At 59.4% G+C, this 115,343-nt stretch carries 97 protein-coding genes and 3 pseudogenes (2 of these 100 only partly in view); 58 read left to right on the plus strand and 42 right to left on the minus strand.

Annotated elements, in window-relative coordinates:
- From BN1241_RS08240 to BN1241_RS08250, 4 genes are all read right to left on the minus strand, one after another.
- Positions 1-1,030 carry the 5' portion of a BCCT family transporter gene (locus BN1241_RS08240; RefSeq protein ID WP_222704427.1) on the minus strand. The gene continues 818 nt to the left of window position 1, outside the view, so the window shows 1,030 of its 1,848 coding nt (coding positions 1-1,030); it begins with the start codon at positions 1,028-1,030; its stop codon lies off the left edge, out of view.
- A gap of 343 nt (positions 1,031-1,373) precedes the next feature.
- Positions 1,374-3,227 (minus strand): ATP-binding domain-containing protein, encoded by a 1,854-nt coding sequence (locus BN1241_RS13315; RefSeq protein WP_222704428.1) that lies wholly within the window; start codon positions 3,225-3,227, stop codon positions 1,374-1,376.
- Entirely contained in the window at positions 3,196-4,410 is a 1,215-nt protein-coding gene (locus BN1241_RS13320) for an exonuclease domain-containing protein (RefSeq protein WP_222704429.1), read from the minus strand. Before BN1241_RS13320 ends, BN1241_RS13315 begins: the two co-directional genes overlap by 32 nt.
- A gap of 147 nt (positions 4,411-4,557) precedes the next feature.
- A complete protein-coding gene (locus tag BN1241_RS08250; protein WP_054953146.1) occupies positions 4,558-6,042 on the minus strand; it encodes an MDR family MFS transporter in 1,485 nt (494 codons plus the stop codon).
- 272 nt (positions 6,043-6,314) lie between these two features.
- On the opposite strand from BN1241_RS08250, the gene BN1241_RS08255 reads away from it, so the two are divergent.
- From BN1241_RS08255 to BN1241_RS08270, 4 genes are all read left to right on the plus strand, one after another.
- Positions 6,315-7,406, plus strand: a complete 1,092-nt coding sequence (locus tag BN1241_RS08255; RefSeq protein WP_054953147.1) for a hypothetical protein — start codon at positions 6,315-6,317, stop codon at positions 7,404-7,406.
- A gap of 139 nt (positions 7,407-7,545) precedes the next feature.
- Positions 7,546-8,202, plus strand: a complete 657-nt coding sequence (locus BN1241_RS08260; RefSeq protein WP_054953148.1) for a hypothetical protein — start codon at positions 7,546-7,548, stop codon at positions 8,200-8,202.
- Between the two features lie 404 nt (positions 8,203-8,606).
- Complete coding sequence (locus BN1241_RS08265; protein WP_054953149.1) at positions 8,607-10,043, plus strand: NAD-dependent malic enzyme; 1,437 nt, start codon at positions 8,607-8,609, stop codon at positions 10,041-10,043.
- A 158-nt stretch (positions 10,044-10,201) separates the two neighbouring features.
- Positions 10,202-11,155, plus strand: coding sequence for an AEC family transporter (locus tag BN1241_RS08270; protein ID WP_054953150.1), 954 nt, complete (start codon positions 10,202-10,204; stop codon positions 11,153-11,155).
- Between the two features lie 35 nt (positions 11,156-11,190).
- Here the strand turns inward: BN1241_RS08270 and BN1241_RS08275 are convergent, their stop codons facing one another.
- A complete protein-coding gene (locus BN1241_RS08275) occupies positions 11,191-12,099 on the minus strand; it encodes a pirin family protein (RefSeq protein WP_222704430.1) in 909 nt (302 codons plus the stop codon).
- Positions 12,100-12,255: 156 nt separating this feature from the next.
- Positions 12,256-13,173, minus strand: a complete 918-nt coding sequence (locus BN1241_RS08280; RefSeq protein WP_054953152.1) for a GNAT family N-acetyltransferase — start codon at positions 13,171-13,173, stop codon at positions 12,256-12,258.
- Between the two features lie 138 nt (positions 13,174-13,311).
- Here BN1241_RS08280 and BN1241_RS08285 point away from each other — a divergent pair, with 138 nt between their 5' ends.
- From BN1241_RS08285 to BN1241_RS08315, 8 genes and pseudogenes are all read left to right on the plus strand, one after another.
- Positions 13,312-13,971 (plus strand): class I SAM-dependent methyltransferase, encoded by a 660-nt coding sequence (locus BN1241_RS08285; RefSeq protein ID WP_222704431.1) that lies wholly within the window; start codon positions 13,312-13,314, stop codon positions 13,969-13,971.
- Between the two features lie 18 nt (positions 13,972-13,989).
- Positions 13,990-14,196 carry a hypothetical protein gene (locus BN1241_RS13325; RefSeq protein ID WP_222704432.1) on the plus strand — a complete coding sequence of 69 codons (207 nt, stop codon included), beginning with the start codon at positions 13,990-13,992 and terminating at the stop codon, positions 14,194-14,196.
- Between the two features lie 21 nt (positions 14,197-14,217).
- A pseudogene (locus BN1241_RS13330) lies at positions 14,218-14,517 on the plus strand (DinB family protein); the annotation flags it as partial.
- 441 nt (positions 14,518-14,958) lie between these two features.
- On the plus strand, positions 14,959-17,124 hold the full coding sequence (gene nrdD, locus BN1241_RS08295) for an anaerobic ribonucleoside-triphosphate reductase (protein WP_147599360.1): 2,166 nt from the start codon (positions 14,959-14,961) through the stop codon (positions 17,122-17,124).
- A 2-nt stretch (positions 17,125-17,126) separates the two neighbouring features.
- On the plus strand, positions 17,127-17,759 hold the full coding sequence (nrdG, locus tag BN1241_RS08300; protein WP_230198292.1) for an anaerobic ribonucleoside-triphosphate reductase activating protein: 633 nt from the start codon (positions 17,127-17,129) through the stop codon (positions 17,757-17,759).
- Between the two features lie 114 nt (positions 17,760-17,873).
- Complete coding sequence (locus BN1241_RS08305) at positions 17,874-19,007, plus strand: MFS transporter (RefSeq protein ID WP_222704434.1); 1,134 nt, start codon at positions 17,874-17,876, stop codon at positions 19,005-19,007.
- A gap of 216 nt (positions 19,008-19,223) precedes the next feature.
- Positions 19,224-19,789, plus strand: a pseudogene (locus BN1241_RS13620) (lysoplasmalogenase family protein).
- Between the two features lie 181 nt (positions 19,790-19,970).
- The gene (locus BN1241_RS08315; protein WP_054953155.1) at positions 19,971-20,330 is read left to right on the plus strand and encodes a hypothetical protein; all 360 of its coding nucleotides are present in this window, start codon (positions 19,971-19,973) and stop codon (positions 20,328-20,330) included.
- Positions 20,331-20,421: 91 nt separating this feature from the next.
- Here the strand turns inward: BN1241_RS08315 and BN1241_RS08320 are convergent, their stop codons facing one another.
- The 5 genes and pseudogenes from BN1241_RS08320 to BN1241_RS08340 all read right to left on the minus strand — a co-directional run bounded on the left by BN1241_RS08320 (position 20,422) and on the right by BN1241_RS08340 (position 24,994).
- Positions 20,422-21,387, minus strand: a complete 966-nt coding sequence (locus BN1241_RS08320) for an NADP-dependent oxidoreductase (RefSeq protein WP_222704435.1) — start codon at positions 21,385-21,387, stop codon at positions 20,422-20,424.
- Positions 21,388-21,655: 268 nt separating this feature from the next.
- Positions 21,656-21,969: pseudogene (locus BN1241_RS13485) on the minus strand (VOC family protein).
- Positions 21,970-21,981: 12 nt separating this feature from the next.
- Entirely contained in the window at positions 21,982-22,485 is a 504-nt protein-coding gene (locus BN1241_RS08330) for a phosphoribosyltransferase (RefSeq protein ID WP_054953157.1), read from the minus strand.
- A gap of 92 nt (positions 22,486-22,577) precedes the next feature.
- Entirely contained in the window at positions 22,578-23,720 is a 1,143-nt protein-coding gene (locus BN1241_RS08335) for an IS1249 family transposase (protein WP_261795459.1), read from the minus strand.
- 314 nt (positions 23,721-24,034) lie between these two features.
- On the minus strand, positions 24,035-24,994 hold the full coding sequence (locus BN1241_RS08340; RefSeq protein WP_054953158.1) for a diaminopimelate dehydrogenase: 960 nt from the start codon (positions 24,992-24,994) through the stop codon (positions 24,035-24,037).
- A gap of 343 nt (positions 24,995-25,337) precedes the next feature.
- Here BN1241_RS08340 and BN1241_RS08345 point away from each other — a divergent pair, with 343 nt between their 5' ends.
- The 4 genes from BN1241_RS08345 to BN1241_RS08360 all read left to right on the plus strand — a co-directional run bounded on the left by BN1241_RS08345 (position 25,338) and on the right by BN1241_RS08360 (position 28,090).
- Positions 25,338-26,390 (plus strand): LLM class flavin-dependent oxidoreductase, encoded by a 1,053-nt coding sequence (locus tag BN1241_RS08345; protein WP_054953159.1) that lies wholly within the window; start codon positions 25,338-25,340, stop codon positions 26,388-26,390.
- Positions 26,391-26,484: 94 nt separating this feature from the next.
- The gene (locus tag BN1241_RS08350) at positions 26,485-27,180 is read left to right on the plus strand and encodes a PepSY domain-containing protein (RefSeq protein ID WP_054953160.1); all 696 of its coding nucleotides are present in this window, start codon (positions 26,485-26,487) and stop codon (positions 27,178-27,180) included.
- Complete coding sequence (locus BN1241_RS08355; RefSeq protein ID WP_054953161.1) at positions 27,180-27,494, plus strand: GNAT family N-acetyltransferase; 315 nt, start codon at positions 27,180-27,182, stop codon at positions 27,492-27,494. Before BN1241_RS08350 ends, BN1241_RS08355 begins: the two co-directional genes overlap by 1 nt.
- 257 nt (positions 27,495-27,751) lie before the next feature.
- Positions 27,752-28,090 (plus strand): hypothetical protein, encoded by a 339-nt coding sequence (locus BN1241_RS08360; RefSeq protein WP_054953162.1) that lies wholly within the window; start codon positions 27,752-27,754, stop codon positions 28,088-28,090.
- A 60-nt stretch (positions 28,091-28,150) separates the two neighbouring features.
- On the opposite strand, the gene BN1241_RS08365 is transcribed toward BN1241_RS08360, so the two are convergent.
- Positions 28,151-28,771 (minus strand): DNA-3-methyladenine glycosylase I, encoded by a 621-nt coding sequence (locus tag BN1241_RS08365; protein ID WP_054953163.1) that lies wholly within the window; start codon positions 28,769-28,771, stop codon positions 28,151-28,153.
- 143 nt (positions 28,772-28,914) lie between these two features.
- Positions 28,915-30,363: an NADP-dependent phosphogluconate dehydrogenase gene (gndA, locus tag BN1241_RS08370; protein ID WP_054953164.1), complete on the minus strand. Its 1,449-nt coding sequence runs from the start codon at positions 30,361-30,363 to the stop codon at positions 28,915-28,917.
- A 313-nt stretch (positions 30,364-30,676) separates the two neighbouring features.
- On the opposite strand from gndA, the gene BN1241_RS08375 reads away from it, so the two are divergent.
- A complete protein-coding gene (locus BN1241_RS08375; RefSeq protein WP_147599362.1) occupies positions 30,677-31,351 on the plus strand; it encodes a hypothetical protein in 675 nt (224 codons plus the stop codon).
- Between the two features lie 153 nt (positions 31,352-31,504).
- On the opposite strand, the gene BN1241_RS08380 is transcribed toward BN1241_RS08375, so the two are convergent.
- The 3 genes from BN1241_RS08380 to BN1241_RS08390 form a co-directional block, all read right to left on the minus strand.
- A complete protein-coding gene (locus tag BN1241_RS08380; RefSeq protein WP_054953166.1) occupies positions 31,505-33,721 on the minus strand; it encodes an NADP-dependent isocitrate dehydrogenase in 2,217 nt (738 codons plus the stop codon).
- A gap of 242 nt (positions 33,722-33,963) precedes the next feature.
- Positions 33,964-35,019 (minus strand): DUF808 domain-containing protein, encoded by a 1,056-nt coding sequence (locus tag BN1241_RS08385; RefSeq protein WP_077138334.1) that lies wholly within the window; start codon positions 35,017-35,019, stop codon positions 33,964-33,966.
- A 211-nt stretch (positions 35,020-35,230) separates the two neighbouring features.
- Positions 35,231-36,118 carry a patatin-like phospholipase family protein gene (locus tag BN1241_RS08390; RefSeq protein ID WP_054953167.1) on the minus strand — a complete coding sequence of 296 codons (888 nt, stop codon included), beginning with the start codon at positions 36,116-36,118 and terminating at the stop codon, positions 35,231-35,233.
- 61 nt (positions 36,119-36,179) lie between these two features.
- Here BN1241_RS08390 and BN1241_RS08395 point away from each other — a divergent pair, with 61 nt between their 5' ends.
- A complete protein-coding gene (locus BN1241_RS08395; RefSeq protein WP_054953168.1) occupies positions 36,180-36,527 on the plus strand; it encodes a DUF488 domain-containing protein in 348 nt (115 codons plus the stop codon).
- A 21-nt stretch (positions 36,528-36,548) separates the two neighbouring features.
- Here the strand turns inward: BN1241_RS08395 and BN1241_RS08400 are convergent, their stop codons facing one another.
- From BN1241_RS08400 to BN1241_RS08410, 3 genes are read right to left on the minus strand one after another with little or no spacing between them, the layout of a single operon-like run.
- The gene (locus tag BN1241_RS08400; RefSeq protein WP_082418281.1) at positions 36,549-37,466 is read right to left on the minus strand and encodes a pseudouridine synthase; all 918 of its coding nucleotides are present in this window, start codon (positions 37,464-37,466) and stop codon (positions 36,549-36,551) included.
- Complete coding sequence (locus BN1241_RS08405; protein WP_054953170.1) at positions 37,420-40,011, minus strand: AAA family ATPase; 2,592 nt, start codon at positions 40,009-40,011, stop codon at positions 37,420-37,422. The genes BN1241_RS08400 and BN1241_RS08405 overlap by 47 nt, the downstream gene beginning before the upstream one ends.
- Positions 40,008-41,138 carry a metallophosphoesterase family protein gene (locus BN1241_RS08410; protein ID WP_054953171.1) on the minus strand — a complete coding sequence of 377 codons (1,131 nt, stop codon included), beginning with the start codon at positions 41,136-41,138 and terminating at the stop codon, positions 40,008-40,010. Before BN1241_RS08410 ends, BN1241_RS08405 begins: the two co-directional genes overlap by 4 nt.
- Positions 41,139-41,238: 100 nt before the next feature.
- On the opposite strand from BN1241_RS08410, the gene tpx reads away from it, so the two are divergent.
- Together tpx and BN1241_RS08420 are read left to right on the plus strand one after the other, a co-directional pair.
- The gene (gene tpx / locus BN1241_RS08415) at positions 41,239-41,739 is read left to right on the plus strand and encodes a thiol peroxidase (RefSeq protein ID WP_054953172.1); all 501 of its coding nucleotides are present in this window, start codon (positions 41,239-41,241) and stop codon (positions 41,737-41,739) included.
- A gap of 161 nt (positions 41,740-41,900) precedes the next feature.
- Entirely contained in the window at positions 41,901-42,941 is a 1,041-nt protein-coding gene (locus tag BN1241_RS08420) for a patatin-like phospholipase family protein (RefSeq protein ID WP_054953173.1), read from the plus strand.
- 39 nt (positions 42,942-42,980) lie between these two features.
- Here BN1241_RS08420 and zupT read toward each other — a convergent pair whose 3' ends face one another.
- On the minus strand, positions 42,981-43,784 hold the full coding sequence (gene zupT, locus BN1241_RS08425) for a zinc transporter ZupT (RefSeq protein ID WP_054953174.1): 804 nt from the start codon (positions 43,782-43,784) through the stop codon (positions 42,981-42,983).
- 153 nt (positions 43,785-43,937) lie between these two features.
- Here zupT and BN1241_RS08430 point away from each other — a divergent pair, with 153 nt between their 5' ends.
- On the plus strand, positions 43,938-44,789 hold the full coding sequence (locus BN1241_RS08430) for a ketopantoate reductase family protein (protein WP_077138419.1): 852 nt from the start codon (positions 43,938-43,940) through the stop codon (positions 44,787-44,789).
- Positions 44,786-45,391, plus strand: a complete 606-nt coding sequence (locus BN1241_RS08435; protein ID WP_054953176.1) for a GNAT family N-acetyltransferase — start codon at positions 44,786-44,788, stop codon at positions 45,389-45,391. Before BN1241_RS08430 ends, BN1241_RS08435 begins: the two co-directional genes overlap by 4 nt.
- A 207-nt stretch (positions 45,392-45,598) precedes the next feature.
- Here BN1241_RS08435 and BN1241_RS08440 read toward each other — a convergent pair whose 3' ends face one another.
- Positions 45,599-46,141, minus strand: coding sequence for a YceI family protein (locus BN1241_RS08440; RefSeq protein WP_054953177.1), 543 nt, complete (start codon positions 46,139-46,141; stop codon positions 45,599-45,601).
- A gap of 271 nt (positions 46,142-46,412) precedes the next feature.
- Here BN1241_RS08440 and BN1241_RS08445 point away from each other — a divergent pair, with 271 nt between their 5' ends.
- The 5 genes from BN1241_RS08445 to BN1241_RS08465 all read left to right on the plus strand — a co-directional run bounded on the left by BN1241_RS08445 (position 46,413) and on the right by BN1241_RS08465 (position 54,584).
- Positions 46,413-47,669, plus strand: coding sequence for a M18 family aminopeptidase (locus tag BN1241_RS08445; protein WP_054953178.1), 1,257 nt, complete (start codon positions 46,413-46,415; stop codon positions 47,667-47,669).
- Between the two features lie 473 nt (positions 47,670-48,142).
- A complete protein-coding gene (locus BN1241_RS08450) occupies positions 48,143-49,966 on the plus strand; it encodes an ABC transporter substrate-binding protein (RefSeq protein WP_054953179.1) in 1,824 nt (607 codons plus the stop codon).
- A 268-nt stretch (positions 49,967-50,234) separates the two neighbouring features.
- Complete coding sequence (locus BN1241_RS08455) at positions 50,235-51,761, plus strand: ABC transporter permease (protein WP_054953180.1); 1,527 nt, start codon at positions 50,235-50,237, stop codon at positions 51,759-51,761.
- Between the two features lie 40 nt (positions 51,762-51,801).
- The gene (locus BN1241_RS08460; protein WP_082418283.1) at positions 51,802-52,809 is read left to right on the plus strand and encodes an ABC transporter permease; all 1,008 of its coding nucleotides are present in this window, start codon (positions 51,802-51,804) and stop codon (positions 52,807-52,809) included.
- Positions 52,806-54,584 carry an ABC transporter ATP-binding protein gene (locus BN1241_RS08465; RefSeq protein ID WP_082418284.1) on the plus strand — a complete coding sequence of 593 codons (1,779 nt, stop codon included), beginning with the start codon at positions 52,806-52,808 and terminating at the stop codon, positions 54,582-54,584. Before BN1241_RS08460 ends, BN1241_RS08465 begins: the two co-directional genes overlap by 4 nt.
- 254 nt (positions 54,585-54,838) lie before the next feature.
- On the opposite strand, the gene BN1241_RS08470 is transcribed toward BN1241_RS08465, so the two are convergent.
- Positions 54,839-55,456, minus strand: a complete 618-nt coding sequence (locus tag BN1241_RS08470; RefSeq protein ID WP_054953181.1) for a hypothetical protein — start codon at positions 55,454-55,456, stop codon at positions 54,839-54,841.
- 188 nt (positions 55,457-55,644) lie between these two features.
- On the opposite strand from BN1241_RS08470, the gene typA reads away from it, so the two are divergent.
- From typA to dapC, 5 genes are all read left to right on the plus strand, one after another.
- Positions 55,645-57,576, plus strand: a complete 1,932-nt coding sequence (gene typA, locus BN1241_RS08475) for a translational GTPase TypA (RefSeq protein WP_054953182.1) — start codon at positions 55,645-55,647, stop codon at positions 57,574-57,576.
- A complete protein-coding gene (locus BN1241_RS08480) occupies positions 57,576-58,115 on the plus strand; it encodes a hypothetical protein (protein ID WP_054953183.1) in 540 nt (179 codons plus the stop codon). Before typA ends, BN1241_RS08480 begins: the two co-directional genes overlap by 1 nt.
- 117 nt (positions 58,116-58,232) lie before the next feature.
- Positions 58,233-59,975 carry a VanW family protein gene (locus tag BN1241_RS08485; RefSeq protein WP_054953184.1) on the plus strand — a complete coding sequence of 581 codons (1,743 nt, stop codon included), beginning with the start codon at positions 58,233-58,235 and terminating at the stop codon, positions 59,973-59,975.
- A 51-nt stretch (positions 59,976-60,026) separates the two neighbouring features.
- Positions 60,027-60,350 carry a ferredoxin gene (gene fdxA / locus BN1241_RS08490; protein ID WP_054953185.1) on the plus strand — a complete coding sequence of 108 codons (324 nt, stop codon included), beginning with the start codon at positions 60,027-60,029 and terminating at the stop codon, positions 60,348-60,350.
- Positions 60,350-61,477 (plus strand): succinyldiaminopimelate transaminase, encoded by a 1,128-nt coding sequence (dapC, locus tag BN1241_RS08495; RefSeq protein WP_054953186.1) that lies wholly within the window; start codon positions 60,350-60,352, stop codon positions 61,475-61,477. The genes fdxA and dapC overlap by 1 nt, the downstream gene beginning before the upstream one ends.
- A gap of 238 nt (positions 61,478-61,715) precedes the next feature.
- On the opposite strand, the gene BN1241_RS08500 is transcribed toward dapC, so the two are convergent.
- From BN1241_RS08500 to BN1241_RS08510, 3 genes are read right to left on the minus strand one after another with little or no spacing between them, the layout of a single operon-like run.
- On the minus strand, positions 61,716-62,597 hold the full coding sequence (locus BN1241_RS08500; protein ID WP_054953187.1) for an NUDIX domain-containing protein: 882 nt from the start codon (positions 62,595-62,597) through the stop codon (positions 61,716-61,718).
- A complete protein-coding gene (locus BN1241_RS08505; protein ID WP_054953188.1) occupies positions 62,587-63,183 on the minus strand; it encodes a Maf family protein in 597 nt (198 codons plus the stop codon). Before BN1241_RS08505 ends, BN1241_RS08500 begins: the two co-directional genes overlap by 11 nt.
- A complete protein-coding gene (locus BN1241_RS08510) occupies positions 63,164-64,717 on the minus strand; it encodes a DUF885 domain-containing protein (RefSeq protein WP_054953189.1) in 1,554 nt (517 codons plus the stop codon). The genes BN1241_RS08505 and BN1241_RS08510 overlap by 20 nt, the downstream gene beginning before the upstream one ends.
- A 72-nt stretch (positions 64,718-64,789) precedes the next feature.
- Between BN1241_RS08510 and BN1241_RS08515 the strand changes: the two genes are divergently transcribed.
- The 3 genes from BN1241_RS08515 to BN1241_RS08525 all read left to right on the plus strand — a co-directional run bounded on the left by BN1241_RS08515 (position 64,790) and on the right by BN1241_RS08525 (position 67,929).
- On the plus strand, positions 64,790-65,818 hold the full coding sequence (locus tag BN1241_RS08515; RefSeq protein ID WP_230198295.1) for an adenylate/guanylate cyclase domain-containing protein: 1,029 nt from the start codon (positions 64,790-64,792) through the stop codon (positions 65,816-65,818).
- A 110-nt stretch (positions 65,819-65,928) separates the two neighbouring features.
- The gene (locus tag BN1241_RS08520; protein WP_054953191.1) at positions 65,929-66,606 is read left to right on the plus strand and encodes a response regulator transcription factor; all 678 of its coding nucleotides are present in this window, start codon (positions 65,929-65,931) and stop codon (positions 66,604-66,606) included.
- A gap of 3 nt (positions 66,607-66,609) precedes the next feature.
- Positions 66,610-67,929, plus strand: coding sequence for an ATP-binding protein (locus BN1241_RS08525; protein WP_054953192.1), 1,320 nt, complete (start codon positions 66,610-66,612; stop codon positions 67,927-67,929).
- Here the strand turns inward: BN1241_RS08525 and BN1241_RS08530 are convergent.
- Entirely contained in the window at positions 67,879-68,388 is a 510-nt protein-coding gene (locus BN1241_RS08530) for a GtrA family protein (protein ID WP_054953193.1), read from the minus strand. The genes BN1241_RS08525 and BN1241_RS08530 overlap by 51 nt on opposite strands.
- 18 nt (positions 68,389-68,406) lie before the next feature.
- On the opposite strand from BN1241_RS08530, the gene BN1241_RS08535 reads away from it, so the two are divergent.
- Both BN1241_RS08535 and purE read left to right on the plus strand, forming a co-directional pair.
- Entirely contained in the window at positions 68,407-69,534 is a 1,128-nt protein-coding gene (locus tag BN1241_RS08535) for a 5-(carboxyamino)imidazole ribonucleotide synthase (protein WP_077138335.1), read from the plus strand.
- 1 nt (position 69,535) lies between these two features.
- Positions 69,536-70,024, plus strand: coding sequence for a 5-(carboxyamino)imidazole ribonucleotide mutase (gene purE / locus BN1241_RS08540; protein WP_054953194.1), 489 nt, complete (start codon positions 69,536-69,538; stop codon positions 70,022-70,024).
- Here purE and BN1241_RS08545 read toward each other — a convergent pair.
- Together BN1241_RS08545 and BN1241_RS08550 are read right to left on the minus strand one after the other, a co-directional pair.
- A complete protein-coding gene (locus BN1241_RS08545) occupies positions 69,990-71,105 on the minus strand; it encodes an LCP family protein (RefSeq protein WP_230198296.1) in 1,116 nt (371 codons plus the stop codon). The genes purE and BN1241_RS08545 overlap by 35 nt on opposite strands.
- Before the next feature lie 384 nt (positions 71,106-71,489).
- Positions 71,490-72,710: an LCP family protein gene (locus tag BN1241_RS08550; RefSeq protein WP_147599364.1), complete on the minus strand. Its 1,221-nt coding sequence runs from the start codon at positions 72,708-72,710 to the stop codon at positions 71,490-71,492.
- A 55-nt stretch (positions 72,711-72,765) separates the two neighbouring features.
- Between BN1241_RS08550 and BN1241_RS08555 the strand changes: the two genes are divergently transcribed.
- Positions 72,766-73,623, plus strand: coding sequence for a glycosyltransferase family 2 protein (locus BN1241_RS08555; RefSeq protein ID WP_230198297.1), 858 nt, complete (start codon positions 72,766-72,768; stop codon positions 73,621-73,623).
- 127 nt (positions 73,624-73,750) lie between these two features.
- Here the strand turns inward: BN1241_RS08555 and rfbB are convergent, their stop codons facing one another.
- On the minus strand, positions 73,751-74,740 hold the full coding sequence (gene rfbB / locus BN1241_RS08560; protein WP_054953198.1) for a dTDP-glucose 4,6-dehydratase: 990 nt from the start codon (positions 74,738-74,740) through the stop codon (positions 73,751-73,753).
- Between the two features lie 13 nt (positions 74,741-74,753).
- The gene (locus BN1241_RS08565) at positions 74,754-76,061 is read right to left on the minus strand and encodes a UDP-glucose dehydrogenase family protein (RefSeq protein WP_054953199.1); all 1,308 of its coding nucleotides are present in this window, start codon (positions 76,059-76,061) and stop codon (positions 74,754-74,756) included.
- 575 nt (positions 76,062-76,636) lie between these two features.
- Here BN1241_RS08565 and BN1241_RS08570 point away from each other — a divergent pair.
- Complete coding sequence (locus tag BN1241_RS08570) at positions 76,637-78,583, plus strand: peptidoglycan recognition protein family protein (RefSeq protein WP_082418286.1); 1,947 nt, start codon at positions 76,637-76,639, stop codon at positions 78,581-78,583.
- 113 nt (positions 78,584-78,696) lie between these two features.
- Here BN1241_RS08570 and BN1241_RS08575 read toward each other — a convergent pair whose 3' ends face one another.
- Together BN1241_RS08575 and BN1241_RS08580 are read right to left on the minus strand one after the other, a co-directional pair.
- Complete coding sequence (locus tag BN1241_RS08575; protein WP_054953201.1) at positions 78,697-79,920, minus strand: ABC transporter ATP-binding protein; 1,224 nt, start codon at positions 79,918-79,920, stop codon at positions 78,697-78,699.
- On the minus strand, positions 79,920-80,846 hold the full coding sequence (locus BN1241_RS08580) for an ABC transporter permease (protein WP_230198298.1): 927 nt from the start codon (positions 80,844-80,846) through the stop codon (positions 79,920-79,922). The genes BN1241_RS08575 and BN1241_RS08580 overlap by 1 nt, the downstream gene beginning before the upstream one ends.
- 124 nt (positions 80,847-80,970) lie before the next feature.
- On the opposite strand from BN1241_RS08580, the gene BN1241_RS08585 reads away from it, so the two are divergent.
- From BN1241_RS08585 to BN1241_RS08640, 12 genes are all read left to right on the plus strand, one after another.
- A complete protein-coding gene (locus BN1241_RS08585; RefSeq protein ID WP_054953202.1) occupies positions 80,971-82,467 on the plus strand; it encodes a hypothetical protein in 1,497 nt (498 codons plus the stop codon).
- Complete coding sequence (locus tag BN1241_RS08590; protein ID WP_054953203.1) at positions 82,464-84,911, plus strand: glycosyltransferase; 2,448 nt, start codon at positions 82,464-82,466, stop codon at positions 84,909-84,911. The genes BN1241_RS08585 and BN1241_RS08590 overlap by 4 nt, the downstream gene beginning before the upstream one ends.
- 202 nt (positions 84,912-85,113) lie before the next feature.
- Positions 85,114-87,090, plus strand: coding sequence for a S9 family peptidase (locus tag BN1241_RS08595; RefSeq protein ID WP_054953204.1), 1,977 nt, complete (start codon positions 85,114-85,116; stop codon positions 87,088-87,090).
- Between the two features lie 334 nt (positions 87,091-87,424).
- Positions 87,425-89,434, plus strand: a complete 2,010-nt coding sequence (locus tag BN1241_RS08600) for a DUF2142 domain-containing protein (RefSeq protein ID WP_054953205.1) — start codon at positions 87,425-87,427, stop codon at positions 89,432-89,434.
- Between the two features lie 150 nt (positions 89,435-89,584).
- A complete protein-coding gene (locus tag BN1241_RS08605) occupies positions 89,585-90,601 on the plus strand; it encodes a glycosyltransferase family 2 protein (RefSeq protein ID WP_054953206.1) in 1,017 nt (338 codons plus the stop codon).
- Entirely contained in the window at positions 90,598-91,767 is a 1,170-nt protein-coding gene (locus BN1241_RS08610) for a glycosyltransferase (RefSeq protein WP_054953207.1), read from the plus strand. The genes BN1241_RS08605 and BN1241_RS08610 overlap by 4 nt, the downstream gene beginning before the upstream one ends.
- Positions 91,764-92,606, plus strand: a complete 843-nt coding sequence (locus BN1241_RS08615) for an NAD-dependent epimerase/dehydratase family protein (protein WP_054953208.1) — start codon at positions 91,764-91,766, stop codon at positions 92,604-92,606. Before BN1241_RS08610 ends, BN1241_RS08615 begins: the two co-directional genes overlap by 4 nt.
- Complete coding sequence (locus tag BN1241_RS08620; RefSeq protein ID WP_054953209.1) at positions 92,603-93,685, plus strand: glycosyltransferase; 1,083 nt, start codon at positions 92,603-92,605, stop codon at positions 93,683-93,685. The genes BN1241_RS08615 and BN1241_RS08620 overlap by 4 nt, the downstream gene beginning before the upstream one ends.
- Positions 93,682-94,623, plus strand: coding sequence for a lysylphosphatidylglycerol synthase transmembrane domain-containing protein (locus tag BN1241_RS08625; protein WP_054953210.1), 942 nt, complete (start codon positions 93,682-93,684; stop codon positions 94,621-94,623). Before BN1241_RS08620 ends, BN1241_RS08625 begins: the two co-directional genes overlap by 4 nt.
- On the plus strand, positions 94,610-96,328 hold the full coding sequence (locus BN1241_RS08630; protein WP_054953211.1) for a DUF2142 domain-containing protein: 1,719 nt from the start codon (positions 94,610-94,612) through the stop codon (positions 96,326-96,328). Before BN1241_RS08625 ends, BN1241_RS08630 begins: the two co-directional genes overlap by 14 nt.
- Positions 96,325-97,191 (plus strand): glycosyltransferase family 2 protein, encoded by an 867-nt coding sequence (locus BN1241_RS08635; protein WP_054953212.1) that lies wholly within the window; start codon positions 96,325-96,327, stop codon positions 97,189-97,191. The genes BN1241_RS08630 and BN1241_RS08635 overlap by 4 nt, the downstream gene beginning before the upstream one ends.
- A 25-nt stretch (positions 97,192-97,216) precedes the next feature.
- Entirely contained in the window at positions 97,217-99,064 is a 1,848-nt protein-coding gene (locus BN1241_RS08640) for a DUF2142 domain-containing protein (protein ID WP_187117620.1), read from the plus strand.
- 127 nt (positions 99,065-99,191) lie between these two features.
- Here BN1241_RS08640 and BN1241_RS08645 read toward each other — a convergent pair whose 3' ends face one another.
- Complete coding sequence (locus BN1241_RS08645; RefSeq protein WP_054953214.1) at positions 99,192-99,806, minus strand: dTDP-4-dehydrorhamnose 3,5-epimerase family protein; 615 nt, start codon at positions 99,804-99,806, stop codon at positions 99,192-99,194.
- A gap of 111 nt (positions 99,807-99,917) precedes the next feature.
- Between BN1241_RS08645 and rfbD the strand changes: the two genes are divergently transcribed.
- Positions 99,918-100,769 carry a dTDP-4-dehydrorhamnose reductase gene (gene rfbD, locus BN1241_RS08650; protein ID WP_054953215.1) on the plus strand — a complete coding sequence of 284 codons (852 nt, stop codon included), beginning with the start codon at positions 99,918-99,920 and terminating at the stop codon, positions 100,767-100,769.
- Between the two features lie 95 nt (positions 100,770-100,864).
- Here rfbD and rfbA read toward each other — a convergent pair whose 3' ends face one another.
- From rfbA to BN1241_RS08665, 3 genes are all read right to left on the minus strand, one after another.
- A complete protein-coding gene (rfbA, locus tag BN1241_RS08655) occupies positions 100,865-101,734 on the minus strand; it encodes a glucose-1-phosphate thymidylyltransferase RfbA (protein ID WP_054953216.1) in 870 nt (289 codons plus the stop codon).
- Between the two features lie 176 nt (positions 101,735-101,910).
- Positions 101,911-102,543, minus strand: coding sequence for a TIGR03089 family protein (locus BN1241_RS08660; RefSeq protein WP_054953217.1), 633 nt, complete (start codon positions 102,541-102,543; stop codon positions 101,911-101,913).
- Entirely contained in the window at positions 102,540-103,367 is an 828-nt protein-coding gene (locus tag BN1241_RS08665; RefSeq protein WP_054953218.1) for an inositol monophosphatase family protein, read from the minus strand. Before BN1241_RS08665 ends, BN1241_RS08660 begins: the two co-directional genes overlap by 4 nt.
- Positions 103,368-103,573: 206 nt before the next feature.
- Between BN1241_RS08665 and BN1241_RS08670 the strand changes: the two genes are divergently transcribed.
- From BN1241_RS08670 to BN1241_RS08680, 3 genes are read left to right on the plus strand one after another with little or no spacing between them, the layout of a single operon-like run.
- Positions 103,574-103,939 carry a WhiB family transcriptional regulator gene (locus BN1241_RS08670; protein ID WP_054953863.1) on the plus strand — a complete coding sequence of 122 codons (366 nt, stop codon included), beginning with the start codon at positions 103,574-103,576 and terminating at the stop codon, positions 103,937-103,939.
- A 6-nt stretch (positions 103,940-103,945) separates the two neighbouring features.
- A complete protein-coding gene (locus BN1241_RS08675; protein WP_054953219.1) occupies positions 103,946-106,852 on the plus strand; it encodes a glycosyltransferase family 2 protein in 2,907 nt (968 codons plus the stop codon).
- Positions 106,849-108,228 (plus strand): DUF5719 family protein, encoded by a 1,380-nt coding sequence (locus BN1241_RS08680; protein ID WP_054953220.1) that lies wholly within the window; start codon positions 106,849-106,851, stop codon positions 108,226-108,228. Before BN1241_RS08675 ends, BN1241_RS08680 begins: the two co-directional genes overlap by 4 nt.
- Positions 108,229-108,367: 139 nt before the next feature.
- On the opposite strand, the gene BN1241_RS08685 is transcribed toward BN1241_RS08680, so the two are convergent.
- Positions 108,368-108,814, minus strand: a complete 447-nt coding sequence (locus BN1241_RS08685; protein ID WP_054953221.1) for a metallopeptidase family protein — start codon at positions 108,812-108,814, stop codon at positions 108,368-108,370.
- 36 nt (positions 108,815-108,850) lie between these two features.
- Between BN1241_RS08685 and BN1241_RS08690 the strand changes: the two genes are divergently transcribed.
- The gene (locus tag BN1241_RS08690) at positions 108,851-109,231 is read left to right on the plus strand and encodes a DUF3499 domain-containing protein (protein WP_261795473.1); all 381 of its coding nucleotides are present in this window, start codon (positions 108,851-108,853) and stop codon (positions 109,229-109,231) included.
- The gene (locus BN1241_RS13010; RefSeq protein ID WP_187117621.1) at positions 109,224-109,382 is read left to right on the plus strand and encodes a Trm112 family protein; all 159 of its coding nucleotides are present in this window, start codon (positions 109,224-109,226) and stop codon (positions 109,380-109,382) included. The genes BN1241_RS08690 and BN1241_RS13010 overlap by 8 nt, the downstream gene beginning before the upstream one ends.
- Positions 109,383-109,409: 27 nt before the next feature.
- On the opposite strand, the gene BN1241_RS08695 is transcribed toward BN1241_RS13010, so the two are convergent.
- Positions 109,410-110,273, minus strand: a complete 864-nt coding sequence (locus BN1241_RS08695; RefSeq protein ID WP_054953223.1) for an RDD family protein — start codon at positions 110,271-110,273, stop codon at positions 109,410-109,412.
- 118 nt (positions 110,274-110,391) lie between these two features.
- Here BN1241_RS08695 and BN1241_RS08700 point away from each other — a divergent pair, with 118 nt between their 5' ends.
- Positions 110,392-111,387, plus strand: a complete 996-nt coding sequence (locus tag BN1241_RS08700; RefSeq protein WP_054953224.1) for a stage II sporulation protein M — start codon at positions 110,392-110,394, stop codon at positions 111,385-111,387.
- A gap of 182 nt (positions 111,388-111,569) precedes the next feature.
- Here BN1241_RS08700 and BN1241_RS08705 read toward each other — a convergent pair whose 3' ends face one another.
- The 4 genes in view from BN1241_RS08705 to BN1241_RS08720 are tightly spaced (each overlapping or abutting the next) and all read right to left on the minus strand, a layout consistent with a single transcriptional unit that may run on beyond the window.
- Positions 111,570-112,853, minus strand: coding sequence for a DUF58 domain-containing protein (locus tag BN1241_RS08705; RefSeq protein ID WP_054953225.1), 1,284 nt, complete (start codon positions 112,851-112,853; stop codon positions 111,570-111,572).
- A complete protein-coding gene (locus tag BN1241_RS08710; protein WP_054953226.1) occupies positions 112,853-113,857 on the minus strand; it encodes an AAA family ATPase in 1,005 nt (334 codons plus the stop codon). Before BN1241_RS08710 ends, BN1241_RS08705 begins: the two co-directional genes overlap by 1 nt.
- The gene (locus tag BN1241_RS08715; protein ID WP_147599369.1) at positions 113,850-114,956 is read right to left on the minus strand and encodes a DUF4350 domain-containing protein; all 1,107 of its coding nucleotides are present in this window, start codon (positions 114,954-114,956) and stop codon (positions 113,850-113,852) included. Before BN1241_RS08715 ends, BN1241_RS08710 begins: the two co-directional genes overlap by 8 nt.
- Positions 114,953-115,343 carry the 3' portion of a DUF4129 domain-containing protein gene (locus tag BN1241_RS08720; protein WP_054953228.1) on the minus strand. 227 nt of this gene lie beyond the right edge of the window, so only the last 391 of its 618 coding nucleotides appear in the window; its start codon lies beyond the right edge, outside the window; its stop codon occupies positions 114,953-114,955. The genes BN1241_RS08715 and BN1241_RS08720 overlap by 4 nt, the downstream gene beginning before the upstream one ends.

The following is a 115,343-nucleotide window of genomic DNA, read 5'->3' on the forward strand; positions in this document are numbered from 1 at the left end:
AGAATGCCGTCCATTTAGACATGAAATCTGGGTTTTCATTGTGGCTATCCACCCAGAACATAAGCTCGGGGAGCGAAGATGCGTAGATGCCGAAAGATTCAACAGTCTGCTCAATCAGGGTGAGGGTGGGGCCGGCGAGAAGAACAAAAATCATGAGCCCCGTCGCCATGACAATGTTGATATTGGACAGGAGCTTGATGCCCTTATCGAGTCCAGAGGCAACGGACAGGCAGGCTGCAACGGTGATAAACAGGATAATCGCCAGGTGCATCCACGATGCGATGGGAACGCCCCACATGATGTTCATGCCGGCATTGATCTGGAGCACCCCGAGACCGACCGAGACGGCGATGCCGAAGGTTGTGCCGATGATGGCGAGGGCATCAATGAGCTTGCCCGGCCATTCATACACCTTCCCCTTGAGGAGCGGAGCAAAGACCGAAGAGATCCTTTCTGGCATCTTTCTCTTGTAAATGAAGTAGCCAAGTGCGAGACCGGGAAGAGCAAAGACAACCCACATGTGCGCACCAAAGTGGTAGTACGTGAACTCGAAAGATTGCTTGATCGCCTCCTCGCTCATCGACTCCATGTTGCCCCGTGGCGGATTGTAGGCGTGGTGTAGTGGCTCTGCGGCACCCCAGAACATGAGGGTGGCACCCAGGCCAGCAGCAAAGAGCATCGCGAACCACACCGGTGTCGAATACTCGGGCTCGTCGTCATCATCACCGAGCTTCAGATTGCCATAGGAGGAGACGAAAATGCCGATGAGGAAGAGGAAGATCGCCGAGACACCACCGATGTAGAGCCAGCCGAAGTTGGCCATAAGTGAGCTGGAGACAATGGAATACACGTTTCGTGCGCCGTCGGCAAACGCGAGCGTGCCAGCTACAAAGGCGATGATGAAACCGGCTGCCGCAAGGAAAATTAGGGGGTCGGTCTGGAGGCCAAGAAATCGTTTGCGTGGATGGCCAAGTTTATCTGGTGACGTCTCTGCCATCGTAGTATCTGAGTGATCGTCTCGAGAGTCCATGATGCCTTCTTCGTAGGTAATGGAGGGTCGGGGAACAAACGGTTACTTAGACTAGGTCAAGTCCCACCAACATTCATCCCAAACTAAGTTTGTGGATATTTGTCGCAAACCCTGTAGTTCCAATCGGGATATGCTATTAGAGACGATTATTTTCGAGAGCAGTGGCAAAGCGTATTCCCGGGATATTGGGATGTCACCCTGTGGTCAACCAACAGCAGACGTGTTCGTAAGCTTCGGCGGAATCCGCCGATATTCTCATCTCAGCGCCAACAGGTTTCTTGGCAATGCTGTCGGGGCTCCGCTGGCCGCACTGATTTCGGGTCCTCAGTGAGCTCGATAGGGACTAGCCTGCCCAGTCCAAGAACTGTTCCGCCGTGAAGACAGGTTTATTCCAGGTGGCTGCCTTCTTGGCTTTGCTGGACTGAGAGCCGGCCTCGGCAACGATCAAAACATCGGTCCTCGTCTTCGTCAGGTTCTGCTGGGGCACGAGGCCGCGAGACTCAGCAATTGCGTGCAGCTCCTCTTTCGTCATCTCCCCACCAGTTGGGTGAATGACCGTACCGGAGAAGCAGATTCTCGTACCCGGAGTAAGGGTTAAGTCAATATCAACCTCGGCTGCTTCCTCAAAGTCGTCAGGAATGATCGCGACACCGAAGTGCTGTTCTGCCGCGCGGATTCTGTCAACAACCTCCCGATCGTGCTGAGTGACCCGGTCCCATGCGCCCCGCAAAAGACCCGCCAGAACCTCAGCAGGATCAGCATCCGTGTTGAGATTGCCGCCCACAACAAATCCCGTCGGTAGCGTTGTTCCCTGCGGCCCGGTCGTGCGTGCAAGGAGAAAACCTTGACCGCCCACGATCTCACGAAAAGCAGTGCCCGTGCCAGGAAGGGACTGACCGGAGGCACCCAGGCGAGTGGATGCATCTTTGATGGTGCGGGCTCGTTCGAGCGCCGACGGGGCGTTGAGCCTCGTCTTCTCTTCCAGGGTCAAAAGATCTAAAGGGAGATCGAGACCGAGCGGGATCGGTTCAACGATCCCGTTGCGCTTGAGCTCGAAATCAATGTCGGCCAGGTGGCGATCAATATCTGGACCAACGGGAATCCGGCCGGCAAGAACCGAACCTAGCGCGGGCCATGCCTCCCTCAAGAGCGGGGCGAGCTGAACATCCCGCGTCTTGATCCCGTACTCGGTTCCCGCCTGATAGAGATCGCTTGTCGGATTGATGATGGTGGTGGTTTCCTCCCCATCGTCCGTCACCACCGCGATCTCGACGGGACGGGGTTTCGACCGGTCCCCGTTCGTCCCGACCGTGAGAATCGAAAGGTACGCTTCGCCCCGGGGTGCGGAGGAGGTCTTGCCGGTGGCGAGATAGCGGCGGACCCGAATGTCGGTCTTGAGGTCGCGGGGCAGAACGTCGCGCTTGAGGACCAACCCGGACAGGCTCGTGCAGCGGGAGAGCGCGACGTAGAGCTGACCGTTCGCGAAAGTGCCACCCGTCAGGTCAACGATGACGCGGTCGAGCGTCTGCCCCTGGGACTTGTGGATGGTGATCGCCCACGCGAGTTTGATTGGGAACTGGGTAAAGGAACCAATTATTTCGTGTCGCAGGGACCCGCCCTCAACAACAGGCCTTGTGACATCCCATCGGTGCTTCTCCACCCACTCTTTCCTGCCGTCACTCAGCTCCACGCGGATCCTTGGCCCGTTCTCGCCGATGTCGATCGTGAGAATCTTCCCCAGGGTGCCATTGACCCAGCGGCCGCCCTGATCGTTGTTGAGCATCATGATCTGAGCGCCCACTGCGAGGGCGAGCGAGATTTCGGTGGGGAATTCGAAACCATCGGTTTCCCCAGTCACAAGTGCTTCGAAGTGATGAATCGGTCCGGGTAGGAGCTCGAGGAACTGGCGGTTGCGGGCGGTGACGATCCGGTTTGTTGTTGCGAGGGTGAGCCAGAATTCTTCGTTTGGGGGATGGAAGTCCGGATCGGTCCTGGTGTTGAGTTCTGCTCGCGCTTCCTCCAAAAGCTCTCCCTCACGAACGGCATTGAGGAGACTTACTAGATTGTCGTCGCCCTGCTGGCGGAAGACAGTGCTGAGCTCGACAACGGGGAATGTTGCTGGATCAAACGAACGAGCCGAGAAGAAGAACGGGGTCCCGTACGTGTCAGCAATCCACTGCGCTTCCGTATCCTGCACGACTGGTGGTAGCTGAAACAGGTCGCCGACCAGGACCAGCTGAACCCCGCCGAAGGTGTTCCCCTGGCCGGGGGCCAAAGCGCTCCAGAGCAGCACTGAGGGCGTCGAACAGGTCCGCGCCCACCATGGATGCCTCATCAATAATCAAGGTGTCGAGGCTGGAAATTGCTCTGATAAATCTGGACGGATAATAGCTTTTGCTCCGCACGTAGTCTTCATTCACCCCGATGGGGAAGGAAAAGAGGCGGTGGATCGTGTAACCGTCAACATTGAGGGCGGCGATTCCCGTGGGGGCAACCGTAATTGTGTTCCGGTTCGAATTCTCCACGAACTGACGAATAACAGTGGACTTACCCGTACCGGCCTTACCCGTGAGGAAGAGGTGGCGCCCCTCGTGCAGGTGATCGAGCGCTTCCCGAAACTCGTCTGTTAGGACCAGTGAGGGGCGGCTTATTGGAGAGGGACGCCCCGTTCCCCCCTCGGGGTGATGATTGTTGGTGGTGTCGCTAATCGTGAAGGGCTGGACGGTTTCTCGAAGGTTCTTGCCGTGACTAGGTGGGACCGGTGCCCACAGGGCATGCGATGCTGCCAGTGGTGAGGCCGTGCCGCGGGTTTCATCCACCTGGAGGAAATGCTCAAGCATTGATGCCGTGGCGTATGCCTGATCGAGAGTTGACTGGGGATTGGGAATGCGTAGCCCAAGAGTCCGGCAGCAGTCAGCCAGGCGCCTGCGGACAAGATCGGGAAGATAGTGCTTGCTTCCAGTCAGGGTGCACCACGTTCGAGAGCTTGGAGGTGGTAACCGTGCTCGCGCAAACTCTGCCTCAAGGAACTCATTCGTGAATTCGGCATTGTGAGTGACAACAACGAGGCCGGATACGATCCGATGGAGGAGCTGTGCGAGGTCGGTGAAGCGGGGAGCGTCCGCCACATCCTCGTCCGTGAGCCCGTGGAATTTCGTTGCCGCCATCTCCCGCAATGGGTTGACCGTCGAGTTCCAATGGTCGAGGGGGCGGCCTCTCGCATCCAAAAAGACGGCCGCTATCTCAACAATCCGATCCTCACCCGCAGACAGTCCCGTCGTGGCGAGTGAGATCGAAACGAAACGGCGCAGATCCTCGGTTTCTTTCGGGTCCGTCAACCCACGATCGAGTAGTTGGTGTGCAGGATCGACAAAAACCACGGGGCACCTTCGAACGATGGGGCGGGACCCCACCATTATCTCAACCCGCGCGGCGCAATGTGATCAAAGCAAATCAGCGGTGGACAAGGTCCGGTTCTGTTGATGACTTATCGAGGGGGTGACGATGTGTGGGGAAGGCTTCGTCTTCTATTCGGCCACGAGCTCCGTGACGTCAATGTCCTGCTTAGGTTTGGTGACAAAGAAGGACAGGACAAGGGCCACGCAGGCAGTGAGCGCCGAGGCGAAGAATGCCGAGTTCGCACCATCAGCCTGAGCAACGACCTCATTTGCACCATTTGCCAGTGATTCGGCGGTCACGGTATCGAAGATCGAGATCATGACAGCGGTTCCCGCGGCACCGGCAAGCTGCTGCAGGGTGTTGAGGATGGCGGAGCCATGGCTGTACAGGGTGCGCGGCACCGAGCTGAGTGCGGTTGTCATGAGCGGGGTAAAGAGCAGGCCGAGTCCGCCCGAGAAGATGACATGCAGGGCGATGATGAAACCGCGTGAGGTGTTCTCGTCGACTGTTGCGAACGCGAACAGGGTTCCGACGGAGAGGATCATGCCGGGGATGATGAGCGGCCGGGGTCCCACACGGTCGTAGATTCTGCCCACGAACGGGGAAATGAAGCCCTCAAACAGCCCGCCGGGCAGAAGCACCAATCCGGATGTTAGTGCGGTGACGAGCAGGGAGCCCTGCAAGTACAGCGGCAGCGTGTTGAGGACGCCGAGCATAGCTCCAAACAGGAACAGAAGAACCAGAATGGATAGCGTGTAGTTCCTGTAGCGGAGGGGACGCAGATCGAGCAGGGCACGATCGGTTCTACCCAGGGCAATCTGACGCCACACGAACAGTGCCAGGCTGATCAAACCGGTAATAAACAGGACGATCGCGAGCTCAGCGGTAGGCCCTCCGATTCGGATTGCTCCGATCGAGGAGACGCCAAAGATGAGGCCACCGAAGGCGAGAGCCGAAAGAATGACCGAAAGGAAATCGAGGGGTGCCTTCTTTGTCTCGCCAACGTTCGTCAGCCACATGATCCCGACGAGCGCCGCAAGAAAAACGAGAGGCACCATGACCCAGAAGATACCGTGCCACGTGGTGAAGTTAAGAACGAAGCCAGCAACGGAGGGTCCGAGAGCGGGAGCCACGGCCATGACCACTGAGATGAGGCCCATGACGCTGCCGCGAATCTCGATCGGAACCACCGTCATCGTCACCGTCATGAGTAGCGGCATGATGATCGCCGTCCCCACGGCCTGAGCCACCCGGGCAAGTAGCATGATGATGAAGGTGGGGGCGATGGCAGCGATGATTGTGCCGACCAGGAATATCACCGTGGCAAAAATAAAAACGGACCTGGTGCTGAACCGTTCTAGGATCCAGCCCGTTGCCGGCATCACCACCGCCATGGTCAACATGAATCCGGTCAGCAGCCACTGCGCGGTGGTGGCCGTGATGTCGTAATCGTCCATGATCGACGGCAGAGCAACCGCGAGGGTTGTCTCGTTCAACATCATGACGAATGCCGCGAACACCAGGACGAAAAGAATGACCTTGATCGGTACGGTTCCCGTCCCCTCGTCGCTGCGGTCCGAGGAGTGATTCGGTGAGACGTGCTCGTGTGCCATGAAAGCGTTCCAGTCGTGAAGATACTGCCCCGAGCGGGGAGGCCAATCCGATAGGCGGACTCGTGCCAGCATAGGGCAATAAATCCGCGGTAAAAACAAACTGTGACACATCTGCGAATGCCAATCATTCAGATCTCTCACAGCAAGACGGAGACGTGAGATGAGGTGTGCAAGGAGGTGGAAACCATCCACGATGCTGATGGTGGGATAGGGGTCTGCTTGAGTACGTGCCGCGATAGGCTCGCATCGACAGTCTGCTTGGGGGAGTGAACATGTGGTCATTGGAAAACCGGGAAACAGGCAAAGCGTGGACCGGCAGGGCGGATGGTGCGGTGCTTTACACCTCCTCGGGAAAGGCCGAGCGAGCCAAGGAGTCTTCCAGCAATGAGGATGCTGAAGCGAAACTCGTCAGTGATGTGTGGGCCAAGCTCAAGGCAGGGTTCGTTGCTCGCAGGGCTGATGGTGTGTGGCTGGCGCATGCAGGAAAGGGGCACGCTTGGCTCGGAAGCAGCCCCATTGCCTCCGCTGAGGAGGATGACAGTTTCTATGCAATACTTTCCCGTCAGGGCCGCAACATTCTCGTGTACGCCCAAGAAAACTGTGACCTTTCGGAGTTTGTTGATCTTCCCGGGGAGCGAATGGTGCGGAGCATCGCCTACGTTAACGGGCTCGTACTTGCCAACATGGACGGTCAGATTCACTCAATTGATCCGCAAACCGGCACCTCAAAGGAGCTAACCACCGTTGAATTCAACCTGGGTGGCTCCCTCGAAGTGCGGGGATCTCTTGCGTGCTGGCACGACGGAACACGCTGCATAGTCCAGGACTTCAACACGGGAGAAACAGTGTGGAGCAGAGAGCTCGTTGCAGGTATGTGGGAGGGACACACTCCTATGCTCGCACTTGACCTGGGCACCGATCGGGTTGCCTACTGCGTGAGTGAAAACGAGATCATTGTTGAGAACTTTGCAGGTGGCCAGCAGGTCATCGTCAAGACCGAACCGGAGCTGACCGAGAATCTATGGCTGACCGGGGAGGGCACACTGTGGTCGCACGGCCCATATTCGCCGATCCGACGGTACGACCTCGAAACGGGAACAGAAGGCTGGGCCCAAGAAAGTGACGAGAACGTGGCGCTCGACTTCGATCGTGAAAGAAGCCGGCTCTCGATTGTTCAAGGCTCCCACGCCCGCATGATCATTCCCTATAACCTCGTTGAGCAGGATTCTCTTGAGCTCGAGTACGTGGTTCACACGGCCGGAGTGGCCTTCACGAGAAATGGGCTCGCAGTTCTCACTGACCGCGGCAGTGTCGGTTGGTATCCCCTTCAGGAACAGGCAGAGAATCGGGAAGATTCAAAGTAGGCGAACTGAGGCAGGTACGGATGGCTTGTGCTGACTTCGGGAGGTAGATGGGTCTTCCCTAGGTATATGGGCCCACGTTCGGTTGCGTATTTTCGGTCAAAATCACAGGTGAACCACCCCTTGAGAGAATGCGATACTCATGCGACTGCTGCGCCGCCTTGCCATCCTTACGACCGCCACTCTGATGCTCACCGCTTGCCAGAGTGACACCTCCGACTCCTTCATCTCCGAATACGAAGGCCTCAACGGTGTCGTGTCCGAGGGAGGGGAGTACATGGAGGTCAGCATTCCCGAGGATCACAGGTTCTTGCCAGCCACCGAAGAACAGGTACGTGAATTACTTGATGACGGGGATGGGGCAATCTATTTTGGATTCCCGGAGTGTCCGTGGTGCCGCAATGCTGTATCGCCTCTGACCGAAGCTGCCGCTGCCGTCAACCTTGACCAGATCCATTACGTCAACGTCTCAGAGATCAGAGACCAGAAGTCGGTTGACGATGATGGGGAGGTCGTGACCGAAGAAGAAGGAACCGACTACTACGAGTTCCTCCTCGATGAGCTCGGCGATCACGCTCCCGAATATCCGGGCATGGAGGGGAGCGGCGAACGTAGGATCCTGGTTCCACTCGTTGCCGTGGTTGTCGATGGCGAGGTGGTGTCCAATCACCTGGGAACCGTGGAAAGCCAAACTGATCCGTCAATCCCGTTAGATGGTCTGCAAAGGCAGGAGCTCATCGGTATCTACTCCGCCATGTTTGAAGAGATTCCGGGGTGTGGACCTACCTACTGCGAATAGGGACAGTCGCAAGCCACTTTCGCCTACTGCGCTCTGAATGCTCCTGCGGCCACGACTGCGTGCCCCCTTTTTTGCTTGCTTTTTCTGATTTGAGTACCTGGTACTCGTCTCTTTTTCGCGCCTATGAGTCGCTGCAATGCCGCAGTCGTCATCGCCCCGACCGGATTGGAAGAAGAGCAATGTGCGTAGCGTCGAAATGGTCACCGAACGCATTGGTTTCTTGACGATCTGCATTCCAAAAAACAAGCCCGGTACTAGCTACTTAGGGCATAACTCAAGGCTTGGGAAATATGAGTTAATTGTCCGGTTTCCTTTGATGGGACTTTGTTTCATAGAGAGAAATAAGGTGGGTTTTCGGCCTAGAATGTTGGGGACACATCAACAAACTCAACGAGGAGTCCCACATGGTTGCACCCAGTCCCGGCTATTCAATTACCTTTCGAGTCGAGACCCCAGCGTCCTTTTCCGCAAGCTCAGATTTAACCGCAGCGATTGGTGAAACGGGGGCAGCCATCACCGGACTTGACGTCGTCGGATCTGGTGACAACTCCATGATTATCGACGTCTCCGCCAACACCCGCGGACTGCGCCACGTGGAAAAGATCAGGGAGAAGGTCAACAGCCTGGCAGGGACTCGGGTGCGCAGAATTTCCGATCGCACCTTCGTGATTCACAACCGGGGCAAGCTCGAAATCTCCCCGCGCATCGAACTGCGCAATAGGGAAGACCTTTCCCGCGCATACACTCCCGGAGTTGCTCGAGTCTGCCTCGCGATCGCGGAAGACAAGGACAATGCTCGACGCTTCACGATGAAGGCAAACACGGTTGCTGTCGTCACGGATGGAACCGCGGTCCTCGGGCTCGGAGACATTGGTCCGGAGGCGGCTCTTCCGGTCATGGAGGGGAAGGCAATTCTTTTCAAGAAGTTCGGCAATGTCGATGCCTGGCCGGTCGCCCTCGACACGAGGGACACCGAGGAGATCATTAGCATCTGCAAGGCGCTCGCACCCGCCTACGGTGGCATCAACCTTGAGGACATTTCAGCACCGCGCTGCTTCGAAATTGAACGCCGGCTCCGCGAAGAACTCGACATTCCGGTATTCCATGACGACCAGCACGGCACCGCCATCGTCACCCTGGCAGCACTCGTTAACGCTCTCAAGGTCGTGAAGAAGGACATCTCCGACGTTCGCGTTGTCGTCTCCGGAGTGGGTGCAGCCGGCTATGCCATCATCCGTCTCCTCATGGCTTCCGGAGTCCGAAACATTCTTGCTGCTGGTCGCAACGGTGTCATCGAGCGCGGCTCCACCCATGCCGATGAGCACCGCAACTGGCTGGCTAACAACACGAACGAAGAAGGCTTCAGTGGCAGCCTCAAGGAGGCTGTCGTCGGTGCGGATGTTTTCATTGGAGTCTCGGCCCCCAATGTTCTGGATGGTGAGGATATTCAGAACATGAACAAGGATGCGATCGTGTTTGCGATGGCGAATCCAGATCCCGAAGTGGATCCCGAAGTGGCATCCGAATACGCCGCCGTGGTTGCGACCGGCCGGTCGGACTTCCCGAACCAGATCAACAACGTTCTCGTCTTCCCCGGATTCTTCCGCGGGTTGCTCGATGCGCAGGCGACCGGCGTGACCGATGAAATGATGGTGGCAGCAGCCGATGCCATTGCTGGCACCATCACCGACAGTGAACTTAATCCTGGATTCCTCATTCCCTCCGTGTTCGATCCGAGGGTCTTGCCGGCCGTGTCGAAGGCTGTTGAGGAGGCCGCCCGCAAGAGCGGACTCGTGAAGAATATCGACATGGATGGTGACGTCATCACCGCCGAAGGCTAGGCCAGCAATTGCGGGTGGGGTACTGATTGGTGCCCCACCCGTACGCATGCTGACCCAGTAAACCCCCACGCCTGGGGATCCGATACTCTGGCTGAAGAGCACCACCGCGTGTGGTGCTCCGCTTTTATTCGATGTGCTTGGGAGATTTTTTCTTGGATGTGGTGATTGTCAGCGCGCCTCTGTTTGCTCTCATGCTGATCGGATATCTCGGTGCAAGATTCGGGCTCATCCCCATCGAAGCCATCAAAGGACTCAACAACTACGTCCTCTATTTTGCCCTGACCGCGATGCTGTTCCGCATCGGCTCCGCATCCCCCTTGGAGGATGCGCTCAACCCGATCGTCATCGGTATTTGGCTCGTTTCCTGCTGGAGCGTCATGGCCATTGCCATCGCGTATGGCCGTGCCAAAGGCCGCACCTGGCTCGACTCGTCGTTCGGCGGTCTGGCAGCTTCGCTTCCCAACTCCGGATTCATGGGCATTGCTCTCGTCACCGCAATCATGGGAGCCCAGCACGCTCATCTCGTCGTCCCGGTGATTCTGACCGAAATGGTGGTTTTGCAGGGGTCGGCAATCGCCTTCTCACAGCTGGATCTGCCGCAGGGAACCGGCCTGCTCACGAAGCTGAAGGCCTCCTTTTCTGGCGTCTTTGCCAATCCCATCGTGTGGGGCATCGGGGCCGGAGTGATCTGGGGAGCGACCGGATGGGCGCTGCCCAGCGTGCTGGATGACATCATTGGAATCCTTGCCGATTCGGCTACCCCGGTCGCGCTCTTCACAGTGGGAGCCGTTCTCTATCGTGAGCAGAGGCGTGCAGCGACCGAACCGAGCAGGTCAAGCCGCACCTACATCGCCATCATTGCCGTCCTCAAGGTCATCGCCCTCCCGCTGATCGTGTGGGGGCTGGGGAGGATGCTGATGAGCATGGGAGTGGCATTGACGAGCGAGCAACTTGCAACACTCGTCCTCATCGCGGCGCTACCCGGAGCCGCGAACACGACGATCCTGGCCGAGAAGTACGGTGCGGACAGCGGCCTTATTGCGACCGCTTTGCTCGTCACTTCAACGGTCGGCTTCGTCACCTTCAACGGCGCAGCCGCCCTCGTCGCTTAGTGCAGGGTGCTGATCACTCTGTCAGCGCGTGACCGCTAAGGAGTTTCGCGGGGTTTGATCCGCACGTTGGGCAGTGTCGGTGCGGGGAACGGGGCAGGTTTGTTGTCAGGGAACGTTTCAAAGCGCGGCTCGGGCACTCCATCAAAGTAGATGCCGTTCTCGAGCTCGGGAACCATTGCCTCGGCATCTGACTCATCGATCTCGTTCTGCCAAGATGTTCGGTATTGGACGATCTCGTCGTGGCTTGGGCCGACGAAGTTCCACCACATGACGATCTTCTCCTCGAAGGGGCATCCGCCGATGAGCATGATCCGCGTTGGGGTTGTGGCCGAGAAACTGAGGCGCCGAGAGCCGCGGGGAATGTAGGCGAGATCGTCCTTATCCAAGCCTTGCGAATGGTCTCCGGCGTGAATGGTGAGGTCTCCAGTATCGAGTAGGACTCCGTGCTCGAAGCTCTCATCGACGTCGACCGTCACCGTTTCTCCGGGGTTGATGAGGATCTGGGCGGCCAGGGAATCGACCCAGGTGTCGACCGTTGAGGTGGTTCCTGCGAGGGAGCCAATATAGGTGAGGACAGTTCCTCCCGGAACCGTCACCGGCTCGGCAACATAGTGTTGAGAAACGGCAGGGGAGTTCCGGACCCGGTCGGGAAGCGCATACCAGAGCTGGACGCCGTGCAGGATGCCGGTGTCGGAGGTGGAAAACTCTGAGTGGGAAACACCGGAACCGGCAATCATGAGGTTCACTTCGGAGGGCTGGACAACATTGGTGAATCCGGTGGAGTCAATGTGCTCAATGCTGCCTTCGAAAAGCAGGGTCACGGTGGCGAGGCCCGTGTGTGGGTGGCGGGGGACCAGCATGCCACCCGTTTCTCCCACGTTGTCAGGACCGTAGTGATCGAAAAAGCACCAGGGGCCAATGAGGGAGCGCCTGCGCTGAGGCAATGTGCGCCTGATTGTGATAGCCCTTGGCCCGCCGAGTGGCACCTGCCGAGCCGTCCCGATGTCGACAATCTCGGACTTTGAGACATGCTCGCATTCGTACTCAGCCGGGTTAATCTCGGTGTTGGTAATGACCCAATTCTGGCACGAAAGTAGCGCTTAGCGGCCCAGATCGAGGTCTGCCAGCACCCAGTCGGCCACGGGTTCATCGGCCACGAACCCGGCCGAGCGATAGGTGGCAATCGCCACGGTATTCGCCGTATCGGTGCAGACGAGCCCGCTCGATGCCCCCATCTCACGCAAATGCCCCATCGCGGCACGGACAAGATTCCGGCCATAGCCGAGACTCCGAAAACCTGGATGGATCGCGAGTGGCTCGAGTAGCCCCGGGCATCCCACGCCCGCAGACCACACAGATACCACTCCCACCATGTCATCCCCCTGATACATGGCGAGGTGGCGAGCATCGACCAGGTTGGCATCAACCATGGTCTGAAAGTTGGTGGCAGCCCGCTCCTCTTCGTCCGGGGTGTACGGGGTGGCGTGGAAGCCGGAACGGTGCACGATCATCCACTCGCGAGGCGAGTCGATAGCGCTCACAACGCGCAGACCAGCCTCACCGAGAGCTTCTTCGAATTCGACCGGGGTGGACAGGTCAAAATGCAGGGCCGTCCACAACTCTCCCCGCTCCCACCCATGCTCGCCCAGATAGGAATCGAGCATGCGTGCGCGGCGGGACTCAACCGAATGCTGACCCGGAGGGAACAGACTGGCTTCGTTCTGCTCTGTGAGGTCACGCGCAATCGCCACGCAGACCCCCCGGTCCTGTGCTGCACCGGGGGAGAGAGCAAGCCGTAGCAGGTGATCCCCGTCAAACATCCCGATCGCCAGGACTTCGCCATCCTCTGCCTGCCATGCTCGCAAGTGAGAAGCAGTCACCTCCAAGCCCCGCATCGAATGCCACCCAATGTCGCCGGGATGAAGCTGGATGGGAGAGCGATCCTCCTGCCAAGTTGACAGGGTGGCGATGAGGGACGGGAGTTCAGAAACTGACGGTGTCACCAATGAAACCTTCATCGCCCCATTCCACCACGATGAGCCAAACGGAGCAATGAGCTTTCGCTGTCATAGACCCGTTGTGACAATTGTGTTCCCAGGTTCCGCATCCCGGGATAATGCTGAGAATGGAAAGCCTTGCCCGGAGGAGCGCGATTCGTGAGGCTTGGTGTCATGGCGCACCACGACCGCGGCGAGCACTCACCCGAAATTATAGATCCCACACAGTACTGGGACGACCGATACACGAGACCCGACAATATCTGGACTGGACACGTCAACAAAGTGCTGGCTGAAGTCGCGGGACAGCTCCCGGTTGGCCGTGCCCTCGACCTCGGGTGCGGTGAAGGCGGAGACGTCATCTGGCTAGCCAAGCAGGGCTGGCAGGCCACCGGAATCGACATCTCCACGAACGCCATCGCCCGCGCCCGCAAGGCAGCAGAAAACGAAGGTCTGGCCGAAAACCAGGCACGCTTCATCGCAGGAGATCTGAGCGAGCTGGCGCTCGCGGATGAGTTCAGTCTCGTCAGCGCAAGCTTCTTCCAGTCACCGGTCGCTCTCGATCGCTTCCGCATCCTCAGGCAAGCCTCACAGCTGATCGCTCCCGGCGGCTACCTTCTACTGACTTCGCATGCGATCATGCCCCACCATCCACATACGGAAACCATGGTAACCCCGAAGGAGGAGGTGGCGGGCCTTGCCCTCGATCCCGACGCGTGGCGACTTCAAACGGCTGAGTTGCGGACCCGCACCCACACCTTTAGGAACGGAGACACTGCAGAGCTCAGCGACTCCGTCGTACTCTACCAGCGTCTCTAATCCTTCCGAGGAGGAACAATGTCAACAGAACCACGACCAGCCGATTCCGATTCAACAGAGTGGACGTTTGTCATCACCGACGACTGTCGCCAATGCGGCTACGTTCCCCACGACGTTACCGAGACAGCACGGCGGCTGGCTGACCTGCCGGGGCGATGGAGCAAAGCCCTGGAGGGGCCGAACGCGACCATACGTCCGCAGGAGGGCATCTGGTCGCCTGTCTAATACGGATGCCACAGCCGCGACCTCATCGAAGTCCTTGGAGAGCGAATTGAACTCATCCTGGGTGGTGATCGACCAACTTTTGCAAACTGCGACGGTGAGGCCGAAGTGGTTAGTGGAAGATTCTGGGAGGCCGACCCGGCCGAGCTGGCACAGCAAATCGCTTCTGAGACGGAACGAACGATCTCCATATATCAGCGGGTCACCGAGGGTGATTGGGATCGCGAAGGTCTGCGAGGTGACGGGAAGGCCATGACAATTGCGGATCTCAGCCGCTACCTCCTCCACGATCTTGAACACCACCTCGTGGATGTTGACGGATAGAAGCGGACAATAGGACTAAGGTCCTGAATTTATGCGTTTCTGATTTTCTGCGCCTCCATGTAATTGGGAAACTCCGGCTATTCGCGTGAAGTGTGAAATTGCGCCGCTTGAATCGCGTCACTAATCGTTTGTTGAAGCGACACGTTGACTCATAAATATGAGTGATCACCTTCGTTATGCGAATAAAGAGGGTGAAAGTTGCGGAAATGACTGCCTTGCGACACGCGAGACTCTCGGACAAATCGGACAACATTCAGAATTGCGCACGATGTGTGGAAGCTCGCCTATTACGGGTTTGCCCGGAGTTTTGAGGCGTGTTGTTTTGTGGGCTCAAATTATTCATGTCATGCAAGCCAAAGCTTCCTTGGAGCCGTGCTTACAGCCGTGTAATTTGAAGGGGCACCCCAAGATGTAGTGTTCAAAGCGGAAGTGAGGCACAAGATGTCGTTGTTGTTAGAGAATCTGGTCGGGACCGAAACCGTCATTGTCAAGCGCGACGGCCGCCAGGTGAAGTTTGATTCCAGCAAGATTTACCGCGCCGTCGAAGCCGCACTTCTCGATCGCGGAATTGAAGACCACGACTTTGTGCAACGGGTGACCGCGGACGTTGTTGGCTCCCTCGATTCGGGAACCCTCGATATCCCAACCATCCAAAGCGCGGTCGAAGACCGCCTCATGAAATCCGAATATCCGGAAGTGGCTCGCGCCTACATCGAGTACCGGCATGATCGCGACAAGGACCGCGAGAAGGCCATGGACGTGCATCACTCCGTGGGTCGGCTTCTCAACCGTGACAAGGCAGTCATTAACGAGAACGCGAACAAGGATGCCACGGTCTTCAACACGCAGCGCGACCTGACGGCAGGATCGGTCGCGAAGGCATATGCGTTGAAGGAGCTGCTACCGCGACCCGTTGCAAACGCGCACATCAAGGGTGATATCCACTTCCACGACTTGGACTACAACCCGTTCCAGCCGATGACAAACTGCTGCCTCATCGACATCCCCGCCATGCTGAGCGAAGGCTTCCAGATCGGCAACGCTCGCGTCGAATCCCCGCGCTCCATCAACACCGCCACAGCCCAGATCGCCCAGATCATTGCCAACGTCGCGTCTTCCCAGTACGGGGGATGTTCTGTCGACCGCACGGACGAAGTGCTCGCACCGTATGCCCAGATTAACTACGAGAAGCACCGGGCGGAGGCGGAGAAGTGGGTGCCGGAGAACAAGCGTGAAGAATACGCCATGGAGAAAACACGCAAGGACATCTACGATGCCATGCAGTCCCTCGAGTACGAGATCAACACTCTCTACTCCTCCAATGGTCAAACCCCCTTCGTCACGCTCGGCTTCGGGCTGGGAACCGGTGTCTTCGAGCGTGAAATCCAGAAGGCGATTCTTAAGGTGCGCATCGGCGGCATCGGTAAAGACAAACACACGGCGATCTTCCCGAAGCTCGTCTTCGGTCTGCGCAGGGGGGTGAACCTCGAGGAGCCAGATCCGAACTATGACATCAAGCAGCTGGCGCTCGAATGCTCGACGAAGCGCATGTACCCCGATGTCCTCTCCTACGACAAGCTGACCGAGATCGAGGGAGATTACAAGGTTCCGATGGGCTGCCGCTCCTTCCTCCCCAAGTGGGTTGATCCCGCAACCGGTGAAACGGTCAATGCTGGTCGCAACAACCTCGGAGTTGTCACCCTCAACGTCCCCCGCATCGCCATCGAGGCCCGCGGTGACATGGAAAGGTTCTGGGAGCTCTTCGCGGAACGCATGGAGATCGTGAAGGAAGCACTCCTCTACCGGATTGCTCGCTGCGAGGAAGCAACCCCGGCCAATGCCCCGATCTTGTACCAGCACGGTGCCCTTGGCAAGCGCGCACCGGAGGGCAGGGACTCCGTGTCCGAGTTCTTCCAGGCCCACAGGGCAACCGCCTCCGTTGGGTACATCGGACTCTACGAGGCTGCCACCTGCTTCTACGGCCCCGAGTGGGAAACGAAGCGCGAAGCCAAGGACTTCACGCTCGCCATTCTCAAGGCCATGAACGACTACGCTACGTCCTGGCGTGAGGAGCACCCGTACTGGTTCTCGGTCTACGCAACGCCCTCCGAGTCGCTAACGGACAGGTTCTGCCGTCTCGACAGGGAGAAGTTCGGGACCATCGCTGATGTCACCGATAAGGACTACTACACGAACTCCTACCACTACGACGTGCGCAAGAAAATCACGCCGTTTGAGAAGATCGAATTCGAGTCCGAATACCCCGAGTACTCAAAGGGTGGCTTCATCCACTACTGCGAATACCCGAAGCTCACCCACAATACGAAGGCCCTCGAGGCGGTCTGGGACTTCGCATACGACCGCGTCGCCTACCTCGGTACCAACACTCCGATCGATCGCTGCTACGAATGCGGCTTCGAAGGTGAGTTCAAGGCCACCGCGGCAGGCTTCGCCTGCCCGGACTGCGGAAACGACGACCCGAAAACCTGCGATGTCGTCAAGCGCACCTGCGGCTACCTCGGAAACCCGCAGCGCCGCCCCATGGTCCACGGCCGCCACACCGAGATCGCCAGCCGCGTCAAGCACATGGATGAGGTGACCAACTAGCTGTGCCTGTGAAGGATGCGGATGGAATCACGCAGCCGGCGGTAGGGGAATGGGATGGGAAGGTCCTCTCCGCCGGCTACGTGGCCGACTATAAGCCGTTCAACTTTGTTGACGGGGAAGGAGTTCGCTGCTCACTCTACGTATCGGGGTGCCCATTTAAATGCCCGGGTTGCTACAACGAGGCGGCGCAATCCTTCCGTTACGGTAACGGTTACACGGACGAGCTGGAGGACAGGATAATACGAGACCTCGCGCAACCCTACGTGGCTGGACTATCGCTACTGGGTGGGGAACCCTTCTTGTCCGCTCCCATACTCCTCCCGCTGGTTAAGCGTGTGCGAGCTACTTTTGGGGAAGAGAAGACCGTGTGGATCTGGTCCGGTTATACCTACGAGCGGCTCCTCATTGAGACCGCAGATAAGAAAGAGTTGCTGGAACTGTGCGATGTACTGGTGGATGGCCCGTTCATTCAGCGCCTCTATCACCACGATCTTGCCTTCCGCGGCTCCTCCAATCAGCGAATCATCGACCTACCCGCCTCGAGAGAAGCGGGGGAAGCCGTGCTCTGGGAGAGCGGGGGACGAGATACCGAGGACCGGGTTCCGTCCCTCACACCGGCAACCCCCAGCTCATAGCCATACCTGAGCACTACCCGGAATCGGTATCGATTCCGGGTAGTGCTCTTCGAAAAGGTTCCGTGTGACCCTCCGTCTGGTCGCGGCGATGAGTGGGGGATATGCTGATGAACGGTGAAGAATTCAGTGTTGCGCGAACCCGGCATGCCCTTGCTGGTTGCTATGACCGCGCTAGGTTTCGCAGGATATGCGGCACTCATGCCAATCGCGCCGCTGTGGGCAACCCGCGGTGGGGCTGATGAGGGTGGGTCCGGCATGGTCAATGCCGTTCTCATGCTGGTCACGGTCCTCACCCAGCTTGCTGTCCCCAGTGCGTTGCGCAGATTCGGGTGGGTCCCGGTCCTCACGTTCGGGATGATCATGCTGGGGCTGCCGACCGTGGGCTTCTTCTTTAGCTCAGAGCTCACCTGGATTCTGATCTTTTCTGGGCTTCGCGGACTTGGCTTCGGTGTCATCACCGTAACGGGAAGCGCGCTCACTGCCGAACTGGTTGACCCGATGCGGCGCGGTGAAGCGATCGGCATGTACGGCCTCGCCATTGCCGTACCCCAGGTGCTTCTCATTTCTGCGGGACCCTGGATCGTGGAACAGGCCGGGTTTAATGTTATCTTCGCGATCGGGCTGCTACCGATCCTGGGCGTGATTCCTGCCGTGAAGCTGGGGCGGCGCGTCGATCACGTACCTCGTCCCCTATCGCCACCGCCCTACGGGAAGCTCGTGCGGCCGATGATGCTCCTTCTGGCGGTGACGCTGGCAGGCGGTGTTCTCATCACCTTTATGGCCCAAATGGTGTCCGATGCCGGGCTGGTGACGGTGGTGATGCTCATCATGATGCTGACAACTGCCCTCGTGCGCTGGCGGATTGGTGGCATCGCTGACCGGCTCGGAGCCCGTAAGTTTGTCCTGCCCCTCGTGCTGTTCTCCGTGCTCGGCATGGTCCTCATAGCGTTTGCCGTGCAGGACGAAGTCAGCACAAACGTCCCGGCACTCATTGCCGGCTCAATCCTTGTCGGTGCGGCATACGGCGGCCTCCAAAATCTCACCCTGATCCTGTCCTTCCAGGCAGTCAATAGGGAGCACTACGGTGCGGCCAGCACCGTGTGGAACGTTGGGTTTGATACCGGGACAGGCCTCGGCTCACTCCTGATTGGGTGGATCGCTACGGGTTCTAGCTTTAGTGTGGGTGTGCTGGTAAGTGCAGGACTGTCTGCTCTCACTATCCCACTGGCAATCTCTCGCAAGAAGTAGCGGGAGGCCTCGGTTCCAAGAGTGTGGGTTTCAACGTAAGCTCACAGTGTTAGAACGATGATGTTGAACGGTGGAGCAACTACGGGACAGGCAGAGCGCGGATTGCGGTTAACGCTGCTCGCGATCTCCGCGTTTCTTGTGACCGTCATCATCCACCTGCTCGGTCAACTTTTCGCACCCCACGCGGTCATCACGGAAGCCACGCAAGTGCTGCTCATGGCGTTCCTCGCCCTCGTACTGTGGGTCAGCACCGAGTCCCCTCGGTCCCGCTTCGCCAAGATTGCACTTCTTGCCCTGTTCTTTTCCTGGTTGGGAGACACCCTTCCCAGGTTCCTGGATGGGGATGCTGGATTCTTGGCAATGATCGCGGGATTCCTGCGCGCGCAAATCTGCTACATGACTGCCTTTTGGTCATTTCGGGACAGGTCGATATTGAAACGGCCAGTCCTTATCGTGCCCTACGCAGCCGTGGCGATCGGACTTATTGTTCTGTGCGCGGATGGGGCGGGTAGCCTCCTCCTCCCGGTCATCCTCTATGCCGCAGTCATGCTATGGCGATTCTGGCGACCGGCCTTGGAGCTTACGCGACCGTTGGTGCAATCATCTTTCCAGTTTCGGATGCGCTGATTGCGCTGCGAGCTTTCGCTGACTTCACGCTTCCAGTCCACGGCTTCATCGTCATGCTCACCTATGTCCTGGGCCAGTCCCTCCTGATCTACGCGATCTCCCTGCACGGCAGCGCCGGCCAAATGACACTGCCACGCGAGGATAATGGAGACTGAAAAAGGTCGCAGCCCAGGCCCGTGTGCTACTTGGCTTCCAAGTATGCAGCATCTATTCCCAGTTCATGGTCTGGACCCAATTGGGAGCTGCAGTCTTGGAAGGACGTATTCCTGCTCAGAAGCTAGGGTGGGTTAACCGTCAACCCGTGGACTTGCGGGCTTAAGGAAAGTTAGTCGAGGCATGGAAGTTCAGTTTCCAACCGGATGCGGCAACGCTCCGCGAATCACGAGCGTCAATGACTTTGTGACTGCTTGGGCAGGGAAAGATGTGAAAACCCTGCGTGAATGGCTCGATGACGATGCCATCTGGCAAGTCATTGGGAAGTCGGACACCACTCAACTTAGCGAGGTAGTTCCCGAGGATGACGTCATGTCATTGACGATTGACACAACGATTACGCACGGCAAGTTCGCAGCGAGTGACGGGTGGGTGAAGACAGTTCACGGACGAACTGACTTCAGTTTTGTCATCACCTTCAAGAGCGCCGGCAAGACCTCCCTAATTCGCTTCGTGAAGCTCTTCCTCGTCGAGAATGCGTAAGGAGACCACAACCAGCATGCTCCCAAGCAGGACGAGGAAATCGTCGTGCACGGAAACTCATGATGTCATCCCTTCCGGTGTTGAGGATCTGCTATTGGCTTTCGTTCACCGGCACGACAACGATCTTTCCTGCCGTATGACCGTCCTCGACACGGGCCATGGCGGCGCCTGCCTCCTCCAGAGAGAACTGTTCGCTCACGTGGATACTGATTTGCTCCTGATCAAGCAGGTCCAGAATTTTGGCTAATCCTTCGGGATCGTGGTGGAGGGGAGTTCCGCCAAGATCATCAACGATCTGAGAGTTGACTGTGGATAGAAGTCCGGCTGGGGTTGCGGCCAATGGTGCTAGACCATGGAGTATGTCTCCACCAACTAGATCTATCACCAGGTCGAAGGGGGTCATGACTGACTCGCGAAGCCGATCAAGTAAGTTCTCTCCGCGAGCTACAAAGGTCGCGCCCGTCTCCTCCACCATGTCGCGCTTCGCTTCGGATGCGACGCCGGTGACGTGGTGTCCGAGTGCGTGGGCGATTGAGGAGCCGAAACTACCGACCCCGCCGGAGGCACCCACGATGAGAATGCGTGCTCCCTCGTTGAGTTGCACTGAGGTGAGGGCGTCGTATGCGGCGATGCCAGCAACTGGAACCGTGCCGGCAACCTCGTGCGGAATAGATGGTGGTTTGAGTGCCGCACTTTTGGCATTCATAACGGTGTACTCTGCCCAGGTTCCGCGGCCCCTGGCCGGCTTGCCGACAACATCGTCACCTACCTGAAAGGTCGTGACTCCTTCACCGATCGCGGTGATAGTTCCGGAGGCCTCCAACCCCATCCCCACCGGCATCACACCCTTCCGACCAAACAGCCCTTCACGGCGCTTCCAGTCAGCTGGATTCACCCCTGCTGCGCGAACCTTGACGAGTACCTGCTCGGGACCGGGGGAGGGGATGGGGATGTCGAGAAGCGCTTCCTTGCTAGCATCCCCGTACTGCTCAAATACATAGGCCTTCATCTCTCCACCATGCTCCTTCGCCAGCATGCTGTCCAAACCACTCGGCATTCCACCCATCCTTTACATTGCTTTGGTTCGCGAAGTTTGCAAAGGGAGGAGGTGGCCACCCTGTGGGTGACCACCTCGCAGGTAGTGTTTGGAATAGTTGTTCCTATGAAATGTTGAAGGCAGCCCTTTCGAGCTCCTCAACATCGAGTTTTCTCATTTTCAGCATGGCCTCACCGGCGCGGCGTGCAACCTCTGGATCAGAATGCGACATTAGTTCGATGAGGCGACGAGGGACGACTTGCCAGGACAGTCCATACCTGTCTTTGAGTCAGCCGCATTGGGATTCCTCCCCACCTGCGGTGAGCGCATCCCAGTAGTAGTTCACTTTCTTCTGGTCGGCGCAGTCGATCTGGAACGAGATTGCCTCGTTGAATGTGAAGTGCGGTCCGCCGTTCATGGCGGTATAGCGCGTGCCGTCGAGTTCGAACTCGACGGCAGTACCGAACCTTCCGGCCCGGATGGATTGTCCATGGGGGAGCGTTCGACACGGAGGACAGACGAGTTGGGGAAAATACTGCAGTAGAACTGGGCTGCTTCTTCGGCGCTCTGGTCGTACCAGAGGCAGGGTATTGTGCTCGGCATAGCGAGCCCCTCTCAGTTATGTGGTGTGACTGGGGGTTCAGCCGACCACGGGAACACGATCCACTCTTCGGTGTCGCGCCACACGTAGTCCGGATTCACGACGGAACGGGACTTCGCGTAAATAACCGCGGAACGCACCTCGGCATTGTGTTCTTTGAGAATGTCGATGACAAGTGCGAGAGTACGGCCGGAGTCGGCGACGTCATCAACGACGAGAAGCTTCTTTCCGGCAATGTTGTCAGTGTCCAGGAGCGGCGCAAGCAGGACAGGGTCGGGCAACGTTTCTTCAACGTCGGTATAGAACTCGACGTTCATGGCATCCGAGAGCTTGACGCCAAGGGAATAGGAGAGCGCGCCGGCCGGCAGGAGCCCGCCGCGTGCGACCGCGATGATGACATCGGGTGTGAAACCGGAATCGGCAATCTGTTGAGCCAGCTCCCGCGAAGCTGCACCAAAACCTTCCCAGGTCAGGATTTCTTTATTTGTTAGATCCGATGAATCAGCGTGGTAGGCCATCCCTCTCCTTCTTTCGTGTAAAAATCCTACCCCGCCAGGGACCTGGCGGGGCTTATAGGACAAAATGTGTTGGTCGGGTCGTGTTTTAGAAGCTAGGTCCAGGAGTTCGGGTGGGGGCTGGTGTGGTGGAGCTCGTTCCAGACTGCGATGGTGCCCATGACGGGCAGGCCGATGTCACGCTCATGGCTCTCACGGCGAGCCGCTGCCTGATAGAGCTCACTGATCTGGGACTCGGTGGGCATGGTCTGCAAGATCATGGCCGGACTCAACGGCGTCTCGGTATGCATGTAGCACCACCACATAATCGCTTTGATACGCCGCTCGAAACTCATTCCCCGATGATCACGCAGCAAGGCACGCAGCTGGGTGTTGACTCCGCCCTCGATCCGGTTGTTGGTTGCCGGCAGCGGCACTGCCAGGTAGGCCGAAGCAGGATAATTCTTGGGGTCAACAAAAGTGAACAAAGTCGAGGAACGGATTAAGGTATCCAAGCTCGATCGTGCGGTGATCAGTCGCTGATGAGTGAACACTGTCCTGCCAGTAGCCAGGGTCGTTTTCTCAGCCAGGAACTCTTCCCACCGGTTGCGCCACTGCCCGTACGCCACCAGCCACGCGGCTGCCTCAACATTCGTTGATACTTTCATCAGAGCCTTGGCCAGCCCGTAGATCTCTACTCCTGCCTGGGTTCGCGGGCGCGTGGTGGTCTGCCGACGGACCTGGCTGAAGGCGTGGAACAGGCAGCGTTGGACCTTGGTGTGTGGCCATAGCTTCCGTCTGGCTGCAGCAAATCCCTGCCCGCCGTCGGTGACCACCGCGTCGGGGGCGGCGATCTTCGACAGAAGGGCTTCCCATGAGGTGGTGCGCTCGGTACGGGCCAGGTGCCAGCCGAGCACGTGGGTGTTGCTGGTGGCGATCAAGATGACGGCAAGCCTGCCGAGGTGGATCCCGTCAACGTAGACGACCCGGTGGACCTCGTCCACGATCGGGGGTAAAGGCCACAGTGCCCAGAAGCGTTGGGTGCGGCGCCGGTAGGTGCGCCCGGCCCCGGGCAGGTCTCGTTGGCGCTTGCGGGAGAACAAGAAGCTCAGGAACAGGGCGAGGTCTTTCGCGTCCGTATTGATCTGTGCGACCTGGGTTGTCCCGCACGAGGGGCATCGGTAGCGCTGGCGTCCCGTGCCGGTCTTTCCGTACCGGGTCATGGGCCGCTGACAAGGACTACAAGAAGGCGTATTCACGCCTTTAATCAGGCAACTCCAAACCTGCTTTTATGGTGATAACACGCCCATAAGTCGAGGTGAAACCAACACCGAATGTCCTATAACCTGGCTCCAGGAACCCAACTCTGACCCCGACCTTTTAGCTCTATGCCGGGGGAAAGTCGCAGTGAAACCAACACGTAGTGTCCACCTGTGAAGTTGAAACCATCGAACTTCAATCCCGACAAAACGTTGACAGCAAGCCGAAAAACCCGACCCAAACCAACACCAAATGTCCTATAAGCCCCTGGCGGGGTAGGTGAGGGAGATTGTGCTTGAAAGCTTTCGGTCTTCTAGACGTCGCGGGCGAGCAGTTCCTCAAGAGACTGGGGAGCGAGCAGGTAGGGCGGGACTTCGAGAACCGAGAACGCACCCGACTGGCCGGCTTCTTTCAAACGGTAGGCTGCGCGACCGTAGGCAACCTGGACGGCGGCGGTGAATGCGGGGTTGGAGTTGAGATCAAGGCTGAACTCGACCGTGTTGTGGGTGCCGCCGAGGTCGCCGGAGGTGATGACGTGTCCGCCGTGAGGCAGGCCCTGGTGGTCGCGGACAAACTCTTCTTCGCTAATGAAGTGAACCTCGACTTCGTAGCCAACAAAGTAGTCCGGCATCGTCCGAATCTCATTCTCGATGCGCTCGTGGTCAGCAGGATCCGCAACAATCCAGCACTGACGCAGGTGGGCGTTGTGGCCGGTGATGTCCTGCCCATTGCCGGAACGTGCCGATTCTATCGCGTCCTCACGCGGGATCGTGTACTGAACTGCCTTCTGCACTCCGTCAATGCGACGCAGGGCGTCCGAATGGCCCTGAGAAACACCCTTACCCCAAAACGTATTCTGCTGGGACTGTGGGAATAGGGAGGATGCGAGGGTGCGGTTGAGCGAGAACAGTCCCGGATCCCAGCCGGTTGAAATGATCGCCACATTGTCGTTGGCGTAGGCCACCTCATCCATCGCCTCATAGTGCTCCGGGATGCGCTTGTGGTTATCGTACGTGTCGACGGTGGTGAACTTGGCGGCGTACTTTGTTGCCTGCTCGGGAATGTCGGTGGCGGAACCGATGCACAGGTACAGGACATCGATGTCGTCCACGTAGGAGTCAATGTCCGCTACCGGGAACACCTTCGTGCCTGTATCAAGTTCGGTACGGCGGGAAAAAATCCCGACGAGCTCGATGTCGTCCTGACGCTTGATGTTGTCTTCGACGCTCCGTCCCAGATTTCCATAACCTACGATTGCGGCTCTAATTGTCATGCTGGAATCCTCTCTCGAACTATTGCCCTAACAGTAAAATGCATGGGGAACTCTCCCTGCAATTGACGTGCTGATTCCACATTCTGACATCAGCGACACGCACATCTCTTCACCATCATTCCCGAAAGCCAACTTGCGCTTTAGCGTCTGTCTAGCTCTTCGTGGCACTCCACCCGGATTAGCCGCTCTTTACCCTAAACCCGTGGCTGTTTGCCGTGAGTTTGCAGCTGATCCCAACCAGGTTCCCCTCTAGTGCAGCATCGTAATCTCAATTAATCACGTCGGGAATATAGTTGCGATTTCAATTGTTTACGTGGGTGAGTATCTGACAAAGAAGGACAATATGGCTTACACATCTGTTCCCCAGAAGGTTGAGTTCGGTTTGAACTCGTTTGGTGACGTCACTCCCGGCCCCGACGGGCAGCCCAAGCACCCTGCCGACGTGATTCGGGAGGTCGTGGAAGAGGCAGTTCTCGCGGACTCCGTCGGGATCGAAGCGATCGGCCTTGGAGAGCATCACCGTGACGATTACGCGATCTCGTCACCGGACATGGTCTTGGCAGCAATCGCCTCTCGGACAAAGAACATCAAGTTGGGATCCGCGGTAACGGTTCTGTCTTCCGATGATCCGTTGCGCGTATTCGAGCGCTTTGCCACTCTCGATGCTGTGAGCAATGGGCGGGCCGAGATTATTCTGGGTCGAGGTTCCTTCACCGAGTCTTTCCCGCTGTTTGGCTACAAGCTTGAGGATTACAACGTCCTGTTCGAAGAGAAGTTCGAGATCTTTGCCGAGGCGCTCAAGGAACGTCCGATCCGCTGGTCCGGAACGCACCGCGCTCCGATCGAAGGCGCCATGCTCATGCCCCGCACCAAGAATGGTCTCTCAGCCTGGGTCGGGGTGGGTGGCTCGCCCGAATCCGTGCTCCGGTCCGTGCGCCGACAGGTGCCGATGATGCTTGCCATTATCGGTGGAGCTCCCGCCCGGTTCCGTCCGTACGTTGATCTGTACCACCGTGCGCAGGAGGAAATGGGAGTTGATCGAATGCCGCTCGGTATGCACTCACCGGGACACGTCGCCGACACCGACGAGCAGGCCCGCGAGGAACTGTGGGAGCCATTCCGTCAAAACCGCATTCGCATCGGGCGGGAGCGGGGATGGCCGGACCCGACCTATGAGGAGTACGTGTCTGAAATTGAGGAGGGGGTTCTTTTCGTGGGCTCACCCGAAACTGTGGCGCAGAAGGTCTATGACAACGTGCGAGCCCTCGAAGTGGATCGCTTTGACCTTAAGTATGCGAACGGGATGATGGCGCACGAACTCATGATGAATTCGATTGAGCTGTACGGCACGAAGGTGCTTCCCCGCGTTCGTGAGATGCTTGCCAGGAGTTTTTAACCTCCGTCTCATCTCCACCTGCGAGGATGGATCCCAGGGTAGATGGTTACAGCTGTGACAGAATCAAGACACTGTCACATGGAAGGGAAGAATCATGAAAATCAAATCAATCGGACTTGCAGCCGCTCTCGCGCTCACACTCGCAGCGTGCTCTGACAGCTCGGACACTGAGGAGACCACCACGGAATCTGGCCCGGTCGCTGTTGAGACCACGGATGATTCTGATTCCGCAGACGATAATGGCGGAACCGAGGATGCAACCGACTCCACTGACGGTGCAACGGAGCCGGAGGGCACCGAAACCTCGGACGATGCTGGCTCCGACAGCGCGGAGGCACCGGGTCGTGACATCGACCTGGCTTCCTACGACTTCGCTTTCACGCTCGAAGAAGCCATTGAGGCGAGCAACGCTCACACGGGCGGTGGCACCATTCACCAGGTCGGCATGGACTGGGATGAGGATACTGACGCCTGGGTGTGGGAAGTTGACACGATCAGCGATGGTCGTAGCTGGGAGCTTGAAATCAACGCAACCACCGGTGACATTAGCGAACAGGATGAAGACGACGAAGACGATGATGAGCCGGCAGTGGATCCGTTTGGCTCCGTTGACTACCACGCTGCCATGAGCATCGCCATCGGCGAGGTTCCCGGAACCGTTTCGCAGTGGGATCTTGACTGGAATGATGATCGTGAGATCTACTCGATTGAGGTACGCGCCGACGGTGGTGGAGAAACTGAAATTGAAATCGACGCCTCGAACGGCGACATTGTAGAGATTGATGACTGATGATTAAAGTACGTAATAACCCAGCCGAATCCCGATACGAAGTGCTGGTCGATGGTGGAGTTGTTGGCTTTGCCGACTACCGGGTTGATGGCAATGTGCTGACGGCACCCCACACCGAGGTGGACCCCGAGCACGGCGGGAAGGGCCTGGCCGGCAAGCTAATCACCCAGCTGCTCGACGATGCGAAAGAAGCTGGACAGCAGGTTCTTCCGGTGTGTCCCTTCGTTTCCGTCTACATCAAGAAGAATCCGCAATACCGAGAACTTGTTCCCGAGCAGAGCTGGGCCCGTTTCCAGCTAACTGACGAAAACTAGGCTACTCACAGCAGATACGAGCAGGGTGGTCCGCAACGTCTTTGTTACGGACCACCCTGCTTTTGTCTTGTTTGCAAGACATGGGGGAGTGCTCACCGCGAGGGTGCAAGCCGGGGTGCCCGGATTCTTTATTTCCCACTATTTCAACGGAAAAGGCCTGCTTAGTGACTGTTAGATGATCACTTTTCTAGGTCTGGGAGTTTGCGTGGGGAGTTCTGATTCTGCCCTGAGTGTCTGACTGGGCTTAGCCTCGAGGCATGAAGAAAGAAACGACTCACGCAGCTACCTCGTTCTATGTTGACTGCACCTTCGCTGTGACAGCGGGTATTGCCGGCGCCATCCTCGCACCCGGTAGCGTTGTTGCATCGTTCTTTGGTGCGGTGCTCGCCTTCTACGGAGCGGTGCTCATTGTCGGTTTCCTGCACCGCTTCGGGGTTAGCCCCGGCCAGCTCATCTTCGGCCCGAAGAACCCCGCTCAAAGTAAGTCGGTTCTCTCCCACGTCGTCATGTTCGGAAGCGGGGTCACGATGACTCTGCTCTTCGCAGTTGGCTGCGCACTGATCAGCCTTGTCCGCCCCATGCGCACCGCTTCTTAGAAACAATTTGTCACAAGCTAGTTCAAGCCCAGTTCGTCGCGCTCAGTTTCGGTGTTCACCTCAGAAACCCGGAGCGAGGATCTCCTTAACGGCTTCCGTTACCGCATCCCGTCGCCACGTCCCTTCCGGATGATCGTTGACGATTCCCACGGCTTGCATGAGCGCATACATGGTGACGGGACCGACGTGAAGAAAGCCCCGCGACTTCAAATCCTTAGCAAGGGCCACAGACTCGGGAATGTGGGCGGGAATGTCGGTCTCACGATAGGCCGGATGATGGGAAGACCTATACGACCAGGCGAGCGCCGGAAGTCCGGGCTCGATCTGGCCCCGGCCCGACAGACTGGGATCATCGCGTAGCTCAATCGTTGCTTGAGCATTGTTGATGGTGGAGATGATCTTGCGGCGATTACGAATAATCCGGTCATCACCCAGCAGCCGATCAATATCCTTACCGTCGAAGGCCGCGACCCTCTTAGCATCGAAACCTGCGAAAGCCTCTCGGAATCCATCGCGCCTGCGCAGAATTGTTGTCCACGACAAGCCGGACTGAAAAACCTCCAGGGAGAGTCGTTCGAACAGGCCGGTCTCGGTGGTGATGGGCATACCCCATTCAGTGTCGTAATAGTCGCGTTCGAGGTCGCTTCGCTCAGCCCATCCGGGGCGTACCAAATCAGTCATGCCACCACTCTAGGCTTGATGCGGGAGGGGGCCCTGCCTCATCCTCATGTGGACTCAGGCAGGACCCCCGGCAGTTAATTGACGGATCCGGATGCAGGAAAGCTTCTGGTGGGAAGCTCCTCAGCGGACTGTTCAGTTTTGGTTTAGCTCCAGCGCGTCTCGGAACGATCGCCCGACCATTCGGTGTGGAACGTCCCCTCCATGTCAATCCTCTTGTAGGTGTGAGAACCGAAGAAGTCGCGCTGACCCTGGATGAGGGCGGCGGGCAGGCGGTCCGCACGCACGCCATCAAAGTAGGACAGGGACGAGGAGAAGGCGGGGATTGGGATGCCGGAGGCAACGCCGAGACCCACGATCTCGCGCCATGCCGGCACGCAGGCGTTGATCTTGGACGCAAACTTTTCGTCCGCCATCAGCAACGGCAGATCCGGGTTGTTCTCGTATGCCTCCGTGATGTCGCCGAGGAAGACCGCGCGAATAATGCAGCCAGCACGCCAGATCTTTGCCAGGTCACCCTTCTTAATGTCCCAGCCGTATTCGTCATTGCCGGCCTGGATCAGGTCGAAGCCCTGCGAGTAGGCAACGATCTTGGAAGCGTAGAGAGCCTGACGCACCTGCTCGATGAATCCCTCGCGGTCCACAACCTTGATCGGCTGCTCGTGACCCTCGAGGGGGCCTGAAGCGCCGCGCTGGACGGGGGAGGAGGACAGGCCACGAGCGAAGGTTGCTTCACCAATGCCAGTGACGGGAACACCGAGCTCGAGGGCAGTCTGGACAGTCCAGGCACCCGTGCCCTTCTGGCTGGCAGCATCAACGACGATGTCCACGAGGGCCTTGCCCGTGACCGCATCGACCTGACGGAGCACCTCGGCCGTGATTTCGATGAGGTACGAGTTCAGTTCCGTATCCATCCAGGACTCGAAAATGTCAGCAATCTGGGCGGGAGAATCACCGAGGCCGCGGCGGAGAAGATCGTAGGCTTCGGCAATGAGCTGCATGTCCGCGTACTCGATACCGTTGTGCACCATCTTGACGAAGTGACCGGCACCGTCGTTGGAAATGTAGGTGCAGCAGGGCTCGCCGTCGACGTGTGCGGAGATCTCCTCGAGCATCGGGCCAAGCCTCTTGTACGACTCGGGGGTGCCACCGGGCATGATCGATGGACCTTCGAGAGCACCCTCTTCACCACCGGACACACCGGCACCAACGAAGTGAAGTCCGCGTGCCTGGATGTCGCGCTCGCGGCGGATTGTGTCCTTGAAGTAGGCGTTGCCGCAGTCGACAATGATGTCGCCTTCTTCCATGTACTCGGCAAGCTGCTCGATGACAGCATCGGTGCCAGCACCGGCCTGAACGAGGATCATGGCGACGCGGGGGCGCGACAGGGATGCTACAAAGTCAGCAATGTCTTCGGAGGGAATGAAGGTCCCTTCATCCCCGTGCTCGTCGACAAGCTTCTCGGTACGAGAGTAGCTCCGGTTGTAGACGGCTACTTTGTAGCCCTTGCGGGCAAGGTTGCGAGCAATATTTGCTCCCATGACCGCGAGTCCAACAACACCAATATCAGCAGTTCCTGTGCGAGCATCGCTCATAACAAATCTCCTTCTATCCCGGGGCGGGCCCAAGATCTCGGGGCGCTCCCAAGTCGCTTACGATCATCCCACCAATGAGAGCCCGGATCGAAACCGAACCGCATACTGAACGCCCAGCGACCAACCATGCATTCAACCTTGGGGAGGGCCGAGCTCATTTGAAAAGCTAGAGAAATGAGGGATTTCTAGCGCTCGTCATGCACTCATTCATGGCTTATTCTCAAGCCGGAAGTCCGGATTTCCCTGTCCACAACGATTGATGATTCTTTGTGAACTCCCACCAAGACTGCCCCTCATCCGTAGGATGGTTGTCATGAAGGTTGTGTCCGTGCACACTCCCGGATCGACGTTGCTGACGCTCGAGGTCCGGGACGACCTGTCGATGATTGAACGCCGCACGGCCACCATGTCCTCCGGCCTCAGCCTTGCCGTTGCCTCCGCGGGATCAGAAATCTGTCTCTCCTCAGCTGGAGATATTCACGACCCTGCCACAATCGTTATTGATCCACCGCCCGAAGGAATTGACATCGGCACGATCCTCGCGATGGGGACGGGCCGGTTCGAGGTAACAGACAATGAAAACGGTCGCCTGTGGGTGCGCCCCACCACGTCGGGAGTGGTACAGCCCGGGGACGTCGTTCGCCCCATACCAGCGAAGCTCCTCAAGGGCGTGGGGATGTTTCCGCGCGTGCCGGATGGTTTACCCGATGCCTGGGTGGGTGACGGCGGTCGGTTCACCCCGGGTTACGAGAGCAGGGCTGAAGAACTCTGGAAAGCCATTAGCAAGCTTGGTTTCCACCCCACATTTGACTGGGCGGGAAGCGAAGATGGTGAAGCGATTGTGGCACGGGACAGCGAGGGTCACGCCCAGCTCATCATCGACCTGGAAGAACCGCAACAGCAGCGGATCATCGACAGCAAACTTGCCGAAGGCATCCTGACCGAATGGATTCGAGAGGAAATCTCATCCCTCCCCAAGGGGCTCTAGAAAGAGACACTCTGCCGGTCATGGGAACAAGAGGATTAAAGGGGTAAAGGGTTAAAGGAAGAGTTAAGGTAAGCAGGCGTAGATGTGATGGAGCGGGCTCATGGAAACCACGAGCCCGCCCAGTTATCTACGATCTAGTCGTCCGATCGAGTTCTACGCCTTGCGGAGAGGATCGATGATGGAGTTGAGGGTAGCGGAGGGACGCATGACCGATGTTGCCTTGGAAGCGTCTGGGCGGTAGTAACCACCCAGGTCGGCCTCCGTGCCTTGCACGGACAGGAGTTCTTCTGCGATCTTGTCAGCATTCGCTTCGAGAGCCTGCGCAACCGGAGCGAAGATCTGCGCCAACTCCTCGTCATCCTTTTGATCAGCAAGTGCACGTGCCCAGTAGGTTGCGAGGTAGAAGTGGCTGCCGCGATTATCGATTTCGTTGACCTTGCGCGAGGGGGATTGTCCCTCGTCAAGGAGCTTCTCCGTTGCGGCATCCAGGCCGTCAGCGATGATCCCGGGACGTTCCGTGCCATCGACTCGTCCCTGGTGACGCAGTGACTCCGCAAGTGCGAGGAACTCGCCAAGCGAATCCCACCGCAGGTGGTTTTCTTCCTGGAGCTGCTGGACGTGCTTCGGCGCCGAACCACCTGCACCGGTCTCGAATAGGCCGCCGCCGTTCATGAGCGGTACAACGGACAGCATCTTCGCAGACGTGCCCAGCTCAAGGATCGGGAACAGGTCGGTCAGGTAGTCGCGCAGGACGTTACCGGTAACCGAGATCGTGTCCTCACCGCGACGAAGACGTGCAGCCGTTTCCGTGGTTGCTTCGATTGGGGACATGATCTTCAGATCAAGGCCATCGGTGTCCTCGTCCTGGAGGTAGGTGCGAACCTTCTCGGTGAGCGCACGATCATGCGAACGTTCCGGATCGAGCCAGAAGATTGCGGTCATGCCAGACAGACGTGCGCGACGTACAGCGAGGGAAACCCAGTCGCGGATCGGAGCGTCCTTTGTCTGGCAGGCACGGAAGATATCGCCTGCGGCAACCGTGTGGCTCATGAGAACGTCGCCCGCAGAGTTCCGAACCTCGACGGTTCCTGCCGAGGCGATCTCAAATGTCTTGTCGTGCGAACCGTACTCCTCGGCCTTTTGCGCCATAAGACCGACGTTCGGCACGGTGCCCATCGTTGTTGGATCGAAAGCCCCGTTAGTCTTGCAGTCGCCGATAATGGTCGCGTAGACACCGGCATACGACGAATCGGGAATTACGGCCAGCGTGTCAGCCGGCTCGCCATCCGGGCCCCACATGTGACCCGAGGTGCGGATCATGGCGGGCATGGAAGCATCAATGATGACGTCGGAGGGTACGTGCAGGTTGGTGATACCGCGATCGGAGTTCACCATCGCAAGGGCGGGGCCGGAGCTCAGTTCGTCCTCGAACGACTTCTTGATCTCCGCACCATTCTCCAGCTGATCAAGACCGCCAAGAATAACACCGAGACCGTTGTCTGCCGTGAGCCCAGCCTCGGTCAGGTCCTTCCCATACTTGGAGAACGTTGACGGGAAGAAGGCACGAAGCACGTGACCGAAGATGATCGGGTCCGATACCTTCATCATCGTTGCCTTGAGGTGCACCGAGAAAAGCACACCCCGTTCCTTAGCAAGGTTGACCTGCTCGACGAGGAAACGGTCGAGAGCGGCTGCGGACATGATCGTCGAGTCAACGACCTCGCCCTCGAGAACCTTGAGCGAATCCTTCAGGACCGTCTCACCTTCGTCACCAACGTGCACGATCGAGAGGGTGTCGTCCTTTGGCATGACAACGGTCTGCTCGTTGGAACGGAAGTCGTCTGCCGACATCGTGGCAACCGCGGTCTTCGAGTCCTTCGACCACGCGCCCATGGAATGGGGGTGCTTGCGGGTGTAGTTCTTGATGACCTGGGGTGCCCGACGGTCAGAGTTACCTTCGCGCAGGACAGGATTCACGGCCGAGCCCTTGACCGAATCGTACTTGGCACGAATGTCGCGCTCCTCATCGGTTTCCGGGTTGTCCGGATAGTCCGGGACAGCGATTCCCTGGGCCTGAAGCTCGGCAATAGCCGCCTTCAGCTGCGGCATCGAAGCCGAAATGTTGGGGAGCTTAATGATGTTTGCTTCGGGAGTCTTGGCGAGCTCACCGAGCTCAGCCAAGGCATCGCTGGCGCGCTGCTCCTTGGGCAGGTAGTCGGACAGGGCCGCAACAATGCGTCCCGCCAAAGAAATATCCCGAGTCTCCACAGCAATGTTTGCCTGAGCGGCAAATGCTTGCAGGATGGGAAGGAATGATTCCGTGGCAAGCATGGGAGCTTCATCGGTATAGGTGTAGATCATGGGCGACATGCGCAGGGCCCTCCTTGTTGAAACAGGTTCCTCTCCACAATAGCTAAAGTCCGCCCCAACGCGAGAAATGAAAAGGCGGACAGGAACGTTACGAGACGATCAGCAAGATGGCGAGATGACAAGAGCTACCCAACGGTCCAGCAACGAGGCTTCCACTAGCGGATGGTCCGTCATTTACCTCTTTCTCCATGCGAAGCAAGCCGAGTCAGGCATTGAACTCAGTGCGACTGCTCGTTCCGTGGTTACTCATCGGACGGTGACTCCTGTCCCGTTTGGGAGGTGTCACCGGCAGTCGTTGCTGTGTCGTTTGCAGGAGATTCAGAGCTCGCACTGACGGTTGCATGGTCTGCGGACTTGGAATCGTGGCCCTTGCCCATGAGCTTCATGACCAGGTGCACGATCGCGACCACGATGAGTCCCCAGATCAGGCCAATGATGAGGGAGATAAATGTGTCGATAAGCCAGGCAAGCAACCCGCCAACTACCGCGATGTCTTCCACGTGCCCTGCCAGCATGTGAATGAAGTTGTAGATCGGATCGAAGCCAAATTCGTGGACGCCATTGAGGACGATGTGTCCACCAACCCAGAGCATGGCGAAGGTGCCGATGATGGAGATGGCGTCCATAACCACCGGCATGGCCTTGACCAGGCCCGCGCCAACCTTCTTAGAGGTATCCGACTCCTTCTTGGTCATGGCGAGACCGATGTCGTCCATCTTCACCAACAGCCCGACCACGCCGTACACGAGAACGGTGATGACGAGCGCAACGAGAATGAGGATTGCGGTGCGGACCCAAAAGCCCGAGTCTACGACCTGGTCGAGGGAAATCACCATGATTTCTGCGGACAGAACAAAGTCCGTCGTGACCGCGCTCTTGACGATGCTGTCCTCAGCATTCGCTCCCTGCGCGACCGCGGGCTCAGCCTTTTCCGCATGATTGCCACGGAACTTCTCGTATACCTTTTCCGCACCCTCGAAGCATAGGTAGGTGCCGCCGAGCATGAGAACGGGGGTGAGAACCCAGGGGAGGAACTCTGAGAGGATGAGGATCACGGGGAGAATGAACAACAGCTTGTTGCGGATCGATCCGATCGCGATCTTCTTGACGATCGGGAGTTCCCGGTTCGGCGTCACTCCTTCCAAGTACTGGGGTGTCACCGCCGTGTCATCAATAACGACGCCGGCAGCTTTCGCTCCCGCCTTCATTGCCCCGGCGGCAACATCATCCAAGGAGGCCGCTGCCATACGCGCCAGTGCGGCAACATCATCCAGTAGCGCAACAAGTCCGCCAGCCATAGTCCAGTCCTCCCGTGGGGCTCGATGATCGAAAAGCGATCGAACCTAAGAGTAACGGTGCGGACCGCCTCCCACCAGGTGTGAAACACTATCCGCGCGTGAATCTGATTGGGGCGGCTCGCATGCTTGCGAGACATTTGTTTTGAAATGGGGGTTCCCCGGAGGTTCATCTCCGGGGAACTGGTCGGTCGCTGCGGGCTGAATGGGGCTGTTAGGAGAGTCCGACGAACTCTTTCCAAGCGGGCACTTCCCTGATGGCCTGATCCATGCCGAGGACGTAGTGGCGGCGCAATTTTGAAATATTGCGTTCCGTTGAATTGATGGTGATGGACTCTGGGAAGAAGAGCATGGCTCGGCCTTCCTTCTCCATCTCCAACAGTCGTTCCTTTGTCGCGTTGTAGCGGGCGGCTCGAGTGTTGAGGGCGTCAGCTACAGCGGGGTACTTGCGGAAATGCCGTTCGATCAGACGTGGATTACGAACCGGCGACTTCCAATAGGAGCGAGGGCGGGTCATGATGACCAGGAACTTCTCAAAGCCTTCCTGCTCCGCAGCGTCGAGTGCGACACCTCCGGAGGAGCCGATGGCCCCATCGACCCAGGTTTGACCGTCGATCGTCACCTCCGGCATGAGTCCAGGCATCGTGCTCGAAGCCTGCACCATGAGCTTCATCCGCTCTGTTGTGTTCATATCATCGCGTCCCCAGTACACGGTTTCACCGGTTTCTGCATTGAAGCCACCGACCCGCAGGCGGGCCGGGTTCTCATAGAAAGTCTGCGATTTGAATGGGAGCGCCTGGTGCGGCTCTGACGTGTGCTGGTAAATGTATTCCGCATTGAACAGCCCGTCGCCACGCAGGAAAGTTTGGATTCCACCAAAGTTCGGATCTCCGGCGAAGTCGGTGAAGGACATGCGGGCACGATACGGGTCACGTGACACGTAGTTCACGGTGTTGGAGGAGCCGGCAGAAATACCCGCAACCCAGTCAAAATAGATTTCGTTCTTGAGGAGGACATTGACGGTTGGTGCGGTGTACGCCGCCCTCATCCCGCCACCTTCAAAAATCAGTGCCGTATCGAACACATTGCTGAACAGAGTCATCGTGCTCCTTTCGGGTCAAGACTACCTGTTCGGGGCCAGTGCAACGGACTAGGGTTGTGATATGGAAATCATTTACCGAAGAATATATGGAGACGAACGACAAGGATCCGAATATCGGGTTCTGGTTGACCGTCTGTGGCCACGGGGAGTCTCGAAAGAAGACGCGGACATTGACCTGTGGGCGAAAGACCTCACGCCCTCATCAGGCTTGCGATCGTGGTTGCACGAGAACAAAGACGACCGCTATGACGAATTCGCCCGCCGCTATCGCGATGAACTCAAAGAAACCGACTTTGACCTTTCTGAACTCAGAAAGCACTCCTCGATCGTCCTTCTCACTGCCGTGAAGGACATTGAAACCAGCCATATTCCAACCCTCACGAAATACTTGAAGAAAGCCCTCACCTAGGGCGATATTGGGTTGGTGAGGTTAGCTCTGCAGCCTGTCAGGACGCAGCTCTTGACAGGAATGAATTGTCACCGTTTCACCATCAACCGGATCGGTGAAGGCAATCTCGCTGGCCAAGAGCTCGATCCGGTCGGGAAACACCCGGCTTGACTCGAGCATTGAAGCTTCACCATTCCCGGCACTTGAGGTGGATGACGGGGCGTAGAGGGAATCGCCGATAATCGGGATTCCGCAGGCCGCGGCGTGAGCCCGAATCTGGTGGGTCTTACCCGTGAACGGCCTGGCACGGTACAGGCCGTAGCCACCGTGTTCCGCAATTAATTCAAATCCCGTTCGAGCATTTGCTTCACCACGAGTTTCGACAGTGCGCTGCCGCGACGTTTCGAGCCGTGACCGATACTCGACGGGAGGAGTCAGCACCCGGTTGGAGAGAAACTCGTAAACCTTCGCTACGTGACCGCGTGCAAATAGTGTCTGGTAGGTCCCACGAAAACTGGGATCTTTGACCAGGAGAAGGACGCCGGAGGTGGCTCGGTCGAGCCGGTGGGCACAGGCTACACCGGCAGAGATTTGTCGACGGGCCTGGACCAGGACTGAGCGTGCAACGAAGGAGCCCTGCGGGGTTGAGGCAATCCCTGCTGGCTTGTCAACGGCAACGAGGCGATCGTTCTCGAACAGGACCGGGAGGGGAACAGTGATCTCGTCGGGGACGGGACGATGAATAAAGGCGGTCGACTCATTGATGAGCCCAATATCTCCACGATCAATTCCCGCCACAACATCCGCGTGACTGACTTTTGCTCGCTTGGCGGCAAGTGCCTCGTAAACACGGGTTGCAAGATCCTCCCCATCACCGAGCCGAAGCACGGTGGGGGAGACTCCGCAGTGGGGATCAGATGCTGATGCGGTGCGCATCTGGCAAACCGGCGAAACGTTCATCGTTCGCAGTGAAGATGATGACCTGACCAGCTGTCTGCGTGCTACCGATCAAACTGACGGTCCGGTGCAGCATGCGGGGATCGGAGTAACCGAGCGTGTCATCAAACATGACGGGGACAGTGTCATCGGGTGAAACGAGGGAAGCCGTGGCAAGCCTGATGAGGATTGCCAACTGTTCCTTCGCACCCGTCGACAGATTGTCGAAGGAAACGGTAATTCCGTCTTTGCATCTGTGGCTGACAGTCAGATCGTTCTCCAATGTGGCCTCAAAGGTCGGGTCCTGGTAGAGAGCCCGTCCGAGGTGGTCGAGAGCGTCCTTGAATGGAGCCACATACTGGGCTCTAATGCTGGTCTGGTGACGGATGAGGACCTCTTCAAGGAGGCGGGCACCGTCAGCTCGAGCGTGCAGTGAGGCGCTTTCACGATTTGCGCGATCCAGTTCGGACTCTGCTTCATCCAGACCGGATTGAATCCCGGTGCGATTCTTTGACTCGAGGACCGCGGTCTTCACCTTGATGTCGGACTTGTATCGCTCCACTTGCACTTGCAGTCCCGTCACGTGCTGGGACAGGTGTTCGAAATCTGCCAGGATCTCGGCGCCCCCGGATTCGTCCAGCTTCTGCTGAGCTTCCTGGAAAGCCTTCTCGGCGTTTTCTACTGCCTTCTTCGCATCGCTAACTGCCTTCTCAACTTCCTTGTCTGAGGAGAGTTCGCGGGCCTCGGACAGTGCCTTGTCAGCCCTTTGCTTCACGGACTCTTGGGAGTCAATCTGACCGTTGAGGCGAGACAGTTCGTCACGGAGGGAGGCAGCATCTTGTTCGTGGCTACGGAGTACAGCTTCAGCGGACTCAACCGCTGTAGCTGCAGCCGCATCCTGCTCCGAGAGCTCGTCAATGTTGCCTTCGACTGCCTCGGACTGAGAATCGAGCCAGGAACGCTTCTGGGAGAGTTCATCCCGCAATTCATCTGCGCTGACCCCGCCCCGTCGATCCGACCGGCGTTCCTTCAAACGTTCGATGCTGGCAAGTGATTCCTGGTGAATCGAATGTGCCTGGCGAAGGAGTTGCACGGTCTCAAAGCCTGCCTCTTCGAGAAGCTCGCTCAACTCGTTTCGCAACGTAGCAACTTCGTCCGTTCCCGTTTTGGAAGAAGCCGGGGGAGTGATCGTGACGCGCAGCTGGTCAGGAAGCTCGATTGAATATTCGTCGAGTACCGGAACCGACAACGGCTCCGATCCCAGCTCTTCCTCCGTGCCGTTGATCAGAAGTTTGCTGGAACTGGACAGGGATTCGATCGTGACCTGCGCGGCTCCTGCCTTCATTGCCGCCTCGGCAATGTCGATGCGGCGTTCAAGATCTGTTGCCCTGTCCACGGTCTCCTGTTCGACTGGACGGAGCCCGGCACTGAGCTTTGAAATCTGTTCGGTCAGGCTGTCGTGGTCGAACAGAATCGCGGAGAGCCGATCAATTTCATCTCGGGTGCGTTTCTGGCGTTCAAAAAGGGTTGCTAAAGCCAATGCTTCCGCCAGCTTTTTCTTAGCATCCTTGGCTTCGTTCAGCTTCTTGGTGACGGAAGCGATCTCAGCCTCCCGAGGAGCGAGTGCCTCCTGACGTTCTATCCGCGTGGCAGTGAGGTTATCGAGTTCCTCCGTGGCGGCCTGAAGATCGGCCTTGAGGGCAGAGCGAACCTTAAGGCTTTCCTCCCGGGTCTCGTATTCCTTGACGTGGGAATCACGCTCCTGCCCGGTGCGCTCAAGCAACTCCTGTGCCTGTCGGGCCAGTTCCGCCTTGGCTTCGAGCGTCTTCAGCCTGTTGCTTTCACGATCAACGTGTTCGGTGAGGCGGTCGAGATCCTCGGTGAGGTTTGCGAGTTCGCGAACATCCGATTCGAGTCCGGCCAGCTTCGATCGTGCGTCCTCCACCGCTGTTTCCGCTGCGACCAGGCGTTTCTCGGCCTTGGTCACGAGTGTGCTGTAGGAGCCCCGCTGAGGCGTGAAGTATTTACCGACTTCGCTGGACACTCTTTCAAGCAGGGGAGTGGACCGTGGGTCGTCGGGTGCTGACCCGGATTGTTCACCGAGTGCGCGCTGTAGGGCGGTTGAGGATCCGAGACTGTCCTGACCAGGTTCTTGGGCCTGCATGAGCCGCGATGCCTGCCACAGCGTCTCATCCATGCCCTCCCACAGTTCCCTAGCGACTTCGTGGCCAGCATCCCCTGTTTCTGATTGCCCGGATCGGGGTCCTTCGAGGAAACGGAGTTCCGTGACCGGGCTTTTGAGCCAGCGTTTGGAGTACCGAACTCGGTGGGGTCCGATCGTAAATTCGGCTTCCACTTCCGGTCCAACATCGTCGTGGACAGGTTTTACTGATTTTACTTTGCGACTTGCCGATGTTGCTTTGAGTTCGATCAGGAGGTCAAAGGCGTCGATGAGGGAGGATTTTCCAGCCTCGTTTCGACCGGAGACGATTGTCAATCCGTCCCCGAATTCGACCTTCTGGTCTGTGATCCCACGGAAGTTACGGACGGACAGGGAGTGGAGTTTCATGCGTTTGCTCCAATTCGGTAGAGAAGCTTCAGTGCATCGGCTGCGACAGTGTCTCCCGACTGTGCGCGTTCGGACAATTCCGCAAATGCGTCGGCTGCGAAGCCGGTGAGCCCGAGCGAGTCAGCATCCGCCTCATCCGGCACAATCGTCAGGTCCGTATGGCGTTCCCACTGGCCGAGTGAAGCAAGTAGGTGCTCGCTATTTTCAAGCACGGTGTCGAGTTCGGCAGCGGCGGCAATCGACAGGCTGCCGGTGAGGATTGTTTGAACAATCGTCCGGTCCTTGGAGCGGATTGATGCCAGGTCCTCAGCAAGTAGCTGGACATCGTCGCTGGAGTCGATGTTTCGCTCCACCGTTGTGTGGAGCCACGTACCCACTTCGTGTTTGGTGGCGGTCACGCCGTCAACGACCTTGACCACGAGCACGGTTCCCCTGTCAGGTTCGCGGAAGCTCGTGGTTTCGTGAGTTCCGGAGTAGTTGATGGCACCCGTTTCGTCGTCGATCCAGCAGATATGACGATCTCCGAGGGCTACGTAGGTGACAAGCCCGTCATGAATGGCAGCCCTCAGCGCTGCGCTGTCAACATACTCGGTTGAGCTCTGGGATGAGGGGTCCAGTTCCTTCAGCATCCCGTGGCCGACGAGGATGCGGATCTTGTCAGTGGGAGCAAGGTCATTAAGCGCTCCGGTCACGGGATCCTTGCCCGGATTCTTGGATAGCCAGGGGACACCAATGATCTCAACGCCGGGTGCGGCCTCGACCGGATCCGTACTATCCAGGAGAGTGACGTTCTTGGGGAGAGCCCGTTTCATTTCTTCCGAATGCCACAGCGAGCCGGGACCGAGGGGATCGTGGTTGCCTGGCAATAGGAAGATGGGGAGGCCAACCTCGCCCATGGCCTCGCATGCTCGACCAATGTCTCGTGCCGGCAGGTTCGCATGTTCGAACACGTCTCCGGCTACGACAATGAACTCTGCCCCTTCACGCTTGGCGACCTCGCCGATCGTGTGGATGGTGTGAATGCGATCGCCGGTGAAGCGTGCCTGGGCCTCATCGGCCAGGTAGTGCCGGGTCATTCCCAGCTGCCAATCGGAGCTGTGTACGAAAGTGACGGGTCGTGTAGTCATGTTTCAACCATACGAAACCGGTACGGCAGAAACCTTGCCGGGTTATTCCAATGGATGAAATACCTTGAAACTGTGATGGTTGCCTCGGGACAATTCGTACATGGATATTACGTACCGTGGTGCACACGTCAAGACCGTTGGGCAGCTACCCGAGGTTGGGTCGGCAGCTCCCGATTTCACCCTCGTGAACTCGGAACTGGAAGATCTGAAGCTAGCCGATTTTGCGGGCAAGCGTCTCGTTCTCAACATCTTCCCGTCGATCGATACCCGAGTGTGCGCGGCGGCAGCCCGTGAATTCAACAAGCTTGCCGAAGAGATTCCCAACACCGCGGTTCTCTGCGTCTCCCGTGACCTGCCCTTTGCTCTCAACCGCTTCTGCGCGGCAGAAGGAATTGACAACGTCGTGACGGCCAGTGCTTTCCGCTCTACGTTTGGTGAGGACTATGGGGTGACGATGGAGAATGGTCCGATTGCATCTCTCCTGTCCCGTTCCGTTGTCGTGATCGATACCGATGGCAGGGTTCTCTACTCCGAGCAGGTTCCCGAAATCAGCCAGGAACCGGACTACGAAGGTGCTCGTGCAGCACTCACCAACGCCTGATATCAACTGAATTTAGGTGGACAGAAGGGCGGGCACGGTTGCCCGCCCTTTGTCATGTGCCAGTCAATTCAGAGCCGAGTCCGTTGGATGGAAGCTGATCTGACGCATTTCCAAGGCGGGAACAGTATCGTGTCAGGTACGTATCGGGAGAGGAACGAAGAATGAGGATTGCTCTGGTTCTAGGCTCTGGAGGAGCCCGGGGGTATGCCCACATCGGTGTCATTGAAGAGCTCAAGAGGCGCGGGCACGAGATTGTTGCGATCGCTGGAACCTCGATGGGCTCGATCATCGGCGGATTGGAGGCGGCCGGGAAGCTCGATCAATTTGCTGACTGGGCGACGGGGCTCGCGCAGTTTGATGTGCTCCGCATGTACGACCCGGCCTTCACTCAGCCGGGGATCATCAAGGCGGAGAAGATCTTCTCCATGGTCGATTCCTTCACGCCCGGCGTACAGATTGAGGACCTCGCCATTCCCTTCACCGCCGTTGCCACCGATATCACCAACCACCGTGAAGTGTGGTTTCAGCGGGGTGACCTCGTGACGGCCATGAGGGCCTCATGTGCGATCCCCACCTTTATTTCCCCCATCATGGTCAACGGGAAGATCCTGGCCGATGGTGGGCTTGTTAACCCCGTGCCGATCGAACCGACCTTGGCGGTGCCGTCCGACCTGACAATTTCCGTCACTCTGAGCGGCCGCCCGAACTCCAACTATTCAGCATCAGCGGTCATGGAATCCGCCTCCCAGCAGGCCGGGAACACTGAAACGCAGGAGCGGACGCTGTCAGACCGCCTCCGACGCGGGGTTGCGGGGCTCATGGACACGGCAGTGTTCAAGCACCAACGGGAACGCGGCGAGGATAATACGGGGATGCTCAGCGAGGAACTGTTCGGAGAGGGCGAGGAGAACAGCGGGGAGGAATCCTGTTCTCATCCCGAGGAGGGGCCGGGCCAGCCAACCGGATCCTGGAGCGAGGTTGGGAAGCTTCCGGCCGATCTCAACACCATGGGCGTGATCAACATGGCGCTCGACACGATGCAGGACATGATCGAGAGGTATCGGGCCGCGGCGAATCCGGTCAACGTGAAGATCAGCGTGCCATCCGCAGTTTGTGGAACCCTCGACTTCCACAAGGCTTCCGAAGTGATCGAGACCGGCCGCCAACTCGCCATCGATGCCTTCGATGAGGCGGGAATCTAGGGGCAAGTCCGGAGGAGGGATGCGTTGCGTGTTTGTGCGCTATCCGAGGAGCAGGAGTGAGAGCGCCATGACCGCCATGCCCGCCACGAGGGACAGGATTGCGACGTGGTGCTTGCCGAACTCTCGGGCCGAGGGCAGGAGCTCGTCGAGTGATATAAAGATCATGATCCCGGCTACTGCCGCGAACGACATTCCCATGAGGGTGTCGGAAACAAAGGTGGAGAGCACAAAGTAGCCAACAAGAGCACCCAGTGGCTCAGCCAAACCCGAGGCTGCCGAGAACCAGAAGGCCTTCTTCCTGCTGCCCGTTGCATAGTAGATCGGGGCGGAGACAGCAATGCCTTCCGGAATGTTGTGGATGGCGATAGCAACGGCAATGGGTATCGCGACTTCCGGGTCTTGCAGGGCCGAGAGGAAGGTAGCAAATCCTTCGGGGAAATTATGGATGGCAATGCCCGCCGCGGTGAAGACCCCCATTCTCATGAGTCTCGCGCGCTGCTCAGTATTGAGGCCGGAGGTGACCGGCGCCATTTCGTGCGGATTAGCTTCCTTGGGGACGAGGAGGTCGATGGCTGCGATGAGTCCCATGCCCCCAAAGAATCCCAGAACCGTTACCCAGGGACCCCACTGCTCGCCAAGATCCGCGACGAGAGCAACTTGCGCCTTCGGAAAGATCTCGATCATCGATACGTAGATCATGACGCCCGCGGAGAAGCCGAGCATCGCGGCTAGAAAAGCGGGGGACTGGTCTTTCTTGAGGAAGGCGATAAGGGAACCGATAGCGGTCGCCAGCCCTGCGGCCAAGGTGATCGCGAAGGCAAACAGCAGATTCCCTGTATCCATGACCCACTCCTCCCTCTTTGTTCGTTCTACCAGTCAACCATAAGGTTTCGGATACCCGAAACCTTGGGACTTTGGTGCCGCCAAGAGACGGAAAGCGGGCTCCTTGTGGGTTCGGCCGGAGGTTGGCAGGTGGGCTCGTATAGGATTGGTAACGTGTTGAGTATCGTGGGCCCTGGCGGTGTTGGTGGAGTGCTCGCTGCGGTTGCGCAGCGGGCCGGGGAAGACGTTGTGGTGGTGGCAACACCGCAATCAGCGCGAGTCCTGAATGAACGTGGATTGCATCTAAAGTCCCGCCAATTTGGTGAGTTCCACACCGACATCGTGGCCCGCACCGAACCCAGCGCCAACTCGCTCGTTATTGTCGCGGTCAAGAGCTACTCAATCCCCGACATTGCCGATGCCATACGTGACTCCAAGCCGAAAGAAGTCCTCGCACTCTGCAATGGGCTCGCGCACGCGGAAGCAATTCACGCGCTCGGTGCCCCAAGAACAACGAGTGGTTCGATCAGGATCGTGTCTGAAAGGGTTGAGCCAGGACGGTTCCATCACCACTCGAAATTCACGATTATTGGCATGGAGGAAGTGGCACGAGACTGGGAAATCAGCGCAATCCTCAACCGCATCGGCATCAACACGAACATCGGTGGGACAGAACGCCAGGTACTCTGGAATAAGCTCCGCTTCCTCGCACCCATGGCGCTCCTGACCGCGTCCAAGGCCACGACCTTGGGGTCGGCCCGCCAAGGTTCCGAGGAACTTCTTGCTGAAATCGCTGCCATCGCCACAGCCGAAGGAATGGAAACGACGGCAAACGATATTGCTGACAACCTGGCCCGAATCGATGGCGATTCCGACAGTTCGCTCGGGCGTGATGTGACCGCAGGTAACAGGACTGAGCTCGATGCCCTGGGAACAGATCTCATCAGAATCGCTCGCACCCACGGAATTGCGACCCCGGCGCTCGAGGACGCCGTTGCGGCAATCGAACGGAGACTCCGCTCATGATCATCAGGGCAGCGACCCAAGCGGACCTGACAACCATCATTCCCGAACTGGGAAAGACTTTTGCCGCCGACCCCTCGCTCGGGTGGATCCTGCGCGAGTCGGACGATCCTCAAGGAATTCTCGAAGCCTTCTACGGAGCAGTCTCCGAACACGCGCTGAGCGTTGGATATATCGACGTGGCCGAGGAAGACGGTGAGTTCCTCGGAGCTTCGGTCTGGATGCCGCCGAGCGAAACGCTGCCCCTCAAAGTTCTGCGCAAGTCCCTGCCCGCCGTCAAGAAGATCGGCAAGGCAGTGCCGACTCTCGTCAAATACCTGTACGCATCCTCCAAGGTGAGCCTCCCGTTCCCATCCTGGCACCTCGAGATCATCGTCGTGAACGAGCGCGCTCGCGGACGTGGAATCGGATCAAGGCTCCTGGACCACGGTATTGAGAGGGTAGGGGCGGATGCTGCGCGACTGGAAGCAACCAGTCAGCGCTCGGCCAAACTCTACACATCGCGAGGCTTCATCGTGCTCGGCGAGGTGAAAACCCCGGCGCCAACGCCGGAAATTATTATGTGGCGCCCCGCCAGCAGCCCCTATGTACCCGACCGCTCCTAGCGGTGCGGATTAGCAAGGGCTGAGTTTCGGACCCATTTCTTGCCGAGAGCTCCGACGGTGCTGACTGAAGCCAAATGAAACATCGTTCATCGAAAGAATGTCGCTTGATGATGTCACTTTTTCGGGCCGGGAAATGAAAACAAAAAGCCGTGGGTCGCTACATGCGTACCGACCCACGACCTGCCCGCTCGTGCGGGTGGAAGAAACTTAGGCGTTCTTGATTGCGGAGATCTCGAACTCGAGGGTGATCTTTTCGGAGACGAGGAGGCCACCGGTTGCCAGCGGAACGTCGAAGTCGATGTTCCAGTCCTTGCGGTTGACAACGACGGAGCCTTCGAGGCCAACGCGCTCGTTGCCGAACGGATCCTGGGCTGCACCCATGTACTCGAAGTCAACGGTCACGGACTTGGTGATGCCCTTGATGGTCAGGTCGCCGGTGACTGCGAGGTTCTCGCCGTTTGCTGCGATGTGGGTCGAGTCAAAGGTGATGGTGGGGTGGTTCTCGGTGTCGAAGAACTCGGCGGTGTTCATGTGAGCATCGCGGTCAGCGTTGCCGGAGTTGACGGAAGCTGCCTGGATGACGACGTTGATCTTGGCGTCTTGCAGGTTCTCGCCGGTCGATGCGGTGCCCTCGAAGTCAGCGAAGCGTCCACGAACCTTGGTAACCATTGCGTGGCGAGCAACGAAGCCGATCTGGGTGTGGGTGGTGTCGAGGACGTAGGTGCCGTTGAGCTCGTTGAGGTCAGCCATGAAATCTTCCTAACTTTCGTTTGTTTCAGTTCTCCAAGCGGCTGGTGGGCCGCTCCGTGAAATAGTCTGACACACAATGATTGAGAGTTCAACTATTGAAAGTTGAACCATTGGGTGATGGTCGCCACTCTAGGGGGCTGGTCTGAAGACTGCGTGAACGGGAAATGGCGGATTCCTTGCCAGTGGAAGGTGGGGCAGGCGTGCAGCTTGCGGGCGTTGAAGTGGATGCCCATTCGGGTGACGGCTGTGCCACTCCGGTACGGTTGAGGGCATGAATGCGAAGACTCACAGTGCAGATTTGGCTCAATTCATCTCGGCGAGCCCGTCCTCTTTTCACGCGGCGCACGAGGTTGCTAGCAGGCTGGAAAAGATTGGCTACACCCGGCAGGCCGAGGATGAGGCTTGGGATGTGAGCCCGGGTGGCCACGTGCTTGTTCGTGGGGGAGCGGTCATCGCCTGGTGGATTCCTGAGCAGGTAACAGACCTGCGATTTGCCATCGTCGGAGCCCATACCGACTCGCCAACGTTTAAGGTCAAGCCCGGGGCGCAGTCAACCGTGGAGTCATATGAGCAGGTCAATGTTGAAACCTACGGGGGTCTGCTCGGCAACTCGTGGCTCAACAGGGACCTGGAGCTAGCGGGGAAGCTGTTCGCGAAGTCCGGCGAGCATCTGGTCCGGACCGGGCCCCTCATGGTCATTCCCCAGCTTGCCATTCACCTCGACAGATCTGCGCGGGAGGGCATCTCCCTCAACAACCAGCAGCACCTTCACCCGCTTTTCTCGGTCAGTGGAGCCAACCTCATGGAGCTCCTTGCCGACAAGGCCGGCACCTCAGACGAGATCCTCGGGTACGACCTTGTCGCAGCCGACACGCAGCAACCCGAAAACGTGGGTCCGGGCGGAGAATTCTTTGCCTCGGGACGACAGGACAACCTGCTGTCCGTGCACGCGGGTCTCGTTGCGCTCGAAAATCACGCGGAGTCATCCGGGGTGGTGGCGGTCCTTGCCGCCTTTGATCATGAAGAAATTGGCTCCGGCACACCCACGGGGGCGGCGGGGCCGATTCTCGAAACCGTCCTCCGCAGGACCGCGGCAGGTCTCGGGGCCGCATCGGAAGAGGAGCTCCAGCGAGCCTTTGCTCGGTCCAGCTGCCTGAGCGCCGACTGCGGTCACGCAATCCACCCGAACTATCAGGAGAAGCACGACCCTGCGCACCGTCCCGTCCTGGGTGGCGGTCCATTGCTCAAGCACAACGCGAACCAGGCGTACATGACAGACGGGTGGGGGACAGCACTGTGGCGCACGGTGTGCGCCGAAGCTGACGTGCCCACCCAGGACTTCGTGTCGCGCAACGACGTGCCGTGCGGCTCGACGATCGGTCCGTTGACCGCCACGAGGCTCGGCATCCGCACCATCGATGTTGGTGCTCCGCTTCTCTCGATGCACTCCGTGCGCGAGCTCAGCCATGTCGATGATGCCATTGCACTCTCACGGGCAATTGCCGCCTACTGGAAGCATTCCGCCTGATCGGCGGGCCCCATTATCCGGGGCCTGTGGCCGAAGAGTGAGCTCTCTATCGTGAAACGGTAGCTACGTGAGTACGGACGACTCCCTGCCGATCACAATCGGCAGGGAGTCACCTGTTGTGAACGTTGTGATTCAACGGAATCAGAGTGGAATAAATGCGATAAATGGATGCTCGTACCCCCCCCATGGAATCCCCACAGGGGTAGTGGTGATGTTGCCTATGTGGCCAGTTTGTGCACGGCTGGGATTATGTGAATGGTGTGCTGTTCGGCGGTCCAACGAATGTAACAAACTGATAAATTATGTCCTCTCTCTGGACAATGTGTTCGACTCCGCAAAACGCGTATGTATACTACAGTGACTTAACAAGAGTGGGCGACAGCCCTATCTGCTAGGCAAATCCGGTATAAACGGAACCACAAGGAACCGTGATGTCGGGCTTAATCACTTAATTCTGATCAAAGGTGACAATTGTGAAGCGAAGAAGAACATACTCGCTTGTTGCTGCGTCGGCTGCTGTTGCATTGGTACTCAGCGCTTGTACGACGGGTGGCGACGACGAGGAGACAAAATCCGGCGACGATACGAACACCAGCTCCGAAGAAAACGGTGGCGACGACGAAGGCTCCACTGATGGCGCCCCCGAGGGCACCGTTTCCTTCACTACCGGTGGTGATGAATACGCTGGCTACAACAACCTCCTGTCCAGCACCTACTCGACCGGTAACTCTGTCGTCAACGACCGCATGATGACCGGTTTCGGTTACTTCGATGCGAGCGGCGAGTGGGTCAACGGGACCGATCTGGGCTCCTACGAGATGGTCTCGGAAGATCCGCTTACGGTTGAGTACACGATTAACGAGGAAGCCGTTTACCAGGGTGGCACCACGATCACCTGCGAGGACTACTACATGGACTGGGTCACCCAGAACCCGCAGTGGATCCTCGACGGCCAGGAAGAGGCGACCGGTGAAGCCGGTCCTCTGTTCGACCACGTTTCCGGTTCCGATACCTACGCAATCCCGGTTGCTGCTGGCCCGGACTGTGAAGCCGGCGATCGCTCCTTCACCATCGAATACAGCGAACCGAACCCCGACTGGGAGCTCGTCGTTTCCGGCGCACTGCCCTCTCACGTCATGGCTGAAAAGCTTGGCATGAGCAAGGAAGAGCTCTTCGAGGCACTCAAGAACGAGGACTTCGAAGTTGCTCAGAAGCTCGCTGAAGAGTGGAACAACTGGTACTCCCCGAACCCGGGCGAACTTCCTCCGATTGAGGAAACCCCCTCGTTCGGTCCCTTCACCTACCTCGAAGGTGGCTGGGAAGCAGGCCAGTACATTACCCTCGTCCCGAACCCGGACTGGTGGGGCGAAGCGCCCGGCGTTGAAGAGCTCGTGTTCCGCATGATCGCTCCCGAAGGCCAGCTCCAGGCACTCGACAACCAGGACGTTAACGTCATTGAGCCCCAGGGCACCCAGGACGCACTCGACACTCTCGAGGGCATGTCCGGCATCGTCATCCTGACGGGCCCGACCATGATCTGGGAGCATGTTGACTACAACTGGGCCGAAGGCTCCGTCTTCTCCGATGCGAACGGTGGCTTCGAACTCCGTGAAGCATTCGCCTACTGCGTACCTCGCGAAGAAATCGTTGAGAAGCTCGTTCGTCCTCTCGATGAGGAGACTGAGGTTCTCAACCTGCGCGAATACTTCCCGTCCGATCCGAACTACGACGCTGTCGTCGAGCAGGCCTACGACGGCCGCTACGACGAGGTCGACATCGAAAAGGCGAAGGAACTCGTTGAGGCATCCGGCGTCGAGAACCCGACCGTCCGCCTCGGCTACTCCGCACCGAACCAGCGTCGTGCTGACACGGTTGCACTGATCCAGTCCTCGTGTGCAGAAGCAGGCATCACCGTTGAAGACATCGGCTCCTCCGACTTCTTCGCACCCGGTGGCGCTCTCGACACCGGTAACTACGATGCAGCACTGTTCGCATGGTCCGGCTCCGGCCAGATCGTGTCCGGCGCTAACATCTACACGACCACCGGTCAGCAGAACTACCACGCATGGTCGAACGAGACCGTTGACGAGCAGTGGAACCGCGTCCAGACCTCCCTCGATGAGGAAGTCTGGCTGGAAGCAAAGACCGAGATCGAGACCGTCCTCTGGGATGAGCTCTTCGGTCTGCCCCTCTACGTGCACCCGGGCATCGTTGCCCACACTGAGGGTCTGCAGAACGTGGAACGCAACCTGACTCAGTCCGGCGTCGTATGGAACGCTGAAGAGTGGACCTGGTGAGGGTTCTGACCCCCACTATTTCCCAATAAGAGCCGCGTAGCGTCGGGAATGGTTACTTAACCTTCCCGCCGCTACGCGGCTTTCCATTGGCAGCGAACCCAGTTTGACCTTGGCCAACGGCGGCCAGTTGAATTTCGCGATCAGCAAACCTGCTCGTAGAATGCCTACAGTGCGCACCGAGGTTACCCCTCTCGCAGCACGGAGCCTGAGCTAAAAAGCAAAGGAAAACGGCCCCGGGAACGCACCTTCCAGAAAGAAGATACGAGACGTGTTCAAATTTGTAATGAAGAGAATCGGCATCTCTGCCCTGATTCTTTTTCTCGCATCCGTGCTGGTCTATGTCCTGACGATTAACTCGGGAGACCCGCTTGCAGACCTGCGAGAATCCAACGACACCAACCGCCAGAACCGTATGGATCAACGTACGGAACAGATGCGACTCAATGACCCCTGGTTTGTTCGCTATTGGGACTGGCTGCGAGGCATCCTGGGATGCTTCCGCCTCCAGTGTGATTTCGGTCAGAACCGTTCGGGACAAGATGTCAACCAGCTGTTGGGGAATGCGGCCGAGTCAACGATCAGACTCGTCCTTCTCGCAACGATCCTCGGTATCGTTCTGGGCGTCTTCTTCGGTGTGATGGCGGCTATCCGCCAGTACTCCGGATTCGATTACAGCGTGACGATGCTTGCCTTCGTCTTTTACTCGCTCCCCTCCTTCGTGTTTGCTATCCTGCTCAAGGAATTTGGTGCCATCCGTTTCAACAACTGGTTAGCGGCCCCAACGTTTAACACAGTATTTATCGTTGTCTTCTCCCTCTTATTCGCGTTGTTTGTGCAGGCGATCATCGCTGGAACCGCAAAGAAGCGGCTCATCGCGGGGTCGGCATCATTCCTGATCTCCATCGGAATCTTCCAGATCCTTGCGGTCACGAACTGGATCTCGGATCCAATCGCAGGCCTGTGGATTGAAGTGACCACCGGCATTGCAGCAGCTATTCTCTTCACCTCGTTGCTGGTTGGTTTGCAGAACCGTCGCGGACTCATGGTCACGCTTGGTTCCGCAGCAACCATGATCGTCGTTGTTATCGCTATGGGCGGGATCCTCAAGGACCCCTCGTGGATCGGGCTCTTCGTGGTGCTCCTCGTCGGCGTTGCCATCGCCGTTGGGCTTGCCCAGTTCTTTGGCGGGTACGCCAAGAAGGGCGTCATGTGGGCGAGCGTGTGGACCGTTGTGTCGATCTGGATCGCTACGATTGTTGACTACCTGGCACGCCACTGGACCGACTACATCGAACTGGTTCGCGGCCGCCCCATCTCCACGATTGGTTCCATGTCACCCAACTTCCGGGCTGCGGATGACTTCTGGCTGAACCTCATGGACACCTCCACGCACCTTATTCTTCCCACGCTTTCCCTGACCCTCATGTCGGTCGCTTCGTACACGCGCTACACGCGTTCGTCGATGCTGGAAGTGCTCGGACAGGATTACGTGCGTACGGCACGTGCGAAGGGCCTTCCGGAGCTCACGGTTATGTCCCGTCATGCATTCCGTAACGCACTGCTCCCCATCACCACCATCGTTGCCTTTGACTTCGCCTCCCTCATTGGCGGCGCGGTTATTACAGAGAAGGTGTTCGGCTGGAAGGGCATGGGTGAACTGTTCGAAACGGCACTGAAGAACGTTGACCCGGACCCGGTCATGGCGTTCTTCCTCGTGACCGGTGGTATCGCGGTGCTCATGAACATGTTCGCGGACATCCTGTACGCCTACATTGACCCCAGGATTAGACGGTGAGTTGCGTGCTAGATCTGAAGAATTTGAGGAGTGACTCCTAATGGAAAATACTGATCCCAAGGCACACATGGCCGCGGTGGGGGACTTCAATGTTGCGGAGCTAGACGACGAAGTCTTGGACTCGACAACTAACAAGTCCTACTCCCAGGGCCAGCTGGTTCTGCGCCGTTTCCTCCGTCACCGGGCAGCGATGATCTCCCTGATCATCTTCCTCGGCATTATTGTCATGGCCTTCACGTCGATCGGTTTCGGGCCGATCCCGGGATGGTGGAAGTACAACTACACGGGAACCCACCCAATCGTGAACGGTGGCGCCCCGACAATCGGCTGGTTCACCATTGGTGAGCACCCGATGGGCCAAGACACGGCTGGAAAGGACTACTTCGCTCTGATCATGCGCGGCACGCAGCGTTCGATCATCATCGCCCTCATCGTCGGTATTGTCTCAACCATTATTGGAACCATCGTGGGTGCCCTCTCCGGCTACCTGCGGGGCTTCGTCGAGACGATCCTCATGCGCGTCACCGACCTGTTCATCGTCATCCCGCTGCTTCTTCTGGCTGCCGTCGTCGGTCAGCTCGCGAGTCAGAGGCTCGGAGGCGGCATCATGATGCTCGCCTTCCTTCTCGGGTTCCTCTCGTGGACGGGCCTGGCGAGGCTGGTGCGAGGCGAAGTGCTGTCCTTACGTGAACGCGAGTTCGTGTACTCGGCTCAGGCCCTCGGGGCCTCCACCCCGCGCATTATCATCAAGCACATCCTGCCGAACTGTCTCGGCACGATCATCGTCTCCGCAACGCTGGCGATCGCGTCCGCCATCCTGCTCGAGACGTCCCTGTCGTTCCTCGGCTTCGGTGTGAAGGCACCGGATACGTCGCTCGGCCTGCTCATCTCTCAGTACCAGCAGAAGTTCTCGAGCCAGCCGTGGCTGTTCTACTGGCCGGCTGCCCTCATTCTCGCGATCGCGCTGTCCGTCAATTTCATTGGTGACGGCCTGCGTGACGCATTCGATCCCCGCCAGAAGAGCAAAGGAAAGGTGGGCAAGGCATGATCTTCGGAAAGAAGAACACTGAGGCACCCAAGGAGACAACGACCGCCCAGAACGGGACCGATATTGTCGAGGTGCACGAGAAGACGGATAGCCCCGTTCTTGCTTTCAACGAACTTGATGTTCAGTTCGGAACGGAGTTCGGTCGTGTCCACGCTGTCCGCGGTGTCGACATCGATATTCACCCGGGCGAAGTTGTGGCCCTCGTGGGTGAGTCCGGTTCGGGTAAGTCCGTGACCTCCATGAGCGCGCTCGGGCTTCTGCCCAGCAACGCCAAGGTTGACGGAGTGATCGATGTGGCCGGCCACAAGGTCCGCTCCATGTCCTCGCGCGGCTGGCGCAACCTTCGCGGTAAGGACATCGCGATGGTGTTCCAGGAACCGATGACAGCCCTCAACCCGGTGCTGACCATCGGCCTGCAGATCACCGAGGCCCTCGAACTGCACGGCATTGCCTACGGCACGGCCGCAACCAAGCGCGCGATCGAACTGCTGCGCATGGTGGGTATCGACAATCCCGAGGCCCGCGTCGAACAGTACCCGCACGAGCTCTCCGGTGGTCAGCGCCAGCGCGTTGTCATCGCGATCGCCATTTCCTGCAACCCGAAGGTCATCGTCGCTGACGAACCGACCACCGCCCTTGACGTGACGGTTCAGGCCGACATTCTCGATCTGCTGCGTTCGCTCAAGGACAAGCTCAACACCGGTATCCTCCTCATCACCCACTCCATGGGTGTCGTGGCGGACATGGCTGACCGAGTCCACGTCATGTTCCGCGGCAACATTGTCGAGTCGGGTTCCGTGGTTGAGGTCCTCAACCACGCGAAACACCCCTACACGAAGCGTCTTCTTGACGCTGTTCCCCACTTGGGGCAGGGTCGTGCGCAGTTTGGTCTGACGGAAATGGATACGAAGACTCTTGACCTGTCGAAGACAGTTCTGGATGTTCGTGACCTCGTCGTCGAATACGACGTGTGGGGCAAGGAACCGTTCCGTGCCGTCAACAACGTCTCTTTCAATCTGGCCGAACGGGAAATCGTTGGTCTTGTGGGCGAGTCCGGTTCGGGCAAGTCCACGATCGGCAAGTGCATCCTCGGCCTGCAGCCCGCTGCCGATGGTGAAGTACGCATTTTCGGCGACAACATGGTGGGAATGGACAAGAAGGCTGTAACGAAGATCCGTAAGGATATCGGTGTCATCTTCCAGGACCCGGCAGCCTCCCTCAACCCCCGTTTCCCGGTGGGTGACTGCATTGCCGAGCCGCTTGTCGTGCACAAGGTGGGGACGAAGAAGGAACAGCGCCAGCGCGTTTACGAACTGCTCGACGCCGTTCAGCTTCCTCGCTCTACCTACAACCGCTTCCCGCACGAGCTCTCCGGTGGTCAGCGCCAGCGCGTCTGTATTGCTCGCGCTCTCGCCCTCAACCCGTCGCTCCTGATCGCGGACGAACCGACTTCGGCACTGGACGTGTCAGTACAGGCAACAGTTCTGAAGATGCTTGCCGACCTCCAGTCGGACTTTGGTTTCGCCTGCCTCTTCATCTCCCACGACCTCGCCGTCGTTGACCTCATGGCACACCGTGTCGTCGTGCTCCAGCATGGAAAGGTCGTCGAGCAGGGTCTGTGTGCAGATGTTCTGCACGACCCGAAGGAAGAGTACACGAAGCGTCTCATCGCAGCCGCCCCGGTTCCGGAGCCGATCGAACAGAAGCGCCGCCGCGAAGAGCGCCACGAGCTCCTGCGCGAGTTCGGTGACGATGTTTCCGAGCTCAAGATCTAAGAGCATCAATGCAGTGAGCCACTAGGCTCATGGCACTAAGTAGTTTGTGGGGTGGACCAATCGGTCCACCCCACAAACTACTTACACAACTTTTACTTACACAACTTTTTTAGAGTCCGTTATTCAACTCTTTGACAGAGGACTACTACTCCCGGGGACTGGTTGATCCAGTGATCCCGCCGTCGAGCCGCAGCTCTCAGTCGTACTGATAATTAGCCGTTCTCATTCTTCATGTTTCAGCCGGTCTTTGCGTTTTAGGAGGAGGGGATGGAGCTGATCATGCCGAAGTAGATAAGGGCGGCGCCAATGACAACGAGACCGATCCTGATCGGGTCAACGCTCTTGGTGCGGGGCCTGTTTGGTGCGGTCCTCGTGCATTCGTCCGCCATGCGCCGCACCAGGGAGGATGCTTCTTTCATTGATGCGCGGTGCTGGTGCTGGCCCGAGTCGACCAGACGGATGTAGCTTTGTGATTCTTTGGACTTGCCGAACCGTGAGCCTACCGGAAGGGCCTGGCGCCCTCGGGACAGGCCTCCTGACCCGGGATAGGACGAAACGATGTCGGAGTGGGCGGAGGACACGATGTGCATGCCCAGCCTCGTGTCCAGTTCCTGGAAGTCCTTCCACGACACCGACCTGTTGGTGAACCAGTTGATGGCGGTGATGCCATCGCGGTCGAGCAGGAGGGCCGGCTGGTAGAAGAACACGTAGGTGATGAGGAGCCCACCCACGAGAACAATGATGGGACCGTGGATCCCGGCAGAGTTCGGATCAATATAGGTTGCGACCATGAAGATCCCGAAAAATAGGACAAGGAAGATCGCCTTGACGAATTGGCTCGTGGATCGCAAACGATAGATCGGTTCGGTCATGGACTCATTCTTGCAGGTATTGCACAACCCACCCATTTTCGGGAAGAAAACTGTGAATGTTGACGTGACTTTGGTGAGCTGGCTCGCTCATCACGATGATCGGGCCTTGCGGCTTGTACGATAAACCGTGGATCCCACTGGGTCCGATTCACGCGCATTCGCGCTCAGAAAGGAACCGAGCAACGCCGGTGAAAGTAACTCGCTCAGACATTCGAAATGTAGCAATCGTGGCACACGTTGACCACGGCAAGACCACCCTCGTTGATGCCATGCTTTGGCAGTCCGATGTTTTCGACTCCCATGCTTCCGTGGAATCCACGGGCGAACGCGTCATGGACTCGGGGGATCTTGAGCGAGAAAAGGGCATCACCATTCTTGCGAAGAACACTGCCGTCACCTATCACGGTATTCACGCAGCCAAGCACGGTGCCCCGGACGGCATCACCATCAACGTTGTCGACACCCCCGGGCACGCCGATTTCGGTGGCGAAGTGGAGCGCGCCCTGTCGATGGTCGACGGTGTTGTTCTGCTCGTCGATGCGTCCGAAGGGCCGCTCCCGCAGACCCGTTTCGTGCTCCGCAAGGCACTTGCCGCGAAGCTCCCTGTCATTGTTGTGGTCAATAAGGTTGACCGCCCCGATTCCCGCATCGATGCGGTCGTATCGGAAACAACCGACCTGCTCCTCAACCTGGCATCGGACATGGAGGGGGATTCGGACGTCGAGGTCGACATTGATGCCCTACTCGACGTTCCCGTCATCTACGCATCCGGCAAGGCCGGCCGTGCTTCCGCGACGAAGCCTAACGACGGCACCCTGCCCGATTCGGACAACCTGGAACCGCTCTTCGACGCGATCCTCACCAACATTCCCGCCCCTACGTACGACGATGAGGCACCCGTTGCCGCACAGGTGACGAACCTTGATGCATCCCCGTTCCTTGGCCGCCTCGCCCTCGTTCGCGTCCACTCCGGAACCCTGTCGAAGGGCCAGTCGCTGGGATGGCGGAGGCAGGACGGCACGATGTCCAACGTCCGCATTTCCGAACTCCTCCGCACCGTCGGTCTGGAGCGGGTCCCGGACAAGGAGGCCGGCCCCGGCGATATTGTCGCCGTTGCCGGTATCCCCGAGATCACCATCGGCGATTCACTCGTTGACCCGGAGGACCCGATCGACCTGCCTAAGATCCACGTGGATGAGCCCGCCATCTCCCTCACCATCGGCATCAACACCTCGCCACTGGCCGGCAAGGTGAAGGGACATAAGCTGACCGCCCGCCAGGTGAAGGACCGTCTTGACCGTGAACTGGTTGGTAACGTGTCCCTGCGAGTGTTGCCGACGGAACGCCCCGATGCGTGGGAGGTCCAGGGCAGGGGCGAGCTTGCGCTCGCAATTCTTGTGGAACAGATGCGTCGGGAAGGTTTCGAGCTGACCGTGGGCAAACCCCAGGTTGTGGTCAAGCAGGACGAGAACGGCAAGGTTCTTGAACCGTACGAGCAGATGACAATCGATACGCCCGAGGAGTACCTGGGTGCGATCACGCAGCTCATGGCGGCGCGCAAGGGACGCATGGAGTCGATGACGAACCAGGGCACCGGTTGGGTACGCATGGAATACCTCGTTCCCTCGCGCGGCCTCATCGGGTTCCGCACGTACTTCTTGACCGAGACTCGCGGCACCGGCATCGCCTCCTCCCTCTTCGCGGGCTACGACGCGTGGGCGGGGCAGATCGAATCCCGAGTCACCGGCTCCCTCATCGCCGACCGTCAGGGCGCCGTCACCCCGTTCTCCCTCCTCCGCCTCCAAGATCGCGGCACCTTCTTTGTGGAACCGACCCAGGAAGTGTACGAGGGCATGGTTGTGGGTGAGAACCCGCGTGCTGAGGACATGGAGGTCAATATTGTTCGCGAGAAGGAACTGACGAACATGCGAGCAGCATCGGCTGACGTGTTCGAAACTCTTGTTCCGCCCAGGAAGCTCACGCTTGAAGAGTCGCTCGAGTTCATTGAAGAAGACGAATGCGTGGAAGTGACCCCGGAACTCATCCGCATCCGCAAACTCATCCTGGATGCTCACGAACGCAACCGCGCCAACCGTAAGCGAGCACAGGGAAGAGTCTAGTGTCCTCCTTCAAGAAGCTCACCGCTGGCCCCACCCTCTCCCGTCCGCTTACCCTCACCACCGCGCTGGCAGGGGTCGTCCTTGGCGGGCTGTCTGCGCTCCTGGGAACCATCACCCACTCCGGTGGGATCGAAGGCGGGGGAGTGGGCATCACCGTCGCACTCCTGACTGTGCTGGCGGGAGCTACTGCTTTCATGTTGCTCGGCGGCCTGACGGGTTGGGTGAGCTACGGCCTGGGACTGCTCCTTACCCTGCTTCTCGTCTCCCTCTTCACGGAGGGTGATGGGGTAGGAACGATCTACGAGGGGCTTACTGCCTGGTGGTCGTACGGGGCACCCGGGGTACTGCTCCTCGGAGTTCTGCTCGCCTGGATCGGCTACCTGCTGCTGGGGCAGGACCGCAGAGACAGCATCGAGGAAACCGAAAACGATTGGGAACAGCAGAAGATCGACCGCGGGCGAGCAGGGGAGTACGATCTGCAAACACCCGGTGGGAAAGTGCGCTTCGATCACCACGACACCGGTCGGGGCGAAGCCTGAGGCTGATGTCCACGGGCACGGTAACAAATAGATCTCACCCCGGCAGGGCAGAGGTCTCATCAGGATCTTTGCCTTTCGTGGCGCTAGACTGACCACGGTAACGAGGAAGGGACGAGGATGACGTCGAATGAAGAGGGAATGAGGCAAACACCCGAGGGTGCTTCCTCCCAGTCCGAGGCCGGTGAGCCAAAGAAGAGGGTCCTGTGGCCGTGGATCACCGGAGGCGCCGTTGCTCTCGTGGCGGGCGTCTACGTTGGTGCCGCCTTCTACTTCGCTGACCGCATCCCCGCCAACACCACCGTCTCCGGAGTCGAGGTGGGTGGCATGACAGAGGCGGATGCTGCCGCGAAGATCGAAGCCGAACTCGAGGGCGTCGTGAACGAGCCCGTTCCTGTCACCGTTTCCGGCACCGACATTTCCACCGAAATTGATCCCGCGGGAAGTAACGTGACGGTCGATGGTGCCGCAACCGTGGATGGCATGACTGGGTTGTCGTTCAACCCTGCCGATCTGTGGCGCCACCTATCGGGCGGAACCGACATCGATGCGGTTGTGTCCCTGGACGAAGAAGCCCTCCACGATACGGTTGCCTCTCTCAACGAGCAGCTGGGCACCGAACCCGTCAACGCCACCATCTCCTTCGCCGGATCCACGATCCAGACCACGCCCCAAGAAAACGGTGTGGGAATCGATGCCGACCACGCTGTCGAGGTTCTCTCGGCGGGCTGGCTCACCGAGTCCCGTCCGATCGAACTGCAGCCCACCGACCTGGAACCCGAGATCACCGACTCCGACATCAACCAGATCCGTGTGGAGAAGGCCGAGCCGCTCGTTGCCGGCCCCCTGACGGTCATGGTCGGCGAACGCGAGGTCGTTCTCGAACCGACTGCGCTCGCGGAAGCTGCCTCCTTCGAGGAGGCCGATGGCAGCCTCACGATGACTCTCGATACCGATCAGCTTGTCGACCGTGTCGTGGACGGGGCGGGTGATGATCTGGATGCTCCGAAGGATGCGCAGATCGTGATCGAAGACCACGCGGAAGGTCCGATCATCAAACCGTCCGAGAATGGCATGGTGATCGACCGCGACCAGACAGCACAAAACATTGAAGATGTGGCAACGACCGAGACGCGCACGGTCGAAGCGGTTGTGTCGGAAGAGGAACCGGAATTCACGACCGCTGACGCCGAAGAGCTCCGCATTAACGAAGTGGTGTCCGAGATCAACACGCCGCTGACCAATGACGCGGTGCGGGCCGAAAACCTCATCGTCGGCACCTCGAAGACCAATAACCAGCTCATCCTCCCCGGCGAACGTTTCTCCCTCCTCGAAACCCTTGGCCCGATCACGGAAGAGAACGGCTTCGTTTCCTCCGGTGTTGTTATGGATGGGTTTAACGCGACCGCCCTTGGGGGCGGACTCTCCCAGCTGGCGACTAACACCTTCAACCTCGGCTACCGGGGTGGCATGGAGGACATTGCGCACCAGCCCCACTCGAAGTATTTCGACCGCTATCCCATGGGCGTGGAATCCACCGTGTGGGAACCGAGCGTTGACGTGATTTGGCAAAACAATTCACCATACGGAGTCCTCATCGAGACCTGGGTTGAAGACGGTGAAGTGAAGTCCCGCCTCTGGTCAACCAAGCATTATGAAGTTGATATCCAGGTGTCTGAGCCCTACAACTATGTCCAACCCACCACGAAGGTCAACAACTCGCCGGACTGTGTCCCGTACGGTGCAGGTGGCCCCGGTTTCACGGTCGATGTCGCCCGCCACGTGACCGCCGAAGGTGAAGATGTCTACACCGATTCGTACTCATGGACGTATCAACCAGTCGACGCAGCCGTCTGTGGCTAGTGCCTAAAAACATGGGATACTGTCTAGACAGTTGAAGAGAGGACCGTCAAAGTGACTTACGTAATTGCCCTTCCCTGCGTTGATATCAAAGACCGGGCCTGCGTCGACGAATGTCCTGTCGACTGCATTTACGAAGGCGAGCGCATGCTCTACATCCACCCGGATGAGTGTGTCGACTGCGGAGCCTGCGAACCGGTTTGCCCCGTGGAAGCGATTTACTACGAAGATGACACTCCCGAAGAGTGGAGCGAATACTACAAGGCGAACGTCGAATTCTTCGACAAGATCGGTTCGCCCGGCGGGGCCGCGAAAATGGGAGTCCTGCCGTTTGATCACCCGATTGTCGCAGCCCTCCCGCAGGGCATCAACGACTAATGTCGCTCGCAGGGGAGACTCTTCCCGACTTTCCGTGGGACACCCTCGCACCATATAAGGAACTCGCCAACGCCTATCCCGGTCCCGTCGCCGACCTGTCGATCGGGACCCCGGTCGATCAGACACCCGAGATTGCGATTGTGGCTCTGCGCGAGGCTGAGCAGTCGCCGGGATATCCGCCAGCTCTTGGCACGCCCGAGCTGCGGGAGGCGATGGTCAACTGGTGGTCACGCACCCGCGGAGCCACGGTTGACCCGGACGGGGTGCTTCCCACTATCGGGTCGAAGGAAATGGTGGCGCTCCTCCCGTCCCTGCTTGGGATCACGGGAAATGTTCTCATACCGGAGGTTGCCTACCCGACCTACGACGTGGGTGCGAGGCTCGCGGGAGCCACCCCGATCCCGATCGACACAGCATCCGATCCAGCAACGTGGCCCGCAGGGGACCTGCTGTGGCTGAATTCCCCCGCCAACCCCAACGGGCACGTCCTTGACCGGGAGCAGCTGCGCAAGATTGTCGCCTGGTCACGGCAAACGGGCACGATCGTTGCCTCTGACGAATGCTATGCGGCCCTCCCGTGGGACGAGCCGTATGTCAGCGAGGGGGTGCCCTCGATTCTGGCCGATGACATATCGGACGATAAGACGGGGCTCCTTGCCCTCTATTCGGCTTCCAAGCAGTCGAATCTTGCCGGGTACCGTGCCGCCCTCATCGCAGGAGACCCAGCGATCCTCGGCCCCATGATCGAGGTCCGCAAGCACATGGGGTTCCTCATGCCGGGCCCGGTCCAGCGTGCCATGACCGCGATCCTCAACGATGACGAGCACGTGGCTCAGCAGCGCGAGGTCTATCGGCGCAGGCGCGATGAACTCATGGCAGCGTGCGCTAGCGCAGGACTGCGACCCGATCCCGAGACTGCGGCCGGACTCTACCTGTGGCTTGAGGATGCCAAGGGGGAGGCCGATGCGTGGCAGATTGTTGATGCGCTGGCGCGCCGCGGCATTCTCGTTGCGCCTGGAACGTTCTACGGTGAACAGAGCCGCATGTTTGTCCGGATGTCCCTTACCGGTACGGATGACGTCATCGCAGAAGCCGTCAAGCGCCTCGCAGAGCCGCTCTTCCCCTAACCGCTTGAGGTGCTGACCCGAATGCCGCCATGCGGCACTGGGTCAGGGCAGCAGGCAACATCATTCTTGGCAAAATGCAGTATTGGCGTCAAAGAAGAATTAGCGGAACATGGTGGGTGGTCTTTCCAATCTGGAAGGGCCACCCACCACGTTGATTCAGACGAATCAATTCAGAATTCACCCCACAAGCTGCGGACCGTAACTCCACACACCTTGATCGGGTGTCATTCCGAGTGAACTAGTCCGTGGACTGCTGGGTGCCCGGGGACGTCATGATCGTCAGGTCGTCAGCGATGGGGGAGAAAAGGGCGTCCGTGAACCGGTTGGGATCCAGTGCCTTGCTACCAGGGAGACTAACCCCGACTGTGGTGATCGAGTCGTAGCCGTCGATCGGGACGTCTCTCTTTTCTGAACAGTAGTGGATCGTGGCAGGCAGGGCGCCCCTGACTGCATGGGGCTTGAGTAGAGGGCCGTCCCCGACGATGACGATGTCGGGGAACCACGTGATCGTCCTGGGACAATCTCCGTCCCGAGAACGGGACAGGGCAAGCTCGATCTTCTCGGCCCGAGAAGGGGCCATGGCATCGAGTGAGAACCCAAACGTGGTGCGCTTCAGAAGGGCCTCTTCCCATCCCTCTGGCAAAACATTCTTGTCAATGACGATGAGGCTGCGCCCAAGAAGCTGATCAAGCAGGGGAAGGGACTGCTCGAACGCGGGCATGAGATCCTTCCCTCGAAGATCCCGCCAAGAAACCCACTCCATCGCATCCGACTCGTGGTCCGTCACCACGGCTTTTTGACCCGCGGAAGCTTCCGCAATGATCGTCGTGTATGACCAATCGGGGTGATGGAGTTTGGTGGCAGTCCAGACCCTGACCGGACCCATGCCCGCCTCTTCCTTCGCTTCGCGTAGCGCACCCTCGATCGGGGATTCGTCGAAGTCGATGGCACCGCCGGGAATACCCCAGGTGCCGCCTGACATTGACCAGGGGGCACGTAGCTGAAGGATGATGGCAGGATCGGTCGGGTTCTCCCAAGCGAGCACACCGGCAGCCCCAGCATGCCCCCAGTGCCGGTTTCCGCAAGCGCAGTGGACAACGCCGTCTGCCTTAGCGCCCATCCCACAGCTCCATGATCGTGTAACCCAGCTGTCCCAGCAGGTCGCGGAACAGGGGCAGTGACAGTCCGGTCACGCCGTGAGGATCGCCCTCGATGCGGTCAATGAACGGACCGCCGTAGCCATCGATCGTAAACGAACCAGCAACATGCAGGGGCTCCTCGGTCGCGAGATAGCCTTCGATCTCCTCATCGGTCATGTGGCCCACGTGCACGGTGGCTGATGAAACACCGCCGACGGCACCCCGCGGGGTGATGAGCCAGTGCCCGGTGTGCAACACCCCGGAGTTTCCCCTCATGGCACGCAACCGTTCCCTGGCTACCTCTACCGTGTGGGGTTTACCAACGATCTGCCCCGCCATGTCAAACATCGAGTCGCCGCCGAGAATGAGCTCCTCGCCGGTTGTCTCTGCCACGGCCTCCGCCTTCGCCTTTGCAAGCGCAAGTACCTGCTCCGCGATCGGAGCCCCTGCCATCCCATCCAGGATTGCTTCCTCGTCGACTTGGGAGACGTGAACGGTGGGGGTGATGCCGGCGCCGGTCAGGACCTTGAGGCGGCCGGCCGATGCGCTAGCGAGACAGAGCCGCATGAAGCGTGTCCAATCCGAGCCCACCAAGCGCGAGGGCACGGGAGTGGAAGTCGCGCAGGGATTCGCCGCGAGCAAGTGCCGCATCGCGTTCGGACTCCCACAGGCGCTGCCCAATTTTGTATGACGGTGCCTGACCGGGCCAACCGAGGTACCGATCGAGCTCGAATGCGAGGAACGAGTGGTCCATGGCAACGTTTTCGGTGAGGAAATCCCAGGCCTGCTCGGCAGTCCAGCCCTTGACGTGAACACCAATGTCGAGGCGCACGCGCGCCGCACGTAGCCGCTGGGAATCGAGCATGCCAAAGTATTCGCCCGGTTCATCCAGGTAGCCCAGGTCGGCCATGAGACGCTCCGCGTACAGCGCCCATCCTTCACCGTGACCCGAGACCCAGCAGACGTGGCGGCGCCATGTGTTGAGATCACGGTTCGCGACGGTGGCCCCGATCTGGAGATGGTGACCCGGAACGCCCTCATGGTAGACGGTCGTCTTTTCCAGCCACGTGTTGAAAGTGTCGACGCCTTCGGGAACCGACCACCACATCTGTCCGGGACGGGTCATGTCGTCGGTGGGCGGGGTGTAGTAGATGCCGCCGGTTCCCGGGTAGAGCACGCGCGCATCAATCCTGCGCATGTCACCCTCGATCGTGAACTCGGACGACAGGTTCGTGACGGCCGCGTCGGCTACCTCCTGCATCCACTTCCGCAGGGTCTCACGCCCGTGAATGATTCGTTCGGGAGCGTTGTTGAGGCGTTCGGTGGCTTCCTTGACGGAGGTGCCGGGCCCGTACAGCTTCTCAGCGATCGTGACCTGCTCGGAAATGATCGAATCGAGCGCATCCTGGGCCCACTCGTACGTTTCGTCAAGGTCAACATCGGAACCGAGGAAATAGCGCAGATGGGCGGGGTAGCGGTCGCGGCCGATCCCATCCACGTCGGTGCTGGGCAGGGTCGTGAGGAACTCACCCAGCTCCGCGAAAGCCTGCCTTGCCATTGTCGTGTCGAACCGCTCCTCAAGCTCGGTCAGGATCCCGGACGTGGAGACCTGCTTCGCCTGCTCGATACCGACCTTGATCTGGCGCTCCGGGAATGGCATCCCGTTCGACACCCGCCACGAGAGTGCCTCGCGGTACTGGGCAATGGCGGTGGGGATGGCGTTGACGCGCTCACGGATGAGCTCCCAATCCTCATCCGTATCCCGCTCCATGAGATCGAAGGAGTCGCGGATGGTGGGGATGGGGGAGGCGATGTTGTTGAGTGCGCCAATCTCGTCATCGGCGATCGCGAGGGAGGAATTGATCCTCTCCTTCATGGCCTCTTTCGTCACCCACTCGTCATCATTGGCCGGTTCGACACCATCGAGAGCCTTGAGGGTGCGTCGCCCCAGGTCATTGATCTGTTCCTGTCCGGCGGGCGAAAAGTCGTCGAGTCCGCCGGTCTTGGCGAGCCCCGTTTCTGACGCGAAGAGTGGTGACAACCGTGTCAGTTCGATAACATACTTGTCGGCGATTTCATTGACCGATGTGGGTGCGCTCATGAACCCAGCCTACGCCAGGATGGCACTCGCGACACTTTTGGTAAAGCGAATTCAACTGATAGACTTATGTATGTGATCCGTGACACAAACCATGAGAATTTTCGTGAGACCGTTGAGGCTCGCGCGAACTCATTACTGACGGGTCAGCCGCAATTTACCCTCGTTGAGGCCGCGGAGCGCCTGGGAGCCGATCTTCGTACCGTGCGCCGATTTTGGATCGCGATGGGTTTTCCCGCCGTTGACGATGAGGAAAACGACAAGATCTTCACCGGTCGCGACGTGGAGATGATGCGCAGGCACTTCGATAAGCTCACCGCGGGACAGCTCGACTCCGACACTCTGAACTCGCTCGTTCGGGCCCAGTCGCACATGGCGGACCGGCTGGTTCTTTGGCAGTATGAAGCGCTTGTTGAATTTGCGGAATCCACCTTTGAACTCGACGACCTCAACGCGCGCTACTGGGTGATTGAACACCTGGATGAATATCTGCCCCTCCTGGAGGAGCAGATGAGGTACGCGTGGCGCCGCCACATGGCGGCTTTCCTGCGGCGCACCGAGCTGGAGTTGCGCAGGCGCTCACCCGAAGTGGAAACTCCGGACCTCATGCCTCTTCAGCGGGCCGTTGGATTCATCGACCTCGTTGCCTTCACGAGCAGGTCGCGGGAGCTGGGCTCCGAGCAGCTCGTCAGCTTCATGCGCGACTTCGAGTTCACGTGCCGTGATGTCATCACCTCTCATGGCGCGAGGCTCGTGAAAACGGTTGGGGATGCCGTCATCTTTATCTCCGAGGATCTTGCAACGGGAGCGCGGGTCGCAACGGAGCTAGTGAATGCGCTCGGCAAGATTGAGGGCATGCAACCCGTGCGGGCTTCGCTCGCGTGGGGGAGGATCGTTTCTTCGTTTGGTGACATCTTCGGCCCCGTCGTCAACCTCGCGAGCCGGCTTGTTGATATTGCTCCCACGGGATCGGTTCTGATCGACCGACCCACCGCCACCGCCATCTCCTCCACGCTGAACAATTACATGGTGCTGCCCTTCGGTCAGCAGGATTTACGCGGCACAGGAAGCGTGGAGATCTTTGAGTTAAGAAGACTACGATAACGGCCGTTCATATCGAGTACTGAATTTAATTAGGTCAAGATTTCATAAATTGTAAACCAATTTACTGTAAAGCTCGCCACGTTTTCCGTTCTCCATCTATACTCTAAGTTGTGACTAAAGTATTACTCGTTGAAGATGATCTCGCTATCTCTGACCCGCTCGTTCGAGCACTTGGCAGGGAAGGCTACGAAGTGCGCCCCCACAGCACGGGACGTAGCGCGCTAGACGAACTTTCCCACGGCGCTGACCTCATCATCCTTGACCTGGGCCTGCCGGATATGGACGGTTTGGATGTTGCTCGCACCATCCGTTCCCAAGGCTCCAGTGTCCCCATTCTTATCCTGACCGCACGTGCGGACGAGGTTGACATGGTCGTGGGCCTCGATGCCGGTGCGGACGACTACGTGACGAAGCCATTCCGCCTCGCCGAGCTCATGGCGCGCGTCCGCGCGCTGCTGCGCCGCGGCACCGGGGAGGAGGGGGAGTCCGACATTCTCGTTGCCCAGGACGTCAAGGTGGACGTGTCCGCGCACCGCGCGTGGGCGAAAGACAAGGAACTGCACCTGACGGGCAAGGAGTTCGATCTCCTCACAGTCCTTATTCGGGATGCCGGCTCCGTTGTGTCGCGCGAGGACCTGATGGATCAGGTGTGGGGATCCGATTCCGCTTCCTCCACGAAGAAGCTGGACATGCACGTGTCGTGGCTACGCCGTAAGCTCGGTGACGATGCGAACGAACCTACCTACATTTCAACGGTTCGTGGCATGGGATTCCGGTTCGAGAACTAGCCAATGCGTCGCCGTGCGCTCAGGATGACGCTACTGGCAGTCCTGGTGGCTGTCCTGCTCCTCGGTGTCCCCATGGCAATCTTTGGTTCCTCAATGCTGTGGAACCAGGAGATTGCGAACATGAGAGACCAGGCGTCATCCCTGACCTCCATCGTCGACCGCAGAATCGACCGTGGTGCGGAAATTACTCCCGAACTCGTGGAAGGCTGGGGCGGTGAAGCCGCCCCCAACGTTCGCGTCACGGTGTTTCTGCCCGGGGGTAGCGAAGTTTCGGGAGGTGCCGAACTTTCCGGGACTCCGCTGACGGTGGTGGAACGCGGCACGTCCGGTGTTGTCGTTCAAGTCCAGACCGATCGCGGTCACATCTACCGTTCCGTTGCCGGGTTCATTCTTCTCGTCTCCGTCGCCTCCCTCGTCGCGCTTCTTGCTGGGGTGCTTCTTGCTGCTCGCCAGTCACGGAAACTATCCGCACCCCTCATCTACCTCGCGGCCTCCGCGGAGCAGATCGGTTCGGGTACGGTCCGTCCCCACCTGCGCAAGTCCGGGATCGAAGAGATTGACCTCGTGTCCGAAGAGCTGGTGCGTACGGCTGACCGCATGGCGGGGAGGCTGTCCGCGGAACGCCAGTTCGCGGCCGATGCTTCGCATCAGCTCCGGACCCCGCTCACCGCGCTGTCGATGCGGCTCGACGAGATCGAGATGCTCACAGAAGACGAGGAGGTCCTGATGGAAGTGCGGGCCTGCCAGGACCAGGTGGAGAGGCTCACCGGTGTTGTCACCGAGCTGCTCAAGACTTCGCGTTCCGATGGTGGGGGTACGACGGAGGCCGTGGCCCTGACCAAGGTGTTTGATCAGCAGCGTGAGGAATGGCAGAAAGTGTTCCACCGCGCCAAGAGGAAACTCATCCTCGAAGGCGACGAGGATGTCACGGTGCTCGCGACGCCCGGATCCCTGTCCCAGATCATCGCCACCCTCATCGAAAATGCCGTCAAGTACGGCGATGGTGACACGACGGTCACCGCGCGCCGCACGGCGAACAGCAAGGGCGTTGTCATCACGGTGACCGATGAGGGGGAGGGCGTGCCGGATGAGCTGGGGGATTCAATCTTCAAGCAGGGAGTCTCCACCGGCGGCTCCACGGGACTCGGGTTGCCACTCGCGTTGAATCTGGCCCGAGCCGATGGTGGGAAGCTGGAGCTTTCCCAGAACCGTCCCCCCGTGTTCTCCCTGACTCTTAACGCGGTGCCGAACTCTCTCGACCCGAACAAAGTGCTACCGCAGGGAGCCCTGATCTCCATGGGGTCGCGCAGGCGCCGACGCTAGCTCGGGAGCAAAAACAACGTACCGGTAGCAGACGTACCGGAAGGCCGTGCCAAGAACGAGACCAACACCGTTTGCTGCCACGTTGTCAGCGAACTGAGAATCGAAGCCGAGCACGAACCGGGAAACCGCCAGGCATCCGAGTGCGATCGCCATGCCGCCCAGGTTGACGAGAACAAACATCGTGAATTCTCGCTTCGTATCGCTACGCTTCTTCTCCCGGAAAGTCCACAGCCGGTTCCCGATCCAGGCGAAGATGATGGAGGCGGTCACGGAGATGGTCTTGGCGGACATGGACTGATCGAATGGCAGAACAACCGGCAAATGGTATGCCAAGAGATTGAACAGGCCAATATCGACGACGTATGCACCCAATCCAACCGTGCAGAAGCGCAGAAACTCGATCAGCCATTCCTTCGGGGACTGCCCACGGAGCAGACGCCTAACGAATCGCGATAACACTCGATTAGCATATAGGACATGAGTCAAAAAGTAGTGGGAACAGGTGCCCGGGCGGCAGCGCCCGTGGTCTGCGTGATCGGTGGCGGACAGCTTGCGAGGATGATGCAGGAGGCGGCCATCCCACTAGGGATCGAGCTCCGTGCCCTCGTCGAAGCTGACGACGGATCGGCGGGCCAGGCCATCCCCTACTCGACTGTCGGCCACGCCGAAGACCGCGACCTCATCACCTCCTGGGTGGAGGGCAACGTGGTGACGGTTGAACACGAACACATCCCCGACGCGATCCTGCGGGAGATTGATTCCCGCCCCTCGGCCGATGCGCTCCGCTACGCGCAGGACAAGCTTTTCATGAGGCGCGAACTGGACGCCCCGCACCCCACCTGGGCCGAAGCCCACAGCACTAACGAGATCAACGACTTCATTGCGAAAGTCGGGGGAACGGCAATCGCCAAGACCCCAACCGATGGCTACGACGGCAAGGGCGTCGCTGTCATTTTCTCGGCCTCCGACATTCCCTGGAACTACGCCGAGGGGGACCGGATTCTCCTTGAAGAGAAGGTGGAGTTTGAGATGGAGGTGGCGCTCCTCATTGCACGCCGCCCCTCGGGGGAGATGAAGGCCTGGCCGCTTGTCCAATCCACTCAAAAGGACGGCATCTGCTACGAGGTGATTGCCCCGGCACCCGTCGCTCAGGAAATCCTCGACCAGGCAACCGAGATAGCCAGGAAGATCGCGGAACAAACCCAGGTGGTGGGAGTTCTCGCTGTTGAAATGTTCGTTGTCGATGGCACGCTGCTCGTCAACGAGCTAGCCATGCGCCCCCACAACACCGGCCACTGGAGTATCGACGGGGCGGTCACGAGCCAGTTCGAGCAGCACCTGCGTGCAGTGCTCGATCTTCCCCTCGGAGTTACGTCTCCGACCCGGCCCTGGACCGTCATGGTCAACCTCCTCGGCTCCGAGCTGGATGACCCCCGTGAAGCACTCGGTGCCGTCTGGGAGAAGGACCCCGCCGTGAAGATCCACATGTACGGCAAGGAGGTGCGTCCACTCCGCAAGATCGGTCACGTGACAGTGAGCGGCGACGACCTTGAAAGCGTCAAGGCCCGTGCCCACGCGGCCATTGAGATCCTGGAAGGAAAATAGGATGAGTGTTGGAGTTGTCATGGGGTCGGACTCGGATTGGCCGACCATGGAAGCCGCAACCGTAGCCCTCGATGAATTCGGAATCCCCTGGGAAGCTGACGTGGTCTCGGCACACCGCATGCCACAGGAAATGATCGACTACGGCAAGACAGCGGCCCAGCGCGGACTCGACGTCATCATTGCCGGAGCGGGCGGGGCGGCCCACCTTCCGGGCATGCTCGCCTCCGTCACCACCCTCCCGGTCATTGGCGTTCCCGTGCCGCTCAAGTACCTGGACGGCATGGACTCACTCCTGTCGATCGTGCAAATGCCGGCGGGGGTTCCCGTTGCGACCGTGTCGATTGGTGGGGCACGCAATGCTGGGCTTCTTGCCGCCCGCATCCTCTCCATCCCCAACCCCGAATTGAGGGAGAAGATGGCAGCGTTCCAGGAGGAACTAGCCGAGGTTGCGCACGCTAAGGGAGATTCACTGCGACGTCATCTTGGGTGATTGACCCGTCGCGTACCTTCGCAAAGAACTCATCGACCGTATTCGGGTCAAGGAGCACGGTTGAGCCAACACCGCCCGGGTAGTAGTTCATGTCCGCAATCGGGGGAGTCCCAATAATCCCGTCCGGACCCATAATGCCCCGCAGTGGCATAGCCACGCGCACAAGATCGAGCAGGTTCGTGTCCTGATCGACTGTCAAAACCTCCGCCGTCGAACCGACAACGTCACGCTGCTTGAACGGGTTGAGAAGAACGGATGGCGTCATCACTTCGTTGATGACCTGAGCGATGACCTGGCGTTGGCGGGCGGTACGCCCAATGTCACCCAATGGATCGGCGTACCTCATGCGGCTGAAGGCGAGGGCCGTGGTGCCGTCAGCAACGTGACAGCCAGCCTGCCATTCCAGGCCCGAGAAGCTGTCGCTCACGTCGTAGTCGAGGCAGAGCTCGACACCGCCCACGGCACCAACCAGATTCGCGATACCGTCCATTCCCACTTCAACGTAGTGGTCCACCGTCAAGCCCGACAGGCCCTCGACGGTTTCAACGAGTAGTTCGGGACCACCCCGAGAGTAGGCAGAGTTCAATTTCCCGGCACCGTAGCCCGGGATCTCCACGTAGGTATCTCGGGGGAGGGATATGAGGGAGGGGTTTCCCGTTTCGGGAATGTGCACGAGCATGATCGAGTCAGATCGCTGACCCTCCACACCGTCGTTGATACCCTCCTCGGATCGCTTATCCGTACCCGCGAAAAGGATGGTGCGGCCGGGCGTATCCTCCGCGCCCGAGAGGGCGCTCACGTGGCTAAGTTTCGAGCTCCCGTAGGAGTAAAGATAGAGCGGCCATGCCACCAATGCCATAATCAGCAGCAGGAGAAGCGGGACGATAATCCGGCGCTTGCGGAATCTCTTTCGTGGGCGATCAGGTGCCGGGGCCGCAACGGCGGTGCGGGGTGGGCGCCGGCTCCTATAACACTCTCCCACCTGCGCCAATGCGGGGTCGAGGCGATTGACCCCATGTGCGGAACGCTGGGGAGTGCGGGGGACCGCACGGACCGCCGTGTCCGCACGAGGTCCTCTCACTCCCCTCCTGCCTCTTAGCCACATCGAGAGGTTAAGAGGCGACAGGCCGCCCCCCGCGCTGGGCCGGCTCCCGCCGTGCTGACTCGGGCCGTTCGTCCATCGGCAAGCCGAGTGGTTCTGGACGTGCCGCCCGCTGCGGCGAGCGCTGTTTGCGTGGCGCATAGATTGGTGGGGGAGTGCCGTCACCCGCCCGGGGCGTGTTGTTGGTTGCTCGCGTGGGCGGATTACTGCGCAGACGCGGGGCCTCAGATCGGGCTGCTGCTTCGGCGGGGCGTGGTGGCCGTGCGGGCTTTGACATTCGCTCCGTACGGCCCTTGATGATCTTGGCGCCCTCGGAGCTCGGTCGTGGACCAGGAGTCTTCGGAGGGAAGGAAGGGGCTCCGTTCACGGCTGCACTCCGTTCGTCGTTCCCGTCCCATCATCGACCGTGCCATCCCCGGGCTCGGTTCCACCCGTGCCGGTACCGTCACCGGTGTCGCCGGTTCCATCCTCGGGAGTGGTGGTTTCTTCGGGGAGGAGCTTCCCATCGTCATCGAAGAGTGTGTTGAGGGGGATGTCGTCTTCGAGTGCCCGCCACAAAATCTCAGCATCGGCCGAGGGGAGGACTCGTGCCCCGGCAGGATCCCACGGCATGGTCATGAGGAACATGTCTTCGGGCGAGATGTTCCTGATCGAATTCGCTAGAGAGGCCAGGGTGTCCATGTTCCCCAGTTCTGAATCGGTCACGATCGACTGGGAAACCGCATCGACGAGGCGATAGAGGGAGGGGATGTTGGTCATGAGATTGCGGTTGACCGCTTCTTCGACGATCGCGAGAACCAGGTCCTGCTGCCTGGTCATGCGCCCAATATCCGAGCCGTCACCGATGCCCTTGCGGGCACGCGCGAAGGCAAGCGCCTTCTCGCCATCGAGTTCTTGGCACCCTTCCTGGAGGTCGAGTGCGGTGGTGGAGTCGGAAATGGTTTCGTCGAAGCACATTTCGACACCGCCGAGTGCGTCCACGAACTGCTGGAAGGACGCGAAGTCGACCACGACGAAGCCATCAATGTACAGGCCGGTGAGTTCTTCAACGGTGCGGATAGTACATGCTGCCGCCGCGCCAACGTCGTCGGTTTGGCCGCCGATTGAGAAGGCGGAGTTGAAGATCGTGCTTTCCCGAGCCTCGGTCCACGTCCCGTCCGGTAGGCGGCACGAAGGTATGTCGACGAGCGTGTCGCGCGGGATCGAAATGATTTCAGCTCGCGTACGGTCGGCGGAAATGTGGGCGAGCATGGTCGTATCGGAGCGCATGCCCACGACTTCGCTCGAAGCCCCAGCACCGTCAATGTCAGAGTCACCGGAGCGGGTGTCGGAGCCGAGGATGAGAATGTTGATGTCCTCCCCGGGCCGGTAGGGCTCAATCTCGTCTTCTTCGCGATCGAGATAAATATCGATGTTCTTGGTTTGAATATTGCCGTCGAGCCTCGTGTAGGCGAAGTAGACGACTGAACCAAGGAACAGGAGGACCGCGAGCACGGCACACAGTAGTGGAACCACCCAGGGGCGGTCCGGGCCGGCAGGTTCGTGTCGGGGCGCCAAAACTGCGCGCGAAACGGGTTCACTCACCTTGCCAATACTAGTGCCCTTCAGCGAGGATCAGCGACTGGTACCCTGTTATATCGTGGATACACCTGGAGGAGAAGACGTGTCGGAGACGGACATTCACGTAGTAACCGTGGCCTACAATCCCGGCACCGAACTCGATGTGATGTTGGCTTCCCTGCCAGAAGCGGCACCGGGATGTCGGATCAGGATCGACATTGTTGATAACGGGCAAGATCCCGCAATCGTTGATACCACCGCAAGAAAGCATCATGCGCGAGTGATCCGCCCGGGAGCCAATCTCGGCTACGGCCGGGCCGCGAACCTGGGTTTTGCTGACTCTCATGCGGATTGGTTCGTGCTCGTCAATCCCGACACCGTGTTCGCACCAGGTGCTCTCACTACCCTCATTGAGGCCGCTGACCGCCACCCATCAGCCGGCGTGTTCGGTCCCCAGCTTCGGAACACGGATGGTTCCGTTTACCCCTCTGCCCGCAGGCTACCCTCCCTGACCAACGGGATTGGGCACGCACTGCTTGCCACCGTGTGGCCAAACAATCCCTGGACCCGCAACTACCACGGTTCGACGGACGATGAGCATGCGTGCGGCTGGCTCTCGGGCGCCTGTCTCGTCATGAAACCCGTCGCCTTCCGTGCACTGGGTGGCTTCGATCCCAGCTATTTCATGTTCTTTGAAGACGTGGACCTGGGGCGGCGAATGAAGGAGCGGGGATGGACGTCCGTCTACGTTCCATCCGCTGTGGTCACCCACGAGCAGGGCGTGTCCTGGAAGGAACGCCCAGCCCCCATGATCACCGCCCACCACGAGTCTGCGTCCCGCTACATTAGTGCCGCCTACCCCGGTCCCCTCAATGCCCCGATCCGTACGCTGATCCTCGCAGGGCTCAAAGCTCGAGCGAAGTGGATGACGCGATAGGAAACGATAGGGACTGATAGGAAGCGGTAGGCAGGAATAGGATGAGGGCCCGACATGTGTCGGGCCCTCATTCACCAGTCACCAGGAAAGCCTGTGATGGTGCCACTATCTTTCCTGGTGGGTCTTGTTACTGTCCGGTCTTAGCGTACTTTGCTTCGACGGCTTCCTTCTGAGGACGCCACCACTCTTCGTTGTCCCGGTACCAGGCAACCGTGTCGGCGAGTCCGGCCTTGAAGTCCTTGAACTCGGGCTCCCAGCCCAGCTCGAGCAGGCTCGTGTTGTCGATTGCGTAACGCAGGTCGTGACCGGGACGGTCATTCACGTGCACGAAGTCGTTCGCGTCATATCCGAACTCTTCGAGGATGAGCTGGACGACCTGAAGGTTGTTGAGCTCACCGTCGGCACCAATGAGGTAGGTGTTGCCGATCTCGCCCTTGTTGATGATGTCCCACACTGCGGTGTTGTGGTCGCGTACGTGAATCCAGTCGCGGACGTTCAGGCCAGCGCCGTACAGACGAGGCTTCACTCCGTCGATGAGGTTCGTGACCGTGCGGGGAATGAACTTTTCGATGTGCTGGTACGGGCCGTAGTTGTTCGAGCAGTTCGAGAGCGTTGCCGCGACACCGAAGGAACGGACCCATGCGCGCACCAGGTGGTCGGAACCGGCCTTGGAGGCGGAGTAGGGGGAGGAGGGATGGTAGGGGGTGGTGGGAGTGAACTTGGCCGGATCATCCAGCTCCAGATCTCCGTACACCTCATCGGTTGAGATGTGGTGGAAACGAACCCCGTACTTGCGTACCGCCTCAAGTAGCACGAAGGTGCCAATAATGTTGGTGGTGATGAACGGGGAAGGATCGTTCAAAGAGTTGTCGTTATGCGATTCAGCCGCAAAGTGCACAACGAGATCCGCATCCTTGACGAGCGGATCGACCGTGTCAGGATCGGCGATGTCGCCCTCGATCAGGGTGACGCGCTCGAGCCCAGCAAGAGAGGCCGGGTTGCCGGCGTACGTGAGCTTGTCGAGAACAACAATGTCAGCATCCGGCATGTCCTCCACCGTGGTGTGAACAAAGTTAGCGCCAATAAACCCGGCACCGCCGGTCACAAGAATCTTCATTCGTCTCTTCCTTTTAGCTACGGCCCATACCGTAATAGGTCCAGCCAGCATTCTTCCACGTCTGCGGATCGATAGCGTTACGCCCATCAATCACAATCTTGCCCGCAGGTTCCAGTGTGGCCGGATCCAGGTTCTTGAACTCGTCCCATTCGGTAAGAAGCAAGGTCACCTCGGCGTCCTTGATCGCCTCGTGAGCGGAGTCCGCGACGTTGATGTCGGGACGCTTGACCTTGAGGACGGGGCCGGCCGCAGGGTCGGTAATGACAATGTTGGCTCCGGCATCAGCCAGGAACTTGGCGATATCGATCGAGGGAGAATTGCGCATATCGTCCGTGTTGGGCTTGAAGGCGGCACCGAGGATGGCGATACGCTTGCCCCTCACGTCACCACCGAGTGCTTCAACGGCAAGATCGGCAGCGTGCTGGCGGCGACGATCGTTAATCGCGTTGATGTCGGTGAGGAAGTTGAGAGAGCTGAGCCCCAGTTCTTCGGTGCGTGCCTGGAACGCGAGAGTGTCCTTCGGGAGGCAACCGCCACCGTAGCCAATGCCGGCGCGAAGGAATTTCTTGCCAATGCGATCATCCAGACCGACGGCCTCGGCCAGCATCGTCACGTTTGCGCCGGTCGCATCGCAGATCTCAGCCATCGCGTTAATGTACGAAATCTTCATCGCGAGGAAGGAGTTGGCGGACACCTTGACCAGTTCGGCGGTCGGGAAGTCCATGATGAGGCGGGGTGTGCCGGCCTGAAGAATGTCGTCGTACACCTCGTCCAGGATCTCCTGCGACACCTTGGCCCGCTCTTCGTCCTTCGAAACACCGTAGACGAGACGGTCGGGACGGAGAGTGTCTTGAACCGCGAAGGATTCCCGTAGGAATTCAGGGTTCCAGATGAGGATCGCCCCGGCATCCACCACCTTCTGCTCCAGCGAATCGGCGGTCCCCACGGGAACGGTCGACTTACCAACAACGATCGTGGGCTCTTCCGACTTACCAACGTGGGGGAGGAGCGAATCAATGGCGGCATTGACGTAGGTCATGTCGGCGCTACCATCGGGACCCTGCGGGGTGCCGACACCAATGAAATGAACCTGAGCATCTGCCAGATCCGCGAAGTCAGTTGAGAACGAAAGTCGACCAGCTTCCACGTTCCGGGCCAACATTTCGTCGAACTCCGGCTCATGGAATGGTGCCTTGCCAGCTGAGAGAAGCTTGACCTTCTCTTCGTCCACATCAATACCTACGACGGTATGGCCGATCTCGGCCATACTTGCCGCGTGGACAGCGCCAAGGTAACCACAGCCAATTACTGAAATCTTCATAAGGATACGGTATCGGAAAAGTCAACCGGTGGGGATGGCTCAGCTCATGGCGTGGTGATTCTATTACCGAGGCCACACATCACCTTCCCGACTACTTCTCAACAATGCGGTGAGGGAAATAAATGCTGTCCTTCCTGCTTTCTTCACCTTTGAGGTCGGCTCGATTGGCTGCCGAACTTGCGTACTCGAAGCCGAGGCGAAGATTGCTGGGTGAGGAGTGCGATTTCGGTGCCACGAGAAAGCAGTTAGAGAGTGGGGGCGCAGTATTGTGCATGCAAATTCCCGGGTACGCACGCTTGAAGTAGTGCGCGGAGTGCTAGAAGTGGCGAGGTGATCCGCCCGGCGAAACGTGCTCAGCATGCGACTTGCGAGGTTACGGCGGAGTTCGCACAGAGAGCAAAGATCGACTTCGCTATGATCTTTGTTGCTTTCCGTGCGGAAAAATATCCATTTTAAGAATTGTAAAGTGCCTTGGATGTATTTTGGTGAATATTTGACGGTTGGTTAACTCCTTGCACAATTGTCTCAATCGGATAGATTTGTCACGAACATGTCACGACACTTTGGAGACCGGTATGAAGTTCCGCTCAGCGGCCCTTGTCACCATACTTCTCGCAACACCTACGTTGGCGATTGCGGATACCCCGAATGGAGTGACAGTTATTGACTTGCACTCCGCACCTCAAACAGATCAATCCTCCTTATCTCCCGCCACTGGCGAGCAGAGCAGCTCGCTTAGAACGATGGGTGCTGTCGATGGTTACGAGATCCTCACCCAGCCCCTTGAAGCCGATGAATTCTTTGTCGCCGGCGTGACCTGGGAAGGAACAGCGCCTGATGGCGTTGATATCCGAGTCCTCGAGAACGGTGCCTGGTCGGACTGGTACGCACTCGAATTGGAAATCGGCGAAGGCGGCAATGACGGCACCGAGGCTTTCATTGCCGGTGGAGCAGAGGGCGTTCAGGCCCGCATCGCAGGCGCCAGCCTGCCCTCGGAGCTCAACCTTGTTTTGACCAGCGGTAACGGTGGGGAAGCTGTTGAGGAGACTGCTCCCGAAGCGGCTGCCGTGGCTCCCGCGTCTGGAACGGATGCGGCCGAGTCGATCAATGCCGATGAGGTTGGTCCCGAGAAGCTCATGAGCACAGGACCCGAGGGAATCTCCGAGGACGCTGTTGCGCAGCCGCGGACCATGTCCGTGCAGTCAACCGCGAAGGTCCCCGCCCCGGCCGTGGTATCGCGTGCGGAATGGGGGGAGACCCGTGTTCCACCCGCGTGGACACCGCAGTACGCGAAGCTCGGTGGCGCGGTTATTCACCACACTGCCGGCACGAACAATTACACGCAGGCACAGGCCCCGGGAGTGGTGCGAAGCGTCCACGACTACCACACCTATGATTCCGGCCGCGGCTGGGACGATATTGGCTACAACTACCTCGTTGACAAGTACGGCACGATTTACGAAGGCCGCTACGGCACCCTGCTCTCCACCGGTGACCAGATGGTCGTGGGTGGACACGCAGCCCCTGCAAACACGGGCTCCATGGGCATCTCCGTCATGGGTAACTACACCGGTTCGGTGCAGCCCACCCAGGCTTCCATCACGTCGATTGAAAACATCATCGCCTGGAAGTTCTCCGAGGCCGGCGTGAACCCGAAGGGAACCTGGACCTTCTACAACAGCAGGACCGGTACGAACCAGACCGTGAACGCGATCCTGGGTCACCGTGATGTGTCCTCGACCGTGTGCCCGGGAAACATTTACCCGCTGCTCTCCAATATTCGTAACAACGTTCAAACCAAGATCGACTCCGCCGGCAAACCCGTTCGAGGTGACAACGACCTGGTGCTGTACAGAACGAATGACTTCTCGCCAATCTCGACGGACATCCAGTACTTCGGCAAGACCGGTGACGAATTCTATGTTGGTAACGTGCTCGGCTACGGCGACCTACCCTTCACCCGCCGCGGCAACCTCTTCACCTTCGCGACCGGACCCACCTCGCCCACGTCGACCCAGAAGTACACGATCGGCACCGTAGGTCAGCAGGTTTTCACGGGTGACCTTGACGGTGATGGTGGGGAGTCACTCATTCTGCGCACCGGGAACCGCTTCGACATTTACGACAACCCGGCAGTTAACAAGCCCACCCGGTCGATCAACTACGGCCGCAGCGGTGACGAAGTGTTTGTCTTCGACTGGGACGGTGACGGTAACGACGAGATCGCCGTACGCCGTGGGAACGCCTTCCACCTCAAGTGGATGGTGACCTCGGGCAATGCCGACAAAGTCATCAACTACGGTCGCGTGGGCGACGAGGTTTATGTTGGCAACTGGAACGGCGGTAGCATCGACACGATCACCGTGCGCCGCGGCAACACGTACCACATGAGCTACTCGAACGTGTCGGGCAATGCTGACCGCAAGTTCAACTACGGCAAGGCAACTGACAACGTTGTTGTCGGTGACTGGGACCGGGACGGCAAGGACGGTATTGGCGTCGTCAGGGACCTGACCAAGTAGCAACCGTCAATCGGAAACTGCGCGGCACGACGCGCGTTCGGTAAGACTGTGGCCAGCACCTCGGTGCTGGCCACAGTCGTACTTCTATCTCTATCTCTAGTGGAAGGTGAGCGCTACGACTGTTCGCCCGGGGGAAGGGCTGCTGCCCCGTCGACCTCAACAGCGGGATGGGTCTTGATGAAGCCGGTCGTCATCCCATCCGAACGAACCGCGAACACCCCGGTATTGGATTTGGTGGCAAGGGGGACACCGAACTCGGTGACGACCTTGATGTTGAAGACGTAGGTGTCTTCACCCAGGTAGAGCTTGGGGAGGGTAATGCGGACGGTTCCGGTCTGGTCAATGTCCGGCATCTGCAGCTGGAGTCTTCTCGTGTCCATCCCAAACAGGCTGACACCGGCCAGGTTCTCAATCTCCAGTTCAATACCGTACTTCTTGAGCGGCTTCTCGGTTGAGAGCTCGATATCGAGAGTGAGGTCATCACCGGAAATGAGAACATCCTGGCCGTTGGCTAGGCGCTGGAGACCGTTGGGGCTCACCTCGCCAATCTCAACGGAGGTGGGGGTTGATTCTTCGATCCGGGCAGCGTCCTTGAGTCGCTCCTGCTGGTAGGCACGGTGCAGGACGCTCATCGAATCCCGGACCGGTCCGAGGGTGACAAGCTTTCCCTTTTGGAGGATGGCGGCACGGTCGCACACGTCAATGATCTGGTCGGCCGAGTGGGAAACGAGGATGATGGATCTGCCTTCCTCCTGGAACTCCCGGATCTTGTTCATGCACTTGCGTTGGAAGGGTTCGTCCCCGACCGCGAGGACTTCGTCGACGAGAAGAATATCCGGATCCGAGTGCACGGCAACCGCGAAGGCGAGGCGGACGTACATGCCCGATGAATAGAACTTGACCTGGGTGCCAATGAAGTCGGAGATTCCCGAGAAGTCGATGATCGAATCGAGCTGGTTTTCAATTTCTTCCTCGCTGAGCCCGAGGATCGAGGCGTTGAGGTAGATGTTTTCGATCCCGGTGAGGTCGGGATGGAAGCCAGCACCGAGCTCGAGCAGGGCGGCGAGCCTCCCACGAACCCGGACTTCACCCGAATCGGGTGCGAGGATCCCACCAATCAGCTTGAGTAGCGTGGATTTGCCAGAGCCGTTCGGGCCCGCAAGACCCAGCGATTCCCCGGCCTTCACCTCGAGGGAGATCCGGTCGAGCGCCGTGTACTTTGCGCGGTGCTTACGAGAGCGTGCCGCGTTCACGATCCGTTCTTTGAGTGACTTGTCCTGGTTGATGACAAAGTGCTTCGACACGTTGTCGACTTCGATGACGTTGATGTCGTTCACTACAGCTCCTGGGCGAAGTTGCGTTGCGCCTTAGCGAAGTAGCGCTGAGCGAGAAGGATGAGGACGATTCCGATCCCGATGAAGATCAGCATGCTGGAGATGAGATTGTCGGGAAGTGCCGCACTGGTTGTGCTCGGTGCCCACACTCCCGCCTGGAAGCCGAGCACGGCGTTTGCCATCGGGTTCAAAATGTAGAGCTCGGCAAGCCACTTTGGGGCCGCATCCACAACCATCGAATAGGAGTAGACGATGGGGCAGAGCCACATGCCGATCAGGAGAGTGACCTCAACGAGGTACTGGACGTCGCGAAGATAAACGTTGACGGCGGCAAGGAAAAGGCCGGCCGCGATACCCCAGACAAGAATGAGAATGATCGAAAGGGGGACGTAGGTGACGACCGAGGGAATGTGGATCCCAGAAATAATGATTGCACCCGCGAAGAGTACGACCATTTGGGCACAGAAATTAATGAATGCGGCGCCCGCTGCCGCGAGCGGGAAGATCTCCCTGGGGAGATACACCTTCTTGATGATTCCGGAGTTGCCAACGATAGAGCCGGTGGAGGACGCAATGATCTCGTTGAACAAACCCCACGCGGTTAGTCCCGCGAACACGTAGATGCCAAAGTTTTCAATCGCGCGGGAGGCACCAAGAATCTCGCCAATCGCAAAGTAGTAGATGAGGAGCTGAACGAGGGGCCGAATGAGGGTCCACAGGAATCCGAGTGTCGAGTCCTTGTACCTGGCTTTCAACTCTCGCTTGACGAGCAGCCACCACAGTTCGCGATGATCCCAGATGTCCTTCCACGAAGCGATCGCGCCACGGAAGAAATGGCTGGAGGGGACGACGACCCTTAGGTCCTCACCCGCCAACCGCACCATGCGGTCCTGGGCGGCCTGAGACCGCTCGGGGCTGGGCTCGCTCACGTTGATCACCACTCCTTACTGGAAACTAATCACATCGTAGTCGCAACGAGGGCGGTCGCCTCATTTCGCAACACGGAATCGGGATAGGATGGCGGGGCGAAACATCTCACGGTAAGGACGCGTCATGCATGTCATAGTCGATCGGGACAGTGAACTTCCCGCCCAGTGGTCAGCCCTCGAGGGCACCACGATCCGAAGGGCGGGACAGCCGGCACCTCTCGACCTTGATCCCGCCCCGAGCGGCCTCGTTCTCGTCATCGCAGACGCATCCGCGATTGACCTGGCACAGCTGACTTCTCTCATCGAGCAGGCTAAGGCTGCAGTGGCCGGTGGGAAGGCCGCCGTGTTCGTTCCCGGGGTGGAAACCACGCCGGTCCTCGCCTCCCGCGGCGCCCTCTACGCCTTTGATGCGCAACAAACCCACTATGCGGGCGGTTTCGACCCGACCTACGGTGCGCTGGCCATGGGCTTGGATATGCAGTTCCGGCTGAGCAGCAGGGCCATCCCGGCCGTCCGCATCGGCTCCCCCGCCATCACCAAACCGGTGGTGGCAGAGCTCGGGATCTACCTCGATGTCATGACGAAGAACTTGAGCCCCCGCTCACTCGCTAGCCGCTTCGCACCACTTTTCACCGGCATCGTCGCCCACGGCCTCAGGTCCGAAAACACGACCATCCTGGACCTGCAGCGTTCCCCCGGTGGTGACGACGTGCTGACCATGTCGGTGAACCCGGACGGCCTTGCCGGTGCCAGGACCGTGCGAGACTGGTCGCTGCGCCTCGAAGCTTCGAAGGAAGCGCACTACATTAACCGGGTGGCGCGCAGAATTCCCTCCGGTGCACTCCCGCACATCGACGCGTTCATGGATGAAGTGTGGGAAGCAACCGGGATCCCAGCCGATCAGCGCAAGGTTCTCGAAGACAGCTTCGCCGACCTTACTCCTGTCCGACACTCGGCACTGCTCGTCGCCCACTCCAAGGACGAGACGGCACTCGCGCGAGCTACCGCCATCGCCCAGACCGTCCCCAATACGGTCCTGTGGGATCCCAACGCGCGAATCGTCTCCACCTGGGACGGAGAATGGGTGCCCTCCGGTTATGGAATCGATGATCTTTCGAACGAGGCCGTTGTCTACCTCATCGGCTCCAGCATCCGCACCGTCCCCTGGGCCCACACCTCCGGAGCTGTCGTTGTTTCTGATCTCACCACCACGGAGGTGACCCCGCGGCTCGCCCAGGACTGGGTGGGACACACCGATGAGTTCCGCGGCGCCTCGGCACAGAACTTCGGGGAAACCTTCCTCCGCGCCGACCGGATCCTCACCTCGGATGCTGCCGGGCGCGACTTCGTCCTTGGTTTTATCTCCGGACTCAACAGGCTCAACGCCTACGCGTACGACGCGGATACCTCCTACGCGACAATCGTTGCAGTTGAAGAGGGGACCAGTGGTGCGGAGGCAATCATTGCCCGGCCCCTGCGCGCCCTCGACCTCATCGAAACAACCGTCGAATACGAATCGACTCCGCACGCCGTGTTCGCGAAAGAAAAGACAGGTTTCGTCGATTCCTTCAAGCACTCGGGACGCAAAGCCATGACCGCAGTGAAGGGACTGAAGAAGTGACCACCGTATCCGTCATTCTCGTCAACTACCGGGGAGCCGACGACACGATCGCGGCCGTCGAATACCTCCGCAAGTGCGACTGGCCCCAAGACAAACTCGAAATCATCATCGTCGAAAACGACTCGGGTGATGACAGCTACGAGCGGCTTACAGCCGCCCTGCCCAACGAGCAGGTCATCGACTCGGGAGCAAACCTGGGCTTCGCGGGCGGATGCAACTTCGGCGTGAAGCACTCGACCGGCGATATCGTTGCCTTCCTCAACAACGATGCCAGGCCCGACGAACAGTGGATCCGGGCCGCAGTGGAAGCCATGGAAGCCGACGACAAAATCGGTTGCGTTGCCTCCAAGGTTCTCGACTGGGAAGGTGAAACCATCGACTACGTCGATGGGGCACTGACCTGGTTCGGCATGGGATACAAGCGGGAAGCAACCCAGGTCGACAGCGGACAGTACGAGACCGCGAAGAACGTTCTCTTCCCCACGGGTGCCGCAGCATTCGTGCACCGGTGGCTCTACGACGAGCTGGGCGGCTTCGACGAACGCTACTTCATGTTTTACGAGGACGTGGATCTTGGGTGGCGCATCAACCTCGCCGGCTACGACGTGCGCTACATCCCCACCTCGATCGCGTTCCACCGTCATCATGTGACGATGAATAAGTTCGGGAACTATCGCGAAACCTACCTGCTCGAACGCAACGCGCTTGCCTGCATGTACAAGAACTTCGGGTCCGACATGCTCCGCTCCGTGTTCGCGCCAGCACTCGCACTCGCGGTCGAAAGATCGGCCTCCCGCGCGGAAGCCGAAGGAGTGGCAGCGCTGGGGGCCTACGACGGGGCAGAGATCAGAAAGATCGCTGCCACCGCCCCTCATGCCATCTCCTGGTTCCACGACCTCCTGCCATCCTTCGCGCAGTCCCGCAAGGAAATTCAGGCATCCCGGAAGGTGTCCGATGAGCGGATTCTCCCGCTCATGAGAAACGCACTCGAGCCGGCCTACCCGCTCCCGCAATATCTCGACACCCACGAGCAACTCGTCGAGCACTTCCAGCTAGACGAAGTGTTCCGACTACAATCCAAGATCCTCATCGTCACCGGCGAACCGATCTCGGCGAAGATGGCGGGACCCGCGATCCGTGCGTGGGAGATGGCGAAACGCCTGTCCGTATCGCACGCCGTACGACTCTGCTCCACGGGCGGAGTCAGCCAGGTAGGACCGCAGTCGTTCGAGCTGTTCAGCGGCGACGATAACACCCTCAAGGCCGTCACCGACTGGGCGGATGTCATCATCTTCCAGGGCTTCCTGCTTGAAGCAGCACCTTGGCTACGTGACTCGGACAAGATCATCGTGGCCGACATTTACGACCCCATGCACCTCGAGCAACTCGAGCAGGCTCGCGACCAGGGACCGAAGGGCAGAGCTGAAGCCATCGAAGGGGTCACGGACGTCCTCAACCGGCAGATTGCCAGAGCAGACAAGTTCCTGTGTGCTTCCGAGAAGCAACGTGCCTTCTGGATCGGTCAACTCGCCTCCATGGGACGCATCAACACGAACTCTCTCGGACTGGATCGGGCCCCCGAAGACCTCATCGACATCGTTCCCTTCGGACTGAACGAAGACCGTCCCGTCCAAAACCGCCACGCCATCCGCGGCACCGTCCCCGGTATTGGCATGGACGACAAGGTGATCCTGTGGGGCGGCGGGATCTACAACTGGTTTGACCCCGTCACCCTCGTCAAGGCCGTCAATAAGCTGAAAGACAAGCGCCCCAACGTGCGCCTCTACTTCCTTGGCGTCAAGCACCCCAACCCGGGGGTACCGAAGATGAGGGTCGCGCAGGAAACCATGGACCTGTCCCGCAAGCTCGGCCTAACGGACAAACACATTTTCTTCAACCACGACTGGGTTGACTACGACGACCGGCACAACTACCTGCTGGACGCCAACGTGGGTGTTTCCACCCACTTCGAACACATCGAAACCCAGTACTCGTTCCGCACCCGCATCCTCGACTACCTGTGGGCGGGACTCCCAATCGTTGCCACCACCGGAGACTCCTTCGGTAGCGTGCTCGACGAGGAAGGGATCGGCATCGGGGTCCCACCCGAAGATGTAGACGCGCTCGCGGACGCACTCGATCAAGCACTCTACGACGAGGACTTCGCAGCCTCCTGCAAGGCCAACATCGCCGAGTATTCGAAGCGCTTCGAGTGGTCCCAGGCGCTCGAGCCGCTCCTCGAGTTCGCGAAGCAACCGCAGCGCGCCGGCGACCTCCGCTACCTTGCCGAGGGGGCACTGCCGGAGGGCATGCTTGGCTTCATCAAGCCCGGGTTCGACCTCAAGAGGGACGCGAAGCTTGTCGTTGACTACCTGCGTACCGGGGGACCGAAGGTGCTTGCCACCAAGGTTGCCTCCCGTCTGCGCAAGTACCTGCCCTCCTGATTCGCTAAGACTGTAATCACAGGCCCAAGGTTGAGGAATGTCAATGACGGGACGAGCTTCAAGGAACCTACTTCGGTGCGGAATTCTGAAGCTGAAAAGTGATCGCGGGACGTGACACGATGAACGGTGCATGCTAGTCGTGACCCCAGACGTACATAGGGTTGCAAACAGACGTACACAGAGATGAGAGACGAAAGAGAAGATGACAGAGGTTAAGAAGTTTACTGATTCACTGGACGACTTCATTGCGATCCCGAGGGTGACGGGACTGGAATCGAGGCACGGACGCAGCGTTGCGTCCGTTGCCACCCTCTCGAAGAAAAAGGACGCCTACGTGACCCGCCTCGTTGAGATCGGGGAGCAGCTGAAGCCGCTCACGCGCTCAAAGAAGGGTGACAGCCTCGCCGCGATCGGTGAACGTGGCGAACTCTATTTCACCTCGAAGAGGGACGATGAGTTCAGTGAAGAGGAGGTTCACGACACACTGTGGATGCTTCCTCCCGGCGGTGAAGCACGGGTTGTGCTGCGCAGACCCGGTGGAATCAACTCTGTCACCACGGCGGGTGGAAAACTCATCATCTCCGCCAATACCTTCGCGAATGTAAAGGACGAGGAGGAAAACCTCAAGGTAGCTAAAGACCGCAAGGAACGCGGAGTCACCGCCATCCTCCACGAGTCCTTCCCCGTCAGGTTCTGGGACCACGACCTGGGCCCCACCTACCCTCGGCTTTACGAAGCGGAACTGCCGAGCCTTGACGGTGAGGACGAGATTGAGCTCAAGCCCATCGCCGTTCCCGCAGGGAAACTGGCCGGTGTGCGAGTCTCGGACGATGCAGACACGATTCTGGTCACGATCGAAAACCTCGTGAACGGCACGACGCAGGTCAACTCTGTGTACTCCATTGTTGGCGGCGAGACGACCCTGATTGCGGGTGAGACGGAGCCGAGCGAGCCCGGACAGTCGGTGACCGAATACCGCGGCGGGGCCATCGCCCCATCCGGAAAGCATGCGATTATTAGCGCCTCAAACGGCAACCGCGACGGGTTCCCACTGCGCAGCTGGCTGGAAATCTACTCCTTTGAAACAGAAACAAAGAAGGTCCTGACCGAATCCTTCGATGACTGGACGTCGGAAACGCTGTGGCTTGATGACGAGACAATCATTGCCACCGCAGCCCGCAAGGGCAGGGGCTCCGTCTATCGGGTCGATGTGGCATCCGGGGAATTCACGCTCCTGACGGACGATGACTACCACTACTCCAACATCGGGATCATTGACGGTGTCTTGCACTGCTTGCGCGATTCGATCATCGATCCTGCCACCCCGGTCACGATTGATCCCCAGTCCGGCACAGTGACTGAGCTACCTCGTCTTACCCCGGAAGTGACCGTTACTGGGACTCTGACCGAGGTCACAACGCAGGCGGAAGATGGTACGGACCTGCGGGCCTGGCTCCTGCTTCCCGACACCGATGAGCCCGCCCCCTTGGCGGTGTTTGTGCACGGCGGTCCCTGGGGTTCATGGAATGGGTGGACCTGGCGCTGGAACCCGGGACCGTTCGCGGCCAAGGGCTATGCGGTGCTCATGCCGGATCCGGCGATCTCCACCGGATACGGTCAAGCCATGATCGATCGCGGCAACGACCAACTCGGAGGAACTCCCTACACGGATATCCTCGCCCTCGTTGACGAAGCCGAGAAGCGCGACGACATTACAGGGGAGAACACTGCACTTCTGGGTGGTTCTTACGGTGGCTACATGGCGAACTGGATGGCGGGGCACACCGGAACCCGCTTCTCCTGCATCGTCTCCCACGCCTCCCTGTGGAACATCGACATCATGGGCAGGACCACCGACAACGGTGAGTGGCACGAGTGGATGGCCCCCACCCAGGCCGGTAGATACTCGCCGCACAGGTTCGTATCCGGTATCGAGGTTCCCATGCTCGTCATACACGGAGACCGTGACTACCGTGTGCCCGTTTCCCAGTCACAGGCGTTGTGGCATGCGCTCCTGCGAGACTCGAAAGCGGAGGGACACAAGTTCCTCTACTACCCGGATGAGAACCACTGGATCCTCAAGCCATCCAACTCCCGAGTCTGGTACGAAACGGTCCTGGCCTTCCTCGACCAGCACGTCCGAGGAAACGGCTGGAAGCGTCCCGAACTCCTCGGCTAACGAAGATAATCCCATCTGAGATCCTCACCGGCCCGCCCCAGCTATGTACTGGGTGCGGGCCGGTCCCGTTTCTATCGGGTCCAATCCGGTCTTATCCGGTTTCTATCGAGCACACGATATTGTTACCCGCCCGGTGGCGCCGTATTGATACCTGCACGGCGAGGCCGTGAGTGGGGTTAACAGCTCCCCGACATGCGTAATCTCGTAGACCGGCACCAGGTTTGCGACGGGTGTGGGAACGTGAGGATGGGCAAGAAAACGGTCGCGGGGCGGTGAGTTTGCGCCCCATCCTGCTACTGTGGCGATGAACCGGAGGGCTTGAGAAAGGACGGGGATGAAGGTTGTACTCACCCGCAAAAGATTCATTGCGGCCACGGCACTTCTGACAGCGGCTTACCTCGTTGTGCTCATCACCTGGGCTTACGTCACCCCAGCATTCCGTTCCCCGGATGCTCCCATGCACTACAACTCGATCGTCCGGATCCTGAACGGTGGAGGATGGCCGACCCCGGGAACTGCCCTCATCGATGAGGAAGTGCTTACCATTGGTAAAGAGGGCGGCCTCGTTGCGGCCGATGCCCCCGGATTCAAGCAAAGGTACTTCCACACCGTCCCGGACGGCCTGATCCACGGTAACGGTCACCTGTTCCCGTGGATTGAGCCCATGCCGGAAGAAAATCGCACGATCCCCGTTTTCGGTGACGGCTACACCTCGGGTGTGGACCAGATGACTCAGCATCCGCCCGTCTACTACGGGATCGCTGCGGGCTACCTCAAAGTGATTGGTGCAGATGACTGGCAGTGGGATGGGCAGCTTCTTGCACTCCGCATTCTGTCTGCCCTCATGGTCGTGTGGGTCGTGCCCGCGACCGTATATATTGCGCGAAGGACGGGGCTAGGCAGGCGGCTATCGCTGTTCGCGGGACTGGGGCTCTTCGCGGTCCCGCAGCTCGCTCACGTCGGCTCCTCCATCACCAACGATTCCCTCTATATCTTCATGGGTGTCCTCGTGCTCGTTCAGGCAGCTCGGGTTCTCTTCGGCCACCCAACCAAGAAGGACGTTATTCTCTCTGGCGTACTGCTTGGCCTCGGACTGTGGACGAAAGCAACCTTCCTCGTCTTCGGACTCGTCGTGGGACTCTCCTTCGTGCTGACGAGGGCGGCAATGCCTGCGGCACGCCGCTGGGGCTACGGTATTGGCGCGGGTCTTCTCGGCGTTCTCATTGGCGGATTCTGGTGGATCAGGAACCTCATCGTTCATGGCTCCCTCCAGCCGTCCGGTATGAAAATCAACCAGACAACCTGGGGTGCCGAAGGACCCAGTGTGCAGGACTTCCTGCCGATCGCCTTGACAGATTTTGTCGAATCCTTCTGGGGCAAGTTTGGTTGGCTGGAGATTCCACTCCCCGGCTGGCTAATCCCCACCCTCACTCTGTGTGCGGGGGCGATGGCCGTCATCGGATTCGTCTCGGCCCGAGGACGGCGCGTAGCTCTCACCGTGCTTTTCCTCTTCCCTGTTCTGATCTTCGCGATCATTCTCGCCCAGTCGTGGATGAACTACGTGTACACCGGCCAGGTGGCTGGGATGCAGGGCAGGTACGTGTACCCCGGGATCTCCGGCCTGGCAGTTCTCGTGGCCTGGTCTTTCGTGGCGCTCCGTCGCCAACTCGAACCCCGTTTCGCCCAGGTGGCCGAATACCTCTACGCGATCGTCACCCCGGTCATCTCCCTCTATGGAATCTGGTGGATGCTTCAGACCGTCTACCGGGACAACAACGCCTCGCTGAAGTTCTCGTGGATCACGTGGGATAGCTGGTCGATTGCCACGGGAGCAACTCTGAAACTGTGGATCGGTGCCACAATTGGTGTTGCCCTCGTCCTCATTTTCGGGGGCTGCTACCTCGCTCGCTCCTGCAAACACGGAGACACTCCACCGGCGCACATCTACCCGGTGGACCGGGACTACGAATCACTCGAACGCCGCGACAACCCAGCCAAGCACAAGGCAACAGGTGGTGCATTGCTGCAGTCTCACGAACCCGACCAGGATTCGGCTCTTGTTGGCACCGGCGCCACGGCGACGCTGGTGGCAGAGACCGACACTGAGCCCGTACCGACCGACTCGGTTACCGCTGACTCCTCAGAGGCTGGGCCCGAAACCGAAGCGGTTGTGAGCAACGCATCCCCGGCAATAGATGATGCGGCGGTCAGCGCGGATGAGTCGGGTATTGATGAGGGGGTGCGTCTTCCGGAGCATCGCATGCCGGGCGGTAGCGTCCCACCCGAGAGCTCCCCGTCGCCCGCGGACGAACCCGGTCCGGCACCGGAAAAGGACACGGACTGACGGGATTCCCGCATGTCTACCTGCCTGCAAGTAGACTCCATATTAGGTGCGTGTGAGCCTGTCGAATCGCTTACATATGAAGAAAGTCATCGCGGAATACCAGCCCGGTTTCTATAATCTCTAAAGGTTAGGGAGATTGAAGGAAGAATTATGAAAGTTTTTGTGCAGGTGCCATGCCTCAACGAGGAAGAGACACTGCCGGCCGTGCTGGAGTCGATCCCGAAAGAAATCCCGGGTGTAGATTCGGTAGAAATCCTCATTATTGATGATGGTTCGACCGACCGCACCATTGAGGTAGCCGAGTCCTATGGAGTGAAGCACTTCGTGCGTCACCCGCGCAATCAGGGACTGGCTCGTTCCTTCCGTGACGGCGTGGACTACGCTCTCGCTCACGGCGCCGACATTGTCGTGAACACCGACGGTGACAACCAGTACCCGCAGGAACGCATCCCGGACCTTGTTGCCCCGATCGTTGCCGGCCGCGCCGACATTGTTATTGCCGACCGTCAGACCTCCAAGATCGCCCACTTCTCCAAGTTCAAGAAGCTCATGCAGAACGTGGGATCCCGCGTCGTGAACCGGGCCGCTGGAACGGGACTTCCCGATGCCGCCTCCGGTTTCCGCGCCTACTCGAAGGCGTCGCTCTACCGCCTCAACGTGGTCACCCAGTTCTCGTACTGCATGGAAACAATCATCCAGGCAGGTAACAAGCGACTGCGGATCGAATCCGTTGCGGTCACCACGAACCCGAAGACCCGCGAATCGCGCCTGTTCAAGAACATTTGGCAGCACATGTACAAGTCCGGTCTTGCGATCGTGCGCTCCTTCCTCATGTTCAAGCCCCACGTGATTTTGGGATGGCTGGGCGGGCTCATGATGATTGCCGGCCTCGTTCCCTTCGTCCGATTCTTTATCTTCTGGGTGCAGGGCGAAGGCGGCGGACACATTCAGTCCCTCATCCTTGGATCTGCCATGCTCGTCGGCGGCCTCCTCTCCCTGGCGCTCCTCGTGATCGCGGACCTGTTGCGCACGAACAGGGTGCTGCTGGAGGACCAGCTGGAACGCATCAAGGAAATCCAATACGGCGCGGACCCGGTCACGGAAGATCCGGAAACTGAGGGGCCCGAGGGTCTCTCCATGGAAAGGGAAACGGCCGAGAACCAATGAGGAAGCGCCGGCCTCGAGTACTTGTCCTTGCATCCACGTTCCCCGCGCACCCGGGGGACGGAACCCCCGAATTCGTTGGGGATCTCGCCATCGAACTGGCAAAGACAATGGATGTGAGAGTGCTTGTCCCGGCTATTCCCGGAGCCGATAAGGTCAGCACCTATGAGGGGGTCGAGGTGCATCGCTTCCGGTTCTTCCCACGCAAGTGGGAGGACCTGGCAGACGGTGCGATCCTCGAGAACCTCCGAGGAAATTGGACACGCGCACTCCAGATCGTGCCCTTCCTCCTTGCCCAAACCATCAGTGTTGCGAAACATCTGCGCGAGTTTCGGCCCGATGTTCTGCACGTCTTCTGGATCATCCCGCAAGGCTTCACCGCCTACCTTGTGACACGGAAAATCCCCGTGCTCCTCACCACCCTCGGTGGTGACCTCTACGCGCTCGTGGATACCCCGATCCGCCCTATCATCAAACGCATCGTCAAGCACGCGAAGCACACGACGGTCATGAATGAGGAAATGAAGGGGAGGGTCGAAAGCCTCGGCATCTCGCCCGACAAGGTGTCGGTTGAACCAATGGGCTTTGATCTCTCAGGAATCGTGCCCCATACCGTGCGCGACACTGACACCGTCGAGATCCTGTTCGTTGGCAGGCTCGTTGAGAAGAAGGGGCTCACACACCTCCTCAACGCACTGAAAGACACGGACCTGTCATATTCACTGACCGTGGTGGGGGATGGGCCGCTGACCGAACAGTTGATGCAGCAGGCGAGTGGCATGCCCGTCGACTTCGTTGGTGCCCTGCCCAAGGAAGAACTGAGAAAGCGATACTCGCAGGCAGACGTGATCGTCCTGCCCTCAGTGAAGGCAGTATCGGGAGACCAGGACGGTTTGCCCGTCGTGCTTCTGGAAGCCCTCGGATCTGGCCTGCCCGCGATCGCCTCCAATCTTTCCGGCATCGATTCCGTCATTACCCACGAAGAGAGCGGGCTTCTGGTCGAACCAGGAAACGAGACCGAACTACGGTTCGCGATCGAACGACTCGCCGGTGATACGAAGCTGAGGAAGAAGCTGTCGGAAGAGGGCCAGCGCAGGGTTGAGGAACGCTCCACGCCAGCTGTTGGCAAACGCTACGCCCAGTTGCTGAAGAAGGTGGCTGGCCAATGAGAATTGGAATCGTTGGTGCACACGGCTTCATAGGAAGTGCCCTCCGCGAGGAACTCCACGATCACGAGGTGGTCGAATTTACTCGGGAACGACCCATCACGTCCGAGAAGGGTAGGACAGCAGCTGCTGACCTGGATGCTGTTGTGTGGGCGGCCTCGTCCAATACTCCCGCAACACTTGCCGCCAATCCTGGCAACGCGGAGCAAGAAGTCCGGGAGTTTAGCGAAGGCCTCGACCTGCTAAGCGACCTGAACCTGGATCGGTTGATCGTCCTGTCGTCCGGAGGCACTGTTTACGGTCATGCGCCGACACCGCACGACGAGGGAACCCAGCTCGAACCGGTCAGCGATTACGGAAAGTTGAAGGCGGAGATCGAGCGGGTTGCGAAAGAGAAGTGCCCGAACGTCACCATCCTCAGGCTTTCCAACGTGTACGGACCCGGCCAGGAAGGCGCTGGGAACCAGGGCGTGCTTGCCCATTGGCTGACCGCGATCGCCAATGGCGATCAGCCTGTCATCTACGGCGACCCGGAGATTGCACGAGACTACGTGTACGTGGGGGATGCTGTGCGGGGCATCCGTGCCGCACTCGAACGGGATGTTCGTGGCACGGCAATCAACCTTGGCTCGGGAACGCCAACGAGCCTCAATGAACTTCAGAGCATCGTTGCCGACGTAACGGGAATGGTCGGCGGAGCCGACCTGAAGCCCGGACGGCCCTACGATAATCGATCAACTTGGCTACGGATCGAGCGCGCACGGGAGCTCCTCGACTGGGAGCCCACCGTGTCACTGCAGGATGGGATTCGACTCATGTGGAAATGGAAGGAGCAGGCATGAAAATTCTTGGTTTTGGTACATACAATGCTTCCGTCCATCCACGGATCGGAATTCTTTTGGAGGGCCTCAGGGACGCTGGACACAACGTCAACGAGCTCAACGCGAAGCTGACGGTCAACACCGAATCCCGGGTTGCCGCGCTGTCCTCCCCATCTGCCGCGATCGGTTTCTTCACGCAGCTTGCCAAGAACTGGGCTTCTCTCGTCAAGGGAAGCTTCAAGTATCGGGGAGCCAACAAGCCAGACATCGTTGTCGTGGGCTACCTCGGCCACTTCGATGTTCTCCTTGCGAGAATACTGTTCCCCACCACGACGATCGCCCTAGACCACCTGATCTATGCCGCCAATACGGCCGAAGACAGGGGAGCGAAGAACAGGATCCTGCAGGTGGGGCTCTCGGCCCTTGACCGCCTTGCTCTGACAACCGCGAACATCGTTGTCTACGACACGACCGCGCACGCGGACCTCGCTCCACCATCCCTCCAACACAAGGGTGTCGTTGTGCCCGTTGGGGCTCCGGATACTTGGTTTGAGGCAAGGAAGGACGAGCCGAAACACGGGGTTGTCTTCTACGGCCTCTACACGCCGCTCCAGGGAACCCCCTACATTGCGGAGGCCCTGCGGATCCTGGCAGATGAGGGCGAGCTGCCTCCCGTCACGATGATCGGTACGGGACAGGACTACGACGAGGTGCGAAGCATTGTTGGGGATGCACCGGTGACCTGGCTCGACTGGGTAGATTCTGCAGAATTGCCCGAAATCGTAGCGAACCACACGATTGGTCTCGGCATTTTCGGAACGACTGTTAAGGCTCAGCGTGTTGTCCCCAACAAGGTTTACCAGTCAATGGCGGTTGGCCTCGCAACGATTACCTCGGATACGGAACCGCAGCGCGCAATGCTCGGTGAATCAGCCACCTATGTGCTGCCGGGTGATGCTCGGGCCCTCGCAAACGCGATCCGTGACCTCAGCAGGAACAAGGATCTCCGTGACGAGATGAGGCGGCGTGCCGGTGAGGTAGCCGACCGGGAATTTACCCACTCTTCCGTGACCCTTCCACTTTCGAATCGACTCTCATGAAAACTGTCATTGCCACCCTCCGGTCCCCGGCGTTCCGGGCGTTCTTCATGCTCGCGGCGGTCGCTGCTGGCGTGTGGGCCGTGGTCTCGAATTGGGATGAAGTATCGGCCGCCCTCCAACAGCTCGACTGGTGGATCGTCGCAGGCTCACTCATCGTGTCCATCATCTTCGTCATTTTGACGATGCTGGCATGGCGGACGCTGCTGAACGATTCTGGAGAGCCCGTCGGTGCGGCCCCTGCGCGCAGGATCTTTTACGTTTCCCAGGTCGCCAAGTACCTACCGGGCGGGGTATGGAACTTTGTGGCAGCTGCGGAGATGGGTGCTGACTACAATATTTCGCGACGCCGTTCCGTCACCGTTCTCCTCATGTCCATGGCAGTCTCGGTCGTCACCGGACTGGCTCTCGCAACTGTCGCGATCGTGTTCGGGCCTTCGGATGTGGCGGGCCACTACTGGTGGGTCCTCCTCGTCCTCCCCGTTTTTATTGTCATTTTGTATCCCCCCGTTCTCAACAAGCTTGTTGATTCGGGACTCACCCTGCTCAAGCGGGAGAAGCTGGAGCAGCCTTTTACGGGGAAGGCCATCGGCATTGCCGCACTGTATGCCACCCTGAGTTGGGTGGTGGCTGGCTTTCAGGTGTGGGCGATCCTCACCGGTCTCGGTAACCCAGCCAGGCTCGATACGTACTTCCTGACCTTGGGCGGGTACGCACTTGCCTGGGTTGTTGGGTTCCTTGTTTTCTTCATCCCCGCCGGTGTTGGCGTGCGTGAAGTGGTGCTGGGTGTCACGCTGACCGGACTCGTTTCCTCGGGAGACATCGTCGTCGTGGTGCTCCTCAGCCGTATTCTGTTCACGATTGCTGACCTGGTGCTGGGACTCGGTGCCTCGGTCAGGATGCGCCGCGATGCTAGGAGAGCTGCCAATGACCCGTCGTAGTTTCGTGCGAGCCAGCGTGCTCCTCACCTTCCTGGTCGTCATCCTCCAGTCCGTCTGGGCACTTGCCATGCCGGCCTTCCGGGGCCCGGATGAGCCGCACCACGTGAACTCAATCATGAGGATCGCGAGCGGGAATGGCTGGCCCGAGCCGGGCGACGCCATGATCGACACGAAAATGATCGAGGCCGGTCGCGAGGCCGGGATCATCACGCCAGGAGCAAACGACTTCACGTCGAAGAACCGCACGAGGCTCTTCCACGGTTCGCCGATCAACCAGTACTTTGCTGACACTCTGGTGGAACCGCACGAGCGACGCTCCAGCATCTACCCTGTCGAGGTGGCTGCCGAGGGCGCGCTTGAAGTAGATCAGATGACCCAGCATCCACCGCTCTACTACGCGGGCGGTGCCCTCGTGGTGAAGGCACTGGATTTGGAGGATGCACCGTGGGACCGTCTCCTCCAGGTCCTACGCCTCTACGGAATCATCCTCACCATCCCGGTCGTTCCGTCATTTATTTACACTGCACGCAGGCTTGGGGCAAGCAGGCGTTGGGCACTCCTTGCCGGCCTTATTCCGCTCTCCATTCCCCAGCTATTCGGCACCTCCGGTGTTGTCACGAACGACACGTTTGCAATCGGTGCTGGGGCGTTGGTCATGGCGGCGATCGCAAAGGCAGGGACCGAGCGTATTAGCCCGAAGACCGTTGCACTCGTAGGTGGGTCTCTTGGCCTTGCGCTGTGGAGCAAGGGACTGCTGCTGGCGCTGGGCTTGCCTCTCGTCCTGATCTTCATGCTCGCCAAGAATGAGACCTGGAAAACGAAGATCACGGCAACGCTAGTTGCGGGGGTGAGTGCTCTTGCCATTGGCTGGTGGTGGATCCTCAACATCGTTCGGTACGGAGTGATCCAGCCCGCGGGCTACCACAGGGATCCGCCGCTTGACTGGGATCCTGCCATGGCTGAATTCAGCCACTTCTTCACGATCGCCTTCCGCACCTTCACGAATTCCTTCTTCTCCTCCTTCGGGTGGCTGGAGGGGACCTTCCCGCGCATCGTCACCTACGTGTTGTTCACTGTTCTTGTCATTGCCGTCCTGTGGAGCTTGATCCGTGCGGGCCGTACCAGAACGACCTACCTCATTCTGCTCTCGCCCTTCATCGGCCTCGTCATCCTGCTGTACCTGCAGGGTTGGTCGAACTACCTGTCGACCTCGGTTGTGGCAGGTGTGCAGGGCCGCTACCTCTACCCCTGCATTGTCGCCTTTGCCGGGATCGTCCTCGGCCTGCGCTACTTCGGTCGGTGGGGTTACCGTCTGACGGCGCTCTACACTGTCGGTGTTGGAGTCTTTGGATTCCTGTGGCTGATGCGCAGCTCCTACCCGGGCGAGACCTGGGCGAACCTTGATCGCTTCGCCTACGTTGCCGGAATCTCCGTCCCCGTCCTCGTCGTGGTCTTGACAATCTATGTGCTGGTGAACCTCGCGATCCTCACCTTGGCATTTTTGTGGGCACGCCACGCCCATGAGCCCGATGCGTTCGATGGCAAGGTGGCAACGTTGGAGGAACGCGGAGTTGACGACAGGGGAGAGGGGCTGCCAGCAAGCCCTTCGTACGCGCCCGCCCACGGCCACTCTGGGCACCGGGAGAATACTGAGTTCAACGAGGTAGCACCCGTAGCGGAATCGCCGTCCCAGGGGCGCCTGTGAAAATCTCGGCCGTGGTGGTGACCTACCGTCCCGGCCCCATAGGTGAGCTCCTCCACGCACTGGCCAAGCAGTGCGACCAGGTCATTATCGTGGACAACACTCCCGGTGGAGACAGTACCCTTGCCGAGTTATCGGAAGCACTCGGAGCCGTGCTACTACCCCTTGGGGAGAACATGGGGATCGCGGTAGCACAAAACGTAGGGATCGACTACGCCCTGAAGGACGGGGCAGATGCTGTTCTGCTCTCCGATCAGGACTCAATCCTAGCGGGCGGGATGGTTGCCACCCTTGCTCAGCACCTGCGCCCCGGCATTGGTGCCGTGGGCCCCGTCCCGGTCGAGGGCACCGATGTGCTGGTCTACACCGATCACGAGTATGGACCAAAACGCCCTGCCACTCTCCCCGATACGGACGAGATCGAGGTTTCCTTCCTCCTCGCCTCCGGATGCTTGATCCCGGCCGACGTCCTTGACGACGTTGGCACCATGAACAGCGCGCTCTTCATTGACCACGTGGATCTGGAGTGGGGGATGAGAGCCCGGAGGGCCGGGTACCGGTTGCTTGCGATCCGGGATGCGGTGCTCGAACACAGGCTTGGCGACAGCGTGGTCAAGGTACCGGGCAGAGCCCAGATCGTGCACGTCCACGGACCGCTACGGAACTACTACCTCATTCGCAACACCATCGCCCTCATCAAAACCTCGCTCCTGCCGATCAAGTGGCGGATCCGGTACGTGTATTGGATCGTGCGATTCGCGGTTTTCAATTTGCTCGTCAACCCCGACAGGATCACGAGACTCCACTATGTGGTGCGCGGATTCAACGACGGTTGGAAGGGACGCTTGGGCCGCTATGGAAACTAGTGTGGAACGAAAAGGGACACGGGACGTGAGCAAACGTTTCTTCATTGGGGCAACCGGACTCCTCACCCTCATCGTCGTCCTCTTCCAACTGGTGTGGGCAGTGTCAATGCCCTCCTTCCGTGGCCCCGACGAACCCCACCACGTTAACTCGATCATGCGGCTCGCTAATGGTGGGGGATGGCCGGCACCGGGCGAAGCGAAGGTCGACACGGCAATCCTCAAGGCCGGTAAAGAGGCCGGCATCGTCACCTCGAAGGCCACCGACTTCGTGGGGCTCTCCCGCACTCGTCTCGCGAACGACCGGCTTCCCGAGGCTACGAAAGCACCGTTCCCCACAAAGTTCCGCAACGTTCAGGTAACCCCTCACGAGGACCGGTCGAGCATCAGCAACGTCCTGCGTCTCGACCCGGACGCGACCGAGGTTGATCAGATGAGTCAGCACCCGCCGGTGTACTATGCGGGCGGGGCGTTCGCGGTCAATCTTTTCGATCTGGACGAGCAACCCTGGGACCGTACCCTGCTTGTTTTGCGGATCTACGGGATCCTCCTGACAATCCCGGTGGTTCCCTCGCTTGTCTACGTGGCTCGTAAGCTCGGGTCTAGGAGGACGTGGGCGCTCGCGGCAGGTTTTATCCCATTCGCCATACCCCAATACTTTGCGATCACCGGTGCGGTCACGAATGACACTCTCGCGATCGGACTGGGTGCCCTCACGGTTGCGGCTCTGACCAAGGCCGGTGTGGAAAGGATTTCGTGGAAGACGATCCTCCTCGTGGGACTATCCCTCGGGCTTGCCCTGTGGAGCAAGGGCCTGCTCCTTGCCTTCGGACTCGCTCTCATCCTCGTTTTCGCACTGAAAAATCACGAGACCTGGAAGACCCGTCTCATCGCGATCGGCACGTCGGGAATCCTCGCCCTGGCGGTCGGGTGGTGGTGGATTCACAATCTCCTACGCTATGGAGTCATCCAACCCTCCGGCTTCAAACGGAGCGTACCGAGCGACTGGGACTCGAGCTCGGCCGACATCTTCCACTTCCTCACCCAAGCCATCAAATCCATTACCACATCGTTCTTTTCGAGCTTCGGGTGGTTGGAGGCTGACTTCATGGGCTGGTTCACGACGATCCTCACCGTTGTGTTTCTCGCAGGTCTCATCTGGGGCGGGATCGAGGTAGGTCCGCACCGCCGCACCTACCTCGCCATCCTGGCCCCGGTTGGTGGTCTTGTCCTCCTGCTGTTGGCGGAGTCCTGGTCCACGTACTCAAGCTACGGAACGATCGCGGGCGTCCAGGGACGCTACCTGTTCCCGATACTCGCGGCCTTCGCCGGCATGGTTCTCGGACTGCAGAAGCTGCGCGGCAAGACCCTCCTCATCGTGACGGGATTATCGATCGGTGTGGGATCTTACGGCTACATTTTCCTTCTTAACAGTGCCTACCCGGGATATCCGTGGATTGACTTCACTCGTTTCACGCTCGTCACGGGACTGAGTGAGGTGACGCTGACGTTGATCGTGGAGGGCACGGTCGTTCTCCTTCTTGGTGCCCTCGCACTCGCCACCGCCATAGCACTTAAGGAAAACAATCTGTGTCTTGATAAGGAAAATGCGATTGGGGCGAATACTCGTGAGACGAATGTTCTCGAGGCGAGGGATGTAGCGCAGCAGGCCGTGACAGTGAAACAGACAAACCAACATGCCCACAAGGGCGCCCCCGAGCCTCAACCTGTTTCTGACCCGGCCGACACCGGAGATGAGCCCGATACGGTTACGTCACGTGCTCGTCATCCCTTCAATGACCCGGAAACTGTTGACCAAGCCAGTCGTCACGATGCTGTTTTGTCACAGCCCTGTGACTCCGTAGAAACGAAATAGTGGAAGATCGACGTACTCGAGACTAAGTAATGGTTTTGAGCCACCTAGTAGAAATTAGGTCATAAGGTTGTGCCCCCAGAAGGAAACTTCTGGGGGCACAATGAACGGACGACGTTGTCCGTGAGGTTTATTTCTGTCCCTTGACGAATCCCTCGGCAAGAGCAAACGTGGGCAGGAGACCCGCTTCTGCTGCCTCGTTTAGGCCGGGAGCGTCCCTGTCCTTATCGGACAGGATGGGGCTGATCGGATTGCCGTGACGGTCCTCTGTCGGCCATTCAATCCCAATGGTCTTGCACAGCGGATTGATGCCGTGCTCACGGGTGGGGGAATAGGTTGTCGAGCACAGGTAGGTGGCGACAGAGTCCTCCTCGAGGGAGATGAAGGCGTGACCGAGGCCCTCGGAGATAAAGATCGCGTTCCGGTCCACATCATCCAGGAGAACAGCATCCCACTGGCCGAACGTCGGCGAACCGGTACGAATGTCGATCACGATGTCGAGGATTGCGCCCTTCGTGCAGAACACGTACTTGGCCTGGGACGGGGGAACATCGGCGAAGTGAATGCCGCGGATCGTTCCGGCGGACGACACGGAGGTGTTGACTTGGGCGACCTCGAGGGAGCGTCCGGTTGCCTCAACAAACTTGGGCTGCTGAAACGCTTCCAGAAAAGTTCCCCGATTGTCTTGGAACTGTCGGGGAATGATGCGCCAGGCGCCGCTAATCTTTAAAGGCTGAATATCCACACGAGACTCCCGAAGTTGGTTTCATTGTTGGACTCCACAGTAGCACTTGGCGAGAATTGTTGGTCCAGCAAGATAGGCTTACACCATGTTCGTCAAACGAAAGGAACGCCGATGAGGTGGATGGTAGTCGGCGCGAAAGGCATGCTCGGAACCGACCTGGTGTCGAAGCTGGTTGATGCGGGACACGATGTCATGGCAGTGGATCGACTCGAAGTTGATATCACCAACCAAGCGTCGGTTGAGCACACGATTGAAAACGTTGATGTTGTTGTCAACGTCGCGGCCTACACGGCCGTCGACGAGGCAGAAGAGAACGAAACCGATGCGTTTCTCGTCAACGCTGTCGGACCGCAACACCTGGCACGCAGGTGCAAGAAGATCGGCGCGCGCTTCGTCCACATCTCGACCGACTACGTGTTTGATGGGTCGAATTCCTCGCCCTACAGTGAGGACGGTCCCGTGAACCCAGCGGGTGCCTACGGCCGCACGAAGGCTGCTGGTGAGTGGGCCGTTCGTGCCAACACGGATGACTACATCATTGTGCGCACCGCATGGCTCTACGGCGCGCACGGCAGATGCTTCCCGAAGACCATGGCTGCGCTCTCAGATAAGCACGAAACGCTGTCCGTAGTGACGGATGAAGTCGGTCAACCCACCTGGACAGCTGACCTTGCGGACCTGATCCTGCGCCTTGTTGTCGCCGAGGTCCCGTCCGGCACCTACCACGGCACCTCATCTGGTCGCACCAACTGGCACAGCTTCACCAAGGCCATCATGACCTCGCTCGGTAAGGATCCCGAGATGGTTCACGAAACCACGGCTGCTGCCTTCAACCGTCCCGCACCCCGCCCATCCTTCTCCGTGCTTGGCCACAACCAGCTGGTCGCGGTGGGAGTGGAACCGATCGGCAACTGGCTCGAACGCTGGAACGAAGCAGCTGACTCCGTCCTAGCCGAGTACTAGCAAGGTTGTAGGACTAGTTCTTTATCGGACTCGTACGTAAAGAGGAGGTGCACCCTGTGGGTGCACCTCCTCTTTGCTTCTCAGACTGTGCGGAACTACTTGCCCTGTTCGATGAGAGAAAGCAGGTACTCGCCATAGCCGGACTTGATGAGGGGCTGTGCACGCTCGGCTAGCTCGTCGTCGCTCAGGAAGCCCATGCGCCATGCCACCTCTTCGGGAGCCCCCACCTTGAGACCCTGGCGGGCCTCAACTGTGCGAACAAAGCTCGTCGCATCGGCAAGGGAGTCGAACGTGCCCGTGTCGAGCCAGGCGGCACCACGGGGAAGTACCTCGACGGACAGCTTGCCTTTCCTCAGGTAGTGGGCGTTCACGTCCGTGATCTCGTATTCTCCACGTGCGGAGGGCTTGAGATTCTTCGCGATCTCGACAACGTCATTGTCATAGAAGTAGAGGCCGGGAACGGCATAGTTTGATTTCGGGTTCTTCGGCTTTTCTTCGATGGAGAGGGCCTTGAAGTTCTCATCAAATTCGACAACCCCGTAGCGTTCGGGATCGTGCACGTGGTAGGCAAAGACGGCGCCACCATCGGGGTCGACGTGACGGCGGAGCTTGGTTCCCATGCCGGGGCCGTAGAAGATGTTGTCACCAAGGACGAGTGCGGCCGATTCCTGGCCAACAAAGTCCGCGCCGAGAACGAAGGCCTGTGCGAGGCCGTTCGGCACTTCCTGGACCGTGTAGGACAGGTTGACGCCCAGCTGTGAGCCATCCCCAAGAAGACGGTGGAACGACTCGGCATCATGCGGAGTGGTGATGATGAGAATGTCTTGGATGCCCGCGAGCATGAGGGTCGACATCGGGTAGTAGATCATTGGCTTGTCGTAGACCGGGACCAGCTGCTTTGACACTCCCAGGGTGATGGGGTGGAGCCGGGTGCCGGAACCGCCGGCCAGGATAATGCCACGCATGGCGAACCTTCCGTGAGGGGACTTCTTTCGCCCATTATTGCCTGAATTTGATTCTGGTGCATGGCCGCCGTTCCGATACTGGCCATGCCATGAAGGAATTCTCGAATGACTGGTAGACGGAAATTACCAGTGTCCAAACGGCAGGCCGTAAGGACACTGGTAACCCGTGGATCGGTTTAGTTGATGCGCGTGGCACCCTCTGTTGTGGCGGCCTGGGCCTCGGTCGCCTCATCGGCTATGACGAGGGCTTGACCGGACAGTATGGCACTCATGAATGTGCGGAGTAGGGTGCCGGGATCGGGGTTGACAAGAAGGATGCGAGGATCCTGGACACCGATGCTGCTCGTGAAAGTGTCCGCGTTGGATTCTTCGTGATTCAACTCGTCGAGAAGGACATCCGCCTGAGCAAGAACTTCAGCATTGCCATCCGTCACTCCCGCAGGAAGCTCTCCGCGCCAGGAGAGATCGAAGGCTCCGAGTGAGACGGCGATGATCTCGTCACCGCTCGCTTCTTTAGGGGTGGCGGTAATGATCGTGTCGCCTTCTTCGAAGCTCACGTGGGCACCTGCGAGGAAGCCGCCCAAGCCCCAGGTCAGCAAGCGCCAGTGGACGGGCAAATCAAGTCGGAGGGGCGAGCCCTGGTCGATCATGAGGTCATCGGCAAGGTAATTCGCGGCCTTTGCGGCATGGTTGGCGATGACCGTGCCGGAGAGTTCGAGGCGTGGGGCTCTCGCAGCGCTGCCGTAGAGGGTGAGGGCGGGCCTGGAGCCGCGCGAGACGAGTGTGCGGTAAGTGGCAAGTGCGTTCATAGTCCGAGCGCTTTCCTGCCGGTAGACATGCAGACTTCGGATGGTCCAGCAACGAACGTGCCACCCTCCCAGGACGGTGTGGTGAGCTGACCGCCGGTGTAGCCCTCATAGAATCCGCCTGCCTGGCGGATGATGTGGATGCCAGCCGCAACATCCCACGCGTTCACCCCGTGGGAGAACGATGCTACGGCACGACCATCGGCCACATAGCAGAGGTCCAGGGCCGTGGATCCAGTGCGCCTCATTGAACGGAACTGGACTCCAGTCTCCCGCCACCTTTCGAAATCTTCGGGGTTGGGGGAGGAGCTGATCTTGGGGAACTCTGTCGCGCACAGTCCATCGGACGGCACCGCGTTCTCATCCACCTTCAAGACCCTTGTGGGCTGATCGGGTTCGTCAAGGTAAGCACCCTCCTCATCGGCCGACCAGATCCTGCCGTTGAGGGGCTGGGAGATGCTCGAGGCAACGTGCTTGCCATTTCTTGTGGCTGCGATGGAGATGCACCAGTGGTCCCATCCGGAGGCGAAGTTGGAGGTGCCGTCAATCGGGTCAACGATCCACACCAAGTCTTCGGGGGACGGCTCCCCAGCCTCACCGGAGGCGCTCGACCAGCCGCCCTCTTCACCCAGCACAAGAGAGGCAGGGAAGACAGCAAAGACGGCTTCCTTAATCTTGATCTCTGTTGCGCGGTCGTGCTTGGTCACAACATCGTGGAAGCTGGTTTTGGTGTCGATGGTGCCAACGTCCCTGCTAGCGGCCCTGAGGTCGGGTCCGAGCGCGGTCATGAGGTTAACGAGAAACTGGCGGATCGAAGTGGAAGTCATGTCAGTCACCCCTCCACTCTGACACGCCGGGGCGCAACACGCCAATGACGGGAGTGAAGAGAATCCAACTTCGAAGCGACTTTTATGGCGTGTCTTCCCAACATCTGGGGCCTTCCTCGGGTTAACGTGTCCTTTTCACCTTGACTATTGGGTCTTACACGGATGTAATTTACTCAGTGACCGAATTAGTGAGGGGGTTCGATCAGATGTGGAATCTGACCGGAGACCAGGCGCCGCAACGGCGTCAAGAGAACCGAGGTGCGACAGTTTCGCACCTACCAACCGCTAGCAACTCGTTGTTCCATAGCCTGTGGGGCCTTGGATACGAAGAGGGTGAGCTGGGTTGGTTGGACCGTGCCCTATGCGCAGAAACCGATCCCGATATTTTCTTCCCCGAGAAGGGCGGCTCCACCGCCCCCGCCACAAGCGTGTGCCAGAATTGTGAAGTTCGCGGAGAGTGCCTTGAATACGCACTTGAGAACGACATTAGGCACGGCATTTGGGGAGGCATGTCCGACAATGACAGGCGAAGGGCTTCACGCCAGCGCAGGCGGGCCGCAGGAGAGCGGTAATTATCGGTGAACGCTAACCAAGCGGCCGGCGGCATCCACGCGATTGTCGTCGGCCGTTCCATGTCGGAATACCTACCCCGCACACTCCATGCGGTCGCACGCGGAACTGTCGTTCCTGACACCGTGACCGTTGTGGTGCTGGGAGACGACGAACCAGATACGTCCATGCTCGACAGCGCCAGCATTCGCACCACGGTCGTACGGTCGGATGCTGAAGCAACGGGAGCGGCCTACGAGGCCGGCCTGGGCGAGAATGATGCGAAATGGACGTGGTTGCTCCACGCCGATTCGTCCCCCGAGGAAACGTGTTTGGCTGAGCTTCACCGCACCGGTGAGGCTTCCCGTGCCGTGGCGGCACTTGGGCCCAAGCAGGTGGGATGGGACGATCCGACCGAACTCCTTGAGGTCGGTATTCGCGCCACTCGTTCTGGCAGGCGTGTTCCCGAACTCGATCCGGGTGAAAAGGACCAGGGCCAGTTCGATACTCGTGACGACGTGCTCGCGGTTGGTACCGCCGGCATGCTCATCCGCACCGCAGCCCTCAAGGATGCAGGTGGGTTCGATCCCGTTCTGGGACCCTTTGGTGATGGCCTTGAGCTGTCCCGTCGCCTGCGAGCAGCGGGACACCGCGTTGTCGTTGTTCCGAGCGCGGTTATCCGGCACGCACGCGAATCTTTCTCCGATACCCCCGTATCCTTTGGTCGGCGCAGGGGAACCCAGATCTACACGGCAGTCCAGCGCGCACCGCTCGTACTCGCCCCCTTCCTCTACCTCTGGTACCTCATCCTCGCCCCCATCCGAGGCCTTGTCCGGCTCCTCCTCAAGGACACGGTCAGGGCCCGCGGTGAACTCCGTGGCGGCGCCATGTTCTTGCGCAGAACGGGTGCCCTCATCCAGGCACGGAAGCGCCTTGCCGCGGCAACCGTTACTCGCTCGTACCGGGCTCTTGAAGCCACCCACCGCGACGTGGTGGATGGTCGGGGTGACATTCGCAAGGCGGAGCGGGAGGCTCAGCGCCTGCGGCAACTGCCACCGGCCCACAAGCGCAAGGAAGCCGCGGACTATCGGGCACGGACTCGGTCCGCAGGATTCCTCCTCGCACTCCTCACTCTTGTCACCGGTGTCGTTGCTTTCCTTCCGAACCTGTCGGCCTTCGGCCTGACCGGGGGCGGGCTCCTTCCCGACCGGTCGAATGCCGGTGACCTCATGCGACTTGCTACGCAGTCGTGGATGCCGGAGGGAGATGGAAGCCCCGGCTACCTTGAACCGATCTGGATCCTCGCGATTCCCTTTGTTTACGTTGCAGGATTCTTTGGCAGCACACTCACCGAGGTCGTTTTCCTCTTCTTCCTGCTGGCACCGATGCTGGCCGGGATTGCAGCATTCCGCGCGAGCGGCATCGTTGCAACCTCGCCCACGGTCAGGTTCTTCGCCGGTGCCGTGTGGGCCCTCGCCCCGCCGCTCCTGTCATCACTGTCCGCGGGCCAGGCGGGCGGGGTCCTCTTCCACGTGGTGGCACCGCTCGTCGTGCTGAGCGTTGTGCGCTTTGCTCAGACCCCGCGCTCCTCCCACCTGGGCTCGGCAGCCTGGTGGGTCCTCGTAGCCGGTGCCGCCTACCCGGCAGCTCTCCTCCTCATCGCCGCACTCTCCGTCATTCTTGCGATTGCGCAGCGCCGTGCGGGCTGGCTGTGGCTGCCGATTCCCGGAATCTCACTCGCAGGACCTGCCCTGTGGTTTGCCTTGAAGGACATGCCAGGCTCACTGTTCTGGCTCCCCGGCGCCACGATGGCGTGGGAGCAGACCGATCGTGAGCTCGTGGTGGCGGGATGGCCGCTGGGTGTCAATCAGCACCCGCCTATCCTTATCGCCACCGCGCTCATCCTGCTTGCGGCACTCGCCAGCCTGCTGCGCACCCGCCGAGCCGGCGCCGTCCGAGCCGGCTGGATGCTTGCCGGCGTTGGTGGGTTGCTTGTCGCCATCGCACTGACCCAGTCCGTCGGTGTGGACCTACGGACCTTCGAGACCGCGATCGCCTGGCCCTGCCCGGGGCTCACGCTCATGTGGCTGGGTCTCATGATGGCGATCACCGGGGGCGCGCACGCAATCCGCACAGACCTGAGCCAGAGCTCCCTGTCGTTCAAGCAGGTCCTCGCCGGCATCTGCGCCCTCGGTGTGGTGGCAATGCCCATTGTGGCGGGAGCCACCTGGCTGACGATGATCCACACGGGAGATGACAGGCACCTGATTGCCGATGCGCCATCAACCTCAACGCCGGCACTGTCCCAGAAGAACGCATCCGACCCGGAACGGGGGAGGACCCTCGTCATTGTCCCCAGTCCCGAGGGGATTGTTGTGGACCTGTGGCGAGGCAACGGACAGCAGCTGTCAACGCAGTCCCACACGATGACGGACGGGGAAGCTCTCGGACAGATCATGACGCGCCTCGGTGAAGACGACTTCGCGCAGCTCGCAGCCGAGCACGCCATCACCGTCATCCTCATTCCCGCGGGCTCCGAAGATTCCGAAGACCTCGCTCAAACACTCGACGCAACCGACTCGGTGACCCGGGTGACAACCTCCGAGATTGGCACCTTCTGGCGAGTCGATGTGCCCTCGGGCAGGGTCATGAACAATGACACCGTGCTCCCCTCAGGTGTCATCGAAGCCGAAGTTGAGGCTGAGCCCGGCACGCTCTACCTCGCCGAACGCGACGACCCGCGCTGGGTCGCAACCCAGAACGGGGAAGAGCTCGAACGAGTAGAAGATCCGTGGCGAGCAGCCTGGGAGGTGACCGAAGCCGGTGAGGTCACGATCTCGCACGACGGTGGCTTCGCAAATACCTGGGTCATCCTGCTCCGACTGATCCTGCTGGTCGGAAACGTCACCGTGAGTTTGCCGTGGAGGGCCCGATGAACAAGACACGAATCGCAACCGGGGTGCTCGCGTTCGCGGTGGGTGCCTCCGGTCTCGTACTCGCATACATCGGCCCTGAAGCCGATGTCACCCAGCCAGTACCGGACACGGTCGAGGGCTCGGCGCGCGCTGTCTCGCTCGCCTGCCCACCCGATTTTGAGAAGACCATGGGGGAGATGACAGCGGGAATCGGTGGTGAAGACTCCGATACTTTGCTGCGCACGCGTGTCGCCATCGTCTCCGGAGGCGACGCCACCCTCGACGGCACTTTGATCAAGGAAGGTGACGGGGAGGTCCGGACCTTCTTCGAAGGCGGAGCCTATCCCGGTGAACTTCGAGTTGAGCCGGGCGAGACGCCCGCTCTCGCCTCCGGTGCGAGCCAGCGGATCCAGGAGAGCGGGGAACTTGCTGGCATGGCGATCACCCCCTGCCTCACCCCGGAACGCACCCAGTACCTCGTGGGCGGTTCCACCTCAGCATCGTCATCCGCTCAGCTGGTCCTGACAAATGTGACCGGCAGTCCCGCCACGGTCTCGGTGGAGATCCACACCTCCACGGGCACGGCTGAGCCCAGTATCCTGTCGAGCACGACCGTGGACGCCTACTCGTCAGAAGTTCTCCTTGTCGAGGCCGGTGTAAGGGATCCAAGGCTCGCCCTGGAAATCACCTCCAGCGGCGGCGATATTGCCGCCCAGCTCCTCACCCACGAGGTTGATGGGATCGTCGGTGCCGGCATGGAGGCGGTCAATCCCGGTACGGAACCATCCGAGCAGGTTGTGATCCCGGGAGCAAACCTGTCGGGCGAAGAAGGTGTGACGTTGCGAGTTGCGAACCCCAATACGGAGTCGGCCACCATCTCCATCGCCTCCATTACCTCCGAGGGTAAAGAACCGGTTCCCGGTTCCGAGGACGTCACTCTCGCCCCGGGCACCGTTCTTGACCTGTCGATGAATGGCCTGGCCGGCGACTGGTCGGCACTGAGGGTCGACAGCGATCAGCCGGTGCTCGCCGGAGCTCGAGTCGATGCCGAGGGTGACTACGCGTGGCTGCCATCCACACGTGCCGTGACAAATGGTGCGGTCACCATTCCCGAATCACAGTCGCAGCTCACCCTCTATTCGGAGAGCGATGCGTCTGCGACAGTGACGTTCTATTCCCGCCAAGGTGACGTGGTCGATTCGAGCACGATCGACTTAGCTCCCATCGCGACCATCACCGCCCCGGAGGATGCTTCGCACGCGGTCGTGGAATCGGACGGCGTTCATGTTGGTGTCCTCTCCACCGCGGAGATCGATTCCGTACAGGGGATTGCGGGCCAGACTCTGACCCCGGCCCCGGCAGGTTCAGCCGACCTCACGCTCCAGGTCAACAACTAGCCCGCCCGCGCAACGCAAGCAGCTAGGAGGCCCGGCTAACCCCTGTGATGGGATAAGCCGGGCCTCCTAGGCTTTATGAAGTTTCTACTTTTTGTTCAGGACTCAACGTCCTGCGCTTGTCTGCCGAGCGGCGGCTCTGTCAGTGGTTGTGGTAGTCGATTTCTTCGGGGAATCTGCCGAGGAAGTTGGCGAGCTGCTGGGTAACAACCGCGTGCACGAGGAGTGAGAGGGCACCCCTGGTGGGGGCGATGTGTTCCATCGGTCTGCGGTAGAACACAATGCGACCTTCGACACCGGTGGACTTGTCCATGGGGAAGAACCTGGCCTGGGGGACACCGTCCTCCCAGGGGGTTGGATCGGACTCGGGTACGTCGAGCACACCGTAGTCGAGACGGTCAACGTCGGGGCCGAGATGACGGCGGTACATCGCCACTTCCATCGACACGATGTCGTCGAATCGTTCGGCCCTCGTGCGCCACGCCGGCATGGTGGGTGGCATGATGGGGCCGCGAAGTCCGCGCCCGTGACGGTCGCGCCTGCGGACGTTTTTCGGCTTGGGAAACGAATCGAACGGATTGGTGCTCACCCGACCAGCCTACAGCCCGTGCTACCGTTAGTAGCTGTGGTTAGGCAATGCTCAAGGACACGGTGCAACGAACGTGCGGTCGTCACCATGACATACGACTATGGTGAGGCAACCGCCGTTGTGGGCCCCCTGTCACCCGTCGCACAAAAGGGTGCGCTTGATCTTTGTGAAGAACATGCCCAGTCGGTCACGGTTCCGCGCGGCTGGTCCATGGTCCGTCTCGTCACTGAATACGAGCCGGCCCCGCCCTCGGATAATGATCTGATGGCATTGGCGGATGCGATCAAGGAAGCCAGCAAGCGCCGCGCCCCCGAACCCAAGCCAGCGAAACGTGAAGTACGCCGGCAATCGGATGTGCCCGGCCAGGTCGGACCCAGCCTACGGATCGTACCCAACCCGGGAGGAAACAATGAGTGAGTGGATCGAGCAGGCGTTGCGCTGCCCCAAGACCGGCACCCCGCTTTCGCGGCAGGGCGACCACTACGTGTCGTCCTCGACGCCCGCATGGAAGTACCGCATCGAAAACGATGTGCCGATCCTCCTCCCCACGGAAGCCGAACAGGCCTAACACCCATACGCTCCCAGGCCGCGCAATCTAGCGGACGCTGTAGGGGAGAGTGGAGAGCTTTTCCTCCGTCTGGAACTGGCGGGCAAGCCGCGCGCTTTCAGCCTGGTAGTCGATCGCTTCCCTCATGGCCAACACCGTTTGGATGAATGCTTCGGGGTGCGTACCGCGCGGTGCGGGTGGTGCGACATAGGGTTCGAGACCGGCTGCGAGATCCCGCCCCCGTTCGGTCCGTGTCTCCGGTGTCATATGCTTCGTGGTCCGCAAGAAGTCGCGGGCAGCGATCGAGAGGGGCCCGGGAATCGACTGGGTGGTTGCCGTCCGTGACCAGCGTTCCAGGCTGTGATCGATTGCGTGCGGTTCGGGGCCGCGGAAGTTCTTAGGCCACCGCACGACGATCGTGCCAGCAAGAAGATCCCCCGGTCGCTGTCCCTGCTCGGTGAGGAGCATGGAGATCGTTCCGAGCGCACCGAAGGTTAGATGAATATCGAATAGGCCTGCCAGGGCGCGGGTCATGGCGTGACGCAAACCGATCACGCCACCGTCGTAACGCACCGTCCGCGACCGGGTGATGAACCGACCAAGAGAACTGCCCCGGGTGGCGTATTGGACGATGAAGGGGAGGAAGACCGCCCAGATAATGATGCCGACTGAAATGTAGGTGAAGACCTGGGCGAAGTTATCGGGTTCCCAAACGCGTAGGGAACAGTAGACAAAAATTCCGGCCAGAATCGTATACAGCCCATAGTCGATGACCGCGGAAATGATCCTGGTCCCAAGGGTCACCGTGGGGAGGACAAGACCAACACCCTCACCGGTGACAATATCGTTTGAGGTTGCGACAACGGTCTTGCCCACCTGCTGATAGCGGCCCTCGGGATCCTCGGCTTTCATACCCCAAGAGTAGCTTCCCCGGGCACGTCACGTGCCCGTCAGCACTCCCCAACGCAAACTAGCCCGAGAAGGCTGGTCCCCATGCGTATCTCTCACCAGCCGTGCCACACTGGTGCCTATGGATGCTCACGCCTTCGCCCTCGCACACAGACCCGAATGGGATCGCCTGCGCGAGCTGTCGAAGCGCCGCACCCTTTCCGGCCCGGAAGCCGATGAGTTCATCCGTCTCTACCAGCGCACCGCCACCCACCTGGCAACGATCAGAACAAAAAGCCCAGACCCGACCCTCGTTCTCGGGGTCTCCCAGGTTCTTTCCTCGGCACGCGCCCGGATTACGGTGTCGAACATGATGACCAGGCACACCGTTGCCAGGTTCTTCCGCGTCACCCTCCCACTCTCCTTTTACCGGGTGCGGTGGTGGACCGTGGGCGTCATGGTCGCCTTCCTTCTCATCTCGATCACAACCGGGATCTACACGGCCACCAACCCGCAAGTCCTCGCCCAGCTCGGCTCCGAACAGCAACTCCAGCACTACGCCGACGAGGCGTTTGCCGCCTACTATTCCGAATATCCGTCGGCAGATTTCGCCGGCCAAGTCTGGTCCAACAACGCTCGGATCGCACTCCAGTCCATTGCTGGCGGCATCACCGGTGTCGTCCCCGCCATCGTCCTCTACCAGAACGCGGCAGCCATCGGGTCTTCCGCCGCCATCATGTACGAGCACGGCGGACTGGACGTATTCTTCAAACTCATCCTGCCGCACGGCATGCTCGAACTCACCGCCATCTTCATCGCCGCCGGTGCCGGACTATCGCTCTTCTGGGCACTCGTATCCCCGGGGCCGAGGAGTCGCATGCAGGCACTGGCAGAGGAGGGCCGCATCACCGTCATCGTTGCCTGCGGTCTCGTTCTCGTTCTTGCGGTTGCCGGAATCATCGAAGGATTTGTCACTCCCTCGTCCCTCCATTGGATCACCAAGATTCTCATCGGAGCAGTGGCTCTCGCGCTCTACTGGGTTTATACCCTGTGGGGTGGCAGGTGGGCTCTTATGAAGGGCTACATCGCGGACCTTGAGGAAGATGAAGCGGGCTACGTCCTATCCGTAACGGCCTAGGAAAGAACCAAGAACAGGAAAACCAATTGCGCTAGTGAGCTGGCAGTTTGTCCAGATCTTTATGCTTTCACGTAGGACTGCGCCACCGCACCACTGCAATATCGTGGAGTTGATGGAGTCGCTCCCGTTGCACAAGCGGGCAGACATCACTACCCACTACCATCCTCTCCGGAAACCTGTGGTTAGAGCCTGCCGGCTTCCTTGAGGTCAAGGTAAGCGTCAGCAACCTTTGCAGGTAGCTGCTCAGGTGAAGCAAACACGACGACGGCACCAAGGCGCGCAACATGATTCGCGACGGCCCGCTCCTCGAGGATTGTGCGATGGGCGGCTGCGGCCTCGAAGGCGCTCGCGGCTGTCCCATCCGTCTCCGTCATCTCACGGAGTCTCGGGTCCGTGGCGACCGCAATCAAGACCGTGTGGCGCCTCATGAGCGGGATCGCTTCGAGGAGCCCGCCGGGGATGACTCCCGAATCGAGTGCCGTGGTGATGACGATGAGGGACTTGGCGGTCACGGTGTGCCGGATCTGGGCCGCGACACCGAGCCAGTCGGTCTGGGTCAACGATGGCTGTACATCGGCGAGTGCCCCGGCGATCTGGTGCATGTTTGATCGGCGCGAGGGGTCGATGCGGAGCTGCAGGGCCTCGTCGTGCGCGAGCACGTGGAGGCGGTCTCCGGAGCGCTCCGCTAGTGCCGCGAGCAGAAGCGTGGTTTCGATGGAGGAGTCGATGCGCGGCTGGTCACCGATGCGGATGGAGGAGGAACGACCGCAGTCCAGGACCGAGACGATTCTGCGGTCCCGTTCGGGACGCCACGACTTCACGAGGGTTTCACCGCGGCGGGCCGTGGACCGCCAGTCAATCGACCGCACGTCATCGCCCCGCACGTATTCGCGGAGCGAATCGAACTCGGTTCCCTCACCGGAAACCAGGAGAAGGCTACGCCCCTCCATCTCCCGCAACCGCGACACCCGGCTCGGAATGAAGCGGCGGGCAGTGAAGGCCGGCATGACGGTCACATGAGCATCGTCGTTGCGTGAGCGTTGCTTGCCGGCAAGCCCAAGGATGCCGTTCGTCCGCACCGTTATCGGCCCCGCATGAATCGTGCCGCGCCTCGATGGTGAGACAACGGTTGTGATTACGGTCGTGGATCCCGGGCCTAGGGAGATCGGAAAGATTGCCGGGGCGACCTTGACCGAGGGCGGCCACCCGTTACGCACCGAACCCCGGATGGTTCTGGTCCCGGTATTAGATACGGTGATGTCGGTTGTTTCTGTCGTTCCTAGCCTCAACTTGATGACGGGACGGGTGATGGTGACATCGTTCGGATTCCCTGCGGTTAGCCAGTCCACTCCGCACAGCACCGCCACCCCCGCAATAACAAGCAGCGGCCAGAGCGCACCCTCGCTGAACAGGCCCGCGGGAATTGCAAGAAAGGCGAGGATGACGGAACGGAACGTGAAGAACATTATCTGGGAACCGGGACCTGGGTGAGAACGGTATCGATGAGCCTGGAGGCGGTGAGCCCATCAAGCTCAGCCTCGGGCCGCAGGCTCACCCTGTGGGTGAGTGCCTGCACGGCAAGGGACTTCACGTCATCGGGCGTGCAATAGTCGCGTCCCGAGAGCCAGGCCCACGCCTGAGCCGTCCGGAGCAGAGCGGTTCCACCGCGGGGTGAGACTCCGATCTCGACGGAGGGGGCGGTGCGGGTGGCCCGCACGAGGTCGACGATGTAGGCCTGGATGGCGGGATGAACCTCGACGGACCGGACTTCCTTCCGTGCCGCGATGATCTCGTTGCTCCCCGCCACGGCATTGATGTTTGCTGTCGAGAGGTCGTTGGGGTCAAAGTTTCCTGCGTGGCGGGCGAGAACCTCGAGTTCCGCATTCCGTTCCGGCAGGGGCATATTGATCTTGAGGAGGAAACGATCGAGCTGTGCTTCCGGAAGCGGATAGGTGCCCTCGTATTCGACCGGGTTCTGGGTGGCGATCACCATGAACGGATCGGGGAGGGGCTTTGACTCGCCGTCAATCGTCACCCGGTGCTCCGCCATTGCTTCCAAAAGCGCTGCCTGTGTCTTGGGAGGAGTCCTGTTAATCTCGTCAGCGAGCAGAAGCTCCGTAAAGACGGGGCCGGGACGGAACGAGAACTCACCCGTTGAGGACTGGTAGATGAGGGAGCCGGTCAGGTCGCCGGGCATGAGGTCCGGTGTGAACTGGATGCGCTTGTTGTCGAGAGCGAGGCTGGCCGACAGGGACCGGACAAGCAGTGTTTTTGCGGTTCCAGGCACACCCTCAAGGAGCACGTGCCCGTCGGCAAGCAAACCAACGAGCAGGCCCGCGAGAACGGACTCTTGACCAACAACGGCCTTCCGCACCTCGCCTGCGATCCGCGCGAAGGTCTGCTGGGACTGGCTCGCACCCGGACCCGGCGTCGGCAGGGTGAGGGGCGGCTGGAATGACGGGCTAGTCATGGGTGAGCTCCTTCGTGAGCTGGTTGAGGCGGTGGGACAGGGTGGTCAGGTCGCGTTCGGAAGCCGGGGGAGGCCCGTACAGGAGATCGGCGATCTCGTTCCGATCCCAACCCGTGGCGGTCACGAACTGATTAATCACGTGCTCGGGTGATGCGCTCGGAAAAAGACCGAGCCGTCCCGATGTGGTGTGAATGGTGCCGGCACGGAGTGCAGCACCAGCATGGCCGTAGTTGGCTCCCCGTTCGTACAGCCGTGCCCGCCCGCGTGCTGTCTCGGCCCCGGGAACCGCGACGGGAAGCTCCTCGGGGATAAGCGGACCGGCGGGGCGGCGGACGAAGAATCCGTACCAGAGTGCCACGGCAGCGAAGCCAATGAGTGCGCCGGTGAGCGCGGGCGGGACCGCGGGGAGCGGCTCGTCAGATTCTGGGATCGGGATGAGCCAGGTTAGGTTCTTTGTCTGTCCCGCGGCCCGAATGGAGACCGCGGCATTGTGCGCGCGGTCCAGGTATGCGTTGGTGAACAGTTCGGGGGAAGCAAAGTAGGAAACATTGTCTTCGACGACGAGGTGGTAGCCCGAACCGGTTGGGAAACAGCCCGGCTTATCAATGCCGCGTGAAACGCCCTCGATCCCGTCAAGATCGGACATCCAGGGGACGGAACATTCAGGCCGGATCCCGGCAGAGGACGAGTTGGGTGTGGCATCAATGTAGCTACCATCAAGCCAGTCACTCGCGTCCTCACCATCGGCAGACACAATGACGAGGGGCCTACCGGAAGTTTTGAGCTGCTCTCGCTCGTAGTGGGTGAGATGGTTCGCGGGATCCCAGACGAGAATCGTGCCATCCTGGCTCAGCGCCTCGTCGCTGGTGTGGACGAGAGCGATCGAGGCGCCGTGATCGCGCAAGATATTCCCCAATGCACCTGCACCGCTCGGCGAGACCGAGTCTGGATGCATGTCATCGATGTTGTGGCGCTGATTGAGAGAGGAAATCGACAGGGCGAGAACAACGATGATGATGATCATGATGGTGCCTGCAAGGATCCGGTACCAGGTGGGGCGCTTGCGAGTCTGCGTAGCGAACTTCGGGTCGAGACTCATGCCGCCACCCTTGCTCGTGAGCACCGCTCGTAGAGCCCGGCCACCATGTCAGCATCGGCCGCCGTTGCACTGCCGCCACCGTAGATGACGGAGTCGAAGATGATGGCGGCGGGATGTAGTGGCAGGCCCGTGGTGGCACTTCCCTGGTGGGCGGCCTCGCGGGCTGTCATTCCCGGCGTTGCGAGGATGAGTCCGTCCCGGTCGAGGATGCGGATGCAGGCCCGGTAGTAATCCGCGCACGCCGCAGCGAAGTTACCTGCCCGGTGAGCGTTTTTCGCGTCTCGTTCAAGAGCAGAAAGTTCTCTCGTGTCGTCAAGGATCTGGATGGGGCCGGTCCGGATGCGTTTACTGCCGGGGCGGAGTCTGCCGTAGAAAATGATGAAGCCA

Source organism: Flaviflexus massiliensis (genome assembly GCF_001375495.1).
Taxonomy (GTDB): domain Bacteria; phylum Actinomycetota; class Actinomycetes; order Actinomycetales; family Actinomycetaceae; genus Flaviflexus; species Flaviflexus massiliensis.

Bases quoted from the DNA above. Each gene is read 5' to 3' on its own strand.
- BN1241_RS08250 (WP_054953146.1), bottom strand. From the start codon at position 6,042: ATGGCACACGAGCACGTCTCACCGAATCACTCCTCGGACCGCAGCGAC.
- BN1241_RS08255 (WP_054953147.1), top strand. From the start codon at position 6,315: ATGTGGTCATTGGAAAACCGGGAAACAGGCAAAGCGTGGACCGGCAGG.
- BN1241_RS08260 (WP_054953148.1), top strand. From the start codon at position 7,546: ATGCGACTGCTGCGCCGCCTTGCCATCCTTACGACCGCCACTCTGATG.
- BN1241_RS08265 (WP_054953149.1), top strand. From the start codon at position 8,607: ATGGTTGCACCCAGTCCCGGCTATTCAATTACCTTTCGAGTCGAGACC.
- BN1241_RS08280 (WP_054953152.1), bottom strand. From the start codon at position 13,173: ATGAAGGTTTCATTGGTGACACCGTCAGTTTCTGAACTCCCGTCCCTC.
- BN1241_RS13325 (WP_222704432.1), top strand. From the start codon at position 13,990: ATGTCAACAGAACCACGACCAGCCGATTCCGATTCAACAGAGTGGACG.
- nrdD (WP_147599360.1), top strand. From the start codon at position 14,959: ATGTCGTTGTTGTTAGAGAATCTGGTCGGGACCGAAACCGTCATTGTC.
- BN1241_RS08315 (WP_054953155.1), top strand. From the start codon at position 19,971: ATGGAAGTTCAGTTTCCAACCGGATGCGGCAACGCTCCGCGAATCACG.
- BN1241_RS08320 (WP_222704435.1), bottom strand. From the start codon at position 21,387: ATGCCGAGTGGTTTGGACAGCATGCTGGCGAAGGAGCATGGTGGAGAG.
- BN1241_RS08330 (WP_054953157.1), bottom strand. From the start codon at position 22,485: ATGGCCTACCACGCTGATTCATCGGATCTAACAAATAAAGAAATCCTG.
- BN1241_RS08340 (WP_054953158.1), bottom strand. From the start codon at position 24,994: ATGACAATTAGAGCCGCAATCGTAGGTTATGGAAATCTGGGACGGAGC.
- BN1241_RS08345 (WP_054953159.1), top strand. From the start codon at position 25,338: ATGGCTTACACATCTGTTCCCCAGAAGGTTGAGTTCGGTTTGAACTCG.
- BN1241_RS08350 (WP_054953160.1), top strand. From the start codon at position 26,485: ATGAAAATCAAATCAATCGGACTTGCAGCCGCTCTCGCGCTCACACTC.
- BN1241_RS08355 (WP_054953161.1), top strand. From the start codon at position 27,180: ATGATTAAAGTACGTAATAACCCAGCCGAATCCCGATACGAAGTGCTG.
- BN1241_RS08360 (WP_054953162.1), top strand. From the start codon at position 27,752: ATGAAGAAAGAAACGACTCACGCAGCTACCTCGTTCTATGTTGACTGC.
- BN1241_RS08365 (WP_054953163.1), bottom strand. From the start codon at position 28,771: ATGACTGATTTGGTACGCCCCGGATGGGCTGAGCGAAGCGACCTCGAA.
- gndA (WP_054953164.1), bottom strand. From the start codon at position 30,363: ATGAGCGATGCTCGCACAGGAACTGCTGATATTGGTGTTGTTGGACTC.
- BN1241_RS08375 (WP_147599362.1), top strand. From the start codon at position 30,677: ATGAAGGTTGTGTCCGTGCACACTCCCGGATCGACGTTGCTGACGCTC.
- BN1241_RS08380 (WP_054953166.1), bottom strand. From the start codon at position 33,721: ATGTCGCCCATGATCTACACCTATACCGATGAAGCTCCCATGCTTGCC.
- BN1241_RS08385 (WP_077138334.1), bottom strand. From the start codon at position 35,019: ATGGCTGGCGGACTTGTTGCGCTACTGGATGATGTTGCCGCACTGGCG.
- BN1241_RS08390 (WP_054953167.1), bottom strand. From the start codon at position 36,118: ATGACTCTGTTCAGCAATGTGTTCGATACGGCACTGATTTTTGAAGGT.
- BN1241_RS08395 (WP_054953168.1), top strand. From the start codon at position 36,180: ATGGAAATCATTTACCGAAGAATATATGGAGACGAACGACAAGGATCC.
- BN1241_RS08400 (WP_082418281.1), bottom strand. From the start codon at position 37,466: ATGAACGTTTCGCCGGTTTGCCAGATGCGCACCGCATCAGCATCTGAT.
- BN1241_RS08405 (WP_054953170.1), bottom strand. From the start codon at position 40,011: ATGAAACTCCACTCCCTGTCCGTCCGTAACTTCCGTGGGATCACAGAC.
- BN1241_RS08410 (WP_054953171.1), bottom strand. From the start codon at position 41,138: ATGACTACACGACCCGTCACTTTCGTACACAGCTCCGATTGGCAGCTG.
- tpx (WP_054953172.1), top strand. From the start codon at position 41,239: ATGGATATTACGTACCGTGGTGCACACGTCAAGACCGTTGGGCAGCTA.
- BN1241_RS08420 (WP_054953173.1), top strand. From the start codon at position 41,901: ATGAGGATTGCTCTGGTTCTAGGCTCTGGAGGAGCCCGGGGGTATGCC.
- zupT (WP_054953174.1), bottom strand. From the start codon at position 43,784: ATGGATACAGGGAATCTGCTGTTTGCCTTCGCGATCACCTTGGCCGCA.
- BN1241_RS08435 (WP_054953176.1), top strand. From the start codon at position 44,786: ATGATCATCAGGGCAGCGACCCAAGCGGACCTGACAACCATCATTCCC.
- BN1241_RS08440 (WP_054953177.1), bottom strand. From the start codon at position 46,141: ATGGCTGACCTCAACGAGCTCAACGGCACCTACGTCCTCGACACCACC.
- BN1241_RS08445 (WP_054953178.1), top strand. From the start codon at position 46,413: ATGAATGCGAAGACTCACAGTGCAGATTTGGCTCAATTCATCTCGGCG.
- BN1241_RS08460 (WP_082418283.1), top strand. From the start codon at position 51,802: ATGGAAAATACTGATCCCAAGGCACACATGGCCGCGGTGGGGGACTTC.
- BN1241_RS08465 (WP_082418284.1), top strand. From the start codon at position 52,806: ATGATCTTCGGAAAGAAGAACACTGAGGCACCCAAGGAGACAACGACC.
- BN1241_RS08470 (WP_054953181.1), bottom strand. From the start codon at position 55,456: ATGACCGAACCGATCTATCGTTTGCGATCCACGAGCCAATTCGTCAAG.
- BN1241_RS08485 (WP_054953184.1), top strand. From the start codon at position 58,233: ATGACGTCGAATGAAGAGGGAATGAGGCAAACACCCGAGGGTGCTTCC.
- dapC (WP_054953186.1), top strand. From the start codon at position 60,350: ATGTCGCTCGCAGGGGAGACTCTTCCCGACTTTCCGTGGGACACCCTC.
- BN1241_RS08500 (WP_054953187.1), bottom strand. From the start codon at position 62,597: ATGGGCGCTAAGGCAGACGGCGTTGTCCACTGCGCTTGCGGAAACCGG.
- BN1241_RS08505 (WP_054953188.1), bottom strand. From the start codon at position 63,183: ATGCGGCTCTGTCTCGCTAGCGCATCGGCCGGCCGCCTCAAGGTCCTG.
- BN1241_RS08510 (WP_054953189.1), bottom strand. From the start codon at position 64,717: ATGAGCGCACCCACATCGGTCAATGAAATCGCCGACAAGTATGTTATC.
- BN1241_RS08525 (WP_054953192.1), top strand. From the start codon at position 66,610: ATGCGTCGCCGTGCGCTCAGGATGACGCTACTGGCAGTCCTGGTGGCT.
- BN1241_RS08535 (WP_077138335.1), top strand. From the start codon at position 68,407: ATGAGTCAAAAAGTAGTGGGAACAGGTGCCCGGGCGGCAGCGCCCGTG.
- purE (WP_054953194.1), top strand. From the start codon at position 69,536: ATGAGTGTTGGAGTTGTCATGGGGTCGGACTCGGATTGGCCGACCATG.
- rfbB (WP_054953198.1), bottom strand. From the start codon at position 74,740: ATGAAGATTCTTGTGACCGGCGGTGCCGGGTTTATTGGCGCTAACTTT.
- BN1241_RS08565 (WP_054953199.1), bottom strand. From the start codon at position 76,061: ATGAAGATTTCAGTAATTGGCTGTGGTTACCTTGGCGCTGTCCACGCG.
- BN1241_RS08570 (WP_082418286.1), top strand. From the start codon at position 76,637: ATGAAGTTCCGCTCAGCGGCCCTTGTCACCATACTTCTCGCAACACCT.
- BN1241_RS08585 (WP_054953202.1), top strand. From the start codon at position 80,971: ATGCATGTCATAGTCGATCGGGACAGTGAACTTCCCGCCCAGTGGTCA.
- BN1241_RS08595 (WP_054953204.1), top strand. From the start codon at position 85,114: ATGACAGAGGTTAAGAAGTTTACTGATTCACTGGACGACTTCATTGCG.
- BN1241_RS08600 (WP_054953205.1), top strand. From the start codon at position 87,425: ATGAAGGTTGTACTCACCCGCAAAAGATTCATTGCGGCCACGGCACTT.
- BN1241_RS08605 (WP_054953206.1), top strand. From the start codon at position 89,585: ATGAAAGTTTTTGTGCAGGTGCCATGCCTCAACGAGGAAGAGACACTG.
- BN1241_RS08610 (WP_054953207.1), top strand. From the start codon at position 90,598: ATGAGGAAGCGCCGGCCTCGAGTACTTGTCCTTGCATCCACGTTCCCC.
- BN1241_RS08615 (WP_054953208.1), top strand. From the start codon at position 91,764: ATGAGAATTGGAATCGTTGGTGCACACGGCTTCATAGGAAGTGCCCTC.
- BN1241_RS08620 (WP_054953209.1), top strand. From the start codon at position 92,603: ATGAAAATTCTTGGTTTTGGTACATACAATGCTTCCGTCCATCCACGG.
- BN1241_RS08625 (WP_054953210.1), top strand. From the start codon at position 93,682: ATGAAAACTGTCATTGCCACCCTCCGGTCCCCGGCGTTCCGGGCGTTC.
- BN1241_RS08630 (WP_054953211.1), top strand. From the start codon at position 94,610: ATGACCCGTCGTAGTTTCGTGCGAGCCAGCGTGCTCCTCACCTTCCTG.
- rfbD (WP_054953215.1), top strand. From the start codon at position 99,918: ATGAGGTGGATGGTAGTCGGCGCGAAAGGCATGCTCGGAACCGACCTG.
- rfbA (WP_054953216.1), bottom strand. From the start codon at position 101,734: ATGCGTGGCATTATCCTGGCCGGCGGTTCCGGCACCCGGCTCCACCCC.
- BN1241_RS08660 (WP_054953217.1), bottom strand. From the start codon at position 102,543: ATGAACGCACTTGCCACTTACCGCACACTCGTCTCGCGCGGCTCCAGG.
- BN1241_RS08665 (WP_054953218.1), bottom strand. From the start codon at position 103,367: ATGACTTCCACTTCGATCCGCCAGTTTCTCGTTAACCTCATGACCGCG.
- BN1241_RS08670 (WP_054953863.1), top strand. From the start codon at position 103,574: ATGTGGAATCTGACCGGAGACCAGGCGCCGCAACGGCGTCAAGAGAAC.
- BN1241_RS08680 (WP_054953220.1), top strand. From the start codon at position 106,849: ATGAACAAGACACGAATCGCAACCGGGGTGCTCGCGTTCGCGGTGGGT.
- BN1241_RS13010 (WP_187117621.1), top strand. From the start codon at position 109,224: ATGAGTGAGTGGATCGAGCAGGCGTTGCGCTGCCCCAAGACCGGCACC.
- BN1241_RS08695 (WP_054953223.1), bottom strand. From the start codon at position 110,273: ATGAAAGCCGAGGATCCCGAGGGCCGCTATCAGCAGGTGGGCAAGACC.
- BN1241_RS08700 (WP_054953224.1), top strand. From the start codon at position 110,392: ATGGATGCTCACGCCTTCGCCCTCGCACACAGACCCGAATGGGATCGC.
- BN1241_RS08705 (WP_054953225.1), bottom strand. From the start codon at position 112,853: ATGTTCTTCACGTTCCGTTCCGTCATCCTCGCCTTTCTTGCAATTCCC.
- BN1241_RS08710 (WP_054953226.1), bottom strand. From the start codon at position 113,857: ATGACTAGCCCGTCATTCCAGCCGCCCCTCACCCTGCCGACGCCGGGT.
- BN1241_RS08715 (WP_147599369.1), bottom strand. From the start codon at position 114,956: ATGAGTCTCGACCCGAAGTTCGCTACGCAGACTCGCAAGCGCCCCACC.